Below are 110,583 nucleotides of genomic sequence, written 5' to 3' on the forward strand. Positions count from 1 at the left end.
ACACGGGTGAGCTGGTACTCGTTCCACGTCGGGATCGCCGTGAGGAGCGCGATGGTGATCAGCGCGGGCCGTGCCAGGGGCAGGTAGATGGACGCGAAGACCCGCAGCTCGCCCGCGCCGTCCATCCGTGCCGACTCGCGCAGCTCGGACGGGACGGTGGAGAACGCGTTGGTCAGCAGCAGGACGGCCAGGGGCGCCGTGCCGTTGACGAACGGGAGGACGAGGCCCCAGTGCGTGCCCAGGATGTTCAGCTCGTGCTCCAGGAGCACGATGGGCAGCAGGGTCACGACGCCCGGCACGAACAGCAGCACCAGGAAGAGCCGGTACAGGGCCGTGCGGCCGGGGAAGCGCAGCACGGCGAACGCGTACGACGCGGCGGCGTAGACCACGACCACCAGGACGGTGGTCAGCAGCGTGACCTGGAGGCTGTTGCGGAAGTAGTCGAAGAAGTGGAGCTGGCTCCAGGTGTCGGAGAACGTCTGGAGTGTCGGGTTGCGCGGGATCAGGTGCCCGCCCTCCAGCACCTCCTCGTTGTCCTTGAACGCCGCGGAGACCATCCACGCGAACGGGTAGAGGCTGATGGCGGCGTACAGGGCCAGGAGGAGGCCGACGACGCTGCGGGAGATGATGGTGCGAGGGTTGCGCGGCGCGCGTTCCTTGCTCGGTGCGCCGGTGGCACGGCGCGGGGTGGAGACGGCGCTGGCGCTCATCCCAGCCTCCTCATGGCTCGCTGGTTGACGAAGGCGACGATCAGCGCCACCACGAAGAGGATCCAGCCGAGGGCGCTGGCGAGGCCCAGGGTGGGGGCGAGCTCGTTCAGGAAGGCGAGGCGGTACGTCTCGAGGCCGAGGACGTTGGTGGCGTTGCCGGGACCGCCGTTGGTCATGATCAGGAAGATCTGGAATCCCTGGAGGGAGTCCCTCAGGTTCAGCAGGACGATCACGGCCGTGATCGGGCGCAGCAGGGGCCACACGACGCTGAACTGCGTGCGCCACCAGCCGGCGCCGTCCAACTGGGCGGCTTCCAGGAGGGAGCTGTCCATGGTCTGGAGGCCGGTGAGGAACAACAGCATCGCGACCGGGACCGCGGACCACACCATGACGATGATCAGGGTCGGCAGGGCGGTGTCCGGGTTGCCGAGGAAGCCCTGCGGCTGGGAGAGCGAGCCGAGGCCGACGCTCTTCAGCAGCAGGTTGAGTGCGCCGTTGGGCTCCAGGATGTACTGCCAGGCGAAGTAGACCGCGATACCGGTCGTGACGTACGGCAGGAAGTAGATGGAGCGCAGGACGCCGCTCAGCCGCTTGACCGAGTTGAGGACGACGGCCAGGGGGAACGCGATGGCGACGGTGAGCACCGGCACGGCGATCATGACCCACAGCGTGTTCCACGCGGCGTCGTGCACGATCGGCGAGTAGACGGGGCTGCGCCACAGGAGGTCGGCGTAGTTGTCGAAGCCGACCCAGTTCCAGTCGGGCCAGAAGCCGTTCCACTGGGCGAAGCTCAGCAGGAAGCCGTAGCCGACGGTGTACAGGCCCATCACCGCGAAGAGGATCACGGCGGGGGCGATGAAGGCGAAGCCCCAGAGGGCTTCCTTGCGGCGCGACCGGCGGGCGGCCGGGCTGGACGGCGGCTTGACCTTGCGGTTCTTGCCTGACGTGCCGTCGGGGCGGCTGGTGAGCCGGGGTGTGGGTGTGACGTTGACGCTCACCGATTCTGCTCCGACCAGTAGGACTCGATCAGGTTTGCGAGGTTACGCCCGGCATCGGCCGGATCGCCCCGGTCGAGCGGGGTGAAGTCGGCCAGTACCTCGCCGACGCGTGCGGAGTCGTACGCGTTGGGCCGGTAGCTGGTGTCCGCGGCGTGGTAGGCGTTCTCGTCCGAGCTGAGGGACGCGGCCATGGCGCCCAGGACGGGGCCGACGGCGTCCTCCGGGTTCGGGCCGAGGTCGTTCGGGGGCAGGTCGAGCGCGTTGCGCGCGAAGTCCTGGGCGACGTCGGTCTGCGACAGGAAGCGCACCCAGTCGAGGGCGCCCTCCTTGTTGTGGGTGTCCTTGGTGACCGACAGGCCGGTGAGGGCGAACGGCGCGAGGCCCATGTCGGGGATCGCGGCGCCCTCGGGCGGCGGGACGGCGAAGGTCATCGCGTTGTCCGGGTCGAAGCCGTTCGCCTCCAGGAAGGCGAGGGTGAACGTCCCGCCGACGTCGAAGGTGGACTCGCCGTGGGCGAACGAGAGGTCGGCCTCGTCGATGCTCAGGGACTGCGTGCCGGGCGTCCAGTAGGGCTGGATGCGCCCGTACTCGGTCAGCGCGGCGACGCCGTTCTCCGAGCCCCAGTTCGCGGCCGGGTCGTCGGAGAAGAGGTCACGGTAGGGCTGGTCGCCGAGCATGCCGTAGGCCATCGGCTGGAGCAGCCACTCCAGGCCGGTGGACGGGGCGCGGAAACCGTTGGCGATGCCGCCGTCGTCCGGGCGGGCCTGGCCGACCGCGTCGAGCATCTCGATGAACTCGTCCCAGGTGGCCGGGGGCTCGGTGTAGCCCACCTCGGCCAGCCGCTCCCTGTTGGCGTAGACGATGCCGAAGGTGCCGATGGTGAGCGGGACGCTGAACCGCTGGCCCTCCTCGACACCGAGCCACTTGGATCCCGGGGTGAGGGAGTTCTCGTAGTACTCCTGCGTGACCATGCCCTCGTCGGCCACCGCCGGGAGGTACTGGTCGGTCCACTCCTCGTCCACGACACCCGAGAGGTCCTCCAGCAGACCGGCCCCACCGAAGGTGTGGTCGTCGCCGTTGGAGTGCACCTCAAGGATGTCGGGCAGGTCGTTGGTACGCGCGGCGGCGGCGACCTTGGTCAGGAACGCGTCGTCGGGCGTGATCGCCTGGATCTTGACGGTGATCCCGGTCTCCTGCTCGAACTGCTCGGCCGCCTGTTCAAGAGCCGGTACATGGGACTGCTTGAACGTCCACATCTCCAGCTCGTCGGGCGACCCGCCGCCGGTGCCGCCACACGCGGCGAGCACCGCGGTCATGGTGACGGCGGAGGCCAGGGCCACACTTCGCCGCGCCAGGCGGCGGGGGTGTCCAGTCACGTCGTTGGGCCTTTCATCCTGGCGCCGTGCACGGGGCTGCGGCGTGCCCCGGAACCTAAATCGACTTGATGTACTGTGTCAATGCTCGTCACACGCCGAAATCTCGTCGAAACCCGATGTGGAGACGTCCCATGGCACCTGAAGCCCCCGGAACCCCTGTGCCGCTTGCCCTCGCGCCCTGGTCGGGAGCCGATCCGTCACCGAAGGTGACCGGCGTCCGCACCTTCCTGTGCGCCCCCCAGGGCTGCCCCTACGTGATCGTCCGCGTCGAGACGGACCAGCCGGGTCTCTACGGCCTCGGCTGCGCCAGCGACCCGCAGCGCACGGTCGCGATCCGCGAGATCATCGACTCCTACCTCGGCCCGATGCTCACCGGCCGCGAGAGCGGCGACATCGAGGACATCCACCGGCTGCTGATGAACAGCGCCTACTGGCGCGGCGGTTCCATGGCCTCGAACGCCCTGGCCGCGATCGACGTCGCGCTGTGGGACATCAAGGGCAAGGTGGCCGGGCTGCCGCTGTACTCGCTGCTGGGCGGCCGGGCCAGGGAGGCGGCCGACGCCTACACGCACGTGGACGGCGACGACGCGCACGAGATCGCCGACAAGGTGCTCGCCGCCGTCGAGCGCGGCTACCGCCACGTGCGCGTGCAGGTGTCGGTGCCGGGCTCCGACACCTACGGCGCGGCCCCGGCGGACGAGGCCGAGGCGCGACGGCGCCGGCTGCGCGCCGGGACCTGGGACTCCACGACGTACCTGCGGCACGTCCCGCCCGCGCTGCGCAAGGTCCGCGAACTCGTCGGCTCGGGCGTGGAGCTGCTGCACGACGTGCACGAGCGGATGACGCCCGCGCAGGCACGGAGCCTGGTGCACGCGGTACAGGACGCCGAGCTGTTCTTCCTCGAAGACGCGCTGGCGCCCGAGGACATCGCCTACTTCCCGCAGCTGCGCGCGGCGGGCACGACGCCGCTGGCCGTGGGCGAGCTGTACGCCGACCCGTACACGTACCTGCCGCTGCTGGAGCAGCGCGCCATCGACTTCGCGCGCATCAGGATTCCGACCCTGGGCGGCCTGACGCCGGTGCGCAAGCTCGTCGCGGCGTGCGAGATGTTCGGGGTGCGGACGGCGCCGCACGGGCCAGGCGACGTGAGCCCGGTCGGGATGGCGGCGAACGTGGCGCTGGACATCAGCTCCCCCGCGTTCGGCGTGCAGGAGGCGGCGCGGTTCACGGACGCGACGCGTGAGGTGTTCCCGGGTGCGCACGTCCCGGAGGGCGGCGCGCTGCGGCCGACGTCCGCGCCGGGCCTCGGCGTGGACTTCGACGAGGCGCTGGCGAGGAAGTACCCGGTGACGGCGCCGCTGGAGCACGACAGGTGGGCGCTGCTGCGCAACGCGGACGGCAGTGTGCAGCGTCCCTGATCGGGAAGCACGCAAGCGGTTACCCCCTCCTTAAATCCATCATCTTGATTTATTCTGTTCCCCCGCACCGGGCCGCCCGGCCGGGACGCACCACCGAAAGGAACACCGTGTCCGCACCCATCACACTGACCGTGGACGCCACGGCCGACGGCTCTCCCCTGGACCACTTCTGGAGCAGGGTCGTGGGCGCGGGACGCGCCAACGAGGGGCTGCGGGCCGACTGGCAGGCGCAGTTGCGGACGGCCAGGGAGGAGTGCGGCTTCGACTACGTACGCTTCCACGGCCTCTTCCACGACGACATGTTCGTCTACACCGAGCGCGAGGACGGCACCCCCGTCTACAACTTCCAGTACGTGGACGCCCTGTTCGACGCGCTCCTGGAGACCGGGGTGCGCCCGTTCGTGGAGTTCGGCTTCAGCCCGCGGGCCCTCGCCCGCGAGACGGAGACCGTCTTCTGGTGGGGCGCCCACGGCGCGCCGCCCACCGACCTCGCCCGCTGGGGCGAGCTGATCGACCGCACCGTGCGCCACTGGGTCGCCCGCTACGGCATCGACGAGGTCAGCCGCTGGTACTTCGAGGTGTGGAACGAGGCCAACCTCTGGGGCTTCTTCCACGGCACCCGCAGCGAGTACTTCGAGATCTACCGCGTGACGGCGCAGGCCGTGAAGGCCGTGGACCCGCGGCTGCGCGTGGGCGGCCCCGCGACGTCCAACTTCGTCCCCGACGAGCGGTTCGGCGGCGAGAACGAGGACGTGGAGCGCCGTATCGTCGCCGGGCGCGACGACATCGACTCGCTGGAGTGGCGGCCGGTGTGGGTGGAGGCGTTCCTGGAGTTCTGCGCGCGCGAGGACCTGCCCGTGGACTTCGTGTCCACCCACCCCTACCCCACGGACTGGGCGCTGGACGAGCACGGCCAGGGCGAGAAGCTGACGCGCGGCAAGGACGCCACCCCGAAGGACCTCGCGCTGCTGCGCGACCTCGTGAAGGCCAGCCCGTTCCCCGACGCGGAGATCCACCTCACCGAGTGGAACTCGTCCTCGTCCCCCCGCGACTTCACGCACGACACGCTGCCCGCCGCCGCGTACGTGGTCCGCTCGGTGCTGCACTCGCTCGGCACCGTGGACTCGCTCGCCTACTGGACGTTCACCGACGTCTTCGAGGAGGGCGGCGCGGGCGACACGCTGTTCCACGGCGGGTTCGGGATGATCACGCTCCAGGGCGTGCCGAAGCCGACGTTCCACGCCTACCGGATGCTCGCCGCGCTCGGCGACACGCTGCTGACGCGCACCGAGGACGCCGTCGCGACGCGTGAGGCGGCGAGCGGCCGGATCACGGCGCTCGTGCACCACTACCCGGTGGAGGAGCCGCTGTCCGTGCCCGCCTCGTTCGACGACCGCACGGTCGCGGACACGACGCAGGGCAAGGGCACGCCGCGCGACCTGGTGCTGACCGTGGACGGCCTGCCCGCCGGGGCGCGGTTCTCCGTCGAGGTGCTGGACGGCGGCCACGGCGACGCGCTGAGCGCCTGGCGGGCGATGGGCGCCCCTGCGGAGCCCACCCGCGAGGAGACGGCGGAGCTGGCGCGGCTGGCGCGGGCCACCGACCGGTGGAGCGCGGTGGCCGGTGCGGACGGCACGCTGCGGGTGGACCGGACGCTCGCGCCCTGGTCCCTCCTGCTGCTGCGGCAGCTCTGACCATGGCCTCGTCGGGCGCCCGCCGGAGGCGGACCGGCACCGCGACCGGGGGAGACGGCGGTAGATTGGCGCCGTCACTCCCGGGAGGCGGACCGGGCCGCGCGCCGGCGGACGCCACGCCGCCCGGCCAGGGCACCGACCCCTGGCACGGGCCAGGCGCGGCCCGCGGCTGTGTGGGAGGCCGCCGCGCCTCCGTCCCGACCCACCCGTCAGGCCCGCGGGCCGACGGGCGCACCGACCTTTCCGCGGCCTGGAGGACAGCGTGATGGGCACTCGACAGACAGCGATCCGGCGCGGCACCAACCTGCCGCGCATGGGTGACTTCAACGAGTCCGTGGTCCTGGACGCGATCCGGCGCGTGCCCGGCGGGCTGAGCCGCGTCGAACTCGCCGAGTCCACCGGCCTGTCCGCGCAGACCGTCTCCAACATCTGCCGCCGTCTGCTGGACCACGGGCTGGCCCTGGAGACCGGCAAGAAGAGCTTCGGCAGCGGCAAACCGAGGACACTCCTGCGGGTGAACGCGGAGGCGCGGTTCGCCGTCGGCGTGCACCTCGACCCGGCGGTCATCACGTACGTCGTCCTCGACCTGCTGGGCAACGTGGTGGCCCATCTGCGCGTGCCGACGCCGCCGGTGGCCGACCCGGAGCAGACGCTGAGCGGGCTGAGCGAGTCGATAAGGCAACTCATCGAGGAGTCGGGCGTGCCCGCCGACCGGCTGCTGGGCCTCGGCATCGCGGCGCCGGGGCCGGTGGACGTGGCGGCAGGGCTGGTCGTGGACCCGCCGGAGCTGGAGGGATGGGGCCGCGTCCCGCTGCGCGACTACCTCGCCGAGGAGACGGGCCTGCCGGTCGTGATGGACAAGGACGTCATCGCGGCGGCCATCGCCGAGCGCTGGGCGGGCGCCGCCGCGCACAGCGGCAACTTCCTGTTCTTCTACCTGGGCACCGGTTCCGGCATGGGCCTGGTGGTCGAGGACACGGTGCTGCGCGGCGTGTCGGGGAACGCGGGCGAGGTCGGCGGTCTCGGGGCCGCCTGCACGACCCGCGGCATGGTGGACGAGGCGATCCATCTGGGCGTGCTCAGCCACGACTTCACGCCGATCGGGCCGCGCGACGCGGAGCGCAGCCTGGCCGAGCTGTGCCGCCTGGCCGCCGAGGGGAACGCCACGGCGGGCGACATCATCGACCGGCAGGCCGTGCGCGTCGGGCGCGGCGTGTGCGCGGCGGCGACGCTGGTGGACGCGGAGCTGATCGTGTTCGGCGGGCCGATCTGGCCGCACGTGGCCGACCGGTTCCTGCGGATCGTCCCGGCGCTGGTGGAGAAGTCGCCGTTCGTGAAGAGTCTGCACCCGACGCGCGTGACGAGCACGGAGGTCGGCGACGACGTGGGCGCGGTCGGCGCGGCGTGCCTGGTGCTCGACAGGACGCTGTCGGCGCAGCCGCAGTCGCTGCTGCTCGCCTGACGGGCGGGGGGGGGCGGCGCGGGCCGTCAGAACGTGGCGGGCGGCTCCTGCGGTGTCCTGATGGACAGGGGCAGCCCGTCCGGTCCGCGCAGCGGCACACCGCAGGCGAGGGCGAACGTCGTGAACTCGGCGGGGCTGTCGAGGCCGAGGAGCGCGTCCGCCTCGGTGTCGCGGATCGCGCCGGTCAGGGACGCGCCGAGGCCGAGCGCGGTCGCCGTCATGGAGAAGACCTGCGCGACGTGCCCGACGTTCTGGAGCAGCAGCTTGTAGGCGCGCGGGTGGCGGTACTTCCAGGACATGCGGTGCGAGACGGCGGCCGTGAGCACGCCGAAGGCCGCGTGGCGGAAGAAGCCCTGGCCGTACGTGAGGTGTTCGAGCGTGTCGCGTCCGGCGTCGGGGGCGACGGGTTCGAGGCCGTGGCGCACCGGGTCGTAGTGGTAGAGCCCGGGCCGCACCCCCGTGACGTGCAGCACGAAGACGAACGCCTCCGTCTCGTGCCGCGCCCCGCCCGACGCGGCGGCGCGCAGTTGGAGGACGCCCATCGGCCCGGCGTCGGCGAAGCGCAGGGGCGCGAAGCAGTAGTGCAGCATGTCGGAGAACGTGTCGAGGCCGATCGGCTCGTCGGCGAAGTCCCGGTGCGTGCGGCGGCGTTCGAGGACGTCGCGGTAGGGCACGTCCATCGCGGCGCGCACGCGGGGCAGCAGCAGGATGCGGTCGGTGCGTGGCGCGCGGACGGCGGAGGGGCGGGGGCGTGACGCGATCTCCTCCAGCACGTCCCGCAGGTGCGCGGGGTCGTCGGAGCGTGAGCCGACGAACGGGGTGTCGCGCGTCTGGTTGTGCAGGCTCCAGGCGGTGACGCCCCAGGCGTCCCAGGGGATGCCTGGCTCGGCGGCCGTGTCCTCCTTGGGCACGAGGAATCCGGCGCGCGCGAGGTGGGCGACCGCGCCGGGCGCGGCCACTCCCCCGCCGTCGGGCGTGACGCCGTCGCGGGCGGCGAGGAGGAGGTCGGCGATGTGCGGCTGGACGTGCAGGCGGGTGGGCAGCCGGGGGCTGGAGACGACGAGCCCGGCGGCGGTGGCCTCGATCACCAGCGGGTCCACGGCGTACAGCAGGTCGCCGTCGCCCGGTGTCTGCGTCATCCTCGGGGGTCCCTTCGCGGTTCCTGACGCGGCCTCCGCGCCGGTGGGGTGGTGCGGCCGGTCATACGGCGGCGGGTGTGTCGGCGGCGAGCCGTTCGCGGACGGCGTCGGTGAGGTCGCCGGGGACCGGCGCGCGCTCGTCGGGCGGCACCACGCGCGGCGGGCGGCCGAGCCGTGCGCGCACCACGCCGTCGAGGACGGGGTCGTCGGCCGTCGCCCGCTGGGCGGCGAGTTCGCCGACCAGGGTGCGCGCGATGTCCGGCAGGGCGGCGCGTGTGGCGGTGAGGGCCAGGTGGCCGAGCCAGCGCAGGGGGGTGACGGTCGAGGCGAACGCGCCGTCGAGGGACGTCCTGCGCGCGGCGAGGGCCGTGACGAGGGTGCGGGCACGGTCGCGGCCCGTGGTGTCGTCCGCGTGCGCCGAGTCGGCGGCGATGTGCAGGAGGCGGACGTACGTGAGGCGCGCCGCCGTGGGCGAGGTGGCGTGGTCGAGGGCGGCGGGGGTGAGCACGGGCTGCGTGCGCGCGTCCACGAGCCAGGGCGCCTCGTCGGCGTGCTGCACGGTCCGCTCGCGCGGGATGTCGGGCCACAGGGCGCGGAAGCGGGTGGCGGCGGCGAGGAGGCGGTCGTACTGCCGGTGGCGCCACAGGATCTGGAGCGTGTCCTGGACGACGATGTTGCGCACGACGGAGCGGTCCAGCAGGCCGTCCTCGGTGAGGCGGCGGACGGTGACGGTGTCGTACGTCAGGTCGGGCAGCACCACGCCGCGTCCGGCGACGAGCGGTTCGAGGGCGGCCAGGTCGCGCAGCGCCTCGTCGGCGAGCGCGGGCGTGTAGCCGCGCAGCCGGATCAGGTTGACCTGGGGCTGGAGCGCGAGGACGGTGAAGCGCGGGCCGAGCGGGGTGCCGTGCCGGGCGCGCGCGTACGCGATCTGGTCGAGGCAGAGGCGGCGGGCCTCGGCGGCCGATCCGGAACGGAAATGGAGAAGCGCCAGAAGATTGCACGCGCGATACAGCTCTTCTGGTTCGCCGCTGCCCAGGAGTTCCCGCACGGTGCACAGGGCGGCGGCGCGTCCTGCGGGCGCGCGCCTGGTGTCGGAGAGAAAGCCGAACGGTGTTCCGCCGTGGTTCGTCGCGGCGCCCATGGGAATTCCTCCGTGTCGGGGTCGCTCCTCGCGGGAAAGGCACGGTGCACCGGCCGTACGACGGACGGGAATCCGTCATACGGCCGGTTCGGAAGTACTTTTCAGTGTTCCGTGTCAGCAGCCGAAGTTGATGTCGAGGAACGGCGCCTCGACGGGCTGCGCCTCACGGATGCCGTGGCCCTCGACGTCTTCTTCGGCCTCCTCGACCTCGGCGGCGGCGGCCTCGATCTCTTCCTTGCCGGGCTCGTTCTGTTCGGTCATGACGTCCTCCGTTGACTGGCCAACTGATGGAGACTGACATGGTGCAGGGCAGAGCCATTGCGCTGGTGCGTGTGTGACACAGGGGTATCCGCTATCCGGACATGATTTCCGCGCCGGGTCTTCGGTGTCCCCACACACGACCGGGCGCCGCCGGATACGGCGCAGTTCAGATTCCTCCGGTGAAAGAACACTGTCAAGCGGTCCGGTGGAAAGCGATCGGGCGACATCTGAGCCGCGCTATTCCCAAATGGGCGCGGGGCGCGGCGAGTTGCACAGTGTTGCGTTTCTGTCAACGCTTGTCGGCCCGCGGGGGGCGGCGTACTCTCCGAGCGAGATCCCGGGCCGGTGCCTTTGAGGGAGGACCATGGACTGCCTGCTCCGCCTGGTCGATGACATCGCGATTCTCGAATCGGCCTGGGAACGCGAACCCGTACTCAGCACGGGGCTCGACGACTTCGGGGATCTGTTGTCCCTGGCGGAAGTGGACGCCATGCTGGCGCGTGGTTTTCCGGTGGATTCCGTGCGTCTCGTCCTGGATGGCCGTGCGGTTCCGGCCGGTTCGGTCGCGGCTGACGGGCGTTATGGCCGTTCGGCGGCCGATCGTGTGACGGACGGCGCGAAAGTGGCGCGGCGGATCGAATCGGGCGCGACGCTGATTCTGGAGAATCTGAAGGCGTACTGCCCGGCCGTCGCCGAATTCGCCGCCGCGGTCTCGGAGGCGACCGGCTACGACACGTACTGCACCGCATTCCTGACACCGGCGGGACATCCGGGTGTCGCGCCGCACCACGACACGGCGAGCGTGTTCGTGCGGCAGTTGTCCGGCTCGAAGCACTGGCGGGTGAGCCGCCCGGTGGAGCCGTGGCCGCTCCGGGAGCACCGGGGGCGGCGTACGGCCGTGACGGAGCCCGTCGTGGAGACGACGCTGCGCGTGGGCGACTGCCTGTACGTGCCGCGTGGTTTCGTGCACGCGGCCGAGGCGGCGTCGGAGCCCTCGCTGCACCTGTCGGTGGCGCTGCGCCCGGTGACCTGGGGCCTGTTGCTGCGGCAGATGGTGGAGCGTGCGGCGGACGGGCGGGCGGAGCTGCGCGAGGCGCTGCCGCCCGCGTTCTCCGGCGCGGACCGGGAGGCGCTGTTGCGGGAGCGCGCCGCCGTTCTCGCCGCCTGCCTGGAGGAGTTGACGGCCTCGGGCGGCGCGCGGGAGCTGATGGCGCGCGCCGTGCCGGGCACGCCGGTGCCGGGCGCGCTGCTGGCCGCGCTGCGCGGGGGCGGGGGCGACGGATGACGGCGACGGCGCAGGCGCCGCCCGGGGCGACGACGCTGTGGGGCAACCGGGGGTGGCAGCGGCTGTGGTTCAGCCAGGCCGTGTCGGTGCTCGGCGACCACGTCTTCAACACCACGGTGCTGCTGTGGATCGGCACGACGGTCGCGGCCGGGCAGCCGTGGGCGCCCGCCGCCGTGAGCGGGGTGCTGATCGCGGCGGCCGTGCCGGTGCTGGTCGTCGGGCCGCTGGCGGGCGTGTACGTGGACCGCTGGGACCGGCGGCGCGTCATGATGGTGGCCGACCTGCTGCGGGCGGCGTTCATCGGCGTGCTGCTCGTGATCCCGCTGGCCGGGGACGACTGGCCGGCCTGGGTGCAGGTCGCGCTGATCTACTCCATGGTGGCGCTGAGCAGTTCGGCCGCGCAGTTCTTCAACCCGTCGCGGTTCTCGCTGATCGCGTCGCTCGTGGACGAGGAGCACAGGACGCGGGCGTTCGGCCTGCTCACCGCGACGACGGGGACGGCCGCGATCGTCGGGCCGCCGCTCGCCGCGCCGCTGCTGTTCGCGGCGGGCGAGGAGTGGGCGCTGGTGGTGAACGTGTGCTCGTTCCTCGTGTCGTTCGTCGCGATCCGCATGCTGCGGGTGCCGCGGGCGGCGCCTGGCGAGCGGTCGGGCGGCGGCGCGTTCTTCGCCGAACTCGCCGAGGGCTTCCGCTTCTTCGTGCGCAACCGCGTGCTGCTGCTCCTGGTGGGCACGGTCTTCGTGTACATGCTGGGGGTGGGCACGCTCAGCGTGCTGAACGTCTTCTTCGTCACCGAGAACCTGCACGTGGAGGCGAGTTGGCTCGGCACGCTCAACGCCGCGTTCGGCATCGGCAGCATCGCGGGGTCGCTGCTCGCGGCGAGGTACGCCCACCGGCTCGGCGAGACGCGGGTGTTCGCGTTCGGCATCGCGCTGACGGGCGTCGTCGTGCTGCTGTACTCGCGGCAGTCGGAGCTGTGGGCCGCGCTGGCGATCCTGGCGGTGGCCAGCGTCACCATCGCGTCGGTGAACGTCGTGGTGGGCCCGCTGGTGCTGCGCGTGACGCCGCAGCACCTCCTCGGCAGGGTCAACGCGGTGCTCAACCCGGCCGTCTACCTGGCGTCCGTCCTGTCCATGGCCGTCACCGGTTTCCTGGCCAGCACGGCGCTGCGGGACTTCGAGGGCGAACTCCTCGGCATGCACGTCGGACGGATCGACACGATCTACGGATGCGGAGCGCTCATGATGATGACCGCCGGGCTGCTGGCGATCCGTCCCCTGCTGCGGCACGCCGCGCGCCCTGATGCGGACGGTGCCGCGTGAGCGCCGCCACGGGCACGGCCACGGCCCCCGCCGCCCTGACGGACCGGCGGCGCGCCGCGCTGCGCGGGCTGGTGAACACGCTCGTCGGCGCACGGGGCGCCCGGCGCGTCGTCGTGTTCCTGACCGGCCCGCGCTCGGCCGAGGCCGGATGGCTGGCGGCGTACCTGCGCGCAGGGGGCGTCACGTCGGAGGTGCGGGCCGCCGGGCGCTGGCCCGTCGAGCAGGTGGAGAGCCGCGCCGCCGCGGCGGCGGGCGAGCCGGGCACGGCCGTGCTCGTCCTGGCCGACGGCGCGCTGCGGCTGCCGCCCGCGGTCGTGCAACTCGCGGGCACCGACGACGACTCGCCGCTCGACCTGTGGCGGCCCGAGGACGCGACCGAGGCCGCCGTACGGGCGCTGCTCGCCGCGCTGCCGCCCGCGCCGCGCGTGCGCACCGGGGACGGCGGCGACCTCGCCTGCGTCACCTCGGGGGCCGTGCCGGGCGGACCGGCGGGCACCGTCGAGGCGCCGCTGACTGCGGCGGACGGCACGTTCGTCGCCGACGGCGCGCTCGCCGTGAACCGGCGGACGGCGTGGGACGCGCGGCTGGCGGGCCGCCCCGTGACGCTCACGGTCGCCGAGGGCCTGGTGACGGCGGTGGACTGCCGGGACCCGGCGCTGCGCCACTTCCTCACCCGCGCCGTCGAGGTGCACGGCGCCCGCACGGCCCGCGCCCTGCGCCTCGGCACGCGGCGCGGCGGCGGGTTCTCGTCGGTGGACGGGCCGGTGAACGCGACGCGGTACGGCGTCACGCTGCGGCTCGCCGTCGGCGCGGGCGACGCGTACAACCCGGCCTCGGCCGACCTTCGGATCGATCTCACCGCGGCGTCAGGGGACTGGTCATGACATGGAGGCGCAGCCGGTACCTGCTGCTCGGCGAGGAGCGGTACCGGGACAGGGCGGGGCGCACGGTCAGGATGGCGTACTCGGCGCGCGACGCGTCGATGTTCGCGCTCGACGAGGGCACGGCCGCGCGGCTGGCCGGTGGCGGGGCCGACGCCCTCGCCTCGCTCGACGCGGAGACGCTGGCCGGGCTGGCGGCGCGTCACGCCGTGGTGGACACGGCGGAGGACGAGCTGGCGGCAGTCCTCACCGGCTACCGCGAGGGCTCGGACGCGGCGGGCGCCCGCAAGATCACCGTCATGCCGACGAGTTACTGCAATATGGCGTGCGACTACTGCGGCCAGGAGCACTTCAAGGCGCCCGTGGACAACGCGCGCGTCGAGCGGGTGATCCGCCGCGTCGAGGGCGTCATCGCCGACCCGGAAACGGAGGAGGTCGTCGTCACGTGGTTCGGCGGCGAGCCGCTGCTCGCGCTGCGCGTCATCCGGGAGATGACGGCGCGCTTCACGGCGGCGGCCGGGCGGCACGGCACGCGCTACTACGCCCGGCTGGTCACCAACGGCAGCCTGTTGACGCGCCGTACGCTGCGCGAGCTGCACGACGAGCTGTGCGTGCGGGCGCTTGAGGTGACCATCGACGGGCCGGAGGCCGTGCACGACCGGCGGCGGCTGAAGCGCAACGGCCGGGGTGCGTTCCACCGCACCGTCGCCGCGCTGGCCGAGGCCGTGCGCGAGGGGACGGTGCCGGGCATGCGCGTCGGCATCCGGATGAACGTGGACGAGCAGAACGAGGACACCGTCCCCGACCTGCTCGTGGACCTCGCGTGCCTGGGCCTCGCGTCGCCGCAGGTCGAGATCCACCCGATGCCCGTCCACTCGTGGGGCAACGACGTGTCGGCCGTCGAGCTGGAGGCGCGGCGGTACGCGCAGCGCGAGGCGGAGTGGCTGCGGCTGGCGCGCTCGCTCGGGCTCGGCATCCCGACGATGCCTGGCGCCGTCAAGCGCACGACCTGCGCGGCGACGTCGCGCCGCCGCGAGATCCTGGACCCGTCGGGGCGCGTCTTCGCCTGCTCGGAACACCCGCTCGTGCCCGGCGCGGAGGCCGGCGGCGTGGTCGCGACGGTGGACGACCTGACGGGCGCCGCGCCGCGCCCCGCCGGGCAGTTCGACGACTGGTACGAGCAGGTCGGCGACGGCGCGCAGCAGTGCGGCCGGTGCCCGCTGCTGCCGGTGTGCGGCGGGAGCTGCCCCAAGCTGTGGCGCGAGGGCCATGTGCCGTGCCCCAGCGTGAAGTACAACTGGGCGGAACGGCTGGACGCGGCGGCGCTCGGCATGGGCTACCGGCCCGTGGGCGCGGCCTGAGATGCGCACCGTACGGTTCGCCCACACCTCGCTCGGCGCGACCGTGCCGCCGGACACGATCCCGCTGCCCGCCGCGGTGGACCGCGCCTGGGCGTGGGGGTCTGCGACGGGGCGGGGCGTACGGGTGTGCGTGATCGACAGCGGCGTTGACCCGACGCACCCGCTGGTCGGCGGGGGCGTGCCGCTGTACGTGGCGCAGGAGGACGACGAGGGCGGGTGGCGCGTCGTCCCTGACGAGGCGGGCGACGTCGCCGGGCACGGCACGGCCTGCGCGGGCATCATCCGCGCTCTCGCGCCCGACGCCGAGACGACGAGCGTGCGCGTGCTGACGAAGAACCTGCGCGGCAACGGCGAGGCGATGCTCGCGGCGCTGTCGTGGGCCGTGGACGAGGGCTTCGACCTCGTCAACATGAGCCTGTCCACCCGCAAGGAGTCCCTGAAGGAACGGCTGCACGACCTGGCGGACCGCGCGTGGTTCAAGGGCGTGACGCTGGTCTCGGCGGCCCACAACTCCCCCATCATCAGCTACCCGTGGCGGTTCCCCTCGGTGATCTCGGTCGGCTCGCACGCCGTGGACGACCCGGAGTACCTGGAGGTGAACCCCGACCCGCCGGTGGACGTCTTCGCGCCGGGGGTGAACGTACGGGTCCCCTGGCCAGGCGGCGGCACGAAGGTCGTCTCGGGGAACAGCTTCGCCACCCCCCACGTGGTGGGCCTCAGCGCCCGCGTCCTGGAGCGGCACCCGCGCTTCAGGACCGCCCAGCTGCGACAGGTGCTCGCCGCCGTCGCGGACAACGTCGATGGCAGACCGGCGAGGAGCAGACCATGAACACGAGCACCCACGACGAGATCCTGCGTTCGACCGTGCGGCTGGCGCGGCTGTCGTTCGCCGCCGCCGCCGCGTCGGTGTGCCTGTACGACCAGGAGTCGGAGTCACTGGTCTTCGAGGCGTCGTCGGGGCAGGGCGAGGACCGGCTGATCGGCGTGTCCATCCCGGCGGACGTCGGCATCGCGGGCTGGGTGGCGAACACGGGCGAGCCGATCGTGGTGCGCGGCGTCGCGGACGACGACCGGTTCAACGCGGACTTCGCGGAGGGCACGGGCCTCGTGCCCGACACGATCCTCGCCGCGCCGATCGAGCACGACGGCGAGGTGCTGGGCGTCCTCGAAGTGCTGGACCCGCGCCTGGACGGGGTCGGCGAGCTGTCCGCGATCGACCTGCTGACGGAGCTGGCCAACCAGAGCTGCGCCGCGCTGGCGCTGATGCTCCAGGACCGCAGGGAGCGCGCCAGGCGGACCGACCCCTCGGGCGCCGTGACGCAGTTCGCGGCGCTCCTCGACCGGGTGGGCCCCGAGAAGGAGGACGCGCTCCAGGACCTGGTCAACGCCCTGACGAAACTGCTGACCTGAGCCACGGAAGGACACGAGAGGAACGCTGTGCATCTGGCCGAGATCCTGCGGTTGCGGGCGCGTCCCGCGGCGGGGGTGCTGCTCGCACTGACCGAGCGGTGTCCGCTGTCGTGCGCGCACTGCTCGACGCGGTCGGGGCCCGACGGCGCGCAGTTCGGCGAGGAACCGTTCCTGCGGTTCGTGTCCACGTTCACGCCGCAGGAGCGGCCTGACCTGCTCTTCCTGTCGGGGGGCGAGCCGCTGCTGCGGCCCGCACTGGTCGCGGACGTCGCGGCGCGCGGCCGGGAGTCGGGGGTGCGCAGCGCGGCGCTGTCGGGGATGTTCTTCGCACGCGGCGGCCGGGTGCCACCGGCGGTGCGGCGGGCGGTCGGGGCGCTGGACCATTTCTCGGCGAGCCTGGACGTGCACCACGAGCGGGAGGTGGCGCGCGCGGACGTGCTTGCCGCGCTGGGCACGGTGCTCGACCTGGTGCCGTCGGTCAGCGTGCACGTCACCTCGGACGACGACGCGTACGTGGACCGGGTGCTGGGCGAGCTGCGGCGGGCGTTCGGGGAGCGGGTGCCCGCGCTGGTGGGCCGGGTGCGGGCGACGGGGCGGGCGCGGTCGTTCGTACGGGAGCGCGCGGGGCCGCCGGGCGGCGGGGCGGAGCCGTGCGGCTTCGCGATGTGGCCGCTGGTGGACATCGACGGCACGGTGCTGGCCTGCTCACGGCAGAGCATGGCGCGGCGGCACAGGCCCCCGCATCTGGTGCTGGGGCACGCGGCGCGTGACGGGTGGCCGGAGATACGGCGCAGGTCCATGGGGGACGGGGTGCTGCGCGCGGTGCGGGCGTTCGGCCCGCAGGAGACGGCCCGTAGGGTCGGCGCCCCCGTGTGCGCGGGTTACTGCGAGACGTGTGTGACGTTGCGGCGCGGCCCGGAGGTGTCGCCCGGCATGTCGCTGGCCGTGGAGCGGATGGTGGCCGCGCAGCGTCCGGCGGACCTGGCGCGCCGGTGGGGCGCCGGGCGGCACGCGGACGCGGTCGAGCTGGGCTGGAGCGGCCGATGAGACGGCTGACGTACGGGGAGACGGAGCGGCTGCGGGCCGTACCGGGGGCGACGGCCGTGCTGTTCCTGACCGACCGCTGCCCGGTGGGCTGCGGGCACTGCTCGGTCGGGTCGCTGCCGCGCAGCCCGACGATCAGGGACTGGCCGCTGTTCGGGCGGCTGCTGGCGGGCCTGGCGGCGCTGCCGTCGCTGCGGGCCGTGGCGGTCACGGGCGGCGAGCCGTTCGCGGAACGGCGTGGCCTGCGGCAGGCGGTGGGCGTGCTGGGCGACGCGGACAAGGCCGTCGTCGTGTTCACCAGCGGTTCCTGGGCGCGGCGCGCGGTCGCGTCGTGGGTGCGTGAGGTGCTGGCGGCGACGGGCACGGTCTGGCTGAGCACCGACTCGTTCCACGCGGCGCGCCCCGGCATGGGCAGGGCGGCGTTCGACCGCGCGGCCGGGGCCGTGCTGGAGGCCGGGTGCCGGCTGGTCGTGCAGGTGCTGGCGGAGCCGGGGGCGGCCGAGGCGGTGCGGGAGCGGTGGCCGGACGCGGAGGTCAGCGTGGTGGCGCCCGTGCGGGCGGGGCGCGGCGCGGGGATGTTCGGGCCGGGGGCACGCAGGCCGCTCGACGCGTTCGGGCCCTGCCGCCTGCTGACGGCGCCGACCGTGCGCTACGACGGCGTGGTCACCGCCTGCTGCGACGAGGCGGTGATCATGGGCGCGGGGCCTGCCGCGCTGCGCGCGCGGGTGGACGACGGCGCGGACGTCGCCGCCGCGCTCGCGGGCTTCCGCGCGGACCCCGTGCTGCGGCTGATCGGGACGGCGGGGCCCGTCGGCCTGGCGGGCACGGTGCGCGACGAGCAGCGGTCGGTCTGCGGCGCCTGCTGGGCGGGCGCGCGGCTGGCCGCGTCGGACGGGCGGGCTCGGGCTGCGTACGCGCGGCGCGCCGCGTTCGTGGAGGCGGTGGGCGGGCCATGACGTTGCGCGGGCTGCTGGACGTGCTGCGCCCCGACCTCCAGCGGGCGGCCTCGGGGATGTGGCGCTCGGTGGGGACGGTGGAGGCGTACCGGCGCTGGCTGCTGACCTCCTACGACCTGGTGCGGGCCACGGCGCCGCTGCTCGCCGAGGCGCTGGCGGAGTCGGTGCGCCGGGGCGAGACGCGGCTCGCCTGGTACTTCGCCGAGCAGGTCGTCGAGGAGACGGGCCACGACGTGTGGCTGGCGGAGGACCACGCGGCGGCGGGCGGCGACCCGCGCGCGCTGGAGGGGCGGGTGCCCTCCCCCGCCGTCGCGCGGCTCGCGGGCGCCCAGTACTACTACGTGCGGCACGCGCATCCCGTCGCGCTGCTCGGGCACATCGCGGTCCTGGAGTGGAACCCGCCGCTGCCCGAGGCCGTCGAGCGGCTGACGGGCCGCCTGCGCCTGCCGCCCGACGCGTTCCGCACGCTCACGCGCCACGCCGAGCTGGACGTCGGCCACGGGGCCGCGCTGGAGCGGCTGCTCGCCGAACTGCCCCTGGACGAGCAGCAGCGGCGGCTGGTCGTCACGAGCGCGCTGGCCAGCGCGCAGGGCCTCGTCGATCTGCTGGCGGACCTCACCCCGCCACCGCGCCCGGCCGGGGGACCCCCGCCGGGCGCGGCCCCCTGCCAGGACCCACAGGTCCCGCCAGGACCCGATCAGCCCGTGCCTGACCCGACCCTGGGAGCGGACCCATGACCGACCCATCGCGCCTGTCCCCGCTCGGCCTCGACCCCGAAGGACTGAGCCCCGACCAGCTGGCGGCGCTCGACGCGCTCACCGACGAGGAGATCCAGGTGCTCGCCCGGATCAAGCGGAAGATCGACGACGTCGCCGGTGACGTGGAGGGCCACGGCATGGAGGGCGGGGGCGTCGTGTGGTGACCGCCGACCTGACCTGCGGCTCCTGCCATGCGGCCAATCCGTCCATGGCGATGTTCTGCATGTACTGCGGCGGCAGCCTCACCCAGGTGAGAGAGCCGTCGCGGCTGCGGCTGGTGACGGTCGTGTTCTGCGACATCTCGGGTTCGACGCAGCTGGCCCAGCGCTTCGACCCGCAGGTGTGGCACGGCATCCTGGAGGCGTACTTCGCGGAGGTGGGCGGCGCGCTGACGGCGGCGGGGGGCCGTCTGGAGAAGTTCATCGGCGACGCGGTGGTCGGCGTGTTCGGCGCCGATCTCGCGGGCGAGGACGACGCGGTGCGGGCCGTCGAGGGCGCGTTCGCCGGTCTTGAGCGGCTGGCCACGCGCAACGCGGAGCTGCTGGCGCGCTACGGGCTGCGCCTCTCGGTGCGGTACGGGATCGCGTCGGGGCGCGCCGTCACGACGGACCGTGAGTCGTCCTTCGCGATCGGGACGGTGATGAACCGCGCCGCGCGGCTCCAGGGCGCGGCCCCGGTGGACGGCGTCGTGGTGGACGTGCGCACCTGGCTGCTGGTGCGGGACCGCGTGCGGTGCGAGGCGGTGCCGCCGGTGGCGGCCAAGGGCTTCGACCGGCCGCTGCGGGCCTGGGTGACGACGCCGCGTGGCGCGGCGGACGAGACGCAGGGCGCGTTCGTCAACCAGACGGACCTGATGGGGCGGCTGCGGCGTGACGTGCGCGCGGCCACCGGACGGGACGGCGTGACGGTCCTCGCGCTGCGCGGCGGGATGGGCAGCGGCAAGAGCCGGGTCCTGGACCGGCTGGCGGACGAGCTGGCGCGGCGTCCCGGGCTGCGGACGGTGCGGCTCGCGTGCCGTCCGGACGACCGGGAGCACGAGGCGGCGCGGCTCGAACAGCTGCGGCGCGAGCTGGCCGGGCCGCGGGCGCCGCGCCGGGGCGGGAGCGCCGTGCCGTCGGTGCGGGAGCTGGTGTGGCGGGTCGGCGGGACGCTGGCGGCGCTCAGCCGCGACGAGGGCCCGGTCGTCGTGCTGGTGGACGACTTCCCGTACGCGTCGCCCGCCTTCCGCGAGCTGCTGCGGCCCCCGCCGGGGGACGGCGGGCCGCGGGTCTTCGTCCTCGCGGGCCGCGACGCGGCGGACGACGAGGGCGCGGAAGGTGAGGGCGACTGGGGCGCGGACCGGACGTACCGGGTGCCGCCGCTGACGGATGCGGACGCGCAGACGCTGCTTGAGGTCGTCGGCGGGGACATCGCGCTGCACTCGGCGATGACGGCGGAGCCGCTGGTGCGGCGGGGCGGCGGCAACCCGTTGTTCCTCGAACAGCTCGCGGCGCTCGCGGGCGACGGGATCGTGGACGAGATCGCGCCCTCGGCGGAGGCCGCGCTCGGGGCGCGCATCGAGCCGCTGTCGGCGTCGGCGCGGCACGTCCTGGCCTGCCTGGGCGCGGGCGAGCGGGCGGTCGCGCCGGGCGATCTCGACGCGGTGTGCGACCTGCGGGAGGCGGAGCTGGACGCGGCGCTCGAAGAGCTGGACGCGGCCGGGCTGATCGGGAACCACGTCGCGGCGGAGGTGGCGTACGCGCAGATGGTGCTGGGCGACCGGGCGAAGGTGCATGTCGCGATAGCGGAGGGGATGCTGCGCGCGGTGCAGGACGATCCGACCGTGCTGGATCTCGCGGTGCTGCACGCGGTGCGTGGCCAGGGTTTCTGGCGGGAGTTCGACCCGGTGTCGGCCGGTGCGCGGGCGGCCGGGGAGCTGGCGGCGCGCTCGCTGGTGGCGGCGGCGCGGCAGGCGATCGCCCGCTCGGAGGTGGCGCGTGCCGTGGAGCTGTGCGGGCGGGCGCGGGAGCTGGCGGGCGCGGACGAGGCGCTGACGCTGGAGATCGCCGCGCTGGACACGTACGCGCTGGTGGCGACCGGCAGGCCGGACGAGGCGCTGGAGCGGATAGCGGCCGTGTCGGGCCTGCGCGGGAACGTGTCGGCGGCCTTCCACCTGCTCGTCACGGAGACGGTCGTGCGCGACCGGGAGAGCCCGCGGCTGCGCGCGCTGGCGCGGACGGTGGACGATCCGACGGCCCTGGCGCGGCTGGACACCTGGGACGGCCTGCGGGCGGCCCGCGCGGGCGACTACCGGCGCGCCGAGGAGCTGCTGGAGTCGGCGTACGGGCGGATGCGGCGTTTCGGGATGGGCCTGGGCACGGCGGAGATCTACGGGAACCTGTCGCTGTTCCTCGTCTACGGCGACACGCCGGTCGCGGGGGCGCTGGAGCGGTGTCTCGCGCTGCGCGAGGAGGTGTCGGACGCGCCGCTGCTGCACGCGGTGGTGAGCTGTTCCGCGGCGATGCTCGTGCAGCTGTCGGGGGACGCGGAGGGCGCGCGGGCGATGGCCGCCGAGGCGTACGCCGTGTTCGACGGCATGGGGCACGAGCCGGGGCGGGCCGGGGCGCTGGAGTTCGGCGGGCAGGTGGCGGAGCTGGCGGGCGATCTGCCGGGGGCGGCGCGGTTCGCGCGGGCGGCGGGGGCCGTGTACGAGGCGCTGGGCGCGGACCGTACGGCGGTGCTGTGCGCGATGCGCGCGTACGTGCTGGACGGGGGTGAGCCGCCGCGGCGGCTCCTGGACGCGGAGGACAGCTGGGAGACGCGCGTCCTGCGGCACCAGTACGCGGCGCTCACCGCGCACGACGGCGGCGGGGGCGAGAGCGGCGACGCGGAGGAGGCGGGGCGACGTCTGGACCTGGCGCTGGAGGAGATCGGGCGGATACGCGGCGACGGGGTCAGGCTGCTGCCGCTGCTCGGCTGCCTGCGGATCGCCGGGCGTATCGGCGACGAGGTGCGCTCCCGGCGCGTCAGGAGGGCCGTGGAGGAGGCGTGGCGGCGCCGGGAGGCGGGGAGCGGTGGCGGTCGTTTCCCTGGTGACAGGTGGGGAACCCGGGGGGCGTGAACGAGCCGACGTCCCGCCCCCGGGCCGTGTCGCGGGCGCGCCTGCGCCACACACGTCCGACCGACCCGGGGTATCTGCGCAAGCGCCACGGGCGCGGTTTCCGCTACCTCGACGTGGACGGCGCGCCGCTGCGGGACGCGGAGGCGCTGGAGCGCATCGGCGGCCTGGTGATCCCCCCTGCGTGGCGCGACGTGTGGATCTGCGCGCACCCGCACGGGCACCTGCAGGCGGTGGGCACCGACGCGGCGGGCAGGCGGCAGTACCGCTACCACGAGCAGTTCAGGGCGCAGCGGGAGACGGCGAAGCACGCGAACGTGCTGGAGGTGGCGGAGGCGCTGCCGCGTATACGCGCCGGGGCGGCGGACCATCTCGCGCAGCGCGGGCTGACGCAGGAACGCGTGCTGGGGATGGCGGCCCGTCTGCTGGACATGGGGTTCTTCCGGGTGGGCAGCGAGCGCTACACGGACCAGCACAACACCTACGGCCTGACGACACTGCTGCGGGAGCACGTGCGCTGCGGGGACGGGCGGGCGACGTTCACCTACCCGGGCAAGCACGGGAAGCGGCAGGTGCAGGCCGTGATGGCGCCGGAGGTGTGCAGGGCGGTGTCGGCGCTGCGCAGGAGGCGCAGCGGGGGTGACAGGCTGCTGGCGTACTGGGCGGGCGGCGCGTGGCACGACGTGACGGGTGAGGACCTGAACGCCTACCTGAAGGATCTGGCGGGCGTGGACGTCACGGCGAAGGATTTCCGCACGTGGCACGGCACGGTCCTCGCGTCCGTGGGGCTCGCCGTCTCGCACAACGCGGCGCGTACGGACGCCGCGCGCAAGCGGGCCGTCGCGCGGGCGGTGCGGGAGGTGGCCGACTACCTGGGGAACACCCCGGCGGTCTGCCGGGCGTCGTACATCAATCCGCGCGTGATCGAGCTGTACGGGCGCGGGGTGACGGTGGAGCCCGCGCTCCAGCGCCTGGGGGCGGGCGCGGCGGCCGGGAGCCCGGCGACGCAGGGCGCCGTGGAGGACGCGGTGCTGCGGATGCTGCGCACGGGCCGCGCGCCGCGCGCCTGACACCCCGGCACCCTGCCCACCGCGACGGCGGACGGGCGACCTGACGGCGAGTCACCCGGCCAGCCTGCCGCGGCTATCGGCACAATTGCCCCGTTTGCTGCCGCGGGTGCGGGGATACCAGGCGTGGGTCACGTCCGCGTGCGGGCGCCGGAGTCCGGGCGGCCCGCGGCCCGATCGACGCGCGAGGGAGCGCCTGCATGCTGGTGCTGGTGGTCGCCCACCTGGTGTGCGCCGCCGTGCTGCCCCTGCTGCCCTCCCGTACCGGCCAGGCCGTCTGGCTGATCGCCGCCGTCCCCCCGCTGGCGACGTTCCTGTGGGCCGTGGTCTGGGCGCGCCGCGTGCTGGACGGTGAGGTGCTGCACGAGGGCGTCGCCTGGGCCTCCACGCTGGGGCTGCGGCTCGACTTCCGCCTCGACCCGCTCGCGCTGCTGCTCACGCTGGTGGTGAGCGGCATCGGCGTGCTGGTGCTCGCGTACGGCGCGGCGTACGGGGGCGAGGACCAGGGGCGGCAGGCGGGGCTGCTCACCGGGTTCGCCGGGCTGATGTTCGGCCTGGTCACGGCGGACAACCTGTTCGTCCTGTACGTGTTCTGGGAGCTGACGACGGTCGCGTCGTTCCTGCTGATCGCCGGGCGGCGGCCGTCCACCGAGCGGCGCAGGGCGGCCGAGCAGTCGCTGCTGACGACCGTGGCGGGCGGCCTCGCCATGCTGCTGGGACTGGTGATGCTCGGTCAGGCAGCCGGGACCTACCGGATCTCGGCGCTGGTGGCCGACCCGCCGGGCGGCGGCGTCGTCCCGGCCGCGCTGGTGCTGATCCTGATCGGCGCGTTCACGAAGTCGGCGCAGTACCCGTTCCACTCCTGGCTGCCCGCCGCGATGGTGGCGCCCACGCCCGTCAGCGCCTACCTGCACGCCGCCGCGATGGTGAAGGCGGGCGTCTACCTGGTCGCGCGCCTGGCGCCCGGCTTCGCCGACGCGCCGGTGTGGCGGCCCCTGGTGCTCGGCGTCGGCCTGGCCAGCATGACGATCGGCGCGTGGCACGCGCTGCGTGAGAACGACCTGAAGCGCATCCTGGCGTTCGCCACGGTCAGCGAGCTGGGCATGCTGATCGCGCTGTTCGGCGCGGGCACGCGGACCGCCGTCCTGGGCGGCGCCGTGATGCTGCTGGCGCACGCGCTGTTCAAGTCGTGCCTGTTCATGGTGACGGGCCTCATCGACCGGACGACGGGCACGCGTGACCTGCGGCGGTTGTCGGGCCTGGGGCGGCGGATGCCCGTCGTCTGCGGGGTGGCGGTGCTGGCCGCCGCGTCGATGGCGGGGCTGCCGCCGTTCATCGGCTACGTCGGCGAGGACGCCGCGTTCGACGGATATCTGAACGACCATCTGCCGGGCGGTGCGTGGGCGCTGCTGTGGTTCACCGTCGCGTCCGGGCTGACGGTGGCGCTTGCCGCGCGGTTCGTGTGGGGCGCTTTCGCCCGCAAGCCCGGCGTGCCAGACGCCGGGCCCACGCCGACGCCCTACGGCATGCTGTGGCCCGCCGCCGTACCGGCCGCGCTGGGCGTGCTGCTGGGTGTGTGGCCGTCGCTGACGGGGCGACTGACCGAGCCGTGGGCCGACATGTTCCACGACACGGCCGCAGGGCACGCCTCCTACCACCTGGGTATCTGGCACGGCATCGGGTTCACCCTGCTGCTCGCACTGCTCACGTTCGCTATGGGCGCCGTACTGCACGCGTGGCGTGCACAGGTGATCGCTACGCAGCGGCGACTGCCCAGGCCGCCCGACGGCCAGCTCGTGTACCGCAGGACCGTGCGCGGCACGGTGGCACTCGCCGTACGCGTCACGCGCGTCACGCAGGTCGGCTCGCTGCCCGCGTACCTCGCCGTCGTGATGGCCACGGTCGTGCTGCTGAGCGCAGGGGCGCTGCTCGTGGGCGCGTCGCCCGTGGGCTCCGTCCCGCTGTGGCAGTCGATCGCCGAGGTGCCGCCCGCGCTGGTGGTCCTCGCGTGCGCGCTGGCCGTCGCGCTGACGCGGCAGCGGCTGGCGGCCGTGCTGCTGACGGGCGCGGTGGGGTACGGCGTCGCGGTGCTGTTCGTGGTGCGCGGCGCGCCCGATCTGGCGCTGACGCAGTTCCTCGTGGAGACGCTGACGCTGGTCGTGACGGCCCTGATGCTGCGGCGGCTCCCGGCGCGCTTCACGCCCGAGCGCCAGCCGCTCGGCGCGCGGTGGACGCGCGGGGTGATCGCGGTGGCGGCCGGAGCCGTCGTGACGGCCCTGGCGCTCGTCGCGACGCACGCGCGGGCGCCGTCCTCGCGGCGTCCCGACTACACCGGGCGCGTGCACGAGACGGGCGCGGAGAACGCGGTGAACGCCATCATCGTGGACTTCCGCGCGCTCGACACGATCGGGGAGATCTCCGTCCTGATGATCACGACCGTGGGCGTCCTGAGCCTGGTGCGCGTGTGGGGCGGTGCCGCCGCCGTGCCCGCCGTGCGGGAGCCCGCCGCCGTGACCTCCCCCGCCGCCCGCTGGGACGCGCCGCGCGAGCGGTGGCTGCCGGGCGCGGGTGAACTGCCGGGCACCGAACGCTCCGTGCTGCTCGAAGTGGTGACGCGCGCCCTGTTCTCGTCGATCGTCGTGCTGTCGCTGTTCCTGCTGTTCTCGGGCCATTACGGGCCCGGCGGCGGCTTCGCGGGCGGCCTGGTGGCCGGGCAGGCGTTCGTGCTGCGGTATCTCGTCGGCGGGCACGCCGACCTGGGGCTCGCGGCGCCCACGAACCCGAACCGCGTGCTGGGCGGCGGGCTGGTGATCGCCGCCGTGGTCGCGCTGGTGCCGGTGGCCTTCGGGCACGCGCCGCTGTCGGCCGCCGTGTGGCACCTGACGCTGCCGGTGCTCGGCGAGGTGCACGCGAGCACGAGCGTCTTCTTCGACATCGGCGTCTACCTGCTGGTCGTGGGCGTGATCCTGAAGCTGCTCGGGGCGGCGAGCGCGGTGGCGTCCACGCCTGAGCGCGCCCCGGCCGGGGAAGGCGCCACCCCGTGAGGACCCTCGACGTGACGATGGCGCTGGTGGTGGGCGGACTGTTCGCCACCGGCGTCTACCTGATGCTCCAGCGGTCCCTGATGCGCACGCTGCTCGGCCTCATCCTGCTGGGCCACGGCACGAACCTGCTGCTCCTCGTCTCGGGCGGCGCCCCCGGCGACCCGCCGGTCGTGCCCGAGGGCGCGTCGGGCGACGGCGACCGGTTCGCCGACCCGCTGCCGCAGGCCATGGCGCTGACGGCCATCGTCATCACCTTCGGCATCACGACGTTCCTCCTCGCGCTCGCCTACCGGTCGTGGCGGCTGGCCGGGCACGACGAGGTGCGCGACGACATCGAGGACCGGCGGATCGGCACGGTCGGCGAGCGCGCCGACGCCGAACCGGCCGCGCTGCCGCCCGACGACCCCGCGCCCGACGTCCCCGCGCCAGAAGATCCAGCACCCGACGGGGGGCCGCGATGACGACGTGGCTGGTCGTCCTCCCCGTGCTGCTGCCGCTGCTGGCCGGCGGCGTGTCGCTGACGCTGGCGCGCCGCGCGTCCGCCCAACGCGTCCTGACGGCCGCGGTGCTGACGGTCGTGCTGGCCGACGCCGTGACGCTCCTGCTGCACGTGGACCGCGACGGCACGGCGGTCGTGGCCGCCGGGGGCTGGCGACCGCCGCTGGGGATCGCGCTGGTCGCCGACCTGACGGCCGCCCTGCTGCTGACCGTCGCCGTGCTGGTGGCGCTCGCCGTCCTGGTGTTCGCCGTGGGGCAGGGCACGGCGGGCGACTCGTCGGAGACGGCCGTGCCGTTCCACCCGGCGTACCTGCTGCTGGTCGGCGGCATCGGGCTCGCGTTCCTGTCCGGCGACCTGTTCAACCTGTTCGTCGCCTTCGAGGTGATGCTCGCGTCGTCCTACGTCCTGATCACGCTGAACGCGGGCGAGGCGCGCGTGCAGGCCGGGATGACGTACGTGATGACGAGCCTCACGTCGTCCCTGCTGTTCCTCACCGCCATCGCGCTGGTCTACGGCGCGACCGGCACGGTGAGCTTCGCGGAACTCGCCGACCGCACCGCGGACCTGCCCGGCGGGGTGCGTACGGCGCTGGCGTCGTTCCTGCTGGTCGTGTTCGGCATCAAGGCGGCCGTGGTGCCGCTGCACTTCTGGCTGCCCGACTCCTACCCGACCGCGCCCGCGCCGATCACCGCCGTGTTCGCCGCGCTGCTGACGAAGGTCGGCGTCTACGCGATGGTGCGCACGCAGACGCTGCTGTTCCCGCGCGACGACGTGTGGTGGCTGCTGGTGTGGGCGGCGGTGGCGACGATGCTGGTCGGCATCCTCGGCGCCATCGCCCAGGACAACGTCAACCGCCTGCTGTCCTTCACGCTGGTCAGCCACATCGGTTTCATGCTCTTCGGCCTCGCCCTCTCGGACGCTGCCGGGCTCGGCGGGACGCTGCTGTACATCGTCCACCACATCGTCGTGCAGGCGTCGCTGTTCCTGGTGACGGGCCTGGTGGTGGCGCGCACGGGCACCTCGGCGCTGCACCGCATGGAGGGCGAGGAGGGCGAGGGCGGCGGATCGCCGGTGGTGGCCGTGCTGTTCATGCTGCCCGCGCTGTCCCTCGCGGGCCTGCCGCCGTTCTCCGGCTTCATCGCCAAGTTCGCGCTGCTGCGGGCGGCTGCCGCGGACGGCGGGGCAGCCGCGTGGCTGCTGTCGGGCGCCGCGCTGGTGACGAGCCTGCTCACGCTCTACGCGATGGTGCGCGTGTGGCGGGCCGTGTCGGCGCCCGCCGCGCGGGACGCGGAGCCGGTGGGGCACGGCGCGCGGACGCTGACGGTCGGCGCGGCGGCGGGGATGGTCGCGGCGGGGCTCGCGATCGCCGTCCTCGCGGGCCCGCTGGCGCGTGTCGCCGAGCGCGCCGCCGCCGACCTGAACCGGCCGGAGACGTACCGGCACGCCGTGACGGCCTCGGAGGAGCCCGGATGACGCCGACGACGCGGCGCCCCGACGCCCGCTCCCCCGCCCGCCGCCTCCTGCGGCGGCTGCCCATGCTCGCGTGGCTGCTCGCGCTGTGGGTGGTGCTGTGGGCGTCGCTCAGCGCGGTCGTCGTGCTGGGCGGGCTGCTGGTGGGCGCGGTGGTGCTGGCGGCGTTCCCCATGCCGGAGGTCGGCTCACGGGTACGGGCGCGCCCGGCGCGGATGCTGGCGCTGGTCGCGCGCATGCCGGGCGACCTCGTGGCCTCTGCGGTGCGCGTCGGCTGGGCGGCCGTGCGGCTCGGGCCGCGCGTGCCCTCCGCGGTGGTCGAGGTGCGGCTCGCGTCCGACAGCGACCTGCTCATCACGGCGACGGCCGTGCTCACCACCATCTCCCCCGGCAGCCTGGTGCTGGAGATCGACCGGGGGCGGCGGCAGTTGTACGTCCACGTGCTGCCGATGGAGGGCCCGCGCGCGGTGGCGGACGGGCGGCGGCTGGTGCATCAGCACGAGGGGGCCGTCGTGCGCGCCCTCGGCCCGGCGGCCGAGGTCCGTGCGGTGGTCCGTGCGGAGCGTGAGCGGCGGCAGGCGGCGCGCGCGGCGGACGAGGAGGAGACCGGATGAACGTGGTGTACGCGGCGGCGCTGACGCTCGTGTCGGTGGCCGCCGGGCTGACGACGGGTCGGCTCCTGCGCGGCCCGAGCACGCTGGACCGGATCGTCGCGCTCGACGTGCTGGTGACGCTGATCGTGACGGGCATCGCCATCGACGTCGCGGCCCGCGACGACCTTGCGGCGATCCCGCTGCTGCTGGTGCTCGCGCTCCTCGGCTTCATCGGGTCGATCACGGCCGCGCACCTCGTCGAGCAGCGGGAGGACCTGCGGTGAGCGTCCTCCTCGACCTGCTGACGGGCCTGTTCGTGCTGGTCGGCGCGTGCTTCAGCCTGCTGGCGGCGATCGGCGTGCTGCGGTTCCCCGACCCGATCAGCCGCCTGCACGCGGCGGCGAAGGCGCAGACACTCGGGGTGCTGCTGGTGATGCTGGGCGTGGCGTTCCAGACCCCGGCGAAGGAGGCGGTGGTGCTGGCGCTGGTGGTGGTGTTCCAGCTGATCACCGTGCCGGTGCTGGGGCAGGTGATGGGGCGGACGGCGTACCGCACGGGCGTCGTGCGGCGCGCGTCGCTGTCGCCAGACGAGCTGGCCGAGCGGCTGGCGGACGACGCGGAGGCGGGGGCGGGGCGTGACCGACGTGACTGACGGCGTCAGACGCGGGCGGCGGCGCGCGTCAGGTCGGCCAGCAGCGCGAGCCCGGCGGCCGAGGACGAGCCGGGTTCTGCGGTGAAGACGGCGACCCGCTGCCCCTCGTCCCGTGTCAGGGCCATGAACTCGGCGCTCAGCTCCAGCGTGCCGACCAGCGGATGGCGGTAGGGCCGCGTGTCGGTGCCGCAGTCCCCGACCGTCTGCGCGGCCCACAGGCGGGCGAACGTGTCGCTGCCGAGCGTCAGTTCGCCGACGAGGCGGGTCAGCTCGGGGTGGCCGGGGAAGCGGCCCGCGACGAGGCGGAGGTCGGCGACCGTCGCGTGGGCCTTGCGCGTCCGGTCCGCGTACAGCTCGCGGGTGTGCGGGTCGAGGAAGAGGAGCCGCGCGTAGTTGGGCCGCTCGTCCGGCAGGTCGGGGGCGTCGGCGGGCAGGTGCCCGGCGAGCAGCGCGTGCGCCATGGGGTTCCAGGCGAGGACGTCGAGGAAGCGGCCGAGCACCAGCGCGGGCGCGTCGCCCAGCGCGTCGAGCATCATGCGCACGCCGCGCCGCACCCGCTCGGGGCCCTCGGCGCGGCGCGGGGGCGCGGGCCGGGGGCGGGCGAGGGCGTACAGGTGGCCGCGCTCCGCGTGGTCCAGGCGCAGCACGCGGGCCACGGCGTCGAGGACGGCGTCCGACGCGCCGGGGCTCTGCCCCTGTTCGAGCCGCGTGTAGTAGCCGACGCTGACGCCGGCGAGCTGCGCCAGCTCCTCGCGGCGCAGTCCTGGCACGCGGCGGCGCCCGCCGTAGGTGGTGAGCCCGGCGTCCTCGGGCCGCAGGCGCGCGCGGCGCGACCGCAGGAACGCGCCCAGGCCGTCCTGTGTGCTCATGCGTCCAGTGTCCCCGAGGGGCGGCGGGCGATCCTGCCCCTGGCAGGTGTACCCCTGGCGGAGGGGTTGGTGGGGCGGGCGGCGCGTCGGACGGTGGTGGGGAGACCGGGCGGGATCGGCGGCGTGGAGGAGCGGGCATGAGGGTCGTGGTCATCGGGGCGAGCGGCACCATCGGCGGCGCGGTGGCCGACGCGCTCGGCGCGCGGCACGAGGTCGTACGGGCGTCACGGCGCGGGCCGGTGCGGGTGGACGTCACGGACGCGGCGTCGGTGGAGGCGCTGTTCGAGGGCGTCGGCGCGGTGGACGCGGTGGTGTGCTGCGCGGAGAGCGGGGCGCTGGCGCCGTTGGAGGGCAGCTCGGACGAGGAGTACTGGTCGGGTCTTGGCGGCAAGCTGGTCGGGCAGGTCAACCTGGTGCGGCGCGCGCTGCCGTGGCTGCGGGACGGGGGGTCCGTCACGCTGACCGGCGGCCTGATCCCCGACGGGCTCGCGCACGCGACGCTCGGGCACCTGGTGAACGCCGGGCTCGTCGCGTTCGTCCGCGCCGCCGAGGCCGAGATGCCGCGCGGGGTGCGGCTGAACGTCGTCAGCCCCGGCTGGGTGCGCGAGACGCTGGTCGCGCTCGGCATGGACCCGGCGGACGGCACCCCGGCGGCGGACGTCGCGCGCGTCTACGCGGAGGCGGTCGAGGGCGCGGTGCGGGGCCGGTCGCTGGAGGTCTGACCGGCCCCGCGCGGCGGGCGGCGTCAGGCCCCGGCGGGCCCGGGGAGGCCGACGGCCTCGCGCACGGCGGCGACCAGCGCGTACGTCGTGCTGGCCGGGGACCAGACCTCCGTCAGGTGGTTCTTGGCGACGGCCACGGAGAAGCGGTGCGCCGGTTCGGCGAAGCCGATGGCCTCGCCGAGGCCGTCGTGCCCGAAGGCGCGGGGGTCGCCCATGGGGGTGCCCGGCCTGCCGAGGAAGTAGCCGAGGCCGCGCCGCACCGGCGTGCCCAGGGTGGCGTCCGTGCCCTCGAACGCCGGTGTGGTGGCGAGAGCGATGCGCTCGGGGGTCAGGACGCGGACGCCGTCGAGCGCGCCGCCGAGGGCGAGCGCCGCGTACAGGCGGGCCAGGCCGCGTGCCGTGCCGATGGCGGACGAGGGGACGCAGGCGGTCTGCCGCAGCGGGTGGTTGGCCTGCGCGGCGGGCGACAGGGAGCCGAGGGGCGTGTCGGCGGGGGCGTGCGGGGTGGTGGCGGGGTCGCCGGGGGTGGTGTGGTGGGCGATGCGCGGCAGGGCGGCGGGGGCGGCGCCGAAGTTCAGGTCGTCGCCGATGCCGAGGGGGCCGGTGATCTCCTCGCGGACGAACCGGTCGGGGCGCCTGCCGTCCACGCGGCGGATCGTCTCGCCGATGAGCCAGCCGAAGACCTCGGGGTGGTAGCCGGAGCGTGTGCCGGGCTCCCACCGGGGCGTGAGGTCGGCGACGGCGGCGGTGGCGCGGTCCCAGTCGGCCAGGTCGCCGAGGGTGAAGCCTTCGGGCAGGCGGGGTATCCCGGCCTTGTGCGCGAGGGCCTGCCTGACGGTGACGCCGTCCTTGCCGTGCACGCCGAACTCGGGCCAGTACGCGGCGACGGGCGCGTCGTAGTCGAGTGCGCCCCGCTCGGCCAGCAGGTGCGCGGCAGTGGCGGTGAGGCCCTTGCCGCAGGAGAACAGCTGGAAGAGGGTGTCGCCGTCCACCGGGCGGCCCGTCGCGGGGTCGGCGGTCCCGGCCCACGCGTCCACGACCAGCTCGCCGTCCAGGTACGCCGCGACCTGGAGGCCGGTCTCCCGGCCCTCCGCGACGTACCGCTGCACCACTTCTTCGACCTTCGCCTGTGCGTCCACCCGCGCGATGCTCCGCCGCGTCCGGAGGGATGTCAACACGTCACCTCGCCCCGGGCAGGCACGGGGAATCGGCCACCTATGCCCCGGTCGGGTTTGTTCCGCCCGCTTCCGCCCATCCGGAAGTCCTGGACGGCAGATAGCCGGACCGGTGAGGACGGAGGTCGTCATGACGATCCGCTGGGACAAGGAACGGGTCAGGGCGCAGGCCGCGGAGGAGATCGCCCGCAGCGACCCGGGGGAACGGCCGCTGGTGACGTTCCACGCCTTCGGGGCGTCGCGGCCCTGGAAGCGGCTCGACTGGCTGGGCCGCGCGCTGGCCAAGGACTGTTTCGTGACGCTGACCGAGCGCACGGTGGTAGTGCACGACGTCGGCGGCTTCCGCTTCCCCGGGCCGCGCGCGCGGCGCTGGACGCTGCCGAGGGACGGCAGCTACCTGGTCGAGGACTCCGGGCGTGGAACGCTCTTCGGCCATGTCACGCTGCGGCTGCCCGACGGCGCGGGCACGCTGCACTGCCAGGTCGCGCACTACTGGCAGCCGGAGCTGGACCGTTTCGTGGACGAGCTGACGGGCGTGCCGGTCGGCTGACCCGGGCCGCCCCGGCTGGCCGAAAGCGCCCCTTGGCCGCGGGCCCCACGGTGGGACAATCCGAACGCACCCCGGCGCGGCGCCCGTTCACGGCTCGGCGCGCGCCGGTGCCCGCAGCGCACGGCCTCGCACCGCCTGCCCCACGCACGGCCCGTCAAGGAGCACGCCCCGCCGCCGGCCGCCCGGGAGGACCGGATGATCCCTCAGCGCACGCCCCTCGTCAGACGCCTGGCCGCCACCGCCGCGGCCCTGCTCGCCACCGTCCTGTTCCTGCCGGGCCAGGCCGGGGCCGCGCCCGCGCCCACGCCGCGCGTCTACAGCGCGGCCGAGCTTGAGGCGGCGAGCGATGCCGTCCTCGACGCGGACATCGGCGGCACCGCCTGGCACGTCGATCCCGCGTCGGGCACCGTGCAGGTCCTCGCCGACACGACGGTCTCCGCCGCGGAACTCGCCGCGCTCCGCGAGCGCGCGGGCGACCTGGCGGGCGCCCTCGTCGTCGAGCGGACGCCCGGCACGTTCAGGCCCCACCTGCGCGGCGGCGAGCCCATCTACAGCGGCGGCGGCTCGTGCACCGCCGGGTTCAACGCGCGCAGCGGCAGCGGCGCCGACTTCGTCCTGACCGCCGGGCACTGCGCGAGTGTCGGCAGCACGTGGTACACCGATCCGGGGCTGACGGTGCCGATCGGCCCGGTCACCGGCTCGGTCTTCCCCATCGACGACTACGCCGTCATCCGCTACACGAACCCGGCCGTCCCCCGGCCGGGCAGCGTGGTCTGCAACGGGCTGGACATCGACATCACGGGGCCCGCCAACCCGACCGTGGGGCAGCTCGTCTGGTTCTCCGGCCCGTCCGGCTGCCGCTCCGGCCAGATCCAGGCCGTCAACCAGACCGTCAACTACGGCAACGGCCTGCTGGTCTACGGGATCACGCGGACCAGCATCTGCGTCGAGCCGGGCGACAGCGGCGGCCCGCTGTTCACGCGCACCGGCACGGGCGGCACCGTCGGCCGGGCGCTCGGCGTCCTCTCCGGCGGCTCGGGCAACTGCACGGTCGGCGGCGTCTCGATCTTCCAGCCGGTGAACGAGATCCTGGCCGTGTACGGCCTGACGCTGACCTGACACCGCCCCCCGCCCGGCCACGCGCCGCCGGGTCCGGGCCCGGGACCTGCGGGTACGGTCGTACCGGAAGGACCAGGCACGGCGGCGCGGAAGGCTTCATGACGACTCGGATTCTCGTGACCGGCGGCGCCGGTTTCATCGGCTCGGCCTACGTCCGCGCGCTGCTCGGCCCCGAGGGGCCGGGCGACGTCGCGGTGACGGTGCTCGACGCGCTGACGTACGCGGGCCACCGCGCGAACCTGGAGCCGGTCCGCGCCCACCCCGCGTTCCGCTTCGTCCACGGCGACGTCAGGGACGCCGCCCTGACCGGCCGCCTCACCGCCGAGCACGACGAGGTCGTGCACTTCGCGGCCGAGTCGCACGTGGACCGCTCGATCCGCGACGGCGGCCTGTTCGCCTCCACCAACGTGCTGGGCACCCAGGTGCTGCTGGACGCGGCGCGGCTCGGCGGCGTGCGGACGTTCGTCCACATCTCGACGGACGAGGTGTACGGGTCGCTGGCCGACGGCGCCTGGCCCGAGACGCATCCGCTGGACCCGACGTCGCCCTACGCCGCGTCCAAGGCCGCCGCCGAGCTGATGGCCCTGGCGCAGCACCGCACGCACGGCCTCGACGTGCGGATCACGCGCTGCTCCAACACGTACGGGCCCTACCAGTTCCCTGAGAAGCTGATCCCGTCGTTCGTGATCCGGCTGCTGGAGGGCGGGACGCTGCCGCTGTACGGCGACGGGCTGCACGTCCGCGACTGGCTGCACGTGGACGACCACGTCCGTGCCGTCGAGCTGGTCAGGACCGGGGGCGAGCCAGGCGAGGTCTACAACATCGGCGGCGGCACCGAGCTGACCAACCTCGCGCTGACGCGGCTGATCCTGGCGGCCTGCGGCGCGGGCGAGGACCGCATCCGGCATGTCGAGGACCGCAAGGGCCACGACCGGCGGTACGCGGTGGACTGGACGAAGATCCGCGACCGCCTCGGCTACGCGCCGCGCGCCGACTTCCCCACCGCGCTCGCGGCGACCGTCGCCTGGTACCGCGAGCACCCGTCCTGGTGGCAGCCCCTACGCTCCCGCGCCGGAGGCTGACACGGGCCTGTTCGTGGCGGTCCGGGGCCAACCCACTGGCTCGGGGCGCCGCGCCTCCGCGCGGCGGCCCTCGGGCACGCAACCGGCGAGAAGCACATCCGCCGCCTGGCGGGATTTGTCACCGGCGTGAAGGCGATCTCATCACTCCCGGAAGAGGAGCGTCGGTTCGGCGAGAATGTCGCGATCCGCCTCGCTCTTGTACATCAGATCGACGCTCCCGAACCGCGCGTCGGCGTAGTCCAGTCCGAGGTCCGCGACCGCCCGGCGAACGGCCTCTTCGGACGGGCCCTCGACTTCGAGGAACGTGGGCAGATCGGGCCAGGTGTCGAAGTCGTAGGTGATGTCGTCCCGCTGCCATTCCTCGCGGTAGTTCTGCTGGTACCGAACCTGCCGCAGGCCGACGGCCTTCAGCAGTTCTGCCGTCGTGTCGAGGTCGTTGACCTCGATCTCGATCTCGGTGGTGCCGCCGATGTGGGAGGCGTCGCTGACCTGCTTCAGCGTCAGCGTCTTCTTTCCGCCCTCGTCACGCAGCCGCAGCCACTGCTCGCCCCGGACGGCGTCGTTCTCGAAGATCAGCCGCGTGAACATCGTCCTGGAGAAGATCTGTTCCGCTCCGGCGGCGCGCAGCTTCCCCCGGATCGACTCGGCGTCGATCGCCAGGAACTTGGCCTCGTACTCGTGTTCCGCCATCGCTCTCCTTCGGTAGGGTCGGTCGTCACGCGTGCAACTCGTGGAACTCCTGGTCGCGCAGTTCCCTGATCTCATCGCGCAGGCCGCTGCGGATGAACTCTCCCACCGGCATGCACAGGTCCATGCGTCGAATGCACACACCGACGTGGAAGATGCCCGCCGGGTCGCGGTAGAGCCGTACGCCGTAGTACCCCTCGTGACAGTCGGTGTCGTTGTCGAACGGGCATCCGGCGCACGTCACGGGCAGCCGCAGCGGGCGGATGTGCTTGACCACGAGCACACGCCCGTTCGGCAGCCGGTAGGTGACTCGAAAGCCCGAGGTGCCTGCGATCAGGTGCACCTCGTGCGGTTCTGCTCCGAGTTCGGCCAGCAGCATGTCGATCGCATCCAGCGACTCCTCACCGTCCGCCAGGGACGACAGGACACGCACCGAAAGTCGCGGGGAGTACCGTTCCAGGAGCCGATGGACGCGCCCGACGTGAGAACGGTCGGGAAGGACGATGTTCGCCCTCGTTCCCAGCCCCAGATCCAGTGCCACGCGGATCGATGCGTCCAACGCCTTGATCTTGGCCGCGGCCAGGGACGCTCTGCGAAACTTCGCGTCCTGCACCGTGGCCAGTTGGTCCGGGTCGGTGCCGAAGACCGAGAAGTTGACACGCTGAAGCCCTGCCTGCACGCATCCGGGCAGGATCCGTGCGCCGTTCTCGCCGTTGGAGGTGACGCTGACCCGGTAACCGCTGTTGCCCGCCAGCGCGACGAGCTGCGCGAGCCTGGGGTGCAAGGTGGGTTCTCCGCCCGTGAGGTGCACCTCGGTGAGGCCGAGTGCCTCCCGAAGCTGTTCCAAGGCGGCGCGGAAGCTCTCATCGGGGTGGACGGAAGCCGCGACGAAACGCGCACCGTTCGTGGCGAGATAGATGGACGCCCGGCCGGACGGACCGACGGTGTTGAATGCCCCGGACTGTGGGACGCGGTTGTCCGCGCTGACCGGTGTCCCTTCGTTGTGGCAGAACGTGCACGTCATCCCGCACGCATCGATGACCTTGACGCGTAAGGTCCGGTCCACCGAGACGCGGACCGGTACAGCGCTGCCGAGGCCCCGCAAGGCCCGGTGCTGGAACACGGTGAGGGTTACTTCTTCGTCCAAAGACCTGCATCAGCCCTGCTCCGCTGCTCCCTTTCTCGGGTCACCCGGACTCCGGGACGGAGTAACGACGATCCACGCACGGCCTCGAAGGCGGAAGGTTTCAGAGGGGTTTCACCCTTTCTCGGGCCTGCGGCACACATCGAAGGCCGCGCTACGCTGAGCGTCCGGAAGGCGACGGGGAGTCGTTATGGGCGGTCGGCCAGACGAAGCACTGCACCACCCGCTGGCCTACGTACGGGCGCGGCTCGGGCAAGGGAAGACGAAGTTCGCCGAGGCGGTCCGCCTCCACGGGCGCGCCCTCGGCTGCAACCTCGCAACGACCAGATCCACGATCTTCAAATGGGAACGGGGCGATCACGCACCGGACGCCGTCACTCAGTGGGTGATCGCCCGCATGCTGGAGATTCCCGACTCGGCGCGCACATCCGTCCCCTGGCCGTACTGGCTGCCCGCTTGGGAGGACTCGTCCCATGCCGCGCCGTGGTCCCGGACGGCTACGCTGGAGTCCCTGACTCGACTTGCGGAGCGTGCATCCATGGACCGGAGGGGATTCCTCAGCATCGGCGGTACGGCACTCGCAGGCATCGGTGCACAGTGGGCCACCGCCGATCCGGCGGTCGCCGCGGCCACGACCGGAGACACGATCACACCCGCCACGGTGGACCGGATGAGTGAGCGAGTCGAGTCGCTGCGCGCCATGGAGCAGGAGACCGGAGGCAGTGACTACCTCGACTCCGCACGGACCGACCTGCGCCTGATCACCCGCATGCTCGACCATGGCCGCTACACCGAGGCGACCGAGCAGCGGCTCTACACGCTGGCCGCCGAAATCTGCTGTCTGCTGGGCTGGATGAGCTACGACGCCAGCCTCCACACGGCCGCACAGCAGCACTACACGGCCGCACTCCGGTCCGCCAGGACCGCCGGAGACGACACCCTCGGCGCCCACACCCTCTGCTTCATGGCCACCCAGGCCGCCAACCAGCGCGAACAGCGCGCCGCCGTCAGCCTCATGGACGCCGCAGAAACGGTCCGGAGCCGAGTCCCCGCCCTCATGCGGGCGTCCGTGGCCGCCCACCAGACCACGGTCTACAGCAAGGCGGGAGAGAATCGGAAGGCCGCCGCAGCGCTCAACCGAGCCTTCGATGCACTCGGCCGCGCCGACACCTCCGAGACCCCCGCCTACCTCACCTGGTTCGGCGAATCGCAACTTCGCTCCACAGAAGGGCGCTTCCTCCTCCTGAGCGGCCAGGCGAGCCAGGCCACCGAGGCCCTCGAACGTTCTGTCGTCCAGTCCGCCCCACGTGACCGCGCGGTCCGCTACGGCACACTCGCGCTCGCCTACCAGCAGACCGGCGACCTCGACGGCGCACTGGATGCCACGCACAGGGCCGCCGACCTCATCGACGACGGCATCCGTTCCCAGCGCAGCGTCGAACGCCTCCAAGAGGTCAGCCGCGCCTTCGCCCCTCACCGCCACGAACCGAGGGTCCAGGAAGCATCCGAACGGATCGCCGCCTTCGCCACGTGACGGCTCCTGGCAGCGCGGCTGAGCGGGCCGGACGGCTTGCGATCACCGCAGGCCGCCGAACGGCCCCTCCGCAACGGGCTCGCCGTGACGCGCCGGTCAGTCCCCGGCCAGCTCGCGGACGGCGGCGACCAGCCGTGTGACGTGCTCCTCCGGCGTCCCGGCGCCGAAGCTGGCGCGCACGGCCTGCACGGGGCCGTCGCAGGCGTCGGCCGTCTCGGAGCCGAGCAGGGCGCGGACCAGCGGCTGGGCGCAGAAGAGGCCGGAGCGCACGCCGATGCCGTAGCGGTCGGAGAGGGTCCGCGCGAGGTCGGCGCTGTCCCAGCCCGCGACGGTGAAGGAGACGACGGACACGCGGTCGGACTCCGGCCCGAACAGCGACAGTTCGCGCACGGCGGGGATGGCGGCGAGGCCGGTGCGCAGGATGCCGAGGAGGCGCCGCTCGTGGTCGAGGAGCGTGTCGAGCCCGGCGTCGGTGAGGGCGCGGCAGGCGGCGGCGATGGCATAGGCGCCGATGACGTTGGGCGAGCCCGCCTCGTGGCGTGCCTCGTCGTCGTTCCACTCGACGGCGACCCCGCCGTCGGGGCGGCGGCTGACGACGCGGGTCGCGCCGCCGCCCGCCAGGTAGGGCGTGGCGGCGTCGAGCCAGTCGCCGCGGCCCGCGAGGACACCGGCGCCGAAGGGGGCGTACAGCTTGTGGCCGGAGAAGGCGACCCAGTCCACGTCGAGGTCGGCGACGTCGATCGCACGGTGCGGCGCGAGCTGCGCGGCGTCCAGGACGACGCGGGCGCCGTGGCGGTGGGCGGCGGCGGTCAGTTCGCGGACCGGCCACAGCTCGCCTGTGACGTTGGAGGCGCCCGTGACGCACAGCAGCGCCGGGCCCTCGGGCAGCGCGGCGAGCGCGGCCTCGGCGGTGGCGACGGCGTCGGCGGGGCTGGCGGGGGCGTCGAGGTAGGTGACGTCGTGGCCGTGGTGGGCCCAAGGCAGCAGGGCGGCGTGGTGCTCGGTCTCGAAGACGAGGACGCGCGTCCCGGCGGGGAGGGCGGAGGCGAGGAGGTTGAGCGAGTCGGTGGTGGAGCGGGTGAAGACGACCTGGTCGGAGGGGCGCACGTGGAGGAACGAGGCGACCGTCTCGCGGCTCGCCTCGAACAGCTCGGTGGACAGCCGGGAGAGGTGGCCCGTGCCCCGGTGGACGCTGCCGTACAGCGGCGCGTACGCGGCGACCTCGTTCCAGACGCGGCGTAGGACGGGGGCGCTGGCGGCGTAGTCGAGCGCGGCGTAGCCGACCTCGCCGCCGGTGACGAGGGGCGCGGTGACCTCCGCGCTGAGGACGGCGAGCGCGTCGTCGTCCGGGGTGGTCGCGTCAGCGGAGGTGGCGCAGGGAGCGGGGATGTCGGAGATGGTCATGGGTGGCCTCCCGGGGCATGGCGCGGCAACGGCCCGGACAAGGGGAACCGGCCGCCGTGGCGGAGAAAGGGGGTTCGGCCGTGGGGCCGAGGGGTGGGGAGGGTGAGCGCGTCGCGCTCTACCGCATTCGCATTCGCATGGAGTACTCCTCGAAGCCGCACTTGCCGTGGGACTTCTGTCCCACCGCCCGGTCATCACCCGGGGCACCCCGCCACGACGGAGGGTTGCCGGACAGCGGGCCGGGGCCCATGTCGCTGTCACTCGTGACCTCGCCGAAGAGTTTGGCACAGCGTTCGAACGCCGGGTAAGACCGTCTCACCCTGCGGACGCGCCCACAGCGGCCCCCGTCAACTCCTCGTTGACCGAGGGTCTTTGGGCGGTGGTGCGGCGGGTATCCGGACGGGCAGGGCGGTGCGTGCGCGGAATCCGGGAGGACGCGGCCCCGCGTGCGGCCCGCGCGGCGACACGGACCGAGGGAAGGGATGGCGAGCCGATGCCCCCCGGAGACGAAGAACGCCCGAAGCACGACCCCCCGCCACGCACGGACGGCGCCTGTACCGGCACCGGCGACGAGCCGGACTGGGAAGGGGAGCGCCGCGCCCTCGACAGCCCGTGGCTCCTGATGGGTGTCCTCGGCGCCCTCGGCGCGGTGACGGCCGTGGTGGTCGCCTGGGCGGCCGACGCGCCGCAGGCCCTGGGGCTGGGGGCCGCCTGGGCGGTGTGGATGGCGCTGTCCGCCGGACTGAGCCGGGCGGCGAGCCGCACCTACGCGTCGGAGATCGGCGTGCCGCCCGCCCGGCTGCCCGTCCTGGCACGGCGCATCCGGCAGGAACGCATCCCGCGCGACCCGGCGGCCCGCCGCGCGATGGCGCGGCTCGTGCGGCGGCAGCGCAGGCAGCTCGGCCGCAGCCGCTGGATCTGGCCGCTGCTGAGCGCCGTGTTCCTGGCGACGAGCGCCGTGCAGTGGCAGGCGGGCCGGGACACGGCGGCCCTGCTGTGGGTGATGACGGCCGCGCTGCTCATCCCGCTGTACCTCTCCAGCCGCCGGGCACTCCAGCACGTACGGCGCGTCGGCGTCCGCCTCGGCCAGGAACCCGACACGTGCCGCTGACCGTCAGGGGGTGACCGCCAGGGCGGCGCCGCCGGTGAGGACGAGCAGTTCGGCGTGCGTGGTCGGGAAGATCGTGTGCGGCGTGCCACCAGCCGCCCAGACGCGCGGATGGGCGGCGAGCGCCAGGTCCACGACCGTCCGCAGCGGCGCGGGGTGTCCGACCGGTGCGACGCCACCGATGGCCTGTCCGGTCGCCGCGCGCACCTGGTCGGCGGTGGCGCGTGCCAGCGCCGCGAGGCCCATACGCCGGGCGAGCGCCTCGGTGTCCACCCAGTGGCTGCCGCTGGTGAGGACGAGCACGGGCTCGCCGTGCCCCTGGCCGTCCTCGCCGATGAAGACGAGGCTGTTGGCGATGGCACCCACCGCGCAGCCGAGCGCGGCGGCGGCCTCGGCAGCGGTTCGGGCGGGCACGTCCAGTTCCCGTACGGTGCCGGTCGCGCCCGCCGCCGCCAGTGCCTCGGCAACAAGTCTGCTGCGCGCGGGCAGGTGGTCGTACGTGGCGGCGGTGGCGGTCATGGGAACGGCTCCTTGATACGACGACGGTTGAGACAGGTCATGGTGCCTCGCCGACACCACGGATGCTGGGAATTGTCACTCCGGGCAGACGGGCAGAGGAGCAGACGGACAGGCGACGCGGTCGTCGGTCAGGGCCAGGAGCGCACTCCCGTGCTCGTCTTCGGTCGCGGCATCACTCGATCGCTTCGAAGATGTCGCTGTCGGTCTCACGCTGCCATTGCGGAAGTGCTTCCCAGTCGGCGACGTAGCTCGGCTTGGGCTCTTCGAAGTGCTGGTGAATCTGCGCAACCCAGCAGATCGCCACGAAGCGCCCCTTCTGCTCCCGGGTCAACTTCACCGTGTTCCCACCACTGATCTCCGCGAACTGCCGGATCTGGTGATACACGGCGGCAGCCGCTTGCCGTTCCCATTCGGCCGTCTCTTCCCATGGCGCCACATAGCCAGGCTTCGGCTCACCTGGGTGATGCTTCATGACTCCGGCGATCCACGCTTCCCGGAAGACACGGCCTGCCTCGTCAGTCATGCGAGTTCCCCTTCAAGCGTTGCGACGCCGAGCAGTCCCCGACCCATCAACTCGGCCCCTATGGCCACTCCATGTGCTCCAAGTGCCAGGCCACGGTATCGACATGAGCCCGCGCCGTGGCGCGAGATGTACACCATCGCCACCCCATCAGGCGTACCCGATCCCCGCGCGGCTGACCTCGCAGGTCCCCGCGCGGGACTGCACATCCATGCCGTGCTTGTGCGTGCTCAGCGCAGCGGAGTGGACCAGCTCTGCACCGTCGAACCGCTGACCACTTTCACCGCCACTTCCACGATCCGTCCGTCTTCGAGACAGACGGTGCGCACAACCTGCGTGCGGTGGTCCGCCGCGAGCAGCTTGGCCAGCTGCGGCAGGGAATTCGGCTGATGGATGGCACACGGCTCGGGCAGGTCAGGGGGTGATGAGGCGGCTGGTGAAGCCGTCGCGGATGAGGCACTCGTACGCCGCGTGCACATCCTCCGGAACCTCCTGCTCGATGGCGAATCCGCGCTTCGGATACTCGATGACCCGCTGGAGGTCGCCGACGAGCATGTCCAGGACGAGTTTGTCGTCGCCGATGGACTTCAGATAGTCGTCGAACTCCAGCGGCTCCGACGCACAGAGGATTTCGACATCGGGCCAGAGCATGCGTGCGGTCGCGAACGACCGCCTTTCCATGTAGGGCTTGGAGACCAGCAGCACCGACGCCGGGGTGATGCCCGCAGCGACGAGGACCTCTCGCGAGAGGGTGATGTTCTGGCCGGTGTTGCCCGCGTTCGGTTCCAGCAGGATCGCCTCGGCGGGGACGCCGAGGCCGATGGCGTGCTCGCGGAAGTGGACGGCCTCCCCGCGCGGGAAGACCTCGGCGGTGGTGGGACTGTTGCCGCCGGTGAACACCAAGGTCGGGAAGAGCCCGGAGCGGTACAGCTCGGCGGAGTGGGCCGCGACGCCGAGGTCATGACTGCCCAGCCCGATCGCCACCTCGACGGGCCGCAGTTCGTGCTGCATCCGGTGGTAGTCCCAGATCAGCTCGGCTTGGCGCCACTGGTCCTCGGTGACGCCCCGCTGGCCGTTGCCCACGTGTTTCTCCCTGGTCACCGCTGCCGGGGGCCGACCGACCCCTCGCTCATGGCCTTGATGCCCTCGATACTGCGCAGTTGGTGCACGAGTCCGTTTTGCGCGGCCACCTTGACGACCTGGTCGAGGACGAGAAGTCCATCATTCCGGGTCGCCGCATCGGAGAGCAGGATGTGGCCGCGAGCCGTGTCCAGTCGCACGCGTTGCATCGGTGAGTCGGTCGTTCCGCTGCTGCGGGCGACGTCGATGTAAGTGCAGGGCCTGGGCCAGGTCGCCGACCCCACGGCGGGCGAGGGCGAGTTTCTGGTGGGCCACCGACCAGTCATCGGGTTCGGTGAAGTCCTCGAAGTCGCGGGTCGCCGCCTGCATGACGCGGGTCGCATAGTCGTGCTGGCCGTCCTTGCTCAGCGCGGTCGCCGCCCACAGCCTCGCGGGTCAGGGCGCGCGGGCGTGGCTCTGTATATGTCGGCCGCCCGCGCTCCGTCCCGGGTGCGTGTGCCCCGGCCATCTCCGTACTGGGGCACACGCGCCTCGGCGGTCAGCGACGGGCGAGAGTGGCGATCAGCGTGCGGAACCGCTCGCGAGGGAAGAGGAGCTCCGGTCGTTAGGGAGTCTTGGCGTCGCATACGGCGACCGCCTCAACGCCAGGAAGAATGGTGATCTCGACGCAGTTGCGGCCGGACCCATCGCTGCACGAGGTTCTGCACCAGGTGCCGACATCTCCCCTGCTGGCCGAAGACTTGAAGCAGAATCAGACTCGGCGAACGTAGGCGATGAATGCGTGGAAGCTCTCCGAATCCACCAGCAGCGCGGGGCCGTCAGGGTCCTTGGAGTCTCGGATGACCATACCGGCGCGGGTGGACATCACGTCAGCGACCTCGACGCACTGCGACTCACTTCCGCTGCGCTTCGACTTCTTCCAGGTCGCACCCGGAAAAACTGATGCCATCAGGCGGCGCCTGTTTTCGGCAGTCACTTCTAGAGTCCTTAAGTTGGGACAGGTCAGTCTCGCCAAGGCGGCCCTCGGCGATCACGCGCCCTGGGCTCCATGTGCGCGCGCCAGGGTGTCGATCTGGGCGGCGAGGTCGGTGTCCAGCTCGGTGATCGCGCCGCCCGCGTCGTGCGTGTTGAGGGCGAACGTCACCGACGTGTACAGCACGGTGATCCGCGCGTGGTGGTTCGCCGAGTCCTCCGCGCGCGCCACCGCCGCGTAGAGGGCGGGCAACTGGTCGCGCGTGACGCGGTAAACGGCGGTGAGATCGCCGTTCTCGACACTCCATCCGGGCAGGCCTGTCAGGGCGGCGTCGAGCTGGTCGGCGGTCAGTGGAGTAGCCATCTCGTCCTCAGGTTCTGGTGGTCGTGGTCGGGTGGGGATGTAGTTCTTTGAGCATCACGTCGTGCAGGGCGGCGCCGTCCCAGGGGTGGGCCCGGCCGACGATGCGGTAGCCCCAGGAGCGGTAGGCGGCCTGCGCGGGGGCGGCGTCGGGTCTCGCGTTCAGTAGAACGCGTTCCTCGGGGCCGTCGAGGAGGGCGTCGTGCAGTCGGCGGGCGACGCCTTGTCGCCGCCAGGTTGCCCGCACGGCCAGTTCGATCAGCCCGAAGGTCCGGCTCCCGGTCTCGCGGGACAGTTCCTCGGGGACGGGGGTGATCAGCCGTGCCCACCAGCCGGTGGCGGGGCTGAGCGGATAGCCGTACGCCATTGCGACCGGCTCGCCTCCGGCGGTGGTCGTTGCGAGAGCAGCGCGGAACGTGGGTTTCCGGACCTGGGAGCGGAACCGCCGCCGGTTCGCGGCGACATCGGCCGCCGTCTTGAGGTACGGCGGCTCGGCGAACGCCTCCGCGTAGACAGCCAGGATGGCGTCCTCGGCCGCAGCAGCCCCCGGCCCATCGAGCAACTCGACCTCCATCGACCCACTCCCTCCGCGCCAGGTGCCACGGTATCGACATGAGCCTGCGCCGTGGCGCGAGATGTACACCATCGCCACCCCATCAGGCGTACCCGATCCCCGCGCGGTGACCTAGCAGGTCCCTGTGCGGGACTGCACATCCATGCCGCGCTGGAAGCACAACGCAGGCCCGCACCTCTTGAAGTGCGGGCCTGAGTTGCGCGTGCTCAGCGCAACGGAGTGGACCAGCTCTGCACCGTCGAGCCGCTGACCACTTTCACCGCCACTTCCACGATCCGTCCGTCTTCGAGACAGACCGTGCGCACGACCTGCGTCACGATCACGCCGGGTCCACGCAGGCCGAGGGCGTCCTTCTCCGGATCGGTCGCCAGACGTGAGGTCACCTCTTCGACCACCCGGTCCTGCGGAGACCCGAGCCGCTCCGCAGCCAGTTCGCGGCTGCGCCCGGTGGATACGGGTTCCGCCAGCTCGGGGACCGCCGCGACCACGTCGGCGGTGTAGAACGAGGACGACGTGTGCACGGGCACGCCCTCTCGGCTGACCACCCGCCGTCGCACGTGCACAGGTGTTCCCTGCTCCACGCCCAGCCGGGGCGCGACCGTCTCGTCGGCCCCGGTGATGCCGATCTCGATGATGCGCGACTCCTCGCCCCTGCCCAGGGCGCGGCCGGTGGACGCGTCTGTGCGCACCCGTGTCGCGATCGTGGGGCTACCGGTGGCCACCACCGTTCCAGCCCCGGTGCTGGCATGGGTCAGCCCCTCCGCGCGCAGCGTGTTGTAGGCCCTCGTCGCCGTCGCGACCGAGACGTTCCAGGTCCCCCTCACCTCTCGGACAATCGGCAGCCGTTCCCCTGGCCGCAGCTCGCCGCTCGTGATCAGTCTGCGGAAGTGATCCACGATCTCTGCGTAACCAGCCATGCCCACTCCCTTGGTTGGCCTACTTCCTGTTTCTGCTTGCCCACAGTTCCCGGCAGAGCAAGCGAGACCAGGCATTCGAACAGAGAGACCTCACAATGTGCGCGTTCCGGCCGCGTGAACCGTTTCGCTGAGTTCACGGCGCCAAGGCGCGAGGTCTGCGTATGCAGTCGCGCTTCCAGTGCAGCATGGCGTGGGATCGAGCATGCCCAGATAGGTGGGCCCGGCCATCTCGGAACCCGGGCATACGCGTCGCATCGGTCAGTCGCCGGCGAGGGCAGTGATCAGCACGGCGAACTGTTGCCGGGAAAAGCGAAGATGTGGCCGGTCGGGAGTCTTGGAGTCGCGTACGGCCACCGCCTCGACGCCGGGCAGTACGGCGATCTCAACGCAGTTGCCCCCGGAACCGTCACTGAAGGTAGACCGGCGCCACACAGCGGGCGGCGGTGTGGATGTGCATGGGGTCGTCATCGCTGAATCTCTCGTGTGAGGTCGTGCAGAACTCGTGGGGTGTCCTCGGGCGGTAGAGCGGACCGGGTCATCGACTCGTACATACGCGTGTAGTGCGCGACGTCGCGCGGCCGGTCGGTGACAGAAGGGGTGCCACCGGCGTCCACCTGAACGACGCGGGGGAGGACGGGGCCGAGGTCCATCACAGTGAGGTCGTATGGAGTGATGTAGCCGCGTGTGGTCTGAGGGAGAACTTGGAAGGTCACGTGGTCCAGCGCCGCCAAGCGTGCGATTTCGGCGTACTGCTCGACCAGGATCTCGGGATCTCCGGGGCAGTAACGCAGGGCCGGTTCCCAGACGATGACGGACAACGCGAGCGGTTGGTCACCGAGAAGACGTACGGCCTTGCGGCGCATCCGCAGCTCGACGTTCCGCTCGCCGAACTCGCTGGTCACCTCATCGACCGGCCTGGCGAGCTGGTGGAGCGCACGGGCGTAGGTCTCGGTCTGCAGGAGGCCGGGGATCAGCATCGGGTGCCATGCCATTGCGGCGACGGCTGCGGACTCGATCCCGACGAATCGCGGCATGCCTGGTCGCATGACGCTGCGGTAACCGGCCCACCAGTCCTGGCTACGGGCTTCGCGCTGGACCCGCAGCAGCTCGTCCACGGTGTCGGGGTCGGTGACCTCGTAGCGGTCGAGCAGCTGCCGGAGCAGTTCGGCGGAGCGTAGGTCATGCAGGCCGGTTTCGATCCTCAGCAACTTGGTGTCGCTCAAGCGCGGTCGCAGTCCCTTGACGGCATCCTCGCGGGACATCCCGATGCGCTCGCGGAGGCGCCGCAGTTCGTAGCCGAGTTCAATCCGGCGGAGGGTGGGCCGGGTCGGTCCGGGCATGTTCTCTCCTCTCCGGCGTATCTGCGCGGCCGGTGGCCCTATCTGCGCAGTGTGACACGCCAACTGGTTGTCGCCACAGCCCAACTGCGTGCCGTGGCATGTGCCAATTCGGGACGCAGGGCTGAAGTCGTGAAGTTTCACTTGAAACTTCAGCGTTGCACAGGAGACCGTGGATGACGAGGCCGAATTGAGGCAGGCAGCATGGCTGTGCGCCCCTCCACGGCATCCTTCCCCCGCGAACGAGGCGATGGCGATGGCGAACTTCAGCAACCCACGACCCGCTGCCCCCCGAACCACCGATACACCCAGACACACGCCAGGTCCCGCAGGCATCACACACGCCGTGTCGCCTGCCGGGCTGCCGGTTCCGTCTCACCCGGAGGTGGGGGCGTGGTGAGCGGGGGCGGGCAGCAGGGGTGTTTGTTGCGGCAGGTGTCTGTGCCGTACGGGGTGCAGAGCGTGCCCGTGCTGCGGCGGCAGGTGCAAGTCACCCTGCGCGGCTGGGAGATGGCCGCCACGACCATCGGCGACGCCGCCGTCGTCGTGTCCGAGCTGGCGGCGAACGCCGTACGCCACGCCCTGCCCGTGCCCGGCGGGCTGATCGTCGCGCAGGTGTCCTGCGGCGCGGGCGACGCGATGCTGCGGGTCCTGGTCGTGGACGGGGCGCCGACCGCCCTGCCGCCGTCCTGCCCCGGGCTCTCCACGTCGGCCGACGCGGAGTGCGGGCGCGGCCTGGCGCTGATCACCGGGCTCTGTCTCGCGTGGGGCGTGGACGTCGGCGAGACGACGAAGTCGGTGTGGGCGCTGCTCCCCGCCATGCTCCGGGCGGAGGCCGGGTGAACGGCCCGTGGGTGTCGGGCCGAGGGGTGGTCCGGGAGGTGGCGGTGGCGCTGTCCGCCGCGCGGCGGTGCTGGCGCTGCGGCGCCGTGGACGGCGGCCTGGCCGTTCACGGCGAACTCGTCGGCGACGCGGGCCCCGTGCCGCTGTGGCTGTGCCGGGCCAGGTGCGCGCGGGAGTTGGAAGCGCTGTACCGGGACGCCGTGCGGCAGGGCGGGGGCACGGGGTGACGCGGCGGCCCGGACGCCGGAAGTGGTGGGCCGTGGCGTGGTGGACGGTGGGCGCGCTGGCCGGGGTGGGTCTGGTGGCGATGGCGGCCGGGATGGTCCTGGTCGCCCTGTTCGTACGGGCGATCGCCCGCGCGGATCGAGCGGATCAGGAGGAACGGTGACGACGAACGAGGACACGACGAGAGCGGGCGAGGACGTACCCGCCCGGTGGGAACGGACGTCCGCCCGGCTCGACGCGCTGCTCGACGGCGCCGCCGTGCGGCCGGGGAACGGCACGGGGGTGACGGCGGCGGACCGCGCCCGCCTGGAGGCCGCCCTCGCCGACCACCGGGCCGCACCGCCGGACGACGACGGGCCGACCGTGCGCGAGACCCTGACCGCCCCGTCCCGCGCACGGATCCGCGACCTGCTCCTCGGTGGCAAGGACCACTACGCCGTGGACCGCCTCGCCGCCGCCGAACTGGCCACCGCCTGGCCGGACATCGCCCACGCAGCCGCCGAACTGCGCGCGGCCGTCCACGCGGCCGCGCGGCACGCCGTGGGTGTGCTCGGCGTGCGGCAGGTCCTCGTCACGGACTACGGCTACCCGACCGCGAGCACGTCGGGCCCCGACCTGCACACCACCGTCCACCACGCCTCCCCCAGCGCCACCGTGGTGTACCTGGAGCCCGATCCCGTCGCCGCCGCCACGCTGCGCGCGTACGCCGAGCGTCCCGCCCGGCCGGGACACGGCGCCGTCGCCGTCGTACGCGCCGACCTCGCCGCCGACCCCGGCGCGGCGTTCGCCCGCGCGGTCGGTGACGGCGGCCTGGACCCCGGCCGACCGGTGTGCGTGCTGCTGCCGGAAGCCCTGGCCCGTAGCGGCGATCCCGGCCGGATCGCCCGCCTCCTCGCCCACGTGCTCGCCCCCGGCTCGCCGCTGCTCGCCGCCGCGCCGCCCGACCTGCCGCACGTCCGGCACGCCGCCGAGGCCGCCGCCCGTCACCTCCTCCCCTTCCACCCCCGCACCACTGCCGAACTGCGCGGCCTCCTCACCGACGCCGGGCTCACCTGCCCCGAACACGATCCCCTGCGGCCGGGCGGCGCCTGCGCCGTGGCCGCGCGCACGCCCGACGGCGACGGGTAGCGCGTGTCCTGCCGGGACCGGCGCGCGCGGGGGCGTGTACTGGGCGGCATGGCAGCAGGCATCCCCCAGGCGGTCCCGCCGATACTGGCCGTGGAGGGCGAACCGCCCACGGGCCCCTGGGCCTACGAGTACAAGTGGGACGGCTACCGCTGCTGCCTGGCCGTGTCCGCCGACGGCAAGGCCCGGCTGACCAGCCGCAACGGCAACGACTTCACGCCCGCCTACCCCGAGGTCGCGGGCGGCGCGGCCGAGGCGCTGGACGGGCGGGCCGCCGTCCTCGACGGCGAACTCGTCGCCCTCGGCGCGGGCGGGCGCCCCGACTTCGGGCAGCTGCAGCGACGCACCCGCCGCAACCCGGGCGCCCGGCTCCTCGCCGAGATCCCCGTCACCTTCTTCGCCTTCGACCTGCTCCGCCTCGCCTCACGCGACCTGACCGGGGCCCCGTGGACGGAGCGCCGCGCCGCCCTGGAGGCGCTGGGGCTCGACGGCCGGGGCGCGTTCGCCGTCCCGCCCGCCTACACCGGCGACGACGCGGACCCGGCACGCCTGGTCGAGGTGGCGCGCGGCAACGGCCTCGAAGGCATCGTCGCCAAGCGCCTCGACTCCCCCTACCTGCCCGGCAAACGGTCACGTCTGTGGGTGAAGAAGCCGCTGTTCGTGACGCGCGAGGTGATCGTCGGCGGCTGGCAGCCGGGCGAGGGGCACCGCGCGGGCAGGATCGGCTCGCTGCTGCTGGGCGCGTACGACGAGGAGGGCGCGCTGCGCTACATCGGGCACGTCGGGACGGGCTTCTCGGACGCGGCGCTGTCCGGTCTCGCGGACCGGTTGGAGCCGCTGGCGCGCGGCGGCAGCCCGTTCGACGAGCCGGTGCCGCGCGACCGCGCGCGCAAGGCCCGGTGGACGGCGCCCGAGGTGGTCGGCGAGGTGACGCACCGCACGTGGACGCGCGACGGGCGGCTGCGGCACGCGGCGTGGCGTGGCCTGCGCCCGGACCGGACGCCCGCGGAGATCGTCCTCGGCTCACCCCCGCTGCCGCCCCGGGAGCGGTGAGCCGCAGGTACGGACGGGGCGCCGCTCGTCCTGGCGAGTGCAGGACCCCGTGCCCCGAAGGGGCCCCGCCGGTGGTGCCCCGCGCGGTCAGCCGAGGACGCCGCCGAGCTGCTCACCGAGCGACGTCAGCTCGGTGACGGTGGGCAGAGCCGTCACGACGCCCGCCCACAGGGCCCTCAGCACGCCCCGGCGCGGGGTGTCCTCGGCCAGCTCGGCCGACAGGGCGTTGAAGTTCTCGGCGGCCTCCTCGTTCCCCGCCTCCTCGACGATCTCGGCGACGCGCGCGAGCGCCGCCTCCGTCTCCGGGCCGTGGGCGGAGCCGACGCGGTTGAGCGAGTTGGCGAGCAGGCTGCGGTTGATCACGGTCGCGCCCGCGCCGATGTTGCTGAACGAGTCGCCTGTCACGGTGGTCTCCTCCTTCTCCAGCCCGCTGCGGCTGGCGATGCTGACCTGGCTGTCCTCGATGTGGAAGATGGTCGCGACGCGCTCGCGGATCTCGGCCGCCTCCGGGGCGGTGCCGGGGCCCGCGCCGTCGGCCGAGGTGATCAGCTGGATGATGTCGAGCTGCTTCCTGATGATCTCGAAGATCACCGCGTGCTCGGCCTCCTGGTCAGCCATCGCCGCCCCCCTCCCCGCCCTCCCCGAGGGCGCGGGTCCTGGCGACGAGGTTGCGCGTCAGGAAATGGTCCTTCCCGAGCACGGCCCTGCTCACGTCCAGCGCGCGGTGGAGGGCGCGCGCCGCGTCGTCCTGCCGCCCCAGGCTCGCGTACACGTCCCCCAGGAGCGCGAGGACGCTGGCGATGTCGGGATGGTCGGGACCGAGGACCCTGTTGAGGGTGGCGAGGGCCCGTTCGAAGAGCGGCAGCGCCTGCGCCGCCCGCCCGAGCGTCAGATAGGCACCGGCGAGGTTGCTCAGCCGCAGCACCGCGTCCGGGTGGTCGGGGCCGAGCGCCGCCTCGCTGATGCGCAGCGCCCGCTCGAAGAGGGACAACGCCTCGTCCGTGCGCCCGAGCGTCTGATAGGCACCGGCGAGGTTGCTCAGCCGCACCGCGACGTCCGCGTGGTCGGGGCCGAGAGCCGCCTCGCTGATGCGCAGCGCCCGCTCGAACAACGGCAGCGCCTCCGCCGCGTGCCCCAGGTCCCGGTACGTCGCCGCGAGGTTGCCCAGGGCGGTGGCGACGTCCGGGTGCCGCGGCCCGTGGGCGTCCTCGCTGATGCGCAGCGCCCGCTCGAACAACGGCAGCGCCTCCGCCGTACGCCCCAGGTCACGGTAGGTCGCCGCGAGATTGGCGAGCCGCACGGCCACGTCCGCGTGCCCGGGGCCGAGCACGGCCTCGGTGATGCGCAGGGCGCGTTCCTCCAGCGGCAGCGCCTCCGCCGACCGCCCGAGGGCGTCGTACGTCGCGGCGAGGTTCCCCAGCCGCACCGCCACGCTCGGGTGGCGCGGGCCGAGCGCCGCCTCGGTGATGCGCAGGGCGCGTTCCTCCAGCGGCAGCGCCTCCGCCGGGCGGCCGAGGGCGTAGTACGTGGCGGCGAGGTTCCCCAGCCGCACCGCGACGTCCGCGTGGTCGGGGCCGAGCGCCGCCTCGCTGATGCGCAGCGCCCGCTCGAACAACGGCAACGCCTCCGCCGTACGCCCCAGGTCACGGTAGGCGGCGGCAAGGTTCCCCAGCCGCACCGCCACGCTCGGGTCGTCGGGGCCGAGCGCCGCCTCGCTGACGCGCAGCGCCCGCTCGAACAACGGCAACGCCTCCGCCGTACGCCCCAGGTCACGGTAGGTCGCGGCGAGATTGCTCAGCCGCAGGGCGTAGGCGGGGTGCTCGGTGCCCAGCGCCGCGACGACGATGCCGAGCGCCCGCTGCTCGTACGGCAGCGCGTCGCCGACCCGCCCCGCCTCGCGGTAATTCGCCGCGAGCGTGCCGAGGGCGGCGGCCACGTCGGGATGGTCGGGGCCCAGCGTCTCGGACAGGCGGCGGACCTCCTCCTCGTCGCGGCCGAGGTGGTGCGCGCCGTGCTGGTACGTGATGTTGAAGTGGCTGTCGCCGGTGACGACCTGTCCGATGTTGACCGACGCCTGGATGGCGTGCTGGTACGGTCCGCCGCGCCGCGCGCCGCTGTCCGGTTCGTCGTTGCCCACGGGCACCCCCCTGTCCCCGGTCCCCACCGGGGGCGTCCATCGTACGGAGCACGGGCCCGCCGGGGCAGGTGAACGGCGCGATACGGGGAAACCGTCCGGGGTGGCGGCCGTTCGGTTACGCTGGCCGGGTGACCTGCGGGAACCGATCGTTCCCGGCAGCGTCCGCATGTCTTCCCCCGGGGAAGGGCCCCGCGCGTCCATCCCGGCGGAGGCCCGCCCGGGACGGCGGCGCCCTCCGCGCCGGGCCGGGGCCCGTGCCGATCGCGGCACCGCCGCATCCGTTCGTCTTCCCGAGAGGTCACCGTGACGCACACCACCACGGCGGACTGGTGGCGCGAGTCCGTCGTCTACCAGATCTACGTCCCGAGCTTCGCCGACTCCGACGGCGACGGCATCGGCGACCTGCGGGGCATAGCCGGGCGGCTGGACCACGTGGCCGAGCTGGGCGCCGACGCCGTGTGGCTCACGCCGTTCTACCCCTCGCCCTGGGCCGACGCGGGCTACGACGTGGCCGACCCGCGGGACGTCGATCCCCGGCACGGCACGCTGGACGACTTCCGCGAGCTGCTGGCCCGCGCGCACGCCCTGGGCCTGCGCGTGATCATCGACGTCGTGCCGAACCACCTCTCCGACCGGCACCCCTGGTTCGCCGAGGCCCTGGCGTCGCCGCCGGGATCGGCGGCGCGGGACCGGTTCGTCTTCCGCGACGGGCGCGGCGCGGACGGGGAGCTGCCCCCGGCGGACTGGCAGTCGAAGTTCGGCGGCCCGGCCTGGACGCGCGTGCCGGACGGGCAGTGGTACATGCACATCTTCGCCGCCGAGCAGCCCGACCTGAACTGGGAGAACGGCGACGTCTGGGCCGACTTCGAGAAGACGCTGCGGTTCTGGCTCGACATGGGCGTGGACGGCTTCCGCATCGACGTGGCGCACGGCCTGCGCAAGGACCTCACGCCGCCGCTGCGCGACACGCACGGCAGCGACACGGCGCCGCTGAACGCGCCGCCCGAGGGCGACGACCACCCGTTCTGGGACCGCGACGAGGTGCACGAGGTGTACCGCGCCTGGCGGAAGATCACCGACTCGTACGCGCCGCCGCGCGTGACCGTCGCCGAGGCGGGCGTCAGCGCCCACCGGCTGCCGCTGTACACGCGGCCCGACGAGCTGCACCAGGCGTTCAACTTCTTCTTCCTGCGCTGTCCGTGGGACGCGGCGGCCTTCCGCGAGGTCATCGACACCTCGCTCGCCGAGGCGGGCTCGGTCGGCGCCCTGCCGACGTGGGTCCTGTCCAACCACGACGTGATGCGCCACCTGACCCGCTACGCGCTGCCGTCCGGCACCGACCACCGCGCCTGGCTGACGGCCGGTGGCGAGGACCCGCCGCCCGACGTGGCGGCCGGGGAGCTGCGCGCACGGTCCGCCGCGCTGCTGACCTTGGCGCTGCCGGGCACCAGCTACCTCTACCAGGGCGAGGAACTGGGCCTTCCCGAGGTCACGGACCTGCCGGAGGCGGCGCTGCGCGACCCGATGTGGGAGCGGACGGGGCACCGCGTGCGCGGGCGCGACGGCTGCCGCGTGCCGATGCCGTGGACGACGGACGGGCCGTCGTACGGCTTCGGTCCCGGCGCCGCCGCCTGGCTGCCGCAGCCCGCCGGGTGGGGCGAGCGGTCCGTGGCCGCGCAGCGCGGGCGGCCGGGGTCGTTCCACGAGCTGTACCGCGAGGCGCTGCGGCTGCGGCGCGCGGCGCGGGGCGACGTGTCGTTCGCCTGGCTCCCGGCGCGGCCGGGCGAGCTGGCGTTCCGCAAGGGCGCGGCGCTGGTGTGCCGCGTGAACTTCGGGGACGCGCCGCTGCCCCTGCCCGCCGGGGAACGCGTCGTGCTGGCCGCAGGGCCGCTCACGCCGGACGGGGCCCTGCCGCCCGACACCGCCGTTTGGCTTGCACCGGAGGTGTCCGGGGCATCCTGACCGCCGTGTCCCGGGGCCGCCTCGCCTACGGTGGGGGCGGTTCGTCGGCTGGTGGAGGAGATCTTTCTGATGAGCGACAGCGGCAGCGGCAGCAACGAGTACGACGTCATCGTCATCGGGGCGGGACCGGTCGGGGAGAACGTCGCCGACCGCACGAGCGCCGCCGGACTGCGCACGGTGGTCGTGGAGCGCGAACTGGTCGGCGGCGAGTGCTCGTACTGGGCGTGCATCCCGAGCAAGGCGCTGCTGCGGTCGTCCGCCGCGCTGGACGCGGCCAAGGCCGTCGGCGGCGCCCGTGAGGCGGTCGGGGACGGCCGGCTCGACGCGGCCGCGGTGCTGGAGCGGCGCACCTCGTTCACCAGCGACTGGAAGGACGACGGGCAGGTCTCGTGGCTGGAGTCGGCCGGGATCGAGCTGATCCGCGGCGACGCCAGGCTGAGCGGGCCGCGCACGGTCGTGGTGAACGGCGAGGAGTACCGGGCGCGGCACGCCGTGGCGGTCTGCCCCGGCAGCGACCCGCGGCTGCCCAGCCTCCCGGGGCTGGACGAGGCGCGGCCGTGGACGAGCCGCGAGGCGACGTCGGCCCGTACGGTGCCGGGGCGGCTGGCGATCGTCGGCGGCGGGGTCGTCGGCGCCGAGATGGCGGCGGCGTGGAGCGCGCTCGGCTCGGAGGTGACGCTGCTGCTGCGCGGCGAGCGGCCGTTGCCGCGCATGGAGCCGTTCGCCGGTGACCTGGTGGCGGAGGGCCTTGCGGCGCGGGGCGTGGACGTGCGGACGGGGACGTCCGTGACCGAGCTGCGCAGGCCGGACCCCGACGGCCCCGTGACGCTGGTCCTGGACGGCGACAAGGGCGAACTGGTCGCGGACGAGGTGCTGTTCACGACCGGCCGCAGCCCGCGTACCGGGGACATCGGCCTGGAGACGGTCGGTCTCGAACCGGGCTCCTGGCTGATCGTGGACGACACGCTGCTGGTGGACGGCGTCGAGGGCGGGTGGCTGTACGCGGTGGGGGACGTCAACCACCGGGCGCTGCTGACGCATCAGGGCAAGTACCAGGCGCGGATCGCGGGCGAGGCGATCGCGGCGCGGGCGCAGGGCCGTCCGGTGACGGTCGCGGCGACGGCGGACGCGACGGCCGTGCCGCAGGTCGTGTTCACCGAGCCCGAGGTGGCGTCGGTCGGCCTGACCGCAGAGGCGGCGCAGAAGACGGGCCGCCGCGTCCGCGCCGTGGACTACGACCTGGGCTCCGTCTCGGGCGCCGCGCTGCACGCGGACGGCTACAAGGGCAGGGCCAGGATGGTCGTGGACGAGGAGCGGCGGACGCTGGTCGGCGTGACGTTCACCGGGCCGGGAGTCGGCGAGCTGCTGCACGCGGCGACGATCGCCGTGGCGGCCGAGGTGCCGGTCGAGCGGCTGTGGCACGCCGTCCCGGCGTTCCCGACGATGAGCGAGATCTGGCTGCGCCTGCTGGAGACCTACCGCGACGGCTCCTGAGCCGCCCGCCCGCCGGGCGCGCCGAGCCCGTCGAGCACGGCGCGTTCGACGGGCGTGGGCGCGGCACCCGACAGGTCGAGTTCCCCGACCGGCACGAGCGGCGGCTGCGCCATGAGGCGCGGCACGCGGCCCCGGTGCGGCTGCGCGGCGTGGACGAGGAACGGGTGGCACAGGTGGACGTCGCCGATGCCGCCGGTGGCGAGCGTGACGGGGCGGTGCGCGCTGGCCGGTACGGCGTCGGCGCACAGCTCGTCCCACGGCCGTCCCGCCTCGCCCGCGCCCGCCAGCAGCGGCGGGACGTCCCGGTGGGAGCCGCTGCGGATGCGGGTGGGGGCGTCGTCGGGGCCGACGTCGGAGAAGAGGAACAGCATCAGCAGCGCCCGGCCGCGTGAGGCGAGGCTGACGCGGTACTCCCCCGCGTCGCCGGCGAAGCTCGCCTCCAGGTGCCAGCCGTCGTCGCCCGGCGGCTCGTCGCTCGGGAAGCGGACGGGGAAGGTGCCGAGGCCCTGCGGCGCGATCCAGCGCCCTGGGCCGGCCAGCTGGTCGAACGCCTCGTGCAGCGCCGGGGAGTTGGCCGCCTCGCGGAACGGCGGGGTGGCGAAGCCGCCGAGCCGGACGACGGGCCGCGTCCAGGTGGCCGGGTCGTCGGGGTCGCACCCGGTGGCCGCCCACAGCTCGTCGCGGCAGCGCTCGGCGACCGCGCGCGGCACGGCGCCGTCGAGACGGAGGTGCCCGTCCCGTACGAACGCCTCGATCTGCGCCTCCGACAGCACGCGCCTCTCCCCTCACCCGATGGCCAGGGACCGAGGGTCACGCGCCAACTGCCGCCGCCGCAACCGGTTTTGACGCGGGGCGGCGGGGGCGGGCGTCAGCCGTCGAGGAAGGGGGAGCAGAGGGCCTCGGTCTGCGCGTCCCAGTCCTCCTCGTAGGAGCGGGCGAGTTCGCAGAAGAGCCGGAGGGCGTCCTCGGCGGCCGAGCCGTCGGACGCGTCGGGCGTCGGCGTGTCGTCCTCCGGGTCCGGCTCGGTGGACGGGTCCTGCGGCGTGCCGGGCACGGAGCCGGAGGCGCCGGGCCGTGGGTCGTTGCCGCCGAGGCCCGTGTCGTCCGGCTGCGGGTCGGTCAGCCCCTCGTCGGGCGAGGGCTCGGTGATGCCGGAGTCGGGCTGGGGGACGGCGTCGGACGACGCGGAGGCGCCGCCGTCCGGGCCCTGCGGCCCGCCGTCGCCACCGCCGCAGGCCGCGGTGCCCAGCAGGACCACCGTCACCAGACCCCATGTCCGTAGGCGCGTGTGCATTCCGTCCTCCGCCCGGATCGGCTCGCTGTGCGCCCTCACTCTGTCAGACGGCCCCCCGGGATCGACCGCCCCCCGCGCCACTCCCGTCACAGGACGGGCGGGTGCGCCGCCGCTACGCGTTCGCCCCCGCGTCCACGGTGATCGCCGCGCCGGTGATGCCGCGCCCGCCTGGGCCGGCCAGGTGGGCGACGGTGGCGGCGATGTCGTCCGGCTCCAGGTAGCGGCCCAGGGCGGTGAGGGCGCGTTCGGCGTCGGCCTCGGGGGCGGACGCGGGGTTCATGTCCGTGTCGGTCGAGCCGGGGTGGACGACGTTGGCCGTGATGCCGCGCGGGCCCAACTCCCGGGCGAGCGCCCGGGTCAGGCCGGAGAGCGCCGACTTGGTCATGGCGTACAGGGCGATGCCGGGGAAATGGGCGCGTTCGGTCAGGTTGCTGCCGATGCTGATGATGCGTCCGCCCTCGGGGAGATGGGGGACGGCGGCCTGCGCCGCGACGAACGCGGCGCGGACGTGGACGTTCAGCGCGCGGTCGAGTTCTTCGGCGGTGACGTCCTCGACGGGGCCCATCGGGGCGACGCCCGCGTTGTTGACGAGGATGTCCAGGCGGCCGAACGCGGCGACCGTCCGCTCCACGGCTGCGGTCACGGCCCGCGGGTCGGCGGAGTCGGCGCGGATCGCGAGACCGCGACGCCCGGCGGCCTCGACGTCGGCGAGCACGGCGGCCGCCCGCTCCGCCCCGGCGGCGCTGACGTGGGTGAAGGCCACGTCGGCCCCCTCGCGCGCCAGCCGCCGGACGATGGCGGCGCCTATGCCCCTGCTTCCGCCCGTCACCAGGGCGGTGGTGCCGGTGAGCACGCCTGACGGCTCGTTCATGGGGGTGCCTCATTTCTGTGTCGGTCAGCACAGAAATCTTGCACCTGGCCGACGCCGCACGTCAAGGCATATGTTTGACGAGCGACACAGAAAGGCGGTGGGACGGATGACCACGGCGGCACGGCCCGGCGGACGGCCACGGGGACGCCCCAGGGGCTTCGACCGCGGCGCGGCACTCGCCCGCGCGATGGAGGTCTTCTGGGCGCTGGGCTACGAGGGCGCGACGATGGGCGAGCTGACCACGGCCATGGGCATCAACTCCCCCAGCCTGTACGCCGCCTTCGGCTCGAAGGAGGAGCTGTTCCGCGAGGCCGTCGCGCTGTACGACGCCACGGAGGGCACGGCCGTCACCCGCGCCCTGAGCGAGGAGCCCACGGCGCGGGCGGCCGTCGCCACGGTGCTGCGCGAGACCGCCCGCGCCTGCACCGAGCCCGGCAGGCCCACCGGCTGCATGATCGTCGTCGCCGCGCTGAACTGCTCGCAGGCCAACTCCCCCGCCCGCGACTTCCTCTCCGGGTGGCGGCGCGAGGGCGACGAGGCACTGACCCGGCGGCTGGAACAGGGCGTCCGTGACGGCGACGTCCCCGCGGGCACCGACACGGCGGCGGCCTCCGCGTTCCTCGGCGCCGTCCTGCACGGCATGTCCATCCGCGCCCGCGACGGCGCCACCCGCGCCGAACTGGAGCGCACGGCCGAGACCACCCTGACCGCCTGGGACGTGCTGTACGGGGCGGAGCGGCCGTAGGGCTCCGGGAGCACCCGACCACAGCAGCCGCACCCCGACTGTACCTACTGGTATGTACACTCAGCCGCATGAGCACCGCGGAACGCCTCGTCGAGAGCACCAGGGAACTGCTGTGGGAGCGGGGCTACGCCGCCACCAGCCCCAAGGCCATCCAGCAGCGGGCCGGGGCCGGGCAGGGCAGCATGTACCACCACTTCACGGGCAAGCACGACCTCGCGCTCGCCGCGCTCACCCGCACCGCCGAGGAGATGCGCGCCAAGGCCGAGGCGCAGTTCTCCGCCCCTGGCGGCGCCGCGGAGCGGATCGACGCGTACCTGCGCCGCGAGCGTGACGTCCTCAAGGGCTGCCCCGTCGGCGGCCTCACCCAGGACGCGGACCTCATGGCCGACCCCGCCCTGCGCGCCCCCGTCCAGGAGACCCTCGCCTGGCTGCGCGGGCGTCTCGCCGAGGTGCTGGAGCAGGGGCGTGCGAGCGGCGAACTGGCCGCCGCGCTCGACCCGCAGGCCACCGCGGCGACGATCGTCGCGGTGCTCCAGGGCGGCTACGTGCTGGCCCGCGCCGCCGACTCCGCGGCCCCGTTCGACCAGGCGATCACCGGGGTCCTCGGGCTGCTGGCCGCGCACACCACGACCGCCGACGCGTGACGGAAGCTTCCCCCGTCGCGTCTCTCGTCCGCCCCAGAAAGGCACCACGCCCCATGTACGCCATGCAGTACGAGATCACCCTGCCCGCCGACTACGACATGGGAATCATCCGCAGGCGGGTGGCCGCCGGAGGGCACGCCCTCGACGACCGCGCCGGACTGGCCCTCAAGGCGTACGGCATCCGTGAGCGCGGCATCGACGGCTCGCCGGTCAACCAGTACGCGCCCTTCTACCTGTGGAACGACACCGGCGCGATGGCCCGTTTCCTCTTCGGCGGCGGCGGATTCCAGAACATCGTCCGCGACTTCGGGCGGCCCGCCGTCCACCAGTGGACCGGGATCGCCTGCCACGCGGGACCGGCCCGCGCGGCGTTCCCCAAGGCGGCGTCGCGCCGCCTCACCTCCCTCCCTGCCGACCCCGACACCGGCGCCGACGGGCTCGGCCTGAGCACCGCGGTCGAACGGGAGGTGGAGGAACTGCACGGCATCGCCCGCCGCGACGACGTGCACACCGTCGCCCTGGCCCTCGACCCGCGGTCCTGGCAGCTGATGCGGTTCGTCCTGTGGGAGGACACCGTGGCGGCGGACGAGGCGGCCACCGAACGCTACGAGGTGCTGCACCTGTCCGCTCCAGGCGCGGCCCGCCTCCCGGAGGGACGGGCCTGGTGAGGCCCGTCCCGGACGCCTGACGTCCCGGCACCGCGGCCGTCCGGGCGGGCACGCGTCCATGAAGCTCAGAGGGAGAATCCCGTGACCTTCCGCGGGGTCACCCGGACGATCAGCCGGAGCACGTCGTCCGGCTCGGCGGGCGGGTCCTCGCCCAGGTATTTCCGGGAGAGCGTGCGCGGCAGTGACTTCTCCGGGTCGTCGATCAGTTCGGCCGTGCCACGGATGTCCACGGACCGGTACGGGTCCGCGACGTCGAACACCGTGAGGCTGACGCGTGGGTCCCGCGCGAGATTCCGCGCCTTCTGGCGCCCGGCCGTCGTGGAGAACACCACCGTGTCCCCCTCCCTGGCGATCCAGACCACGGAGGTCTGCGGCCCGCCGTCGCGGTTCAGCGTCGCGACGGTGGCGAAGTTCCTCCCGTCGAGCAGCCTGCGTATCTCCTCGGTGAACAGCTCTGACACGGCCTCGCCCCTCTGGTCGGCACTCCTCGGACCACTCCGTGCACAGAACCGCGGCGACGGCCGGATGCTTCCCGCGCCCGCGCACCGGGCCTGTGGACAACCCTTCGCCTACCGTGCGGAGTTGGCGGCTGCGGGGCTCGGAACACGTGACGGCGGGGACGCGTCACCGCAGGTCACGGGGGCTCCCACGAACGTCTGTGTCAGACCCCGGTGCCAGACTGGCGGCACGACAGAGCGTCGGCAGGGCAGGGGCGCGGGGGTGACCCGTCGCGTGCCACTGCTCGGGGATGACGGGTGCCACGGAAGGGGATGCGCGGCTGTGAAGTTCAACAGTCTCGATGTGTCGTACGGAGAGTTGTGGGGTCCCCATCGGGGAACGACCCATCCGGACCCGATGTCGAGCGCGCTGGCGGCACGCAAGCACGCCGCCGGGATCGACTACGCGGTTCTGCTGTCCACCCGGGAACGACCGCTGGCAGTGGTCGAGTACTGGCCGGGCCGGATGTGGCGCGTGTACATGTACGACGACAGGTCCTGGCGCATGCAGACGATCGACTTCACACCGCACGGCACGGGGCAGTTGCTGGCTCGGCGGAACACCCGATGGCAGTTCTCCGGCGAGCAGGAGTACGCGTACGGGAAGTGGGATGTCCAGGAGACCACGACCGTCTCGCCCGACGGGCTGGTCGAGGTGAAGTCCGAGCTCGCCGGGCCGAGCGGCGCGGCGACGGAGCCACCGCACGTGCGACGGTTCACGGCGCCCGTCGAGGGCTTCCTCTGCCCCGCACCGGAGTTCGGGGACTGGCAGGTGTTCGTGCCGTTCCTCGCGCAGCAGGGCCACGAGCCCGCCGCGGACGTGGTCCTGAACGACGTGTCGGTGGACGAGGGGTCGGGACCGCTGCGCGCCACCGGGATCGAGCGGCTGTTCACCCCGGGGTCGTGCGCAACGCCTGAGGGTCCGGCCGCCGTCGAGCCCGTTGACGCCGGCGTGCTGCGGATTCCGTCGGGGCAGCTGGTGATCTCGGACCCCGGCTGGATCGACGAGACCCCACGGGCCGTCGCCGTGCCACCGGGCGAGTACCCGGTCACGCTGTCGCTCCTGCGCACGGTACACGGGGCCGATGTCGCCGCGGCCAGGGTGACGTTCCTGGACACCCCGCCCCACGCGTGGGAGATGGCCCTGCTGCCCGACGAGGACATGGAGCTGCTCGGCGAGGGCCAGTTCTACGGGGTCGGCGTGGACACCGGCACAGCGGCTTTCCTCGACGCGACCAGGACGGTGGCCGAGGACATACTGGACGAGAACGTGTTCCTCCCCCTCAACAGCCGTGTCAGCGTCGAGCTGCCCGGCACGGGGACCGAGCCGAACGTCATCGCCTTCCGCGCGGGCGAGGGCGACGGGTCCTACCCCGTCTGGATCGGCCGCACCGAGGACGGACAGGTCGGTAGCGTCGTCATCGACTTCCAGCTGCATTCCGCCGACGGGGAGGAGTGAGCAGCCGCCGCCCGTCGCCGCGGGGCCGCACCGCCCGGGACCTGGGCACGGAAGGCGGTCCTGGACCGCACCCGCCGGGCAGGGCCTAGAGTCGCCTGTATGGCCGTGCCAGAGAACCGTCCCCGCCCCGAGCCGGGGCACACCGAGCAGAGCACCGTGCGCGTGGACAGCTGGATCTGGTCCGTCCGGCTCGCCAAGACCCGCTCCCAGGCGGCCACCGCCTGCCGGGGCGGGCACGTGCGGATCAACGACGAGCGGGCCAAGCCCGCGCAGCACGTACGGGTCGGCGACGAGGTGCGGGTGCGGCAGGGCGAGCGGGAGCGGATCGTCGTGGTCAAGCGCCTGCTGAGCAAGCGCGTCGGCGCCCCCGTGGCCGTCGAGTGCTATCTCGACAACAGCCCGCCGCCCCCGCCCCGCGTCGAGGCCCCCGCCCCCGCCGGGCTGCGGGACCGGGGCACGGGACGGCCGACGAAGCGGGAGCGCCGCCAGGTGGACCGGCTGCGCGGCCTGTGACCGCTCCGGGCGGCCGGGGCGCCGTCAGTCGGAGGCGCTGCTCCCCGGCCGGAAGGTGAGGTCGTCGTACTCGGGGTGGCGCGTCAGCCAGTCGGTGAGGAAGGGGCAGACGACGAGCGCCCGCAGGCCACGGCGCCGCGTGTCCTCCATGGCGGCGCGGGCCAGCGACCCGCCGATGCCGCGGCCCTCGTACTCGGGGCGCACCTCGGTGTGCGGGTAGACGGCGAGCCGGTCGTCCCGCAGGTGGTCGGCGAAGCCCGCGACCACGCCCGTGTCGTCGTCCGTGGCCTCGAAGCGGCCCGCGTCCTCGTTGTCCGTGACGGTGATGCCCATCGGGCCATCGTCCCGCCGGGGGCGGCGGCGCGCATCCCGGCGCGGCGCCGCCCCCCACGGGTCAGTCGGCGGGCGGCGGCGCGGCGCCGCGGGCCGTCAGGAGATCCGTCATGAGCCCGATCTCCGACTCCTGGGCCGCCGCCATCCCGGCGGCGAGGTCCCGGATCTCGTCCGTCGAGGCCAGCTCGGCACCCGCCTCGGCCATCTCGACACCGGCGCGGTGGTGCACCGTCATCAGTTCGAGGAACAGCACCTCGGCGTCACGGCCCGAGGCGGCCCGCAGCTCGTCGAGCTGCGCGTCGGTGGCCATGCCGGGCATGAGGGCACCGTCCGGCGCCTCGTGCGCCCCGTGACCACCCTCGGACATCTCAGCCATCCAGCCCATCGGCGCGCCGCCCGACGCCACGGGCGCGTCCCAGCTGCGCAGCCAGCCGAGCATCATGCCGCGCTGGTTGGCCTGCGTGTTGATGATGTCGTACGCGAGCAGCCGCACCTCCTCGTCGTCGGTGCGGTCGCGGACGAGGAACGACATCTCCACCGCCTGCTGGTGGTGGATCGCCATGTCCTGGGCGAAGCCGACGTCCGCCGAGTCCGCCGCCGGGACCGAGGGCCCCGAGTCGGCGCGGGCGAACGCCGCGAGGGCGACGAGCAGCAGCGCGGCGACGGCGGCCAGGCCGCTCGCCGCCGTCAGCCACCGGCGGCCGAGCGCCGTCACTGCCCGATCCCGCCGGTGCACGCGGCGCCCGGCTCAGGGGTCTGCGGGCCCGAGACGTACGCCTCAAGGAACTCGTCGATGCGCTCGTCGTCGGCGCTGTCCAGGCCGAGCTGGTGGCCCCAGGCGGTGAGCGTGATGGGGCTCTCCTGGTCGGCGACCGGGCTCAGCAGGGTGTAGGGGGTGGAGGAGACGCGCTCGCTCAGCGACTCGACGTCGCCCTCGGCGGCCGAGTCGTTGTAGGTGATCCAGACGGCGCCGTGCTCCAGGGAGTGGACGGCGTTCTCGTTCGGGATCGCCTCGGTGTAGACGTCGCCGTCGCAGTTCATCCACGCCTGGTTGTGGTTGCCGCCGACCGGCGGGGTCTGCGGGTAGTCCACGGTCTCCTGGACGTGGTCGCGGCCGAGGTCGGAGTAGACCTCCTCGCCCTGCACGTTGGCGGCGTCGGCGGCCGGGGTCTCGTCGTCGCCGCCGGTCGTGGCGACGAGCCAGGCGCCGCCGCCGACGATGGCGGCGAGGAGGACCACGACGGCGACGATCGTGATCGTGCGGTTGCGGCGGTCGCGCGCCTGCTCCAGGCGGCGCGCCTCGGCTATCTTGGCGCGGCGGTCGGCGGCGGGCCCGCGCTTCGTCTTGTTGGTGCCCATGGGGAAGTCCTTGTCACGGGTGGGTGGGTCGGGTGGGTACGTCGGCGGATGGCACGGGACTTCCCGTCACGTCCTGTGGACCTGGAGCCGGTGGAGGTCCACCGCGGGCGTGGCGTCGTGCACGGGCCCGGTGACGCGGCCCTCGGCGACCGGCCGCACGGCGGGCGGCGGCGGGTCCTGCGGGGGGACGTGCAGCGCGACGGGGCCGGGCAGGACCGGGCTGACCGCCGCCCTGGGGGTGCCGTGACAGGTGTCGGCCGGGTCCTCGTAGGCGTCGAGCGGCTCGGCCCGTGTGCTGGCGGGCGGCTGCCCGGCGGCGCTGTGCCCCGCGGCGTCCGCGGCCGGTGTGCACAGGCCGAAGGCGCACAGCAGGGTGACGAGGACGAGCAGGCAGCGGGCGGCGACGGTACCGGCCGTCCGGCCGTCCGTCCCACCGTGTCCGTCACCTGTTCGGCTCATCGACGGTCATCGTACTCATGGGCGATCTCCAGGGAACCTGTGCCGACCGCACCCGTCCGGACACGCAGCGGTTCCGGTCCTCGCGGGGGCCGGAAAGGACCGGATCGGTGCGGGATTGAACCACCCGGGGCATCTCCCGCGTCCTTCCCGAGGACGGCCGGTGCGCGCGATAGCGTGACCACCGGCCTTTCGGCGCACGACAGTTGCCGCGGGACGGCCGTGGCGGCTCGACCACTGACACACGACATGACACGAAGGAGACACCGGGATGGTGTTCAAACGGCTGCTCGGGGCAATCGGCGTGGGTGGCCCTTCGGTGGACACGGTCCTCGACAGCGGGGCCGTGGTGCCCGGTTCGCTGCTGACCGGCCGGGTGCTCGTGCAGGGCGGCTCCATGGACGTGGAGATCAGCCACATCACCCTCGACTTCATCGCCCGTGTCGAGGCGGAGGGGCAGGAGCAGGAGAGCGAGGGCACCGTCGTCTTCGACCGCGCCCAGGTCGGCGGCGGCTTCCGCCTCGCGGAGGGCCAGTCGGTCGAGGTGCCGTTCTCGCTGCCCGTCCCGTGGGAGACGCCGATCACCGAGCTGTACGGGCAGCCGCTCGGCATCGTGCTGGGGGTGCGGACGGAGCTTGCGGTCGCGGGCGCCGTGGACAAGGGCGACCTCGACCAGCTGCTCGTCAGGCCGCTGCCCGTGCAGGAGGCCGTGCTGGAGGCGTTCGGGCAGCTCGGCTTCGGCTTCCGCTCCGCCGACCTGGAGCTGGGCCGCATCGGCGGCACCGGACAGACCCTGCCGTTCTACCAGGAGATCGAGCTGACGCCCTCCCCGCAGTACGCGCACGCGATCCAGGAGCTGGAGATCAGCTTCCTCGCCTCGCCGGCGGGCCTTGAGGTCGTCCTGGAGGCGGACAAGCGCGGCGGCTGGTTCTCGCAGGGGCACGACGCGCTCAACCGCTACACGGTCGCGCACCACGACGTCGGCAGCACCGACTTCACGGCGCTGGTGAACTCGTGGGTGGGGCAGCTGGCCGGGGGGCAGCGCCCGGCCTACGGCCAGCACGAGGGCCACCACCACGGCCACGGCGACCACGACGACCACCGCCGTGGCCCCGGGGCCGGGGCCGTGGTCGCCGGGGTGGCGGCGGGTGTCGTCGGCGGCTTCGTCGCGGCGGAGATCATCGACGAGATCGGCGACGCGTTCGAGGGCGAGGAGTGAGGCACGGGCGCGGCGCCCCGGCGGCGTAGCGCCCGCTCCCCCGTCCCCTTTTCCGGTCCCGCTCACTCGCGCCGTAATTCACCCGCGCGAGTGAGCGTTTCCGTTTCGCGGACCGTCACGCCAACGCGCCGAGGAGCGCGGGGTTTTCCCGCGCCTCGATTTCTGGTGTAAGAACAAACCTGAAGGACATTCCGTTGTTCTAACCCCACTTGGTGTTCGGTACACAGCGATGACTCTGCTACGGAAAATCAATGCCGCACTCGGCTCGGCGACCGGATTCCGGGTCTGCCGCGTCCGTCCCCCGGCGGCCCGGGAGCCCGCCGCCCGCACGACCGTCCCCGCCGCAAGGCCCGAGCCGCCCGCCTACCGCGCCCCGGCGCACCCCTCGACGGACCGGCTGCTGCGGCGGCCCGTGTTCGTCATCGCCCCGGTCCGCTCGGGCTCGACGCTGCTGCGCATGGCGCTGGGCGCCCACTCGCGGCTGCACGCGCCGCACGAGCTGCACTTCCGGCGGCTTGAGGTGCGCTGCGGGACCCGGCTCGCCGAACGCGCCCTGTCGGTGCTCGACCTCGGCAGGACCGACCTGGAGCACCTGCTGTGGGACCGCGTCCTGCACCGCGAGCTGGTCCGTTCCGGCAAGCAGTGCCTCGTGGAGAAGACGCCGAGCAACGCGTTCGTCCACGACCGGCTGGCCGCCTGCTGGCCGGACGCACGGTTCGTCTTCCTGCTGCGCCACCCCGCCGCGATCGCGCGGTCCTGGCACGAGGCCGACCCCGTGCGCCGCGACCCCGAGCAGGCGGCGCACGACGCGCTGCGCTACATGCGGGCCGTCGAGCGGGCCCGCGCCGCGCTGCCGGGCCACACCGTCCGCTACGAGGAGCTGACGGACGATCCCGAGGCGGCGCTGCGGGCCCTGTGCGCGTTCCTCGGCGAGGAGTTCGAGCCGGGCATGGTCGAGTACGGCGCGGGGCGCGCGCGGGAGATCGACGGGCTGGAGAAGGGGCTCGGCGACTGGCGGGACAAGATCCGCACCGGCCGCGTCCAGCCGGGCCGTGAGCTGCCGGAGGCGGACGCGGTGCCCGCCGTGCTGCGCGAGATGTGCGACGCGTGGGAGTACGCGGCGGCGCCCGGTGGTGTCGCGCGGTGAGCGGCCACGCGGAGATCGACGAGGTGTGGCCGCGCGACGGGCGGCTGCGGCTGGTGGGGCGCCTGCACGGTCCCCCGCCCGGCCACGCGGCGCGCGGCGCGCTCGGGCGGCTGCGGACGCGGACGGCGGAGGCGCGCGAGTGGTCGGTCCAGTTCGTGCTGCGGGAGGACCGGGGCCGTCCCTGGCGGCTGCGGTACCCGGCGCGGCTGGACGGCGCGCGCTTCGACGTCACGCTGCCGGTGGCCGACCTCGCGCCGGAGGCCCTGCGGCTGCCCGCCCGCTGGGACGTGTGGCTGGCGGACGGCTCCGCGCGGCTGCGGGCCGGAAGGTTCCTGGACGGCGTCACCGGCAAGAAGGAGATCATGGTGTTTCCCGGCCAGTCCGTCAGCAGGACGGACACGGCGGTCCTCGTGCGGCCGTACTACACCGTCAAGGACAACCTGTCGGTCGAGGTCCGGCCGAAGCGATGAAGATCCGCTACCTGCTGTTGCACGCCTACGGCATGGGCGGGACGATCCGCACCGTCTTCACGCAGGCCAACGCCCTCGCCGCCGCGGGGCACGACGTCCGGGTCGTCAGCGTCGTACGGCGCGCCGACAAGCCGTACTTCACGCTCGACCCGCGGGTGCGGCTGACGGCGCTGGACGACCGGCGGGCCGGTGCGGGCCGGGTGCCGCCCCGGCCGGGGCGCGGGGCGGGGCGGCTGCGCGCGCGGCGGGCCGCGCGGCTCGCGGCCAGGCCGCCGCGCTGGGTGCCGCCGGGCGAGAGCGGCTACGGGGCGTTCGACCGGGGTCTGGAGCGGAAGCTCGTCTCCTACCTCGCCCAGCTGACGGACGGGGTGCTCGTCACGACGCGTCCGGCGCTGAACCTGCTGTCCGCGCGGTTCGCGACGGGCGGTGTGGTGCGTGTGGCGCAGGAGCACATGAACCTGGGGGTGCACCAGGACGACGTGCGGGCGGCGATCGCGCGCTGGTACCCGCGGGTGGAGGCCATCAGTGTGCTGACCCACCGGGACCAGGACGACTACCGGGTCGCGGCGCCGGGGGCGCGGGTGGAGCGCATCCCGAACGCCGTGCACTCGCTGAAGCAGAAGCCGTCCACCTGTGCCGGGCGGATCGCGGTGGCGGCGGGGCGGCTGCGGCCCCAGAAAGGCTTCGACCTGCTGATCCCGGCCTTCGCCGAGGTGGCCGGGGAATTCCCCGACTGGCAGCTGCGGATCTACGGCGAGGGCGACCGCAGGAAACAGTTGCGGAAACTCATCGAGAAACACCATCTGTACAACCAGGTGTTCCTGATGGGGAAGACCGACCAGCTGGACGAGGAGTTGTCCAAGGCGTCCTTCTACGTGCTGAGTTCGCGGGCCGAGGGCCTGCCGATGGTGATGATCGAGGCCATGGCGCACGCGGTGCCGGTCGTGAGCTTCGACTGTCCGACCGGGCCCGCCGACGTGCTGACCCACGGCACGGACGGGCTGCTGGTGCCGCCGGGTGACGTCGGCGGGCTCGCCGGGGCGATGCGGCGGCTGATGGCGGACGAGGCGCTGCGCGCGCGGATGGGGGACGCGGCGCTGGCGACCGTGCAGGGGTACGCGCCCGAGGTGATCGGGCGGCGCTGGTCGGAGCTGTTCGAGGAACTGCTGGCGGGGCGGCGCGGGCGCTGAGGGGCCGTCCCGGCGGATGGGCCGGTCGGGTCGGGGCGCTGGGCCGCTGGGGTGGAGTGGCGCCCGGCCCGGAGCGGGCGCGGTGGCCGCCGGGCGGGCGCGGGGGGAGGCTTTCGCCACTGGCAATCCTCCCCCTCCCTGCGGATGGAGCACGACATGTGGGGTTTCGGCACCGTCACCAACGACTCGCGGCTGCCCGTGGTGGTCGAGTACCCCGTCGCCGCCGGGACGCGCGTCCACGTCGGGACGGCGCACGCGACGCACGGGGTGGCGCGGGTGCGGATCGGGACGGTGGGGCTGATCCAGCTCGTGGACGGCGGCGGGGTGGACGGGCGGAGTCCTTCGGGCGAGAGCGGCACGGGGGTGCTGGAGATCCAGGCGGGCGAGAATCTGGCCGCCTGGCCCTACGCGGAGGACGACCCGCTGTCGGTCGAGGTGACGGTGCACCAGGACGGTTCGTTCACGCTGGTGGGGGGCGACCGGGAGCTGTCGGGGGCGTTCCGTGGACCGGCGGGTCCTGGGTCCGACGCGGCGGCCGGGGGGCCGGTGCTGGGGTGACGGCCTGGTTTCACGGCGTAGAACGGGGTAACCGATGTATTCCGGATGACGGAAGATCGGAGAAAGGGTATGACCACCGACGGAAAGTACGCGCGAGTGTTCGACGAGGTGCAGATCGGCAAGGGGATCCGGCCGGTCGCGCAGCACGGCTACGTCACGGTCGAGGACGGCGTGCTGAACCTGCTGGGGTCCGACCGGCACCTGATCGCGAGCGCGCCGGTGAGCAACGTGAAGGCGGGGAAGGCCCGGTTCTCCGGCGGGATGACCGTGACGATGCGGGTGGACGGCTCGCGCTACAACGTGTCGCCCGGGTACGGCGACCGGGCGGGCAAGCTGGTGCGGCCGGGGCGTCCTGAACTGGTCGAGCACGCGGCCGAGGAACTGCTCGACCTGATCGAGGCGGGCGGCGGCCGGGTCGCGGACTGACCCGGCCGACGGGCCGCGCTCAGGACACGATGTCCTTGCGGCGGAAGCCCCGGAAGGCCAGCGCGAGGAAGACGACGGCGCAGGCGACCGAGACGGACACGCCCCGCGTCATGGCCCCCCACTCCAGCTCCGGCTGGAAGGCGTCGGTCCAGGCGAACTGCCAGTGGGCGGGCAGGAACTCGCGCCAGTCGCCCAGCGCGGTGATGGCGTCGAGGATGGAGCCGACGATGGTGAGGCCCAGCGCCCCGCCGACCGCGCCGAGCGGCGCGTCCGTCGCCGTGGACAGCCAGAAGGCCAGCGCGGCGGTGACGAGTTGCGACAGGAAGAGGTAGGCGACCGTGACGGCGATGCGGCCCAGGGCGTCACCGGCGGACAGGCTGCCGCCGGTGGGCAGGGACAGCGGGCCCCAGCCGTAGGCGGCGGTGCCGATCAGGAGCGCGGCGAGCGGCAGCAGGACCATGGCGGCGGCGCTGAACAGCAGGGCCACCCACAGCTTGACGAGCAGGAGCCGCGACCGGGGGACGGGCGCGGCCAGCAGGTAGCGCAGGGACGACCAGCCTGCCTCGGATGCCACGGTGTCGCCGCAGAAGAGCGCGACGGGGACCACCAGCAGGAATCCGGCGGACAGGAACAGACAGGTGGCGGCGAAGTTCACCCCGGACGTTGTGGCGGCGTCCACGAGGGTGGACTCGCCGCCACCGTCCGGTGCGCCGCCGACGGCGAAGGCGATCGCCACCACCGCGGGCAGCAGGGCGAGCAGCGCGCCGATGACGAGGGTCCTGCGGCGGCGCAGCTGGCGCACGGCCTCCACCCGCACCGGCAGGGTGCGCCGTGGCGTGAAGCCCGGCGCGGAGTCCAGCGCGGCGGTGGTGGGGGCGGTGCCGGGCCCGGCGGGCGGGGTCATCGGGCACCTCCGATGAGGGTCAGGAAGGCGTCCTCCAGGCGGCGGTACGGTCCCGCGCCGCTCACCGGGATGCCCAGGCGTACCAGGTCGCCGATCAGCCCGGCGGCGGAGAGGCCGTCGAGGCGCACCAGCAGGCCGTCCCCGCCGCGTTCCGCGGTGGCGACGCCCGGGAGCGCGGCGATCTCGGCGAGCTGCGCGTCGGTGACGGGCTCCCCCGTGGTGACCACGAGAGTGTCGCCCGAGCCGCTGATGGTCTCGACGGGCCCTGCCTGCACGAGCCGCCCGCCGTCCATCACCACGAGGTGGGTGCAGGTCTGTTCGACCTCGGCCAGCAGGTGGCTGGAGACGATGACGGTGCGGCCGTCCGCCGCGTAGCGCGTCATCACGTCGCGCATGGCGCGGATCTGGGGCGGGTCGAGCCCGTTCGTCGGCTCGTCCAGGATGAGGAGGTCGGGCAGGCCCAGCATGGCCTGGGCGATGGCGAGGCGCTGCCGCATGCCCTGCGAGTAGGTGCGGACGGCGCGCTCCAGGGCCGTGCCGAGTCCGGCGATCTCCAGGGCCTCGTCCAGGTGCGCGTCCGCCGCCGGGCGGCCGGTGGCACGCCAGTACAGCTCCAGGTTGGCCCGGCCGGTGAGGTGGGGCAGGAAGCCCGCGCCCTCCACGAAGGCGCCGACGCGGGACAGCACGGGCGTGCCGGGCCGTACGGCGTGGCCGAAGACGCGGATCTCGCCGCTGTCGGGCGTGATCAGGCCCATGAGCATGCGCAGCGTGGTCGTCTTGCCCGCGCCGTTGGGCCCGAGCAGGCCGAGGACCTGGCCGCGTTCGACCTGGAAGGAGAGGTCACGCACGGCGTACCGGTCGGCGGAGCGGGCGTACCGCTTGCTCAGGCCGGTGATGCGCAGCGGGACGTCGGCGAGCCGCGGGTCGGGGGCGGGCGCCGCGGTGGTGCGGCGGCCGGTGAGCAGCAGCGCGGCGGCGACGGCGAGGGCGGCGAGCGGCAGTCCCCAGGTCCACCAGGGCAGGCCGGTGCCCCCGGTGGAGATGCCGGGCGCGGTGGGCAGGAGGAGGCCGTCGCCCGTGGGTTCGGCGGTGATCGTGGCGGGCTCGGCCGGGGACGCGTACCCCATGTCGGTGGTGGACAGCACCAGCCGCATGCGGTGCCCGGAGGCGAACGGGTAGTCGATGGCGGGGAGGGTCAGTTCCGCCGTGCGGCCCTCGCCGGTGCCGTCCAGCCGTACGGGGGCGACGAGTTGGGCGGGCAGGGACTGCTGCCCGCCGTCGGGCGAGACGTCGTAGAGCTTGGCGAACAGGACGACGGACGGGGTGTCGGACGTGATCCGCACGCGCACGGTGGGGGTTCCCGTGACGTGCACGGCGTGGTCCAGCGGTTCCGAGTCGAACCGGGCGTACTGGCCGGGGAAGTCGAGCGCGAGGCCGAGGCCGATGCCCGCGAGGTTGCCCACGACGTTGCCGAGCCCCGGGACGGCCGAGACGGCGGGCGGGGCGCCGCCGGGCGGGTTGACGAAGGTCGTGGCGTCGCCGCCGAGGGGCACGGAGACGTCGCCCGTGCCGGTGAGGCCCGGGTAGTGGTCGCCCGACGCGCTGCTGAGGAGCGTGTCGCCGTTGGTGGAGTCGAAGCCGGTGACGCGGGTGACGCGGAAGGCCGGGCCGGTGTCGGCGCCGGGGTCCTCGCGCAGGTAGCGGTCGAACCAGTCGGTGATCCTGCCCTCGGTGCGCCCTGCCTCGGAGACGCCGCCGTCGTGTCCCGCCCAGACCCAGTCAACGGAGACGGGCGCGCCGTTGGCGGCGATGGCGGTGGCCATGGCGTCGGCCTGGTCGAGGGGGAAGAGCGAGTCGTGCTGGCCCTGGGTGATCAGGGTCGGCACGTCGATGCGGTCGGCGACGGCGGCGGGGCTGCGGTCGTGGAGCAGCGCGAGGGCGTCCTCGTCGGGGGTACCGGCGACGGCGACGCGTTCGTACAGGCCGCACAGTTCGGCGGTGAACCGGCCGCAGCCGGGCTCGGCGGCGTCCTCGCCGTCCGCGGCGCCGTCCGCGTCGGTGCCGTCCGTGCCCGCCTCGGTGGAGCCGGTGGTGAACAGGACGCCCGCCCACAGGCGTTTGAAGACGCCGCCGGGGAAGAGGGATTCGGCGAGGTCCCAGTAGGTGATGCGGGGGGCGATCGCGTCCACGCGGTCGTCGTGGCCCGCGCCGAGCAGCGCGGCGGCGCCGCCGTACGAGGAGCCGGTGATGCCGACGCGGGGGTCGCCCTCGGCGTCGAGGAGGACGTCGGGCCGGTCGGCGAGCCAGTCGATCAGGCGGCTGATGTCGGCGATCTCGGCGTCCGGGTCGTTGAGCCCGATGCGGCCGGTGGAGTCGCCGAAGCCGCGCGCCGACCAGGTCATGACGGCGTATCCGGCGCGGGCGAGGTCCTCCGCCTCGTCGCGCACGTCGTCCTTGCTGCCGCCGAAGCCGTGGGCGAGGAGGACGGCCGGGCGGCGGGCGCCGCCGCCGTCCGCCGAGGAGCCCGTCGTGAAGAACGAGGTGTCGATGCGGACCGTCGCCGCCTCGCCGGGGGCGGTCGGCAGGTCGAGGACCTGGTCGGTGTGCCGGACGGTGGGCCCGTCACCGGCGAGCGCGGTCCAGGTACCGGCGCCTATCAGCACGACGAGCGCGGCTGCGGCGGCGAGCGGTCGGCCGCGGCGTTCCGGCCATCTGATCCTCATGTGTCGCGCGCCCCTTCACTGCCTGCTGCCCAAGATCGTCCCACGGTACCCAATGGGTCGGACACTCTCCGTCGCGACGGGACGTGCGCCCGCCCTCACGCCCAGGGACGCACCGGGCGTCCCCCCGGTTGGCTGCGGCGCGGAACATCGACACGGCGACTTGTCTTCCGGGTTTCCCGGCACCAGGGGGCGAGAATCGGGAGGATCCGGAACATCCACAACATTCGCCGCGTCGCACGCGTACGGGGGCGGCGCGCCGCCCCCGCGGGTGCGCCCGGCGGAACGTGAGGAGCCGTCATGGGCAAAGGTGTGCACGTCACGGAGCTGCCGGGGGTGGGCAAGCGGTACGACATCGACCTGGGCCGCCCCGATCAGCGGATCTCGGTGGTCATCAGGTCGGGCGGGGTGCGTGACCTCTACGTGTTCGCGTCCGCGTCGGCGGACCCGACGGCGGTGATCGAGCTGTCGGAGGAGCAGGCGCGCAAGGTGGCCGCGGTGCTGTCGGCCACCTTCTTCGAGGACTGAGGGGGCGGCCCCGGTGGCGGAGGCCGATCTGCTGGGCCTGGGCGTCGCGGTCCTGCTCGCGGGACTCCTGGCGCGCGGCGCGCGGCGTCTCGGGCTGCCCTCGGTGCCGTGCTACATGCTCGTCGGCATCGTCACGGGGCCCGGCACCCCGGGGCCGGTGCTGGTGGAGCATCCCGGCGAGCTGTCGCTGCTCGCGGCGCTCGGCCTGGTGCTGCTGCTGTTCCACCTGGGGGTGGAGTTCCCGGTGGACCAGGTGGTGGGCGGAGGGCGGCGCCTGTTCGCGACGGCGGGCTGCTACATCACGCTGAACATGTGCGCGGGGCTGCTGCTGGGCTTCGCGCTGGGCTGGGGGGTGCCCGAGGCGCTGGTGGTCGCGGGGGCGCTCGGCATCTCGTCGTCGGCGATCGTCACGAAGTCGCTGATCGAGCTGCACCGGCTGACGAACGCGGAGACGCCGGTCCTGCTGGGCGTGATCGTGATCGAGGACCTGTTCCTGGCCTTCTACCTCGCGCTGCTCTCGCCCGTGCTGTCGGGCGGCGGGGGCGTCGCGACGCTGGTGGAGGACGTGGCGCGCAGCTTCGGTTTCCTGCTGCTGCTGTTCGCCGTGGCCAGGTTCGGGGCGCGGGCCGTGCAGGGGCTGATCGGCAGCCAGGAGGACGAGCTGCTGGCCGTGCTGACGATCGGGCTGGTCCTGATCTCGGCGGGCCTGTCCCAGGAGGTGGGGGTCTCGGATGCGATCGGGGCGCTGATGATCGGCCTGGTGGTGTCGCGCACGGCGGTGAACGAGCGGGTGGAGCGCCTGGTGCTGCCGCTGCGTGACGTGTTCGCGGCGGTGTTCTTCGTGACGTTCGGGCTGACGATCGACGTGGCCGACCTCGGGCCCGTGCTGGTACCGGTGCTGGCGGCCGTCGTGCTGACGGTGCTGGCGAACGTGTCGGCCGGTGTCGTGGCGGCGCGGCTGTTCGGCTTCAACCAGCGGGGCGCGGCGAACATCGGGCTGACGGTGCTGGGGCGCGGGGAGTTCTCGCTGATCCTGGCGACGCTGGCGATGGGCGCGGGGCTCGACCACCGGATCGGGCCGTTCGTGGCGCTGTACGTGCTGGTACTGGCGATCCTGAGTCCGCTGCTGGCGTCCAAGTCGCAGTACCTGGCGCGCTTCATGCCCGACTGGCTGCTGCGTCCCGGCTGGCGGTACGTGCGGGAGGAGACCATCAGCACGTCGTGCACCCATCTCGACCAGATCCGGGTGACGGAGACGGACACCGACGTGTGCCCCGAGTGCGTGGAGGCGGGCAGCGAGTGGGTGGAGCTGCGGCTGTGCGTGACGTGCGGGCACGTGGGGTGCTGCGACGACTCGCCGTTGCGGCACGCCAGCGGCCATGCCCGCGCGACGGGGCATCCGATCATCCAGTCGCTCGAACCCGGCGAGGACTGGCGGTGGTGCTTCCCCGACGAGACGCTGGTCCGGGCGCCGATGGGCGCGCGGCGTGGCGAGGACGACTGACCGGCGCCCGCGCGGAGGCTAAAGCTTTCCCCAACACCTTTACGTGTAGTAAGCATCTTGTCGTATCGTCGAGCGCGGAGTTGCTACCGATGGGGAGAATGTGACCACGCACAGTGAGGACGCGACGACGCAGACCGACATAGTCGAGGGGCCCCCGAGCGCCCCCGCCGCGATGACCCACCCGGAGATCATGCGCGCACTGTCCGGGCTGATGCTCGGCATGTTCACCGCCATCCTCTCCTCCACGATCGTCACCAACGCGCTGCCGCGGATCGTCTCCGACCTGGGCGGGGGCCAGTCGGCGTACACCTGGGTCGTGGCGGCCACGCTGCTGGCGATGACCGCGTCGATGCCGATCTGGGGCAAGCTCGCCGACCTGTTCAGCAAGAAGCTGCTGATCCAGATCTCGCTGGTCGTCTACGTCGCGGGCTCGGTCGTCGCGGGCCTGTCGCAGAGCCCGGCCATGCTGATCGCCGTCCGTGTCGTGCAGGGTCTCGGCGTCGGCGGGCTCGTCGGCCTCTCGCAGATCATCCTCGCGGCGATGATCCCGCCGCGTGAGCGGGGACGCTACAGCGGCTACCTCGGCGCGACGTTCGCCGTCGCGACGGTCAGCGGGCCGCTGATCGGCGGCGTCCTCACCGACACGCCGGGACTCGGCTGGCGCTGGTGCTTCTACATCGGCGTGCCGTTCGCGATCGCCTCCCTCTTCGTGCTGCACCACACGCTGCGGCTGCCCACCGTCCGGCGCGAGGTGCGCATCGACTGGGCAGGCGCGTTCCTGGTCAGCGCCGCCGTCTCCCTGCTGCTCATCTGGGTCACGCTGGCCGGCGACTCGTTCGCCTGGGCGTCCGGCGAGACCGCGCTGATGGTCGGCGGCTCGCTGGCGCTCGCCGCGCTCTTCCTCCTCGTGGAGAGCCGGGCGAGCGACCCGATCATCCCGCTGCGGCTCTTCCGCGTGCGGACGATCGCCCTCACCTCGGTGGCCTCGCTCTTCGTCGGCGTCGCGATGTTCGCGGGCACCGTCTACTTCGGTCAGTTCTTCCAGCTGGCGCGGGACCGCAGCGCGACGATGTCCGGCGTCATGACCATCCCGATGATCGCGGGCCTGTTCGTGTCCTCGACGGTCTCGGGGCAGGTCATCACGCGCACGGGCCGCTGGAAGTACTGGCTGGTCACCGGCGGCGTGCTCGTGACGGCCGGCCTCGGCCTGCTCGGCACGATCCGCTACGACACCCCCTACTGGCGCGTCGCCGTCTTCATGGCGCTGATGGGCCTGGGCATCGGCATGATGATGCAGAACCTGGTGCTCGCCACGCAGAACCAGGTGGAGCCGAAGGACCTCGGCGCGGCCAGCTCCGTCGTCGCGTTCTTCCGCTCCTTCGGCGGCGCGATCGGCGTCTCCGCCCTCGGCGCGCTGCTGGCGAACCGCGTCACCACCTACACGGCGGACGGGCTCGCCGACGCCGGGATCGACCCCGCCACGGCCGGGGGGACGGGCGGCGGCATCCCGGACATGGACGCGCTGCCCCTGCCGCTGCGCTCGGTGCTGGAGAGCGCGTACGGCCACGGCGTCGGCGACGTCTTCCTGTACGCGGCGCCCGCCGCGCTGGCGGCGCTCGTGCTGACCGTCTTCGTCAAGGAGGTGGCGCTGCGCAGCCACCACTGAGCCGCGCGGCCTCCCCCCGCGCACGGCGGAACCCCCGGCCCCTGGGGACCGGGGGTTCCGCCGTCGCGCGCGCCGGGGTCAGGCGAGGAGGAAGTCCGCCTCGCCGCGCTTCGTGCCGCGGATGAACGTCTCGATCTCGTGGGGGGTGTAGATGAGGGCGGGGCCCTCCGGGTCGGTGGACTGCCGCAGCGCCACCCGGCCGTCGGCCAGCTTCATGACCTCGACGCAGTTCCCGCCGTTGGTGCCGCTCCAGGGCTTCCGCCAGCCGTCGCTGCCCAGTTCCCCGGCGGGCATGCCGTTGTAGATGAAGTCCGTCTGACGACGCTTCCCTTGACCCATGGGTCTCAGAGCTCCTTGCGAATCTCACCGAGGATGACCCCGGTGTCCTGTACCGGCGCGGCCTGCGTACCCATGCGGTCGAGAACCTCCAGATAGGCCACGGTGTCGGGCCGTTCGTCGAGGTAGACCGCGCCTGTCAGGCTCTCGGTGTAGATGATGTCGGGCAGTTCCGGGATCTCGAACCGGAACAGTTGGAAGGGCCCGAACATGCCGGGGTGCGGACCGGCGCTGAACGGCATGATCTGGAGGGTGACGTTCGGCATCGCCGTCGCCTCGATCAGCCGGTCGATCTGCGCGCGCATGACGGACGGGGGTCCGACGTGGCGGCGCAGCACGTGTTCCTCCACGACCGCCCACAGCAGCGGGGCGCGTGGCCGGGTGAGCAGCCCCTGCCGCTCCATCCGCAGCGCCACGCGGCGCTCGATCTCCTCGCGCGGCGCGCCGGGGAAGCCGGTCCTGAACAGGACGCGCGCGTAGTCGGGGGTCTGGAGCAGGCCGGGGACGCAGTGGGGTTCGTAGGCCCGGATCAGGGCGGCCTCGCCCTCCAGGCTGACGTAGAGGCTGAACCAGTCGGGCAGCACGTCGCGGAAGCGGTGCCACCAGCCGGGCCGGTGGGACTCCTCGACCAGGCGCAGGAAGGCCGCCGCCTCGTCGGGCGGCACGGCGTACCGTTCCAGCAGCGCCTTCACGTAGAGCGGCTTGAGGCCGACCTCGGCCTTCTCCATGCGGCGCACGGTCGTGCTGTTGACGCTGAGCGCGGCGGCGGCGTCCGCGAAGGAGCAGCCGGCGCCCTCCCGCAGGTCGCGCAGGCGCAGGCCGAGCACGATCTGACCCACGGTAGGCCCGGGCCGCGCCTCTGCCACATCGCCTCCTGACGGCTTCCGCCGCGAGTCGGCGGCCCCAAGTACCGGTACCGGGAAGAAGTTTGCCACACGCGGTAGCGGGATCGACAGAGACGGTTTCGCGATCTGCGAATCGCAGAACTCCCCTTGCGCTCTGCCCACAGCATTGCGCATAGTTAACAGGTGATCCGGCTCACCACCGCTCCGGCCCGTTCGGAGGTCCCCCGGAAGGCGCGTCCGCCCGTGTCCCCTTCATGCGGCGCCACGCCGCTCCCGCTCCCCCGTTCCCCCTGGCCGGGGGCCGACGGGCGCAGAGACCGCTTCGAGCTGCCCGCGGTACCGGCCGCCGTCGCCACCGCGCGCCGCACGACCGGCGAGCGCATGCGCCGCTGGGGCGTCGCGGGGGACGCGCGTGACACCGCGCTGCTCGTCATGTCGGAGCTGGTCACCAACGCCGTGCTGCACTCGGGGGGCGAGCGCGTCGTCTGCCGCGTCGAGGCGCGGACCGAGCTGCTGTTCATCGAGGTCGCGGACGAGGGCAGGGGCCCCGGCCACGGCCGGACGGACCCGGTGCGGCCCGAGGACGAGTGCGGGCGCGGGCTGATCCTGCTGGACGCGCTGGCGAGCCGCTGGGGCGTGGTCGCGCCCGACGCCGCGGGGGGCTGCACGGTGTGGGCGGAGATCGCCAGGAAGGACTGAGGCGGGCGGGGCCGCCCGCCCTGGTCACAGCCTGCGGAGCATGACGAGGGCCATGTCGTCCTCCTCGGGGCCCTGGTGGATCTCCGACATGTGGTCGGCCAGCTCCTCCAGGTCGCCCGGGCCCGCGCGCAGCTCGGACGTCAGGCGGCGCATGCCCTCGTCCAGGTCCCAGCCGGGCTGTTCGATCAGGCCGTCCGTGTACATGAGCAGCGTGTCACCGCGGGCGAGCAGGCTGTCGGTGACCGGGTACTCGGGCTCGCGGAAGCCCGTGTCCACCCCGAGCGGCACGGTGCCGGGCACGGGCAGGAGCGCGCAGTCGCCGTCCGCCGAGCGCAGCGCGGGCGCCAGGTGCCCGGCGCGCACGAGCCGCAGCCGTCCGGTCTTCGGGTTCAGCTCGGCGTACAGGCAGGTCGCGAAGCGGTCGGTGTCCAGGCCGCGCAGGAAGGCCGACGCCCGCGCCATGACGGTGCCCGCCGGGTGGCCCTCGGAGGCGTAGGCGCGCAGGACGATGCGGAGCTGGCCCATGACGGCGGTGGCGTGCGTGTCGTGGCCCTCGACGTCGCCGATCACGGTGGCGACGCGTCCGCCGGGCAGCGGGATCACGTCGTACCAGTCGCCGCCGATGTCCCGGCCGAGCCCGGCGGAGCGGTAGCGGACCGCGATACGGGCGCCGGGGACCTCGGGCACCTCGCGCGGGAGCATGGCGCGCTGGAGGTTCTCGGCGAGGTCGTGCTCCTGCTCGAAGAGCACCGCGCGCTGGAGGCTCTGGGCGATGGTGCTGCTCAGGGCGACCAGGAGGTTGCGCTCCTCGGCGGGGAACGCGTGGTTCTCGTGGAAGAAGACGCCGAGCGCGCCGAGCGCGACGCCCTGGGCGATGAGCGGCAGGTAGGCGGCGGCGTGCAGCCCGTACGCGCTCAGGCCCTCGCGCAGGTCGGGGAAGTGGGCGAGGAACTCCTCCCGCGAGGAGAGGAAGAGCGGCGTGCGGTCGCGGACCGCCCTGCTCATCGGCAGGTCGTCCTCCAGGCGCTGGAACTCCAGCTCGGGCGGCGCGGCGCGCGCGCCGAGGACCACGCGCAGGTGTCCCGACTCGACGAGGCCGAGGCGTACGGTGCCCGCGCCGATGAGCCGCAACCCCTCGGGGCCGGCGAGGACGTCCGTGACGTCCTCGACGGTGCGGGCGTTGGCGATGGCGCGGGTCGTCTCCTCGACGATGCCGGTCTGCTTGCGCCGCTCGATGGCGACGGCCTTGCGCTCGACCGCGTGCGACAGTTCGGCGGTGGCGTCGCGGACGATGCCGATGATGCGGCGGGCGTGCCCGTCGGTGTCGCGTTCGATGTGGGCCTGGGTGTGGGTCCACTGGGACTCGCCGTCGCGGCGCCTGATGCGGAAGTACGCGCCGTAGCCGTTGCTGCCGTCGCCGACGGCCCGCCGGAGCATGGCTTCGAGCCGGTCGCCCTCCGCCGGGGACACGCGGCTGGCAAGGGAGGCGGGGCGGGAGTCCCACTCGTCGGCGCGCAGGTCGAAGACGCCGAGCGCGGCCTCGTCCAGGTGCATCACGTCGTGGTCGAGGTCCCAGTCGAAGCTGCCCATGCGGTTCAGGGCGAGGGAGGTGTCCGGATGGACGGGCCAGTCCTCGGGGAGCGCCTCCGGCTCGTTCGGCCGGTTCCGCCGTTTCTCGCTCATCTGGGGACCTCGGTACGTACGGTTACCCCCACTCTGGCATGGTTTGTTCGGTTTCACGACTCCGGGCGGGGCGGCGCGGGACACGCGCCGGAGGCACACAAGGTGACCGCCGCGATACGACGCGGACACGACATGTCCCTGCCGTGTGCAAACCGTTGACAAACTCGTGACCTGCTTGAAAACTCTGACTACCCTCTCGCAAGAGATCGACTAAGTAGCTCAATTCTCTGCAAGATTCTTGCAAGTTCTCGGCAAGCGCACTGCCCTGTCTGTCGCGGTCCACCGTTCCGCCCCTGACCCGGTGCGTCGCCGGGGCCGGGCCGGTCCCTCGGCAGCCCCCTGCGTCGTTCCCACGGAACTGAGGACAACTCCATGAGATGGAAACAACTGGGCCGGCGGCTGATCAGCGGCCTGGTCCTGGCCGGCATGCTGGTCGTCGGGCTCCTGCCCCTCTCGGCCACCGCGTCGGCGGCCGACGGACCCAACCTGGCGCTCGGCAAGACGGCCACCGCCAGCGGCACCAACGGCGGCTTCCCCGCGTCGAGCGTCAACGACGGCAACCAGGCGTCGTACTGGGAGAGCCCGAACAACTCCTTCCCCCAGTGGGTGCAGATCGACCTGGGCGCGGCGACCGACGTCGATCAGGTCGTGCTGAAGCTCCCCACCACCTGGGAGTCGCGCACGCAGACGCTCAGCGTCCAGGGCAGCACCAACGGCAGCTCCTTCACCGCGCTCGCGGCCTCCGCGGGGCGGCAGTTCACCCCTGGCTCGGCCAACACCGTCACGATCGACTTCGCCGCGGCGGCGGTCAGGTACGTGCGGGTGCAGATCACCGCCAACACCGGCTGGCCCGCCGGGCAGGTCTCCGAGTTCGAGATCTACGGCGAGGACGGCGAGGACCCGGGCCCCGAGGAGCCCGAGGAGCCGGGTGAGCCGGGCGAGGGCAGCAACCTCGCCGCGGGCAAGCCGATCGAGGCGTCCTCGACGACGTTCAACTTCGTCGCCACCAACGCCAACGACGCCAGCGTCTCCACCTACTGGGAGTCGAACGGCTTCCCGTCCACGCTGACGGTCAAGCTCGGCTCCAACGCGGACGTCAACACGGTCGTGGTCCGGCTCAACCCGGACGCGGCCTGGGGCCCGCGCACGCAGAACATCCAGATCCTCGGCCGTGAGCAGAACGCGAGCACCTTCACCTCGCTGCGCGCCGCCGCGACCTACTCGTTCAGCCCCTCGGCCAACCAGAACACCGTGACCATCCCGGTCACCGGCCGCGTCGCCGACCTCCAGCTGCGCTTCACGAGCAACACCGGCGCGCCCGGCGGCCAGGTCGCGGACCTCCAGGTCATCGGCACCCCGGCCCCCAACCCCGACCTGACCGTCAGCGCCCTGTCGTGGACGCCCACGTCCCCGACCGAGACCGACGCGATCCGGCTGAGCGCCACCGTGCGCAACGCCGGTTCGGCCGCCTCGCCCGCGACGACGGTCAACCTCAGCCTCGAAGGCAGCGTCGTCGGCAGCGCCCCGGTGGGCGCCCTCGCCGCCGGTGCCCAGACCACCGTCACGGTGGACGCGGGCCGCCGCGCCCAGGGCAGCTACAGCGTCTCGGCCGTGGTGGACCCGACCGACACCGTCGTCGAGCAGAACAACGACAACAACAGCCGCACGTCCACGACCCCGCTGGTCGTCGCGCAGAGCCCCGGGCCCGACCTCCAGGTCCTCGGCATCACCCACACCCCGGCCAACCCGGCCGTGGGGGCCCCGGTCTCCTTCACCGTCAAGGTGAACAACCGCGGCACGACCGCCACCGGCGCCACCACCGTGACGCGTCTGCTGGCCGGTACCACCACCCTCAACACGAGCACGCCGTCGATCGCCGCAGGGGCGACCGTGGACGTGGCCGTCAGCGGCACCTGGACCGCCACCAACGGCGGCGCCACCCTCACCGCCACGGCCGACGCGACGAACACCGTCACGGAGACCAACGAGAACAACAACGTGTTCTCCCGCTCGATCGTGGTCGGACGCGGCGCGGCCGTGCCGTACACCGAGTACGAGGCGGAGGACGGCAGGCACAACGGCACGCTGCTCCAGACCGACCCGGAGCGCACCTTCGGCCACACCAACTACGCCACCGAGTCCTCGGGCCGTGAGTCGGTGCGCCTGAACAGCACGGGCCAGTACGTCGAGTTCACCTCGACCGTCCCGGCGAACTCGATCGTCGTGCGCAACTCCATCCCCGACGCCCCCGGTGGCGGCGGCCAGGAGGCGACGATCAGCCTCTACGCGAACGGCACGTTCGTCCGCAAGATCAACCTGTCCTCGAAGTACAGCTGGCTGTACGGCAACACCGACAGCCCCGAGGGCCTGACCAACACCCCGGGCGGCGACGCCAGGCGCCTGTTCGACGAGTCGAACGCGCTGCTGACGCAGAGCTACCCGGCGGGCACCGTGTTCCGTCTCCAGCGGGACGCGAACGACACCGCGTCGTTCTACATCATCGACCTGATCGACCTGGAGCAGGTCGCTCCCCCGGCGGCCAAGCCCGCCGAGTGCACCTCGATCACGGAGTACGGCGCGGTGCCGAACGACGGGATCGACGACACGGCGGCGATCCAGCGCGCCGTGACGGCCGACCAGAACGGCACCATCAACTGCGTCTGGATCCCGGCCGGTCAGTGGCGCCAGGAGCAGAAGATCCTGACGGACGACCCGCTGAACCGCGGGCAGTTCAACCAGGTCGGCATCAGCAACGTGACGATCCGCGGCGCGGGCATGTGGCACTCGCAGCTCTACACGCTGACCGCCCCGCACCTGGCGAACGGCATCAACCACCCGCACGAGGGCAACTTCGGCTTCGACATCGACGACAACACGCAGATCTCCGACATCGCCATCTTCGGCTCGGGCACCATCCGCGGCGGCGACGGCAACCACGAGGGCGGCGTCGGCCTCAACGGCCGCTTCGGTGAGAACACGGCCATCCGCAACGTGTGGATCGAGCACGCCAACGTGGGTGTCTGGGTCGGCCGCGACTTCGACAACATCCCGGCGCTGTGGGGTCCGGGCGACGGCCTGGAGTTCAGCGGCCTGCGGGTGCGCAACACCTACGCCGACGGTGTCAACTTCACCAACGGCACGCGCAACTCCACGGTGTTCAACTCGTCGTTCCGCAACACCGGTGACGACTCCCTCGCCGTGTGGGCCAGCCGCTACGTGCGCGACACGTCCGTGGACGTCGGCCACGACAACGCGTTCCGCAACAACACGATCCAGCTGCCCTGGCGCGCCAACGGCATCGCGATCTACGGCGGTTACGACAACAGCATCGAGAACAACATCATCTCCGACACCATGAACTACCCGGGGATCATGCTCGCGACCGACCACGACCCGCTGCCGTTCTCGGGTCAGACCCTGATCGCGAACAACGTGCTGCACCGCACGGGCGGCGCGTTCTGGGGCGAGGCGCAGGAGTTCGGCGCCATCACGATCTTCCCCGCCTCGCAGAACATCCCCGGCGTGGTGATCCGTGACACCGAGATCTACGACTCGACGTACGACGGCATCCAGTTCAAGCAGGGCGGCGGCAGCGTGCCGGGCGCCCAGCTCACCAACGTCCGCATCGACGGCTCCAACAACGGTGCGGGCATCCTCGCCCAGGGTGGCGTGCGCGGCAGCGCGACGCTCACCAATGTGACGATCACGGACTCGGCGGACGGCGACATCGTCGTCCAGCCCGGCTCCCAGTTCGTCTTCACCGGTGGCAACACCGGGGCGGCGTCGGACCGGCAGGACACCGGGAGGGAACCGGCGACGGCGCCGGTGTCCGTCCCGGCGACCAGGCAGCGCCTGGCCTGATCCGCCATCGAGCGGGCTCGTGGTCCCCAGCCGGGGCCACGAGCCCCACGACCGCCCGGTCCGCGCCTCTCCCCAGGGGCACGGGCCGGGCGGTCCGGCGTGCGGGCCGGTCCCGGGGCCGGGGGCGGCTCACACGCTCAGCGCCTCCCTGACCGCGCGCTCCGCCCCCTCGCCCCGGCTGCCCGAGGAGGTGACCCGGCCCGCCTCCAGCACGTAGTACCGCTCGGCGGCGCGCAGCGCGAACGCGACGTGCTGCTCGACCAGCAGCACCGAGAGACCCGACGCGCCGAGGCCGAGGACCGTCTCCTGGATCTCCGCGACGACGGACGGCTGGATGCCCTCGGTCGGCTCGTCGAGCAGCAGCAGCCGCGGCCGGGTGATCAGGGCGCGGGCGATGGCGAGTTGCTGGCGCTGGCCGCCGGAGAGCAGCCCGGCGCGGCGGGCGGTGACGGCGCGCAGCGCGGGGAAGCGGTCCAGCGCCTCGTCCACGGCGGCGCGCGCGTCGCGCCGCCCGTCGGCGACGAGCCGCAGGTTCTCCAGCGCGGTGAGCTGCGGGAAGCTCTGCTGCCCCTGCGGCACGTACGCGAGGCCGCGCCGTACCCGCCGGTGCGCGGGCAGCCGCGTGATGTCCTCGCCCTGGAACAGGACGGTGCCCGCGCGGGGCCGCAGCAGGCCGAGGACGGCGCGCAGCAGCGTGGACTTGCCCGCGCCGTTGTGCCCGAGGACGGCCGCGACGCCGTCGCCCGGCACGGCGAGCGACACGTCGTGCAGGACGGTCGTGCGGCCGTATCCGGCGGTCAGGCCGGTGATCTCCAGCATCAGTCCTCTCCTCCCGCGCTTCCCCCGGCGGGTGCCGCGACGGGCTCGCCGGGGCTGTGGCCGAGATAGACCTCCTGGACGCGTGGGTCGGCCTGCACGTCGGCCACCGACCCCTCGCTGAGCACACGGCCCGCGTGCAGCACGGTGACGCTGCTGGCGAAGGTGCGCATGAAGTCCATGTCGTGCTCGATGACGACGACCGTGCGGTCCTCGGCGATGCGGCGCAACAGGCCTCCGGTCTCGGCCCGTTCGTCGTGACTCATGCCCGCGACCGGCTCGTCGAGCAGCAGGAGCTGCACGTCCTGGACGAGCAGCATGCCGATCTCCAGCCACTGGCGGCGGCCGTGCGCGAGCGTCCCGGCGAGGTCGCCCCGCCGGTCGGTGAGCCCGATCGTCTCCAGCGCGCGGGCGACGGCGTCCGGCACGCCCTTGCGGCGCCGCAGCAACGCCGCGGGGGACCGTCCGGCGCCCGCCGCGATGTCGAGGTTCTGGAGGACCGTGAGGTTCTCGAAGACGGTCGCGGTCTGGAAGGTGCGGCCGATCCCGAGGCGGACGATGCGGTGCACGGGGCGCCCGAGCAGTTCGGTGCCGCCGAACTCGACGGAGCCGGTCGCGGGCACGAGTCCTGTGACGGCGTCCACGAGCGTGGTCTTGCCCGCGCCGTTGGGTCCGATGAGGAAGCGCAGGTCGCCGGGGCCGACGGTGAGGCTGACGCCGTCCACGGCGGTGAAACCGTCGAAGGAGACACGCAGGTCGGTGATCCGCAGGCCCTTCAGCGGCTCGTCGGGGGTCGTCATGCGGGCACCTCCGCCACGCGCGGGCCGCGGCGGGCGAGCAGCCGCCGCAGCGAGACGAGTCCGCCGGGCAGGAACGCCACGACGGCGATGAACAGTCCGGCCTGGAAGTACGTCCAGGCCGCCGGGAACTCCTCGGACAGCGTGGTCTGCGCCCAGGCGACCGCGACGGCCCCGATGACGGCGCCCGCGACGCTGGCCCGGCCGCCGATGGCGGCGCCGATGACGAACTGGATGGACGGCACGATCCCGATGAGCGCCGGGGAGATGATCCCCACGGCCGGGACGAACAGGGCGCCCGCGATGCCCGCGGTCCCGGCGGACAGGACGTAGGCCACCAGTTTGACGAGCGCGGGGTCGTAGCCGAGGAAGCGGACCCGTTCCTCCGAGTCCCGCACGGCGACGAGTAGTTCGCCGTAGCGACTGAGGAAGAGCTGCCGGACGCCGATCATGAGGAGCAGCAGGACGGCGGCGATGAGGAAGTAGACGGTGCGCCGGTTCACCGGGTCGAGGAGGGAGAAGCCGAAGAAGCCCTGGAAGTTGGTCAGCCCGTTGGTGCCGCCGGTCGTGGCCTGCTGGCCGACGAGGAGGATGGCGAACGCGGCGGCCAGCGCCTGGCTGAGGATGGCGAAGTACGCGCCGCGCACCCGGCGGCGGAAGACCGCGTACCCGATGAGCGCGGCCAGCCCCATCGGCAGGACGAGGACGGCGGCGAGCGCCACGGCCGGGGAGCGGAACGGCTCCCACCACCAGGGGAGTTCGCTCGTGTCGCCGTACAGCAGCATGAAGTCGGGGAGCTGTCCCGCGCCCGCGTCGGTGAGCTTGAGGTGCATGGCCATGGCGTAGCCGCCGAGGCCGAAGAACAGGCCCTGGCCCAGGGTCAGCATGCCGCCGCGGCCCCAGGCGAGCGCGATGCCGACCGCGACGATCGCGAAGCACAGGTAGCGGGCGAGCTGCCCGAGCCTGAAGTCGCTGAGCAGCGCCGGGGCGACGGCGAACAGGAGGAGGGCGCCGAGCGCGTAACCGGCGGGCGCGCGCCAGCGGGTGAGTGTGGAGGTCATGCCAGGCTCCGGGTCCGCAGGGTGTGGATGCCTTGGGGGCGCCACTGGAGGAAGGCCACGATGGCGATCAGGACGGTGACGCGCGCGACGCTGACCGTCGTCGAGTACTCCATCACCGCCTGGAGCACGCCGAGCGCGAACGCGGCGACGACCGCGCCCCGCAGCCGTCCGATGCCGCCGACGACGATCACGAGGAACGCGTCGATGATGATGTTCGTGCCCATGGTGGGGCCGATCGGCCCCACCAGCGTCAGGGCGACACCGGCGAGGCCCGCGAGGCCGGAGCCGAGGAAGAACGTGAGCCGGTCCACGCGGCCGGTCGCGATGCCCGACGCCTCGGCGAGGTCGCGGTGCTGGACGACGGCCCGCATGCGGCGGCCCAGCGGGGTGCGGCGCAGCGTCAGCGTGAGGGCCGCGACGGCGGCGACGGCGAGGCCGAGGATGAACAGCCTGCTGTACGCCAGCGTCAGCGGGTCCTCGCCGCCGATCAGGGTGAGCCGCCCTGACAGCCAGTCGGGCGAGGAGGTGTGGACGTTCGGCGCGCCGAAGACGTCCCTGGCCAGCTGCTGGAGCATCAGGGAGACGCCCCACGTGACCAGCAGCGTGTCCAGCGGGCGGGCGTACAGGCGGCGGATGAGCAGCCATTCGAGGAGCGCCCCCATGGCCCCGGCGACCAGGAAGGCCACCGGGAGCGCGAGGAGCAGCGAGACGCCCGCGTCGGAGATCGGGCCCTGGAGCATGTAGACCGTGTAGGCGCCCGCCATGATGAACTCGCCGTGCGCCATGTTGATCACGCCCATCTGCCCGAAGGTCAGGGACAGGCCGAGGGCGATGAGCAGCAGGACGGCGCCGATGCTGATCCCGGTGAACGACTGGCTGAGGTAGACCGTCATGTCAGGACAGGCCCTCGGCCCAGGGGTAGGTCTCCAGGTAGGGGTCGGGGCGTATCGGCTCGCCCGAGGACCAGACCTCGGTGATCGCGCCGTCAGCGCCGATGCGGCCGATGCGGCTGGTCTTGAACAGGTGCTGGGTGTCGCCGTCCACGGTGACGGTGCCCTCGGGGGCGTCGAAGGTGATGCCGTCGGCGGCGGCGCGTACGTCCTCCACCTCGAAGGAACCGGCCTCCTCGACCATCGCGGCCCACAGGTAGACCGACGTGTAGGCGGCCTCCATGGGGTCGGAGGTCGGGCGGTCCTCGCCGTAGCGGTCCTGGAACGCCTGGACGAAGCTCTCGTTGGCCGCGCCCTCGGTCGTCTGGTAGTAGTTCCAGGCGGTGAGCTGGCCCGCCAGGTACTCGGCGCCGATGCCCGCGACCTCCTCCTCGGCGATGGAGACGGACAGGACGGGCATCGTCTCGGCGGTCAGGCCGGTCGCGGCGTACTCGCGGAAGAAGGAGACGTTGCTGTCGCCGTTCAGGGTGTTGAAGACGGCGTCGGCGCCCGAGTCCTCGACCTTGGTGGCGATCGTCGCGAACTCGGTGGAGCCGAGCGGCGCGTAGTCCTCGCCGACGATCTCGATGCCGTGCTCCTCGGCGTACGCGGTGATGATGCGGTTCGCGGTGCGCGGGAAGACGTAGTCGCTGCCGACGAGGTAGAGCGACTCGACGTCCTCCTCCTCGCGCAGGTAGTCGAGGGCCGGGATGATCTGCTGGTTGGTCGTCGCGCCGGTGTAGAAGATGTTGGGCGACTGCTCCAGGCCCTCGTACTGGACCGGGTAGAAGAGGAGCGAGCCGTTCTGCTCGAACACCGGCAGCACGGCCTTGCGGCTGGCCGACGTCCAGCAGCCGAAGACGGCGGCGACGCCGTCCTGCTGGATCAGCTTCTCCGACTTCTCGGCGAACGTCGGCCAGTCGGAGGCGCCGTCCTCGCTGATCGGCTCGATCTGCCTGCCGAGGACGCCGCCGTCCGCGTTGATCTCCTCGATGGCGAGGAGCAGCGCGTCGCGGACGGTGACCTCGCTGATGGCCATCGTGCCGGAGAGGGAGTTGAGCAGACCGACCTTGATCGTGTCGCCCGACGTGTCCACCTCGGCGGCCTGGCTGCCGGAGGCCGGTTCCTCGCCGGTGCGGGCGCCGCAGGCGGCGAGGGACATCACGGTGAGCGCCGTCACGGCGGCGGCGAACAGGCGGTGGCGCTGTCCACGGATTCTGGGCATGTCCGTCCTCCATGTCCCGCCCTGGGGCGGGGTAAGGGGAAGGTGACACCGGGCCGCGTCGCCCGGCCTGAACATGCCACAGCCTCAACAGACATGATTTCTCCGGGATTTCTCAACAGTTAACACTTCCGCCCGGAAGGACATGCCGGTCCGTGGACGCCCCGTCAGCCCGGCCGGACGCTCCACGCGTCGAGGTCGGCCGTCACATGGAAGTCGAGACCGTCGGCCTCGGCGAGGTAGATGCGCTGCCGCACGTGCCGCCCGCTCAGGCGCAGTACGCCGCGCGCGCCCTCGTAACTCACGCGCTGGGCGGCCCGTTCGATGGCCGGGACGTGCCAGGAACCGGCCTGGCCGACGAGCGCGGCGAGCAGGAGCACCCCCTCGTAGCACGACTCCCCCAGGGTGCTCGGGGCGGGCGAGCCGGGGCCGAAGCGGGCGGCGTAGCGGCCGTGGAAGTCGAGCGTGTCGGCGGTGGCGAGCGAGCCGAAGAAGCCCGCCGTCGCGGTGAGGCCCCGGGTGGCGTCGGGGCCGCTGGCGAGCAGCATGTTCTCGTCCATCAGGGTGCTCAGGCGCAGCGCGCGCCGGTCGAGCCCGGCGGCGGCGTAGGCCCGGTTGAAGCGGACGGCGTCGCTGCCGACGAGCAGCATGAGGACGGCGTCGCTGTCGTGCCGCTCGATGCGCCGCAGTGCGGGGGTGAAGTCGTGTGTGCCCAGGGGGAGATACGTCGTGCCGCAGATCCGGCCGCCGCTCTCGCGGGCGTAGACGTGGGCGGCGCGGGCCGTGTGGCGCGGCCAGACGTAGTCGTTGCCGACGATGTACCAGCGGCGCACGCGGTGCTCGGCCGCCAACAGCCGCATGGCGGGGCGCAGTTGCCCGTCCGGGGTCTCGCTGGTGAGGTAGACGCCCGGCGTGGTCTCACCGCCCTCGTACAGCGCCGTATACACATAGGGCACACGGCCCGCGAGGCGCGGCGCGACCGCGCGGCGCACCGACGAGATGTGCCAGCCGGTGACGGCCCGCACGATGCCCGCGTCCACCAGCGCGGCGACCTCCTCGGCCACGCGCTGCGGCGGGGCGCCGCCGTCCACCGTGACCAGCCGCATCTCCCGGCCCAGCACGCCGCCCGCCGCGTTCACCTCGTCGGCGGCGAGCCGGGCGCACAGCTCGCAGGCCGGCCCGAAGATCCCGGCCGGGCCCTGGCGCGGCACGACCAGCGCGACGCCGAACGTGTCGGCGTCGGCGGCGAGCCACTGTCCGTCGGACATCGGCCCATCATCCCGGGTTTGTACGATGGTTGACCTGTCGCCCGAGGAGTGAGATGGCCGTACCGAGCGAGGAACGACCCGTGGACCTGGCCGCCGCGCTGACCCGGGCCGAGCGGCTGTCCGAGCGGCGGCTGCGCGCCGCCCTGGACGGCACCGGCTGCTCGACCGACGCGTGGCGCGTGCTGTCACTGCTCGCGGACGGGGACGGGCACGGCATGACGGCGATCGCCGCGTGCGTACTGCTGCCGCCGCCGACGCTGACCCGGCTGATGGACCAACTGGTGGACGACGGCCTGGTGCACCGGCGCGTGGACCCGATGGACCGGCGTCGCATCCTGGCGTACCTCACGCCACGCGGCCTCGACCTGTGGGGCGCGCTCGACCGGCGGGTGGCGGAGAGCTGGGCCGGGCTGCCGGGGGGCGGGGACGACGAACTGCTCGCCGCGCTGCTGAACCGGCTCGTGGCGCGTCTCGAGGACTCGGCTCCGGCGGGTGGCCGCGCTGTGCCGCTGCGGTGACGGTTACGATGTGCGCCGCACAGATGATCTGACGTCACACGAGCCCGGGGGGGCGTGAGGATGACCGACTTCGACGCGGAATGGGCCGGGATGCAGGCCGCCGCGCGTGAGCAGGTTGCGCAGCAGCAGGCGGCGGGCGGGGCGCGTACACGGCTCAACACGACCGGCGGCGGGGGCGGTTCCGGAGGCGCGGGCGTCGATCACGATGAGGAGGGGCTGCAGGACGTCGAGACCCACGCGATCGAGCTGGGCGACACCCTGTCCACGCACGGGCAGATGGCGGAGAACTCGACCCACGTGGCCGGAGTCCTCCTGCGCACGCCGGGGTTGGAGACGGGTCCGGCGCTGATCGAGCTGGTGGAACGCTGGGGGACCCAGTCCGAGGCGCTGCGCGACGCGTGCCTGACGATCAGCGGCCACATGCGGGAGACCATCCAGCGGATGGCGGACGTGGAACTCGACATCATCGGCGGCCTGAACGCCGCCGGCATGTCGCCCCACCGTCCGCAGGCGCGGTGAGCGCGGACGGGGGGCGCCACGGATGGCACGCGCGGGACTGACCGTCGAGACACTGCTCAACCTGCAGTTGGGCCAGGTGACGGGGGCTGTGACCGATTGGGAGTCGCAGGTCGCCAAGCTGGAGGAACTCGGCGAATGCGCCGCGAACATGGTCGGTGCGGCGCGGGCGGCGCGGTGGAGGGGCGAGAACGAGCGGGCGTCCGTCGCGTACATCGGGGAGACGTCCGGCCAGCTCGACGCGGCGCTCACCCAGGCCCGTACGATCGCCGCGCTCCTGCGGGACGGGCACGGCCGCCTCACGTCCTGCCGGGACGCGCTGCTCACCGTCATGGAGTCGGACGCGCCCGCCGCGCGGGTGCACGTGAGCACCTCGGGGGAGGTGACGGCCGACTACGACGGCCTCGACGGCGAGGACAGGCGGGCCCGACAGGATGCCGTGATGGAGATCGCCGCCCGTATCCAGGACGTCCTGCGGCGGACCGTGGAGGAGGACGCGCTGATCGCCCAGGCCGTGCGCGAGGCGATGGGCACCGACCCGTACCGCTTCAGCCCGGTCGCCTACGGCTCGATCGACGAGGTGAACACGGCGATCGAGGACGCGCGGACGGTGCTGGACCTCGCCGACCGGGGGCAGGAGCTGACGGACGCGGAACTGGCCGAACTGTCGCGCCTGCTCGCCGACCACGCCGACGACCCCGCCTTCGCCGAACGCATCGCGACCGGCCTCGGCCCCGAGGGCACGGTGACACTCTGGACGGACATCACGGGCTCCCGTTCCGTCGAAAGGGGCTCCGAGCTGTGGGACACGATGGCCACGCTCCAGACGAATCTGGGCAACACGCTGGGCCTGGCGACGCAGTCGGACTCCGATGCCATGGACGCTTGGGAGGAGTCCATGATCGCCCTGGGCCCCGAGCGTGTGGCAGGGGACGTGTACGAGCAGAGTGCCCACAACTTCCTGGTGATGAGCGCGCTCATGAACTCGGGGACGTACGACTCCGACTTCCTCCTCGCCTACGGTGACGCGCTGCTGGACTTCGAGCAGGCGGGCGACGGTACGGCCTACGACGTCTGGGACGCATACCCCGAGCCGGTGTTCAACTTTCCGGTCACCGAGGCGGACGCCGGGGATCTCGGCCGCGATCCGATGACCGGATTCCTGACCGCGCTCGGCAACAACCCCGACGCATCGACCCGGTTCTTCTCGCCACCGAGCGACTTCGTCCCGACGGACGCCCTGACCGAAGGCGCCGTCGATGCCGACACCGAGGGCGCGCAGGTGAACGAACGGCTGCATTACCTCACGACGGAGAGGGAATGGTGGCTCACCTCGGAAGACACGCTCATCGACATGAACGGTCTGACCGCGCACCCGGCCCTGGGTGAAGCTCTCCTCGCCGCCACGACGGGCCATCCGGCATCCGTGTACGCGAGCGGTGATCCCGAGGCGCTCGCCTCGCTGCCCGACAACCGGTCGCAGGAGACCGCGCAGATTACGTCCCAGGTGATGCATCTCTACGGCACGTTGGAACCCGGCCGTCTGGCGGAGCAACCAGCCCTCGCACCCGCCCTGGGGCAGATGACCGCCGCGTACATCAACGACGTGAACTACTGGCTCTCGGACCCTGCCGAACCCAATCGTGAGGTGAACGGCATCCTGTTCGAGGCTCCGTACGGTGAACGACTGTCGAACGGCTTCTTCGGCACCACCCGCTTCCTGAGTGAGGTCGCGCAAGTACCTGAATCTCACGAGATCGTGTCGCAGGCCGAATACCTTTACACGCTCGGCGTCATGAGCTCGCTGGACCTCGACAGCCTTGATGCGTTCGGGCAGGGAGTCACTGCGGTGGAGACGGCCACTACGGTCCGCGGACTACTGGATCAGTCCCTTGTGGATCGTCTTGCTGCTGAGCATGGAGCCGATTCGGAGGCGGCGCAACAAGGGCTGGCCGGAACTGCCGGGTGGACGAAGGCGGGGCTGGGAGCACTGGTCGGCGCTGGTACGGCGGCCTTGGCCATCAGCCTGACGGGTGGGGCAGCCGCAGTGGCCGTGCCACTGGCGGTAGGTGCCACCGTGCCTCTCATCAGTGAGTTCATGAACCAGGAAGTCGATGGGGCGCACCACTTCGAGGCTGACTCCCGTGCAAGACAACTGGATGAGCAGCAGTTCTTCGGAGCCGGAACGCAAGAAACCTCGAATTTGGTGAACCTTTTGACAGATGAAGGTGCCCAGCGAGGTCTCGCCATGGAGGACATGACCTTGCGAACCGGTGAGGCAGCAGACGCATACGTACGTGGCCAGGCGTTCGCGACAAACCATGGCAATTAGGAGATCTACATGAGTAGGACCTCTCAGTCCCTCGGCGCCGCGCTCGCGACAATCACTCTTCTCGGCGCGTGTTCCTCGTCCGAAGAACCGGAAGAGGGCCCGACTCCGTTGGAGCATCCACTTTCCGCCGAGGAGGTCTGTGGCGGCACGCTGGCTGCGTTCGGCGCCGAAGCCCTGGAATCGCTCAGCCATGGGGTCGAGTTCAGCGAGATGGTGAACGAACCGCGCGCGGAAGTGGGCGCATTCGCAGATGAGCTGCGCCGTCCACACGAAGGCACCTTCACGTTCTGCACGATCTACACCCCGGATTATGAAAGCTCGGGATTGGCGACGGTACGGTTTTCGTGGAGCCCCACCTCTGCGCCCACCTCCTCGCCCTCTCCGGTTTCCGGTGCGACCGCGAACTTCGCAGCAGGAAGAAGCGCTTGGACCGGCGAATCCTCAGCCTTCATGCTCTTCAGCTGCCCCGTTGCTGCCGATGAGGAACGCAGCGAACTTCTCAGCAGGTTGGATTTCATTCAGCCGGGTGCGTCGTACGAGCCTGACCTCATGATGGAGGTCCTCAACGCGATGACCGGTGCCGTCGCGGAAGAGCTGGGGTGCGCGGAAGAGGCGGGACTGCCGAGCGGTGCACCCCAGCGGATCGAGGGATGACCCCGCACGCACCGCGTTCCGTCGCGAGCGGCGGGTGGCGTCGTCTCGTTGTCGGCGTCGCCTCGTCGCTGTCCCTCCTGGCAACCGGATGCTCGTCCGGCGGCGAGGCGCCGGAGGAACTGACGGAGCGAGGTACACCTGCTCCACGACTTGAGCATCCGGTTCCCGCCGTCGAAGTCTGCGATGGGGCACTGTCCGATCAGGGTGCCGCAGCCTTGGAAAGCTTGAGTGGAGAGACTCAGTTCACCGACATGGAAGGCGAAGTGCCTCCAGAGATGACGGGCTTCACCGAGGAACTACGGCCGACCGGTGCCAACGCGGTCACTTTCTGCACGATCCGCACCCCCAGCGACATGGCCTTCCCGTTCGCGGTAGTACGTTTCTTGTGGATACCGACCTCCGAGGAACCCTCTGCGCCGATTCCCGATGCCACCGCCATCTACGCGGCGGGCTCCGAGGCATGGATCGTCGGGGACTCCGGGTTCATCGGATTTCCCTGCTCTGCTGGCGAGGTGGAGGAGTACGACCAGCTCGTCGGCTACCTGACCATCCGCCGGTCGGGCGGGATCACGGAGCCCGACCTCGTGATGGAAGTTCTCAATGCCATGGCGAGCGCCGTCGCGGAAGAGCTGGGGTGCGCGGAAGAGGCGGAACTGCCGAGCGGCGCACCCCAGCGGATCGAGGGATGACCCCGCACGCACCGCGTTCCGTCGCGAGAGGCGGGTGGCGTCGTCTCGTTCTCGGCGTCACCACGTCGCTGTCCCTCCTGGCAACCGCCTGCTCGTCCGGCGGCGAGGCGACCGAGGAACCGGCCGAGGAGTACGCGCGGGCGTCCGAACTCTGCGACGGAACCATCTCCCCGGAAGCCGGAGCAGCTCTCGAAGAGATCATGGGCACAAGCCAGTTCAGCGAGCCCGATCAATCCGACCTCGCCCGCACCCTTCGCGAGGCCGCCACAGCAGAGACGCAGTACACCGATTTCTGCGACCTCTACACACCGGGTGGCGAATCCTCTGATACACATCTGCAGCTCGGCATGAGCGACACTCCGATTACCAATACGCAGGACGACCCGCTCAGAGTCTTCTACGACGCCGGGCAACTCGCTTACGCAGCCCAGGCATCAGGAATTATCTCTTTCCCTTGCTCGAACGCTTCAGGCGGCTATGTGGTCGTCAATCTGTACACGTACGGGGACACCATGGCGACACGTGACGATCAGATACTCGTCGCCAACTCCGTCGCGCGGGCCGTGGCCGGGGAGTTGGGGTGTCTGGAGGAGGCGGGGCTGCCCGAGGGGATGCCGCGGCGGGTCGGCGGGTGAGGGGGGTGGGGCGCGATCTTCCGTCCGTGGGGGGTGGCCGCTAGGCTCCACGGTCAGGCTCCCCCGCCCCGTGGAGACTGAGGAGACGTCATGCCGAGCGTCATCGCCCGACCCGCGCGGATCGTCGCCTCGTTGGTCGTCCCCCTGCTCGTCGTCGCCGCGAGCGCCTGCTCGTCGGGCTCGGACTCCGGGGCGGACGCGGAAGCCGAGGAGACGCGGGAGAGCGTGGTCGCACCGTCGGAGACGGGGACGCCGCGTCCCCCGGGGGATCCGGTCTCGGCCTCCGAGATCTGTGACGGGACGCTCTCGCCCGAGGCGGGCGAGGCACTGCAACTGCTCACCGGGGCGACGGAGTTCAACGAACCGGCCGACGCCCCCGCCGCCGATCTGGCCGCCTACGCGGAGCGCCTCCCCACCTCCGAGGCGTACTACGACGACTTCTGCCACATCGGCGTGCCGGGCGGCGAGGAGCCGTTCGCCCGGATCGCCTTCGGCCTGCGGGAGACCGCGAACGCGCCGGAGGTGCCAGGCCCCATGGAGATCCGCTACACGGCCGGTGACTACGCGTACGCCACCAACGCCTCGGCGATCGTCGTCTTCCCCTGCGCGACGGCGGGCCCCGGCTGGGTCGAGGCGAACCTGTACACGAGCGAGGACTCCCCGGAGACCCGCGACGCGCAGATCACCCTCGCCACGTCCCTTTCCCGCGCCCTCGCCGACCACCTGGGCTGCCTGGACGACGCCGGGCTGCCCGAGGGTGTGCCCGAGCGAAGCCCCGAGAGCTGACCTCCCCCGGCGCCGACCGTCCCGGCGCCGCGCGCAGCGCCCTCCTCCCCACCCGTCCGGACGCCACGACTCCCCCGTCCGCGGCGCGGCCCGCCGTCACCCGGAGCTGCACAGTCCCTACGCTGTGCGATATCCGGAGGGAGGCGCGGGACGGAAGAGGCGGAAACTTGTTCGCATGCCTGGAGTGATCCGGGGTAGCCGCTGCGCATTAGTTCGTTTCCTTGTACAGCTATCCGGCTGACCTGGACAGAGAGAGAGGCACCAGCGTGCCAGGCGACAAGCAGATCCGGGGCCCCGCGCGACGGTCGTGGCGCCCGTCGTTCGCGGACGGGAAGACCGACCCGGTGGTCTTCGGGGTGACGGCGGCGGTCACGCTGGGATTCGTCCTGTGGGGCGCCGTCGGCACGGACTCCCTGGCGGACGCGTCCTCCAGCGCGCTGAACAGCGTGATCCACAACGCCGGGTGGGGCTTCGTCCTCGCCGCCTCCGCGTTCGTCGTGTTCGCCCTGTGGCTGGCGATCAGCCGGTACGGCCGAATCACGCTCGGCGCCGAGGGCGAGAAGCCGGAGTTCAGGACGGTGTCCTGGGTCGCGATGATGTTCAGCGCGGGCATGGGCATCGGCCTGATGTTCTACGGCGTGAACGAGCCGCTGAGCCACTTCACCACTCCCCCGCCCGGCACGTCGCCGCACGACGCGGGCGAGCGCATGTCCACGGCCATGGCGACGACGCTGTTCCACTGGACGCTCCACCCCTGGGCGATCTACGCCGTGGTCGGCATGGCGATCGCCTACAGCACCTACCGCCGCAACCGGCGGCAGACCATAAGCGCGGTCTTCACCCCGCTGATCGGCGAGCGGCACGCGAACGGCGCGGTCGGCCGCGTCATCGACATCCTGGCGATCTTCGCGACCCTCTTCGGCTCGGCGGCCTCGCTGGGCCTGGGCGCCCTCCAGATCGGCAGCGGCATCGAGGAGGTCGGCTGGCTGGACAACGTCGGCACGGGGCTGCTCGTCCTGCTGATCGCCGCGCTGACGACGGCGTTCATCGCCTCGGCGGTGTCCGGCGTCGCCAAGGGCATCCAGTGGCTGTCGAACATCAACATGGTGCTGGCCGGGGTGCTGGCCGTGTTCGTGTTCGTCGTCGGGCCGACCGTGCTGATGCTCGACCTGCTGCCGACGTCGATCGGCTCGTTCATCGACAGCCTGCCGGGGATGGCCGCGCGCAGCGAGGCCAGTGGGGGCGAGGACGTCGCCGGGTGGTTGTCGGGCTGGACGGTCTTCTACTGGGCGTGGTGGATCTCCTGGACGCCGTTCGTGGGCCTGTTCATCGCGCGGATCAGCCGGGGCCGGACGATCCGGCAGTTCGTCGGCGGCGTGATCCTGGTGCCGAGCGCGGTCAGCCTCGTCTGGTTCGTGATCTTCGGCGGGACGGCGATGCGGCTGGAGGAGCACGGCGCGGACCTGACCAGTCAGGCGACGCCGGAGGGGCAGCTGTTCGCGGTGCTGCGCGAGTACCCGATCGCGGGGGTGACGTCGGTCCTGGTGATGATCCTGGTCGGCATCTTCTTCGTCTCGGGCGCGGACGCGGCCTCGATCGTCATGGGCACGCTGTCGCAGCGCGGGACGCTGGAGCCGAGCCGGATGGTCGTCGTGTTCTGGGGTGTCCTGACCGGCGCGGTGGGCGCGGTGATGCTGCTGGTCGGCGGCGGGGAGTCCTCGGCGCTCGACGGGTTGCAGAACCTGACGATCCTGGCGGCCGTGCCGTTCGCGCTGGTGATGATCGGACTGTGTGTCGCGCTGATGCGTGACCTGCGGCGCGATCCGCTGATCGTGCGCGGGCAGCGTGGCGAGGAGGCCGTCGAGATGGCGGTCATCGCCGGGAACGACAAGTACGACGGGGACTTCGAGATCCGGATCGGTCCCGGCAACGGCGAGGGACCGGTCGCGGCGGCCGAGCCGCGGCCCGCACGGCCCGCGGGCGGCTGAGGCAGGGGCCCGGCGCGGGACCGCCGGTGCGTGCCGGGAGCGGCGCGCACCGGCGGTCGTGCGTGCGGGCGGCGCGCGGCGGGGTCAGGCGGGCCCGGGGGCGAAGCGGTCGGGGCGGAAGAGGTCGATCGGGTGCGCAGTGGCGCCGGTAAGGGCGAGGTCGGCCAGGATCTCCCCGACGACGGGCACGAACTTGAAGCCGTGGCCGGAGAAGCCGCAGGCCACGGTGACGGCCTGGTGCGCGGGGTGGGGGGCGATGACGAAGTGCTCGTCCGGCGTCGTCGTGTACATGCAGGTGACGGCGCGCAGGGCGCGGCCCGGGAGGGTGGGCAGGCGGGTGGACGCGTACGCGGCGAGGTGGGCGATCTCGTCGGGGCGCACCGTGCGGTCGATGGTCTCCGGGGTGCACTCCTCGCCCTTGCGGAAGGCGGCGATCTTGACGCCGCCCTCCGGGCCGTCGAGGGCGGGGAAGCCGTAGATCTGGGAGCCCTCCGGGTCCTCCCAGATGTAGACGGGGTGGCGCTCCGGCTCGTAGGGGCGCGTGCCGCCGGTGGGCGAGAACCAGTGCATGACCTGCCGCTCCACGGTGAACGGCACGCCGAGGTCCGGCAGTTGGCGCGGCGCCCAGGCGCCGGGGCAGAGCACGAGGTGCCCGGCGGTGTACGTGCCGCGCGCGGTGGTGACGCGGACGCCGCGGTCGCCGGGCAGGGCCTCCCAGGAGGTGGCGGGCTCGTGGAACCGCAGGTCGGCCCCGGCGGCGGTGGCCAGTTCGATCTGGGCGGCGACGGTCTGCTCGGGGCGCAGCAGCCCGGCGCGGGTCTCGTACAGGGCGATGTCGTCGTCGTGCGGGGCGAAGGTGGGGAAGCGGCGGCGGATCTCGGGGGCGTCGAGGATCTCGTGCGGGAGGTCCCAGGTCTCGGCCGAGTGGCGGCTGCCGGCGACGGTGCGGCTGTCGGGGCGGCCGATCATGAGGCCGCCGCAGAGGGTGGCGACCGTGCGGCCGGTGGCGCGCTCCAGGCGTTCGTACAGCTCGTAGCTGCGCAGGAGGAGCGGCACGTACGCGGCGCCCTCGAAGTAGGACTGCCGGGTGATGCGGGAGTCGCCGTGGCTCGATCCCTGGTCGTGGACCGGCCCGAACTTCTCCAGGCCGAGGACGCGGGCGCCGCGCGCCGCAAGGTGGTCGGCGGCGGCGCTGCCCATGCCTCCGACGCCGAGCACGATGACGTCGTACGGGGTGGCGGGCATGGCGGGGTTCCTCCGTGGATCAGGGCGGGTCGGGGTGGGTCGGGGTAGGTCGGGGGCTGTGCGGGACTTGTCAGCCGACGGCTTCCGCGGCGGCGCGGCCCGCGGCCCGGCCGGAGAAGAGACAGCCGCCGAGGAACGTGCCTTCGAGCGAGCGGTAGCCGTGCATGCCGCCACCGCCGAAGCCCGCGGCCTCGCCGGCCGCGTAGACGCCGGGGAGCGGGTCGCCCGTGTCGGTGAGGACGCGCGCGGACAGGTCGGTCTCCAGGCCGCCGAGCGACTTGCGCGTGAGGATGCCGAGGCGGACGGCGATGAGCGGCCCTGCGGCGGGATCGAGGAAGCGGTGCGGCGGGGCGACGCGGATCAGGCGGTCGCCGCGGTAGCGGCGGGCGGCGCGGACGGCGGCGAGCTGGAGGTCCTTGGCGAAGGGGTTGCGTATCTCGCGGTCGTGGTCCTCCAGGCGGCGGCGGAGCGCGGCCTCGTCGATGAGCGGCTTGCCGGTGAGGGCGTTCATGCCGCGGACGAGCGCGGACAGGTCGTGCTCGACGACGAAGTCGGGGCCGCGGTCCATGAACGCCTGGACGGGCGCGGGGGCGCCGGAGCGGGCGCGGCGCAGGACGTCGCGGACGCTCTTGCCCGTCAGGTCGGGGTTCTGCTCGGAGCCGGAGAGCGCGAACTCCTTCTCGATGATGCGGCGGGTGAGGACGAACCAGGTGTGGTCGTGTCCTGTGCGGGTGATGTGGGCGAGCGTGCCGAGGGTGTCGAAGCCGGGGAAGTAGGGGGCGGGCAGCCGTTCGCCGGTCGCGTCGAGCCACAGCGACGAGGGCCCGGGGAGGATGCGGATGCCGTGCCCGGCCCAGACGGGGTCCCAGTTGGTGATGCCCTCGGTGTAGTGCCACATGCGGTCGCGGTTGACGGCGCGGGCGCCCGCCGCCTCCGCGACGCCGATCATGCGGCCGTCCACGTGGGCGGGGACGCCGGACAGGAGGCGCGCGGGCGGGCGGCCGAGGCGCTCGGGCCAGTGGGCGCGGACGAGGTCCTGGTCGCCGCCGATGCCGCCCGAGGTGACGACGACCGCCTGGGCGCGCAGGCTGAACGCGCCGCTGACGTTCCGGTTGCTGGCGGCGCCCCGCCCGGCGGAGCTGGGGGCGAGGAGGTCGCCCGTGACGGTGTCCACGGCCCCTGCGGTGCGGGCGAGTCCGGTGACGCGGTGGCGGAAGCGGAGCTGGACGAGGCCGCGTTCGGCGGCGTCGCGGACGCGGCGTTCGAACGGCGCGAGGACGCCGGGGCCCGTGCCCCAGGTGATGTGGAAGCGCGGCACGGAGTTGCCGGGGCCCGTGGCGTCGCCGCCGCGCTCGGCCCAGCCGACGACGGGGAAGAACCGTACGCCCTGGCCGCGCAGCCAGGAACGTTTCTCCCCGGCCGCGAAATCGACGTAGCTCTCGGCCCAGCGGCGCGGCCAGTGGTCCTCCGCGCGGTCGAACCCTGCGGTGCCGAGCCAGTCCTGCCAGGCGAGGGCGTGGCTGTCGCGGACGCCGAGGCGGCGTTGTTCCGGGGAGCCGACGAGGAAGAGGCCGCCGAACGACCAGTGGGCCTGGCCGCCGAGCGACGCCTCGGGCTCCTGGTCGAGGAGGATGACGCGGCGGCCCGCGTCGGCGAGTTCGGCGGTGGCGACGAGACCGGCGAGCCCCGCGCCGATCACGATCACGTCGGCGTCGTACCCCATACCCGTCGTGCCTCCCGTGCCGCGCCGCAGATGTCGTGACCGATCCTCGGTGGCGCCGGGCGTGGCGTCAACGGCCGGGGTGTGTGGGGACGAAGCGGAGCGGGGTGCCGGGGGTGGCCTGCGCGGCGGCGGCGAGGGCGCGTTCCGGCACGACGCCGACGACGGGGTAGCCGCCGGTGGTGGGGTGGTCGGCGAGGAAGACGACGGGCAGGCCGTCGGGTGGGACCTGGACGGCGCCGGTGACCATCGGCTCGCTGGGCAGTTCGCCGTCACGGGCGCGGGTGAGGGCGGGGCCCTGCGTGCGCAGGCCCACGCGGTTGCTGTCGGCGGAGACGCGGTAGTGGCCGGTGGCGAGGGTGTGGGGGGCGTCGGGGGTGAGCCAGTCGTCGCGCGGCCCGAGGTGCAGGGGCAGGACGAGTTCGGCGGGCGGTGCGGGCTGGGGCACGGCGTCGGCGGGGGCGGGCGGCGCGGTGGGAGCGCCGAGGGGCAGGACGTCGCCGGGGGCGAGCGGAGCGGGGCCGAGGCCGGACAGCAGGTCGGTGGAGCGGCTGCCGAGGACGGGCGGGCGGGCGATGCCGCCGGAGAGGGCGACGTAGGCGCGGACGCCGCGCAGGGCGGGGCCCGCGTCGAGGACGGCTCCGGCGGGGACGGTGAACGGCGCGCCCCAGGGGGCGGGGCGTCCGTCGAGGGTGACGGGGCAGTGCGCGCCGGTGATCACGGCCGTGAGCGGTGCGTGGGCGCGCAGGGCGCAGCCGGTGAGGGTGGTCTCCAGGGTGGCGGCGTCGGGCGGGTTGCCGACGAGGCGGTTGGCGAGGAGGTGGGCGGGGGTGTCGAGGGCGCCGGAGCGGGGGACGCCGAGGTGGGCGAGCCCGGGGCGGCCGAGGTCCTGGACGGTGGTGAGGGCGCCGGGGCGTACGACGGTGCAGGCGCGGTCGGTCGTGCGGTCGGTCATGCGGCGGGCCCCACGGGGGTGAAGCGGACGCGGGTGCCGGGCGTCAGCAGGGCGGCGGGGTCGCGGTCGGGGTCCCACAGGACGGTGTCGGTGGTGCCGATGAGCTGCCAGCCGCCGGGCGACGCGCCGGGGTAGACGCCGGTGTAAGGGCCCGCGAGCGCGACGGACCCGGCGGGTACGGCGGTCCTGGGGGTCGCGCGGCGGGGCACGGCGCGGTCCTCGGGCAGGCCCGTGAGGTACGCGAAGCCGGGGGCGAAGCCGCAGAACGCGACGGTGAACTCGGTCGTGGCGTGGAGGTGGACGGCCTCGGCTGGCGGCACGCCCCACAGCGCGGCGACGTCGGCGAGGTCGGGCCCGTCGTAGCGGACGGGGATCTCGACGGCGCCGCTGGCCCCGGGCGTGAAGGGCGGGACGTCCCAGGTGGGCAGGGCGCGGGCGAGGGCCTGCGGGTCGGCGAGACCGTCGAGCAGGACGGTGCGCGCGGCGGGGACGATGTCGGTGACGGGCGGCAGCGTCCCGGCGGCGCGGCGGCGCAGGAGTTCGGCGTGGAGCGCGCGGGTGTGGGCGCCGGTGGGCAGTTCCACGAGGAGGGCGCGCTCGCCGAAGGGCAGGACGTTCACGCGAAGCGCTCCAGGGTGAGACCGGCGGCGGTGAGGGCGTCGCGGACGCGCCGGGCGAGGTGCTGGGCGTCGTCCGTGTCGCCGTGGAGGCAGAGGGAACGCGCGCGGACCTCCACCCGTTGTCCGTCACGGGAGGTGATCGCGTGGTCACGCGCGAGGGAGAGCGAGCGGAGGACGACCGTGTCGGGGTCGGTGACGACGGCGCCCCGCTCGCCGCGGGGGACGAGGGTGCCCTCGGCCGTGTAGGCGCGGTCGGCGAACGCCTCGGCGACGGTGGGGAGCCCGGCGGCGCGGGCCGCGTCGTGGATGCGGGAGCCCGGCAGGCCGAGGACGGGCAGGGGCGATCCGGCCAGCGTGATGCCCTCGACGACGGCCGCGGCCTGCCGCGCGTCGTGGACGACGCGGTTGTAGAGCGCGCCGTGCGGCTTGACGTAGGAGACGCGGGAACCGGCGGCGCGGGCGAAGAGGTCGAGGGCGCCGATCTGGTAGGCGACCTCGGCGGCCAGTTCCGCGTGCGGGACGTCCATGGCGCGGCGGCCGAACCCGGCGAGGTCGCGGTAGCCGACCTGCGCGCCGATGGCGACGCCGCGGGCGGCGGCGAGGTCGCAGACGCGGCGCATGGTGGCGGGGTCGCCCGCGTGGAAGCCGCAGGCGACGTTGGCGCTGGTGACGACGGTGAGCAGCGCGTCGTCGTCGGTGAGGTGCCAGCGGCCGAAGCCCTCGCCGAGGTCGGCGTTGAGGTCGATCGTCGGTCCTGTGCTGTCGTGCCGGGTCATGTCCCTCACCGTTCGCCGTGCCGGGGTCCGCCTGCGTCCATCATCGCGGGCCGGTCGGGCGGCGTGCCGTCAGGTGCCGATGAGGCGCAGCGAGATCCACAGCGCCAGGACGGCGAGCGCGAGGGAGGCGGGGACGGTGAGGAGGCCGAGGCGGGTGAACGTGCCGAGGCGGGCGTCCGTCCCGTGGCTCTGGAGGGTGCGGCGCCACAGGAGGGTGGCGAGCGATCCGGCGTAGGTGAGGTTGGGGCCGATGTTCACGCCGATGAGGACGGCGAGGACGGCGCCCGGGCCGACGGGGGCGGCGAGGGGGAGGAGGACGAGGACGGCGGGGAGGTTGTTGACGAGGTTGGCCAGCAGGGCGGCGAGCGCGGCGACGCCGAGGAGCGCGGGCAGGGACGTGCCGTGCGGGACGAGGTGGCCGAGCGCGTCGGCGAGCCCGTTGTCCATCACGGCGCGGACGACGACGCCGAGCGCCAGCACGAAGGCCAGGAACGGCACCCCCGCCGCGCGGTACAGCTCGCCGGGGGTCGTGCGACGGCGGGCGAGGGCGCGGACGGCGAGGACGGCGGCCCCCGCGGCGGCGGCCCAGACCGGTTCGAGCCCGAGGGCGGAGACGACGACGAAACCGGCGAGCGTGAGGACGACGGTGAGCAGCGCGAACAGCGGCATGCGGACCGGTTCCCGGTCGCCTGACGGGGCGGCGCGGACGGCGAGTTCTGTGGCGAAGAACCGGCGGGTGACGGCGTACTCGACGGCGATGGCGGCCAGCCAGGGCAGCGTCATCAGGGCGGCGAACCGGGCGAAGCCGAGGCCGCTGGCCGTGAAGGCGAGCAGGTTCGTCAGGTTGGAGACCGGCAGGAGGAGGGACGCGGTGTTGGAGAGGTGGGCGGTGGCGTAGACGTGCGGCTCGGGCCGTGTGCCGAGGCGTGCGGCGGTGGCGAGGACGACGGGGGTGAGCAGCACGACGGTGGCGTCCAGGCTGAGGACGGCCGTGACGAGGGACGCGGTGACGAAGACGTGCCCCAGCAGCCGGTGGGGGCGGCCCGCCGCCGTCCTCGCCATCCAGGCGCCGCAGGCCCGGAACAGGCCCTCGCCGTCGCAGAGCCTGGCGAGGACCAGCACGGCGGCGAGGAACCCGGCGACGGGCGCGAGGCGTTCCAGCTCCTCCCCCGCGTGCCCGGGGCTGACGGCGCCGGTGAGCACGACGAGCGCGGCGGCGGGCACGGCGACGACCGCCTCGGTCCAGCCGCGCGGCCGGAAGACCGCGCTCAGGAGCACGGCGGCGAGGAGGGCGATCGACAGGGTCTCGGCGAGTGCGGTGTTCAGCGGAGGGGTGGCCTTCGTGCGACGGTCGGGGCGGGCGCCCCGGAGACCGGCCGGGCACGTCGTCGGACGGGGGGCCGGTCATGGCGGCAGTCTGCCAGGCCGGGCGGCACCACGCCGATGCCGCCCGGCCCCCGGGTCAGGAGAGGGAGCCGGTCCAGCTCGGGGGGCCCGCCGTCTCGGTCCCGTACCAGACCTGGACCGTCAGCTCCGTGCCGTACTCGGCGGTGTCGATGCTGAACGCGGGGCTGAACTCCTTCGTCTCTCCGGGGGCGAGACGGCCGCCGAAGGGCTCGTACCCCTCGGCGAGGTGCAGGCCGTCGGCCTCACCGCCGGTGGTCGCACCGACCACGAACGGCTGGAAGAGGTCCAGCTCGATCGGCACCTCGGAGTCGTTCACGACGGTCACCTCGGCCCGGAACGGGGTGTGCCCCTCGGTGACCTCGACCAGGTCGCCGAGGCTCTCGGCCGTGACCTCCGTGAGGGACGCGACGGTCATGGAGATGCCGTCGTCCCAGGTGTGGGTCTCCCCCACCGCGAGTTCGGACGAGGCGGGGACCGACCCCACCCCTTCGTCCAGCTCCCCCTCGCAGGAGTTGTCGTGCCATGCACCCTCCTCCCACACCCAGTCGAGGGTGTCGATCACCGGGGTCCCGGCGAGCGAGGTGTCGGTCGTGATGGCGCGCACCCGGGCGCTCGTGCCGTCGAACTCCTCGATCTCGACCTCCTGGAGGGTCGGCGGCTCGTCGAAGTCCTCCATGAGCACCAGGAAAGCCTCGACCTCCTCGACCGATGTCAGCTCACGGCAGGCGGCGGACTGGGCCGCGTGGACGGACGCGGCGTCGGCTGACGTCATCGCGGCGAAGCTGTCCTCGACGGCCTGCCGCAGTTGTTCCTCGGTGCCGGAGGAGGCCGTCGGCTGCTCGGAGGCAGCGGCGGCGTCACCGTCGTCGCCGTCCGATCCGCACGCGGTGGCGGACAGGGCGAGAAGAGTGGCGACGGCGGTCAGTGCGCCCCGGCGGGCACGGGTCGTTGTCATGATCACAAGCCTGGGGCACCGCCGGATGCCGTAATGACCATGTGCCTTTTCCGTGATGACGACAGGGCGAGAGTTCGATGGGTGTTCTCCGGAGATTCCCGTGCTCTTGCGGTGCGCGGGGTGGACGGGGGCGGGAGGCGCGTGATGGGCGCCCTCGCGGAGCACGCCGGTGGGCCGGTCGGGCGCCCCCGACATAGGCTCGTCGCATGATCAGACAGGCCAGGGACGCGGTGCGGCTGTGGTTCTCGCCGCACCGCGTGCGGGCCGAGGGCACCGTGCCCGACTACCGGTTCAGCCTGGCGAACGAACGTACGATGCTCGCCTGGCTGCGCACCGGGCTCGCGCTGCTCGCGGGCGGGATCGCCGTGGACCAGTTCCTCACCGACCTGCCCGGCCCGTTCCGCGCCGCCGTCGCCGTCGTGCTGCTCGCGGCGGGCGGGCTGTGCGCGATCCGCGCCGTCAACCACTGGGTCCGCGTCGAGCAGGCCATGCGCCGCGGCGAGGACCTGCCAGCCGGGCGGTTCCCCGCGCTCCTGGCGGTGACGACGGCGCTGGCCGCGGTCGCCGTGATCGTGGCCGTGCTGGTCGGCGGATGACGGCCACCGCGCCGCACGGGGCGCAGCCGGAGCGCACCGGGCTCGCGTGGCGGCGTACGACGCTGGCGTTCGCCGTGGTCGTCGTGCTGGCGGTGCGGGAGGGCGCGCGGACGGGCCGGGGCTGGGCGGCGGTGGCCGTGGGCGCGGCGTTGTGGGTGGGCTTCCTCGTGCTGGCGCACCGTCGGCTGCTGGTCCTGGCGGGGCGGCGACCGCCCGCGCCGTCCGCCGCGACGGTCGCCGGGGCCGCGTGCGCGATGCTCGGGACGGCGGTGTGCGCCGTCGTCCTGGTGACCGGCGGCTGAGCGGACGGCGTACGGCCCGCGCCTGTTCCCCTGCCCTGCGCGGCGGTAGCGTGGCGGGATGGCGGAGCCCCGGATCTTCGCGTCGCCCGCCGACCTGCGGGCGGCGGTCGGCGAGCGTCTCGGCACCAGCGACTGGCTCGACGTCGGCCAGGACAGGATCGACCGCTTCGCGGCGGCGACAGGTGACCACCAGTGGCTGCACGTGGACCCGGTCCGCGCCGCCGCCGGTCCTTTCGGCACGACCATCGCGCACGGCTACCTGACGCTGGCGCTGCTGCCCGCGCTCGTCCCCGGCCTGCTGCACGTCGCGGGCGCGCGGATGGCCGTCAACTACGGCGTGAACAGGGTGCGTTTCCCCGCGCCGCTGCCCGCGGGGTCCCGCGTGCGGGCCACCGGGCGGATCGCGGAGGTGGGCGACGTGCCCGGCGGCGTGCAGCTCACGCTGGCGGTGACGGTGGAGCGCGACGGCGGCGAGCGGCCCGTCTGCGCCGCCGAGACCGTCACCCGCTACTACCTCTGAGCCGCCCCCCTCACCGGCACGGCGCGCGCGGGCGGGACGGACGGCCGGACGGTGACGGGCGTGCCGGGCGGGACGGCCGCGGCGCGCCCGTCCGTCAGGACGCGCGCACGGGACGGCGCGTGCGCCGTGTGCGCCGGGATGTGCGGGGGAAAAACAACTGCCGCGTACGCGGAGGGATCATTCATGTACTCACCGTCAACGAACCGGCTACTTCATGCCACTTGACATGACGAAATACCGAAAAAGCAACCCGATGGTGTGATGTCGGGGCGGGGTCGGCGGCCGGAACGCACCCGTGCGCCCTGTCGGCCGGGCCGCGGGCATGAGACGACAGGACACATGACGAACCGGCGCGGCCCGAACCACCAGTTGCGGACGCTGCTCATCGAGGCCGGCTGGACCCAGGAGGCCCTGGCCCGCGCGGTGAACAGCCTCGGCGGCGAGATAGGCGCCGCCCTGCGGTACGACCGCACCGCCGTCGCGCACTGGCTCTCCGGCACGCAGCCCCGGCATCCCGTGCCCCAACTCGCCGCCGAGGCGCTGTCACGGCGCCTGGGCAGGTCCGTCACGCCCGAGGCCGCGGGCTTCCCCGGGGCGGCCCGCGAGCCCGTCCCCACGGACGCCGTGAGCGGCTTCGCCGCGCTCGCCCGCGCCGACGCGGACACCACGCGCCGCGCGCCGCTGCACCAGCGCCCCTACCGCGTCGCGGACGCGACCGTGCCCGCCCCGCCCGAGGCCCAGGAGCCCGCCAGGCCGCTCGGCTCGCGCACGGACGAGACGACGGCCCTGCACGACGCCGTGACGTTCTTCGCCGCCTCCATCGACACGCACGGCGGACGGCACGCCCGCAGCGCCCTGGCCGCCTACCTGGCCGACGACGTCGCCCCGCTCCTCGCCGCCGCACCGCAGGGCCGCCACCGGGCCGAACTCCTCGTCCTGGCCTCCCGCCTGGCGTTCCTGCTGGCGCGGATGTACGAGGACGGGCTGCTGCACGGCGTCGCGCAGCGCTACTACACGTACGCCCACCGCCTGGCGGGCGAGTCGGGCGACCGCACCGCATGGAGCGTCGTGCTGCGCGCCATGAGCGCCCAGGCCCAGCGCCTCGGGCACCTCCCGGCGGCGCTCCAGCTGGCCGAGGCGGCGCACGAGGGGGCCAGGCACGCGCCCCAGGCGCACCAGGCGTACGTCCAGGCCCAACTGGCCGTCGTGCTGGCGCAGAACGGCGACCGGCGCGGCGCCCTGGCCGTCATGGGGCGGGCGGAGCGGGCGGCGGAGCGGTCGCACAACGGCGCCTCGCCGTTCGACAGCTACCCGGTGGCGGCGCTGCACTTCCAGACGTCGGCGATGCTGGAGGCGCTGGGGGAACTGCCTGGCGCCCTCGCGGCGTTGCGCAGGGCCGCGGGTGAGCGCTCGCCCGCCGACCTGCGCGGCCGGGCGCTGAGCCAGGCGCGGTTCGGTCAACTGCTGCTGCGCACGGGGCATCTGGAGGAGGCGTGCGCGGCGTGGGAGGGGTTCCTGCTCACGCAGGAACGATTGCGCTCGGGCGACGCGGAACGCGCGCTGCGCGACATGCGGCAGGCCCTGCGTCCTTACCGGAACAGGAAGCGCGCCGCGGAGCTGCTGACGCGGACCGTGCCCGCCGGGGGCCGCTGAGCGTGCGTGGGCGTCACACAACAGGTGTCAGGGAACGGGAACGGCCACCGCATCGACCCGGGTGTCGTCGCGCGGTGGCCGGAACGGGAAGGTCGGTGGGTGGGCGGCGGAGAGGCGGGCGGCGACGCCGCGCGGACACCGCCGCCCCTCAACAGGTCGGCGGCGTCCGCCGGTCGGTCAGCCCCGTCCGCCGAAGAGCGTGCGGCGCAGTCGCCGCAGCGGCGCGAACAGCAGGACGCGCGCGCCACGGCTGGTGTGCGCCGCGTGCTTGTCACGGCGGGTCAGCTCCAGCATCAGCGTGGTGGCCTCCTCCGCGTCGCGCTGCGGCACGGGGGGCCCGGAGAGCACACTCAGGTGACGGTCGAGCCGCGCACTGTTGGCGCTGCTCCCGCAGTTGATGGCAGGCACGCGGGGCGGCCTGCTGCGCGCTGTTATCTGCTCCATGACTCTCCCACCCGTACAACGACACCCGGTCCGGGCAGAGTAACCCTAACGCCCCACCTGAGCGCCTGGGTATCCCGGGCCCACGATTCACCTTTCCCCGCAACGGGGTTGACGAACACCGCTCGACGCCTCCTCGGCACGGAACCCCTCGAAAAGCCCAGTGCGCCCGGCTTGTCCCGCCCGTCCCGCCCTGCCCGCCACGCCGCGCCGCCATCCACCCACACGGAGGAATCGTCTGCCCGGCGGGACACGCGCTCCGGCGCGCGCTCCCCGTACGGCGGACGGCCCGCGCACGGCAGGTGGCGCCCCCGTACGGCCGCCGGGTGTGACGTACGCCATGCCGCCGCGGTCAGCGTTTGATGCGGCCACGGACCGCGAGGACGGCGAGCCCGAGGAGGAGCGGTTCGGTCAGGCGCGAGGCCATCTCGGTGTA

General features: G+C 73.2%; 112 protein-coding genes, 2 pseudogenes and 1 riboswitch (2 of these 115 running past the window's edge). Of the genes and pseudogenes, 62 read left to right on the plus strand and 52 right to left on the minus strand.

The annotated features are described in order from the left end of the window. The 3 genes in view from IF27_RS14070 to IF27_RS14080 are tightly spaced (each overlapping or abutting the next) and all read right to left on the minus strand, a layout consistent with a single transcriptional unit that may run on beyond the window. Window positions 1-710, minus strand: the 5' portion of a protein-coding gene (locus IF27_RS14070; RefSeq protein ID WP_052849910.1) for a carbohydrate ABC transporter permease. The gene continues 184 nt to the left of window position 1, outside the view; only the first 710 of its 894 coding nucleotides appear in the window; its start codon is at window positions 708-710; its stop codon lies beyond the left edge, outside the window. Continuing rightward, complete coding sequence (locus tag IF27_RS14075) at window positions 707-1,708, minus strand: carbohydrate ABC transporter permease (protein WP_052849911.1); 1,002 nt, start codon at window positions 1,706-1,708, stop codon at window positions 707-709. Before IF27_RS14075 ends, IF27_RS14070 begins: the two co-directional genes overlap by 4 nt. Then, complete coding sequence (locus tag IF27_RS14080) at window positions 1,705-3,084, minus strand: ABC transporter substrate-binding protein (protein WP_223291054.1); 1,380 nt, start codon at window positions 3,082-3,084, stop codon at window positions 1,705-1,707. The genes IF27_RS14075 and IF27_RS14080 overlap by 4 nt, the downstream gene beginning before the upstream one ends. 131 nt (window positions 3,085-3,215) lie before the next feature. On the opposite strand from IF27_RS14080, the gene IF27_RS14085 reads away from it, so the two are divergent. The 3 genes from IF27_RS14085 to IF27_RS14095 all read left to right on the plus strand — a co-directional run bounded on the left by IF27_RS14085 (window position 3,216) and on the right by IF27_RS14095 (window position 7,658). Next, entirely contained in the window at window positions 3,216-4,502 is a 1,287-nt protein-coding gene (locus tag IF27_RS14085; RefSeq protein WP_052849912.1) for an enolase C-terminal domain-like protein, read from the plus strand. 107 nt (window positions 4,503-4,609) lie between these two features. Beyond that, window positions 4,610-6,196, plus strand: coding sequence for a GH39 family glycosyl hydrolase (locus IF27_RS14090; RefSeq protein ID WP_052849913.1), 1,587 nt, complete (start codon window positions 4,610-4,612; stop codon window positions 6,194-6,196). Window positions 6,197-6,461: 265 nt separating this feature from the next. Further along, window positions 6,462-7,658 carry an ROK family transcriptional regulator gene (locus IF27_RS14095; protein WP_052849914.1) on the plus strand — a complete coding sequence of 399 codons (1,197 nt, stop codon included), beginning with the start codon at window positions 6,462-6,464 and terminating at the stop codon, window positions 7,656-7,658. Between the two features lie 26 nt (window positions 7,659-7,684). On the opposite strand, the gene IF27_RS14100 is transcribed toward IF27_RS14095, so the two are convergent. The 3 genes from IF27_RS14100 to IF27_RS31060 form a co-directional block, all read right to left on the minus strand. Continuing rightward, window positions 7,685-8,797: a SagB/ThcOx family dehydrogenase gene (locus IF27_RS14100; protein ID WP_052849915.1), complete on the minus strand. Its 1,113-nt coding sequence runs from the start codon at window positions 8,795-8,797 to the stop codon at window positions 7,685-7,687. Between the two features lie 61 nt (window positions 8,798-8,858). Then, window positions 8,859-9,938, minus strand: a complete 1,080-nt coding sequence (locus IF27_RS14105; protein ID WP_052849916.1) for a hypothetical protein — start codon at window positions 9,936-9,938, stop codon at window positions 8,859-8,861. 114 nt (window positions 9,939-10,052) lie between these two features. Then, window positions 10,053-10,199, minus strand: a complete 147-nt coding sequence (locus IF27_RS31060; RefSeq protein WP_190232949.1) for a hypothetical protein — start codon at window positions 10,197-10,199, stop codon at window positions 10,053-10,055. A 364-nt stretch (window positions 10,200-10,563) separates the two neighbouring features. Between IF27_RS31060 and IF27_RS14110 the strand changes: the two genes are divergently transcribed. The 18 genes from IF27_RS14110 (at window position 10,564) to mnhG (ending at window position 29,638) form a co-directional block, all read left to right on the plus strand. Further along, window positions 10,564-11,484: a JmjC domain-containing protein gene (locus tag IF27_RS14110; RefSeq protein WP_052849917.1), complete on the plus strand. Its 921-nt coding sequence runs from the start codon at window positions 10,564-10,566 to the stop codon at window positions 11,482-11,484. Continuing rightward, window positions 11,481-12,806, plus strand: coding sequence for an MFS transporter (locus tag IF27_RS14115; protein ID WP_052849918.1), 1,326 nt, complete (start codon window positions 11,481-11,483; stop codon window positions 12,804-12,806). The genes IF27_RS14110 and IF27_RS14115 overlap by 4 nt, the downstream gene beginning before the upstream one ends. Next, entirely contained in the window at window positions 12,803-13,690 is an 888-nt protein-coding gene (locus tag IF27_RS14120) for a hypothetical protein (protein WP_052849919.1), read from the plus strand. The genes IF27_RS14115 and IF27_RS14120 overlap by 4 nt, the downstream gene beginning before the upstream one ends. Further along, window positions 13,687-15,048, plus strand: coding sequence for a radical SAM/SPASM domain-containing protein (locus IF27_RS31065; RefSeq protein ID WP_052849920.1), 1,362 nt, complete (start codon window positions 13,687-13,689; stop codon window positions 15,046-15,048). Before IF27_RS14120 ends, IF27_RS31065 begins: the two co-directional genes overlap by 4 nt. 1 nt (window position 15,049) lies before the next feature. After that, the gene (locus IF27_RS14130; RefSeq protein ID WP_110945877.1) at window positions 15,050-15,877 is read left to right on the plus strand and encodes a S8 family serine peptidase; all 828 of its coding nucleotides are present in this window, start codon (window positions 15,050-15,052) and stop codon (window positions 15,875-15,877) included. Beyond that, window positions 15,874-16,458: a GAF domain-containing protein gene (locus tag IF27_RS14135; RefSeq protein WP_052849921.1), complete on the plus strand. Its 585-nt coding sequence runs from the start codon at window positions 15,874-15,876 to the stop codon at window positions 16,456-16,458. The genes IF27_RS14130 and IF27_RS14135 overlap by 4 nt, the downstream gene beginning before the upstream one ends. Before the next feature lie 27 nt (window positions 16,459-16,485). After that, window positions 16,486-17,505, plus strand: coding sequence for a radical SAM protein (locus IF27_RS14140; RefSeq protein WP_052849922.1), 1,020 nt, complete (start codon window positions 16,486-16,488; stop codon window positions 17,503-17,505). Next, window positions 17,502-18,458 (plus strand): radical SAM protein, encoded by a 957-nt coding sequence (locus IF27_RS14145; protein WP_052849923.1) that lies wholly within the window; start codon window positions 17,502-17,504, stop codon window positions 18,456-18,458. The genes IF27_RS14140 and IF27_RS14145 overlap by 4 nt, the downstream gene beginning before the upstream one ends. Beyond that, window positions 18,455-19,195, plus strand: a complete 741-nt coding sequence (locus IF27_RS14150; RefSeq protein ID WP_052849924.1) for an iron-containing redox enzyme family protein — start codon at window positions 18,455-18,457, stop codon at window positions 19,193-19,195. The genes IF27_RS14145 and IF27_RS14150 overlap by 4 nt, the downstream gene beginning before the upstream one ends. After that, a complete protein-coding gene (locus tag IF27_RS14155; RefSeq protein WP_052849925.1) occupies window positions 19,192-19,380 on the plus strand; it encodes an aroma-sacti cluster domain-containing protein in 189 nt (62 codons plus the stop codon). The genes IF27_RS14150 and IF27_RS14155 overlap by 4 nt, the downstream gene beginning before the upstream one ends. Beyond that, entirely contained in the window at window positions 19,377-22,316 is a 2,940-nt protein-coding gene (locus IF27_RS14160) for an adenylate/guanylate cyclase domain-containing protein (RefSeq protein ID WP_190232950.1), read from the plus strand. The genes IF27_RS14155 and IF27_RS14160 overlap by 4 nt, the downstream gene beginning before the upstream one ends. Beyond that, on the plus strand, window positions 22,313-23,383 hold the full coding sequence (locus IF27_RS14165) for a DNA topoisomerase IB (protein ID WP_223291055.1): 1,071 nt from the start codon (window positions 22,313-22,315) through the stop codon (window positions 23,381-23,383). Before IF27_RS14160 ends, IF27_RS14165 begins: the two co-directional genes overlap by 4 nt. Window positions 23,384-23,580: 197 nt before the next feature. Continuing rightward, a complete protein-coding gene (locus IF27_RS14170; protein ID WP_052849927.1) occupies window positions 23,581-26,424 on the plus strand; it encodes a Na+/H+ antiporter subunit A in 2,844 nt (947 codons plus the stop codon). Then, on the plus strand, window positions 26,421-26,885 hold the full coding sequence (locus IF27_RS14175; protein ID WP_223291056.1) for a Na(+)/H(+) antiporter subunit C: 465 nt from the start codon (window positions 26,421-26,423) through the stop codon (window positions 26,883-26,885). Before IF27_RS14170 ends, IF27_RS14175 begins: the two co-directional genes overlap by 4 nt. Next, window positions 26,882-28,396 (plus strand): Na+/H+ antiporter subunit D, encoded by a 1,515-nt coding sequence (locus tag IF27_RS14180; RefSeq protein ID WP_052849928.1) that lies wholly within the window; start codon window positions 26,882-26,884, stop codon window positions 28,394-28,396. Before IF27_RS14175 ends, IF27_RS14180 begins: the two co-directional genes overlap by 4 nt. Beyond that, window positions 28,393-29,007, plus strand: coding sequence for a Na+/H+ antiporter subunit E (locus tag IF27_RS14185; RefSeq protein ID WP_052849929.1), 615 nt, complete (start codon window positions 28,393-28,395; stop codon window positions 29,005-29,007). The genes IF27_RS14180 and IF27_RS14185 overlap by 4 nt, the downstream gene beginning before the upstream one ends. Further along, the gene (locus tag IF27_RS14190) at window positions 29,004-29,270 is read left to right on the plus strand and encodes an MrpF/PhaF family protein (RefSeq protein WP_052849930.1); all 267 of its coding nucleotides are present in this window, start codon (window positions 29,004-29,006) and stop codon (window positions 29,268-29,270) included. The genes IF27_RS14185 and IF27_RS14190 overlap by 4 nt, the downstream gene beginning before the upstream one ends. After that, window positions 29,267-29,638 carry a monovalent cation/H(+) antiporter subunit G gene (mnhG, locus tag IF27_RS14195; RefSeq protein ID WP_052849931.1) on the plus strand — a complete coding sequence of 124 codons (372 nt, stop codon included), beginning with the start codon at window positions 29,267-29,269 and terminating at the stop codon, window positions 29,636-29,638. Before IF27_RS14190 ends, mnhG begins: the two co-directional genes overlap by 4 nt. Window positions 29,639-29,643: 5 nt before the next feature. On the opposite strand, the gene IF27_RS14200 is transcribed toward mnhG, so the two are convergent. Then, window positions 29,644-30,507 (minus strand): helix-turn-helix transcriptional regulator, encoded by an 864-nt coding sequence (locus tag IF27_RS14200; RefSeq protein WP_052849932.1) that lies wholly within the window; start codon window positions 30,505-30,507, stop codon window positions 29,644-29,646. A gap of 137 nt (window positions 30,508-30,644) precedes the next feature. Between IF27_RS14200 and IF27_RS14205 the strand changes: the two genes are divergently transcribed. Then, entirely contained in the window at window positions 30,645-31,229 is a 585-nt protein-coding gene (locus tag IF27_RS14205; RefSeq protein ID WP_052849933.1) for a short chain dehydrogenase, read from the plus strand. Window positions 31,230-31,252: 23 nt separating this feature from the next. Here the strand turns inward: IF27_RS14205 and IF27_RS14210 are convergent, their stop codons facing one another. Next, window positions 31,253-32,368 carry a serine hydrolase domain-containing protein gene (locus IF27_RS14210; protein ID WP_190232951.1) on the minus strand — a complete coding sequence of 372 codons (1,116 nt, stop codon included), beginning with the start codon at window positions 32,366-32,368 and terminating at the stop codon, window positions 31,253-31,255. Between the two features lie 166 nt (window positions 32,369-32,534). On the opposite strand from IF27_RS14210, the gene IF27_RS14215 reads away from it, so the two are divergent. The 3 genes from IF27_RS14215 (at window position 32,535) to rfbB (ending at window position 35,155) form a co-directional block, all read left to right on the plus strand. Then, complete coding sequence (locus tag IF27_RS14215) at window positions 32,535-32,954, plus strand: hypothetical protein (RefSeq protein ID WP_052849935.1); 420 nt, start codon at window positions 32,535-32,537, stop codon at window positions 32,952-32,954. Between the two features lie 195 nt (window positions 32,955-33,149). Next, window positions 33,150-34,073 carry a S1 family peptidase gene (locus IF27_RS14220; protein ID WP_052849936.1) on the plus strand — a complete coding sequence of 308 codons (924 nt, stop codon included), beginning with the start codon at window positions 33,150-33,152 and terminating at the stop codon, window positions 34,071-34,073. Between the two features lie 98 nt (window positions 34,074-34,171). Continuing rightward, window positions 34,172-35,155, plus strand: a complete 984-nt coding sequence (rfbB, locus tag IF27_RS14225) for a dTDP-glucose 4,6-dehydratase (protein WP_052849937.1) — start codon at window positions 34,172-34,174, stop codon at window positions 35,153-35,155. Between the two features lie 141 nt (window positions 35,156-35,296). Here rfbB and IF27_RS14230 read toward each other — a convergent pair whose 3' ends face one another. Together IF27_RS14230 and IF27_RS14235 are read right to left on the minus strand one after the other, a co-directional pair. Next, window positions 35,297-35,845 carry a class IV adenylate cyclase gene (locus tag IF27_RS14230; RefSeq protein WP_052849938.1) on the minus strand — a complete coding sequence of 183 codons (549 nt, stop codon included), beginning with the start codon at window positions 35,843-35,845 and terminating at the stop codon, window positions 35,297-35,299. 25 nt (window positions 35,846-35,870) lie between these two features. Then, window positions 35,871-36,965: a radical SAM protein gene (locus tag IF27_RS14235; RefSeq protein WP_052850086.1), complete on the minus strand. Its 1,095-nt coding sequence runs from the start codon at window positions 36,963-36,965 to the stop codon at window positions 35,871-35,873. A 691-nt stretch (window positions 36,966-37,656) separates the two neighbouring features. On the opposite strand from IF27_RS14235, the gene IF27_RS31070 reads away from it, so the two are divergent. Next, window positions 37,657-38,520 carry an NsdA family TPR-like regulatory protein gene (locus tag IF27_RS31070; RefSeq protein WP_190232952.1) on the plus strand — a complete coding sequence of 288 codons (864 nt, stop codon included), beginning with the start codon at window positions 37,657-37,659 and terminating at the stop codon, window positions 38,518-38,520. 96 nt (window positions 38,521-38,616) lie between these two features. Here IF27_RS31070 and IF27_RS14245 read toward each other — a convergent pair whose 3' ends face one another. Next, the gene (locus IF27_RS14245) at window positions 38,617-39,924 is read right to left on the minus strand and encodes an aminotransferase class V-fold PLP-dependent enzyme (RefSeq protein ID WP_110945879.1); all 1,308 of its coding nucleotides are present in this window, start codon (window positions 39,922-39,924) and stop codon (window positions 38,617-38,619) included. A gap of 152 nt (window positions 39,925-40,076) precedes the next feature. Next, a riboswitch (SAM riboswitch) is annotated at window positions 40,077-40,193 on the minus strand. A gap of 224 nt (window positions 40,194-40,417) precedes the next feature. On the opposite strand from IF27_RS14245, the gene IF27_RS14250 reads away from it, so the two are divergent. Continuing rightward, window positions 40,418-41,035 carry a hypothetical protein gene (locus tag IF27_RS14250; protein WP_052849940.1) on the plus strand — a complete coding sequence of 206 codons (618 nt, stop codon included), beginning with the start codon at window positions 40,418-40,420 and terminating at the stop codon, window positions 41,033-41,035. Between the two features lie 3 nt (window positions 41,036-41,038). On the opposite strand, the gene IF27_RS14255 is transcribed toward IF27_RS14250, so the two are convergent. The 11 genes and pseudogenes from IF27_RS14255 to IF27_RS14295 form a co-directional block, all read right to left on the minus strand. Beyond that, a complete protein-coding gene (locus IF27_RS14255; protein WP_052849941.1) occupies window positions 41,039-41,551 on the minus strand; it encodes a YbaK/EbsC family protein in 513 nt (170 codons plus the stop codon). Between the two features lie 172 nt (window positions 41,552-41,723). Beyond that, entirely contained in the window at window positions 41,724-42,074 is a 351-nt protein-coding gene (locus IF27_RS14260; RefSeq protein WP_052849942.1) for a hypothetical protein, read from the minus strand. Window positions 42,075-42,485: 411 nt separating this feature from the next. Further along, window positions 42,486-43,154: a YdcF family protein gene (locus IF27_RS14265; RefSeq protein WP_052849943.1), complete on the minus strand. Its 669-nt coding sequence runs from the start codon at window positions 43,152-43,154 to the stop codon at window positions 42,486-42,488. 14 nt (window positions 43,155-43,168) lie between these two features. After that, window positions 43,169-43,583 (minus strand): annotated as a pseudogene (locus IF27_RS31570) (hypothetical protein); the annotation flags it as partial. A 172-nt stretch (window positions 43,584-43,755) separates the two neighbouring features. Then, window positions 43,756-43,851, minus strand: a pseudogene (locus tag IF27_RS32055) (hypothetical protein); the annotation flags it as partial. Window positions 43,852-43,902: 51 nt separating this feature from the next. Beyond that, complete coding sequence (locus tag IF27_RS14275; protein WP_223291057.1) at window positions 43,903-44,127, minus strand: DUF397 domain-containing protein; 225 nt, start codon at window positions 44,125-44,127, stop codon at window positions 43,903-43,905. Between the two features lie 54 nt (window positions 44,128-44,181). Then, entirely contained in the window at window positions 44,182-44,487 is a 306-nt protein-coding gene (locus IF27_RS14280; protein ID WP_052849945.1) for a 4a-hydroxytetrahydrobiopterin dehydratase, read from the minus strand. A 7-nt stretch (window positions 44,488-44,494) separates the two neighbouring features. Further along, a complete protein-coding gene (locus tag IF27_RS14285) occupies window positions 44,495-45,058 on the minus strand; it encodes a GNAT family N-acetyltransferase (protein WP_052849946.1) in 564 nt (187 codons plus the stop codon). Window positions 45,059-45,264: 206 nt separating this feature from the next. After that, complete coding sequence (locus tag IF27_RS14290) at window positions 45,265-45,954, minus strand: GntR family transcriptional regulator (protein WP_263053841.1); 690 nt, start codon at window positions 45,952-45,954, stop codon at window positions 45,265-45,267. 279 nt (window positions 45,955-46,233) lie between these two features. Further along, complete coding sequence (locus tag IF27_RS30305; RefSeq protein ID WP_110945881.1) at window positions 46,234-46,443, minus strand: DUF397 domain-containing protein; 210 nt, start codon at window positions 46,441-46,443, stop codon at window positions 46,234-46,236. Beyond that, the gene (locus IF27_RS14295; RefSeq protein ID WP_052849947.1) at window positions 46,440-47,315 is read right to left on the minus strand and encodes a helix-turn-helix domain-containing protein; all 876 of its coding nucleotides are present in this window, start codon (window positions 47,313-47,315) and stop codon (window positions 46,440-46,442) included. Before IF27_RS14295 ends, IF27_RS30305 begins: the two co-directional genes overlap by 4 nt. Before the next feature lie 432 nt (window positions 47,316-47,747). On the opposite strand from IF27_RS14295, the gene IF27_RS31075 reads away from it, so the two are divergent. From IF27_RS31075 to ligD, 5 genes are read left to right on the plus strand one after another with little or no spacing between them, the layout of a single operon-like run. After that, window positions 47,748-48,155 (plus strand): ATP-binding protein, encoded by a 408-nt coding sequence (locus IF27_RS31075; RefSeq protein WP_190232953.1) that lies wholly within the window; start codon window positions 47,748-47,750, stop codon window positions 48,153-48,155. Further along, on the plus strand, window positions 48,152-48,382 hold the full coding sequence (locus IF27_RS14305; RefSeq protein WP_190232954.1) for a hypothetical protein: 231 nt from the start codon (window positions 48,152-48,154) through the stop codon (window positions 48,380-48,382). The genes IF27_RS31075 and IF27_RS14305 overlap by 4 nt, the downstream gene beginning before the upstream one ends. A gap of 32 nt (window positions 48,383-48,414) precedes the next feature. Next, the gene (locus IF27_RS31835) at window positions 48,415-48,543 is read left to right on the plus strand and encodes a hypothetical protein (protein ID WP_263053842.1); all 129 of its coding nucleotides are present in this window, start codon (window positions 48,415-48,417) and stop codon (window positions 48,541-48,543) included. After that, a complete protein-coding gene (locus IF27_RS14310; RefSeq protein WP_052849950.1) occupies window positions 48,540-49,508 on the plus strand; it encodes an SAM-dependent methyltransferase in 969 nt (322 codons plus the stop codon). The genes IF27_RS31835 and IF27_RS14310 overlap by 4 nt, the downstream gene beginning before the upstream one ends. 48 nt (window positions 49,509-49,556) lie before the next feature. Then, window positions 49,557-50,558, plus strand: coding sequence for a non-homologous end-joining DNA ligase (ligD, locus tag IF27_RS14315; RefSeq protein WP_190232955.1), 1,002 nt, complete (start codon window positions 49,557-49,559; stop codon window positions 50,556-50,558). Between the two features lie 87 nt (window positions 50,559-50,645). Here the strand turns inward: ligD and IF27_RS14320 are convergent, their stop codons facing one another. Further along, window positions 50,646-51,176 (minus strand): hypothetical protein, encoded by a 531-nt coding sequence (locus tag IF27_RS14320; protein WP_052849951.1) that lies wholly within the window; start codon window positions 51,174-51,176, stop codon window positions 50,646-50,648. Then, window positions 51,169-52,695, minus strand: a complete 1,527-nt coding sequence (locus IF27_RS14325; protein ID WP_190232956.1) for a tetratricopeptide repeat protein — start codon at window positions 52,693-52,695, stop codon at window positions 51,169-51,171. Before IF27_RS14325 ends, IF27_RS14320 begins: the two co-directional genes overlap by 8 nt. A 303-nt stretch (window positions 52,696-52,998) precedes the next feature. On the opposite strand from IF27_RS14325, the gene IF27_RS14330 reads away from it, so the two are divergent. Together IF27_RS14330 and IF27_RS14335 are read left to right on the plus strand one after the other, a co-directional pair. Further along, on the plus strand, window positions 52,999-54,657 hold the full coding sequence (locus tag IF27_RS14330; RefSeq protein ID WP_110945885.1) for a glycoside hydrolase family 13 protein: 1,659 nt from the start codon (window positions 52,999-53,001) through the stop codon (window positions 54,655-54,657). 69 nt (window positions 54,658-54,726) lie between these two features. After that, window positions 54,727-56,151, plus strand: coding sequence for a dihydrolipoyl dehydrogenase family protein (locus IF27_RS14335; protein ID WP_052849954.1), 1,425 nt, complete (start codon window positions 54,727-54,729; stop codon window positions 56,149-56,151). Here IF27_RS14335 and IF27_RS14340 read toward each other — a convergent pair. The 3 genes from IF27_RS14340 to IF27_RS14350 form a co-directional block, all read right to left on the minus strand. After that, window positions 56,133-56,921 carry a phytanoyl-CoA dioxygenase family protein gene (locus IF27_RS14340; protein ID WP_420822012.1) on the minus strand — a complete coding sequence of 263 codons (789 nt, stop codon included), beginning with the start codon at window positions 56,919-56,921 and terminating at the stop codon, window positions 56,133-56,135. The two genes, IF27_RS14335 and IF27_RS14340, sit on opposite strands and share 19 nt — an antisense overlap. A 98-nt stretch (window positions 56,922-57,019) precedes the next feature. Then, window positions 57,020-57,445 carry a hypothetical protein gene (locus IF27_RS14345; protein ID WP_190232957.1) on the minus strand — a complete coding sequence of 142 codons (426 nt, stop codon included), beginning with the start codon at window positions 57,443-57,445 and terminating at the stop codon, window positions 57,020-57,022. Between the two features lie 112 nt (window positions 57,446-57,557). Next, the gene (locus tag IF27_RS14350; RefSeq protein WP_052849957.1) at window positions 57,558-58,316 is read right to left on the minus strand and encodes an SDR family NAD(P)-dependent oxidoreductase; all 759 of its coding nucleotides are present in this window, start codon (window positions 58,314-58,316) and stop codon (window positions 57,558-57,560) included. A gap of 106 nt (window positions 58,317-58,422) precedes the next feature. Between IF27_RS14350 and IF27_RS14355 the strand changes: the two genes are divergently transcribed. From IF27_RS14355 to IF27_RS14365, 3 genes are all read left to right on the plus strand, one after another. Then, on the plus strand, window positions 58,423-59,061 hold the full coding sequence (locus IF27_RS14355) for a TetR/AcrR family transcriptional regulator (protein ID WP_052849958.1): 639 nt from the start codon (window positions 58,423-58,425) through the stop codon (window positions 59,059-59,061). Between the two features lie 68 nt (window positions 59,062-59,129). Then, window positions 59,130-59,705, plus strand: a complete 576-nt coding sequence (locus IF27_RS14360; RefSeq protein ID WP_052849959.1) for a TetR/AcrR family transcriptional regulator — start codon at window positions 59,130-59,132, stop codon at window positions 59,703-59,705. Window positions 59,706-59,758: 53 nt separating this feature from the next. After that, window positions 59,759-60,373, plus strand: a complete 615-nt coding sequence (locus IF27_RS14365; RefSeq protein WP_052849960.1) for a DUF4865 family protein — start codon at window positions 59,759-59,761, stop codon at window positions 60,371-60,373. Between the two features lie 65 nt (window positions 60,374-60,438). Here the strand turns inward: IF27_RS14365 and IF27_RS14370 are convergent, their stop codons facing one another. Further along, window positions 60,439-60,834 carry a PPOX class F420-dependent oxidoreductase gene (locus IF27_RS14370; RefSeq protein WP_052849961.1) on the minus strand — a complete coding sequence of 132 codons (396 nt, stop codon included), beginning with the start codon at window positions 60,832-60,834 and terminating at the stop codon, window positions 60,439-60,441. Window positions 60,835-61,228: 394 nt separating this feature from the next. Here IF27_RS14370 and IF27_RS14375 point away from each other — a divergent pair, with 394 nt between their 5' ends. Together IF27_RS14375 and IF27_RS14380 are read left to right on the plus strand one after the other, a co-directional pair. Further along, entirely contained in the window at window positions 61,229-62,329 is a 1,101-nt protein-coding gene (locus tag IF27_RS14375) for a DUF4241 domain-containing protein (protein WP_052849962.1), read from the plus strand. 99 nt (window positions 62,330-62,428) lie between these two features. After that, a complete protein-coding gene (locus IF27_RS14380; RefSeq protein ID WP_052849963.1) occupies window positions 62,429-62,842 on the plus strand; it encodes an RNA-binding S4 domain-containing protein in 414 nt (137 codons plus the stop codon). A 24-nt stretch (window positions 62,843-62,866) separates the two neighbouring features. Here IF27_RS14380 and IF27_RS14385 read toward each other — a convergent pair whose 3' ends face one another. The 4 genes from IF27_RS14385 to IF27_RS14400 all read right to left on the minus strand — a co-directional run bounded on the left by IF27_RS14385 (window position 62,867) and on the right by IF27_RS14400 (window position 64,993). After that, a complete protein-coding gene (locus tag IF27_RS14385; protein WP_052849964.1) occupies window positions 62,867-63,175 on the minus strand; it encodes a GNAT family N-acetyltransferase in 309 nt (102 codons plus the stop codon). A gap of 61 nt (window positions 63,176-63,236) precedes the next feature. Then, entirely contained in the window at window positions 63,237-63,890 is a 654-nt protein-coding gene (locus tag IF27_RS14390; RefSeq protein ID WP_052849965.1) for a DUF305 domain-containing protein, read from the minus strand. Continuing rightward, complete coding sequence (locus IF27_RS14395; RefSeq protein WP_052849966.1) at window positions 63,887-64,534, minus strand: DUF3105 domain-containing protein; 648 nt, start codon at window positions 64,532-64,534, stop codon at window positions 63,887-63,889. The genes IF27_RS14390 and IF27_RS14395 overlap by 4 nt, the downstream gene beginning before the upstream one ends. A gap of 66 nt (window positions 64,535-64,600) precedes the next feature. Then, on the minus strand, window positions 64,601-64,993 hold the full coding sequence (locus IF27_RS14400; RefSeq protein WP_052849967.1) for a hypothetical protein: 393 nt from the start codon (window positions 64,991-64,993) through the stop codon (window positions 64,601-64,603). A gap of 268 nt (window positions 64,994-65,261) precedes the next feature. On the opposite strand from IF27_RS14400, the gene IF27_RS14405 reads away from it, so the two are divergent. The 6 genes from IF27_RS14405 (at window position 65,262) to IF27_RS14430 (ending at window position 70,000) form a co-directional block, all read left to right on the plus strand. Beyond that, complete coding sequence (locus tag IF27_RS14405; RefSeq protein ID WP_052849968.1) at window positions 65,262-66,209, plus strand: sporulation protein; 948 nt, start codon at window positions 65,262-65,264, stop codon at window positions 66,207-66,209. A 229-nt stretch (window positions 66,210-66,438) separates the two neighbouring features. Next, window positions 66,439-67,356: a sulfotransferase family protein gene (locus IF27_RS14410; RefSeq protein ID WP_052849969.1), complete on the plus strand. Its 918-nt coding sequence runs from the start codon at window positions 66,439-66,441 to the stop codon at window positions 67,354-67,356. Further along, window positions 67,353-67,826, plus strand: coding sequence for a hypothetical protein (locus tag IF27_RS31080; protein ID WP_052849970.1), 474 nt, complete (start codon window positions 67,353-67,355; stop codon window positions 67,824-67,826). Before IF27_RS14410 ends, IF27_RS31080 begins: the two co-directional genes overlap by 4 nt. Then, window positions 67,823-69,016 (plus strand): glycosyltransferase family 4 protein, encoded by a 1,194-nt coding sequence (locus IF27_RS14420; RefSeq protein WP_052849971.1) that lies wholly within the window; start codon window positions 67,823-67,825, stop codon window positions 69,014-69,016. Before IF27_RS31080 ends, IF27_RS14420 begins: the two co-directional genes overlap by 4 nt. A 156-nt stretch (window positions 69,017-69,172) precedes the next feature. Continuing rightward, complete coding sequence (locus IF27_RS14425) at window positions 69,173-69,574, plus strand: hypothetical protein (protein WP_052849972.1); 402 nt, start codon at window positions 69,173-69,175, stop codon at window positions 69,572-69,574. Window positions 69,575-69,643: 69 nt separating this feature from the next. After that, on the plus strand, window positions 69,644-70,000 hold the full coding sequence (locus IF27_RS14430) for a hypothetical protein (RefSeq protein ID WP_190232958.1): 357 nt from the start codon (window positions 69,644-69,646) through the stop codon (window positions 69,998-70,000). 19 nt (window positions 70,001-70,019) lie between these two features. On the opposite strand, the gene IF27_RS14435 is transcribed toward IF27_RS14430, so the two are convergent. Beyond that, window positions 70,020-70,904 (minus strand): ABC transporter permease, encoded by an 885-nt coding sequence (locus IF27_RS14435; RefSeq protein WP_052849974.1) that lies wholly within the window; start codon window positions 70,902-70,904, stop codon window positions 70,020-70,022. Next, window positions 70,901-73,627, minus strand: a complete 2,727-nt coding sequence (locus IF27_RS14440; protein ID WP_052849975.1) for an alpha/beta fold hydrolase — start codon at window positions 73,625-73,627, stop codon at window positions 70,901-70,903. Before IF27_RS14440 ends, IF27_RS14435 begins: the two co-directional genes overlap by 4 nt. A 297-nt stretch (window positions 73,628-73,924) precedes the next feature. On the opposite strand from IF27_RS14440, the gene IF27_RS14445 reads away from it, so the two are divergent. The 3 genes from IF27_RS14445 to IF27_RS14455 all read left to right on the plus strand — a co-directional run bounded on the left by IF27_RS14445 (window position 73,925) and on the right by IF27_RS14455 (window position 77,322). Next, window positions 73,925-74,152: a cation:proton antiporter regulatory subunit gene (locus IF27_RS14445; protein WP_052849976.1), complete on the plus strand. Its 228-nt coding sequence runs from the start codon at window positions 73,925-73,927 to the stop codon at window positions 74,150-74,152. A gap of 13 nt (window positions 74,153-74,165) precedes the next feature. Then, window positions 74,166-75,656 (plus strand): cation:proton antiporter domain-containing protein, encoded by a 1,491-nt coding sequence (locus tag IF27_RS14450; protein ID WP_110945887.1) that lies wholly within the window; start codon window positions 74,166-74,168, stop codon window positions 75,654-75,656. Between the two features lie 172 nt (window positions 75,657-75,828). Beyond that, a complete protein-coding gene (locus tag IF27_RS14455; RefSeq protein WP_110945914.1) occupies window positions 75,829-77,322 on the plus strand; it encodes an MDR family MFS transporter in 1,494 nt (497 codons plus the stop codon). A 78-nt stretch (window positions 77,323-77,400) separates the two neighbouring features. Here IF27_RS14455 and IF27_RS14460 read toward each other — a convergent pair whose 3' ends face one another. Further along, window positions 77,401-77,661, minus strand: a complete 261-nt coding sequence (locus IF27_RS14460; protein WP_052849977.1) for a DUF397 domain-containing protein — start codon at window positions 77,659-77,661, stop codon at window positions 77,401-77,403. Window positions 77,662-77,666: 5 nt separating this feature from the next. Then, window positions 77,667-78,524: a helix-turn-helix domain-containing protein gene (locus IF27_RS14465; RefSeq protein ID WP_052849978.1), complete on the minus strand. Its 858-nt coding sequence runs from the start codon at window positions 78,522-78,524 to the stop codon at window positions 77,667-77,669. Window positions 78,525-78,746: 222 nt separating this feature from the next. Between IF27_RS14465 and IF27_RS14470 the strand changes: the two genes are divergently transcribed. Then, window positions 78,747-79,202 (plus strand): ATP-binding protein, encoded by a 456-nt coding sequence (locus IF27_RS14470; RefSeq protein ID WP_052849979.1) that lies wholly within the window; start codon window positions 78,747-78,749, stop codon window positions 79,200-79,202. A 24-nt stretch (window positions 79,203-79,226) separates the two neighbouring features. Here IF27_RS14470 and IF27_RS14475 read toward each other — a convergent pair whose 3' ends face one another. After that, the gene (locus IF27_RS14475) at window positions 79,227-80,885 is read right to left on the minus strand and encodes a SpoIIE family protein phosphatase (RefSeq protein WP_052849980.1); all 1,659 of its coding nucleotides are present in this window, start codon (window positions 80,883-80,885) and stop codon (window positions 79,227-79,229) included. A gap of 372 nt (window positions 80,886-81,257) precedes the next feature. Between IF27_RS14475 and IF27_RS14480 the strand changes: the two genes are divergently transcribed. After that, the gene (locus tag IF27_RS14480; RefSeq protein WP_110945889.1) at window positions 81,258-84,746 is read left to right on the plus strand and encodes a CARDB domain-containing protein; all 3,489 of its coding nucleotides are present in this window, start codon (window positions 81,258-81,260) and stop codon (window positions 84,744-84,746) included. A gap of 129 nt (window positions 84,747-84,875) precedes the next feature. Here IF27_RS14480 and urtE read toward each other — a convergent pair whose 3' ends face one another. From urtE to IF27_RS14510, 6 genes are all read right to left on the minus strand, one after another. Continuing rightward, complete coding sequence (gene urtE, locus IF27_RS14485; protein WP_052849981.1) at window positions 84,876-85,565, minus strand: urea ABC transporter ATP-binding subunit UrtE; 690 nt, start codon at window positions 85,563-85,565, stop codon at window positions 84,876-84,878. Next, the gene (gene urtD / locus IF27_RS14490) at window positions 85,565-86,362 is read right to left on the minus strand and encodes an urea ABC transporter ATP-binding protein UrtD (RefSeq protein ID WP_052849982.1); all 798 of its coding nucleotides are present in this window, start codon (window positions 86,360-86,362) and stop codon (window positions 85,565-85,567) included. Before urtD ends, urtE begins: the two co-directional genes overlap by 1 nt. Beyond that, entirely contained in the window at window positions 86,359-87,420 is a 1,062-nt protein-coding gene (urtC, locus tag IF27_RS14495; RefSeq protein WP_052849983.1) for an urea ABC transporter permease subunit UrtC, read from the minus strand. Before urtC ends, urtD begins: the two co-directional genes overlap by 4 nt. Further along, a complete protein-coding gene (gene urtB / locus IF27_RS14500) occupies window positions 87,417-88,313 on the minus strand; it encodes an urea ABC transporter permease subunit UrtB (protein ID WP_052849984.1) in 897 nt (298 codons plus the stop codon). Before urtB ends, urtC begins: the two co-directional genes overlap by 4 nt. A 1-nt stretch (window position 88,314) precedes the next feature. Further along, window positions 88,315-89,574 carry an urea ABC transporter substrate-binding protein gene (gene urtA / locus IF27_RS14505; protein ID WP_110945890.1) on the minus strand — a complete coding sequence of 420 codons (1,260 nt, stop codon included), beginning with the start codon at window positions 89,572-89,574 and terminating at the stop codon, window positions 88,315-88,317. 164 nt (window positions 89,575-89,738) lie between these two features. Next, the gene (locus tag IF27_RS14510; protein WP_052849985.1) at window positions 89,739-90,839 is read right to left on the minus strand and encodes a substrate-binding domain-containing protein; all 1,101 of its coding nucleotides are present in this window, start codon (window positions 90,837-90,839) and stop codon (window positions 89,739-89,741) included. Between the two features lie 53 nt (window positions 90,840-90,892). On the opposite strand from IF27_RS14510, the gene IF27_RS14515 reads away from it, so the two are divergent. The 8 genes from IF27_RS14515 (at window position 90,893) to IF27_RS14550 (ending at window position 98,957) form a co-directional block, all read left to right on the plus strand. After that, window positions 90,893-91,357, plus strand: a complete 465-nt coding sequence (locus IF27_RS14515; RefSeq protein WP_052849986.1) for a MarR family winged helix-turn-helix transcriptional regulator — start codon at window positions 90,893-90,895, stop codon at window positions 91,355-91,357. A gap of 60 nt (window positions 91,358-91,417) precedes the next feature. Further along, a complete protein-coding gene (locus IF27_RS14520) occupies window positions 91,418-91,876 on the plus strand; it encodes a hypothetical protein (RefSeq protein WP_052849987.1) in 459 nt (152 codons plus the stop codon). Between the two features lie 22 nt (window positions 91,877-91,898). Then, window positions 91,899-94,205: a DUF6571 family protein gene (locus IF27_RS14525; protein WP_052849988.1), complete on the plus strand. Its 2,307-nt coding sequence runs from the start codon at window positions 91,899-91,901 to the stop codon at window positions 94,203-94,205. A gap of 9 nt (window positions 94,206-94,214) precedes the next feature. Continuing rightward, window positions 94,215-94,859, plus strand: coding sequence for a hypothetical protein (locus tag IF27_RS31085; RefSeq protein ID WP_190232959.1), 645 nt, complete (start codon window positions 94,215-94,217; stop codon window positions 94,857-94,859). Beyond that, on the plus strand, window positions 94,856-95,548 hold the full coding sequence (locus IF27_RS31090; RefSeq protein ID WP_190232960.1) for a hypothetical protein: 693 nt from the start codon (window positions 94,856-94,858) through the stop codon (window positions 95,546-95,548). Before IF27_RS31085 ends, IF27_RS31090 begins: the two co-directional genes overlap by 4 nt. Beyond that, the gene (locus IF27_RS14540) at window positions 95,545-96,183 is read left to right on the plus strand and encodes a hypothetical protein (protein WP_052849991.1); all 639 of its coding nucleotides are present in this window, start codon (window positions 95,545-95,547) and stop codon (window positions 96,181-96,183) included. Before IF27_RS31090 ends, IF27_RS14540 begins: the two co-directional genes overlap by 4 nt. A 90-nt stretch (window positions 96,184-96,273) precedes the next feature. Continuing rightward, window positions 96,274-96,969, plus strand: a complete 696-nt coding sequence (locus tag IF27_RS14545; RefSeq protein ID WP_052849992.1) for a hypothetical protein — start codon at window positions 96,274-96,276, stop codon at window positions 96,967-96,969. Between the two features lie 284 nt (window positions 96,970-97,253). After that, complete coding sequence (locus IF27_RS14550) at window positions 97,254-98,957, plus strand: BCCT family transporter (RefSeq protein WP_052850094.1); 1,704 nt, start codon at window positions 97,254-97,256, stop codon at window positions 98,955-98,957. An 84-nt stretch (window positions 98,958-99,041) separates the two neighbouring features. Here IF27_RS14550 and solA read toward each other — a convergent pair whose 3' ends face one another. The 7 genes from solA to IF27_RS14585 form a co-directional block, all read right to left on the minus strand. Beyond that, window positions 99,042-100,202, minus strand: coding sequence for an N-methyl-L-tryptophan oxidase (gene solA / locus IF27_RS14555; protein ID WP_052849993.1), 1,161 nt, complete (start codon window positions 100,200-100,202; stop codon window positions 99,042-99,044). A 70-nt stretch (window positions 100,203-100,272) separates the two neighbouring features. After that, entirely contained in the window at window positions 100,273-101,925 is a 1,653-nt protein-coding gene (locus tag IF27_RS14560) for an FAD-binding dehydrogenase (RefSeq protein WP_052849994.1), read from the minus strand. Between the two features lie 67 nt (window positions 101,926-101,992). After that, window positions 101,993-102,877, minus strand: a complete 885-nt coding sequence (locus IF27_RS14565) for a 5-oxoprolinase subunit C family protein (protein ID WP_052849995.1) — start codon at window positions 102,875-102,877, stop codon at window positions 101,993-101,995. Further along, window positions 102,874-103,497, minus strand: coding sequence for a 5-oxoprolinase subunit PxpB (gene pxpB / locus IF27_RS14570; RefSeq protein ID WP_052849996.1), 624 nt, complete (start codon window positions 103,495-103,497; stop codon window positions 102,874-102,876). Before pxpB ends, IF27_RS14565 begins: the two co-directional genes overlap by 4 nt. Then, entirely contained in the window at window positions 103,494-104,273 is a 780-nt protein-coding gene (locus IF27_RS14575; protein WP_052849997.1) for a LamB/YcsF family protein, read from the minus strand. Before IF27_RS14575 ends, pxpB begins: the two co-directional genes overlap by 4 nt. 69 nt (window positions 104,274-104,342) lie before the next feature. Then, the gene (locus IF27_RS14580; RefSeq protein WP_052849998.1) at window positions 104,343-105,599 is read right to left on the minus strand and encodes an SLC13 family permease; all 1,257 of its coding nucleotides are present in this window, start codon (window positions 105,597-105,599) and stop codon (window positions 104,343-104,345) included. Window positions 105,600-105,735: 136 nt separating this feature from the next. Next, the gene (locus tag IF27_RS14585) at window positions 105,736-106,635 is read right to left on the minus strand and encodes a hypothetical protein (RefSeq protein WP_190232961.1); all 900 of its coding nucleotides are present in this window, start codon (window positions 106,633-106,635) and stop codon (window positions 105,736-105,738) included. A gap of 206 nt (window positions 106,636-106,841) precedes the next feature. Between IF27_RS14585 and IF27_RS14590 the strand changes: the two genes are divergently transcribed. The 4 genes from IF27_RS14590 (at window position 106,842) to IF27_RS14605 (ending at window position 109,706) form a co-directional block, all read left to right on the plus strand. Further along, a complete protein-coding gene (locus IF27_RS14590) occupies window positions 106,842-107,231 on the plus strand; it encodes a YidH family protein (protein WP_052850000.1) in 390 nt (129 codons plus the stop codon). Further along, window positions 107,228-107,533, plus strand: coding sequence for a DUF202 domain-containing protein (locus IF27_RS14595; RefSeq protein WP_052850001.1), 306 nt, complete (start codon window positions 107,228-107,230; stop codon window positions 107,531-107,533). The genes IF27_RS14590 and IF27_RS14595 overlap by 4 nt, the downstream gene beginning before the upstream one ends. A gap of 58 nt (window positions 107,534-107,591) precedes the next feature. Then, a complete protein-coding gene (locus IF27_RS14600) occupies window positions 107,592-108,053 on the plus strand; it encodes a MaoC family dehydratase (protein ID WP_052850002.1) in 462 nt (153 codons plus the stop codon). A 339-nt stretch (window positions 108,054-108,392) separates the two neighbouring features. Continuing rightward, window positions 108,393-109,706, plus strand: a complete 1,314-nt coding sequence (locus IF27_RS14605; protein WP_052850003.1) for an NsdA family TPR-like regulatory protein — start codon at window positions 108,393-108,395, stop codon at window positions 109,704-109,706. A 177-nt stretch (window positions 109,707-109,883) separates the two neighbouring features. Here IF27_RS14605 and IF27_RS14610 read toward each other — a convergent pair whose 3' ends face one another. Both IF27_RS14610 and IF27_RS14615 read right to left on the minus strand, forming a co-directional pair. Then, window positions 109,884-110,150 (minus strand): hypothetical protein, encoded by a 267-nt coding sequence (locus IF27_RS14610; RefSeq protein WP_052850004.1) that lies wholly within the window; start codon window positions 110,148-110,150, stop codon window positions 109,884-109,886. A gap of 349 nt (window positions 110,151-110,499) precedes the next feature. Further along, on the minus strand, window positions 110,500-110,583 hold the 3' portion of the coding sequence (locus IF27_RS14615; protein ID WP_052850005.1) for a pentapeptide repeat-containing protein. 1,824 nt of this gene lie beyond the right edge of the window; only the last 84 of its 1,908 coding nucleotides appear in the window; the start codon falls outside the window, past its right edge; the stop codon is at window positions 110,500-110,502.

The sequence above is a fragment of the Streptomyces avicenniae genome (genome assembly GCF_000719135.1).
GTDB lineage: Bacteria > Actinomycetota > Actinomycetes > Streptomycetales > Streptomycetaceae > Streptomyces > Streptomyces avicenniae.

What these genes read in the sequence shown, in the direction of transcription:
- IF27_RS14585 (WP_190232961.1), bottom strand. Translation starts at nt 106,635, where the DNA reads ATGACAACGACCCGTGCCCGCCGGGGCGCACTGACCGCCGTCGCCACT.
- IF27_RS14425 (WP_052849972.1), top strand. Translation starts at nt 69,173, where the DNA reads ATGTGGGGTTTCGGCACCGTCACCAACGACTCGCGGCTGCCCGTGGTG.
- IF27_RS14180 (WP_052849928.1), top strand. Translation starts at nt 26,882, where the DNA reads ATGACGACGTGGCTGGTCGTCCTCCCCGTGCTGCTGCCGCTGCTGGCC.
- IF27_RS14545 (WP_052849992.1), top strand. Translation starts at nt 96,274, where the DNA reads ATGCCGAGCGTCATCGCCCGACCCGCGCGGATCGTCGCCTCGTTGGTC.
- IF27_RS14320 (WP_052849951.1), bottom strand. Translation starts at nt 51,176, where the DNA reads ATGGCTGACCAGGAGGCCGAGCACGCGGTGATCTTCGAGATCATCAGG.
- IF27_RS14515 (WP_052849986.1), top strand. Translation starts at nt 90,893, where the DNA reads ATGGCCGTACCGAGCGAGGAACGACCCGTGGACCTGGCCGCCGCGCTG.
- IF27_RS14285 (WP_052849946.1), bottom strand. Translation starts at nt 45,058, where the DNA reads ATGGAGGTCGAGTTGCTCGATGGGCCGGGGGCTGCTGCGGCCGAGGAC.
- IF27_RS14145 (WP_052849923.1), top strand. Translation starts at nt 17,502, where the DNA reads ATGAGACGGCTGACGTACGGGGAGACGGAGCGGCTGCGGGCCGTACCG.
- IF27_RS14155 (WP_052849925.1), top strand. Translation starts at nt 19,192, where the DNA reads ATGACCGACCCATCGCGCCTGTCCCCGCTCGGCCTCGACCCCGAAGGA.
- IF27_RS14435 (WP_052849974.1), bottom strand. Translation starts at nt 70,904, where the DNA reads ATGACCCCGCCCGCCGGGCCCGGCACCGCCCCCACCACCGCCGCGCTG.
- IF27_RS14385 (WP_052849964.1), bottom strand. Translation starts at nt 63,175, where the DNA reads ATGGGCATCACCGTCACGGACAACGAGGACGCGGGCCGCTTCGAGGCC.
- IF27_RS14605 (WP_052850003.1), top strand. Translation starts at nt 108,393, where the DNA reads ATGACGAACCGGCGCGGCCCGAACCACCAGTTGCGGACGCTGCTCATC.
- IF27_RS14115 (WP_052849918.1), top strand. Translation starts at nt 11,481, where the DNA reads ATGACGGCGACGGCGCAGGCGCCGCCCGGGGCGACGACGCTGTGGGGC.
- IF27_RS14100 (WP_052849915.1), bottom strand. Translation starts at nt 8,797, where the DNA reads ATGACGCAGACACCGGGCGACGGCGACCTGCTGTACGCCGTGGACCCG.
- IF27_RS14205 (WP_052849933.1), top strand. Translation starts at nt 30,645, where the DNA reads ATGAGGGTCGTGGTCATCGGGGCGAGCGGCACCATCGGCGGCGCGGTG.
- urtB (WP_052849984.1), bottom strand. Translation starts at nt 88,313, where the DNA reads ATGACGGTCTACCTCAGCCAGTCGTTCACCGGGATCAGCATCGGCGCC.
- IF27_RS14430 (WP_190232958.1), top strand. Translation starts at nt 69,644, where the DNA reads ATGACCACCGACGGAAAGTACGCGCGAGTGTTCGACGAGGTGCAGATC.
- IF27_RS14150 (WP_052849924.1), top strand. Translation starts at nt 18,455, where the DNA reads ATGACGTTGCGCGGGCTGCTGGACGTGCTGCGCCCCGACCTCCAGCGG.
- IF27_RS14560 (WP_052849994.1), bottom strand. Translation starts at nt 101,925, where the DNA reads ATGGGGTACGACGCCGACGTGATCGTGATCGGCGCGGGGCTCGCCGGT.
- IF27_RS31065 (WP_052849920.1), top strand. Translation starts at nt 13,687, where the DNA reads ATGACATGGAGGCGCAGCCGGTACCTGCTGCTCGGCGAGGAGCGGTAC.
- IF27_RS14295 (WP_052849947.1), bottom strand. Translation starts at nt 47,315, where the DNA reads ATGCCCGGACCGACCCGGCCCACCCTCCGCCGGATTGAACTCGGCTAC.
- IF27_RS14085 (WP_052849912.1), top strand. Translation starts at nt 3,216, where the DNA reads ATGGCACCTGAAGCCCCCGGAACCCCTGTGCCGCTTGCCCTCGCGCCC.
- IF27_RS14105 (WP_052849916.1), bottom strand. Translation starts at nt 9,938, where the DNA reads ATGGGCGCCGCGACGAACCACGGCGGAACACCGTTCGGCTTTCTCTCC.
- ligD (WP_190232955.1), top strand. Translation starts at nt 49,557, where the DNA reads ATGGCAGCAGGCATCCCCCAGGCGGTCCCGCCGATACTGGCCGTGGAG.
- IF27_RS14110 (WP_052849917.1), top strand. Translation starts at nt 10,564, where the DNA reads ATGGACTGCCTGCTCCGCCTGGTCGATGACATCGCGATTCTCGAATCG.
- IF27_RS14260 (WP_052849942.1), bottom strand. Translation starts at nt 42,074, where the DNA reads ATGACTGACGAGGCAGGCCGTGTCTTCCGGGAAGCGTGGATCGCCGGA.
- IF27_RS14135 (WP_052849921.1), top strand. Translation starts at nt 15,874, where the DNA reads ATGAACACGAGCACCCACGACGAGATCCTGCGTTCGACCGTGCGGCTG.
- IF27_RS14540 (WP_052849991.1), top strand. Translation starts at nt 95,545, where the DNA reads ATGACCCCGCACGCACCGCGTTCCGTCGCGAGAGGCGGGTGGCGTCGT.
- rfbB (WP_052849937.1), top strand. Translation starts at nt 34,172, where the DNA reads ATGACGACTCGGATTCTCGTGACCGGCGGCGCCGGTTTCATCGGCTCG.
- IF27_RS14350 (WP_052849957.1), bottom strand. Translation starts at nt 58,316, where the DNA reads ATGAACGAGCCGTCAGGCGTGCTCACCGGCACCACCGCCCTGGTGACG.
- IF27_RS31060 (WP_190232949.1), bottom strand. Translation starts at nt 10,199, where the DNA reads ATGACCGAACAGAACGAGCCCGGCAAGGAAGAGATCGAGGCCGCCGCC.
- urtD (WP_052849982.1), bottom strand. Translation starts at nt 86,362, where the DNA reads ATGACGACCCCCGACGAGCCGCTGAAGGGCCTGCGGATCACCGACCTG.
- IF27_RS14460 (WP_052849977.1), bottom strand. Translation starts at nt 77,661, where the DNA reads ATGGGTCAAGGGAAGCGTCGTCAGACGGACTTCATCTACAACGGCATG.
- IF27_RS14510 (WP_052849985.1), bottom strand. Translation starts at nt 90,839, where the DNA reads ATGTCCGACGGACAGTGGCTCGCCGCCGACGCCGACACGTTCGGCGTC.
- IF27_RS14130 (WP_110945877.1), top strand. Translation starts at nt 15,050, where the DNA reads ATGCGCACCGTACGGTTCGCCCACACCTCGCTCGGCGCGACCGTGCCG.
- IF27_RS14200 (WP_052849932.1), bottom strand. Translation starts at nt 30,507, where the DNA reads ATGAGCACACAGGACGGCCTGGGCGCGTTCCTGCGGTCGCGCCGCGCG.
- IF27_RS14440 (WP_052849975.1), bottom strand. Translation starts at nt 73,627, where the DNA reads ATGAGGATCAGATGGCCGGAACGCCGCGGCCGACCGCTCGCCGCCGCA.
- IF27_RS14525 (WP_052849988.1), top strand. Translation starts at nt 91,899, where the DNA reads ATGGCACGCGCGGGACTGACCGTCGAGACACTGCTCAACCTGCAGTTG.
- IF27_RS14185 (WP_052849929.1), top strand. Translation starts at nt 28,393, where the DNA reads ATGACGCCGACGACGCGGCGCCCCGACGCCCGCTCCCCCGCCCGCCGC.
- IF27_RS14565 (WP_052849995.1), bottom strand. Translation starts at nt 102,877, where the DNA reads ATGACCGACCGCACGACCGACCGCGCCTGCACCGTCGTACGCCCCGGC.
- IF27_RS14520 (WP_052849987.1), top strand. Translation starts at nt 91,418, where the DNA reads ATGACCGACTTCGACGCGGAATGGGCCGGGATGCAGGCCGCCGCGCGT.
- IF27_RS14600 (WP_052850002.1), top strand. Translation starts at nt 107,592, where the DNA reads ATGGCGGAGCCCCGGATCTTCGCGTCGCCCGCCGACCTGCGGGCGGCG.
- IF27_RS31070 (WP_190232952.1), top strand. Translation starts at nt 37,657, where the DNA reads ATGAGTGAGCGAGTCGAGTCGCTGCGCGCCATGGAGCAGGAGACCGGA.
- IF27_RS14375 (WP_052849962.1), top strand. Translation starts at nt 61,229, where the DNA reads ATGTCGAGCGCGCTGGCGGCACGCAAGCACGCCGCCGGGATCGACTAC.
- IF27_RS14455 (WP_110945914.1), top strand. Translation starts at nt 75,829, where the DNA reads ATGACCCACCCGGAGATCATGCGCGCACTGTCCGGGCTGATGCTCGGC.
- IF27_RS14420 (WP_052849971.1), top strand. Translation starts at nt 67,823, where the DNA reads ATGAAGATCCGCTACCTGCTGTTGCACGCCTACGGCATGGGCGGGACG.
- IF27_RS31085 (WP_190232959.1), top strand. Translation starts at nt 94,215, where the DNA reads ATGAGTAGGACCTCTCAGTCCCTCGGCGCCGCGCTCGCGACAATCACT.
- IF27_RS14595 (WP_052850001.1), top strand. Translation starts at nt 107,228, where the DNA reads ATGACGGCCACCGCGCCGCACGGGGCGCAGCCGGAGCGCACCGGGCTC.
- urtE (WP_052849981.1), bottom strand. Translation starts at nt 85,565, where the DNA reads ATGCTGGAGATCACCGGCCTGACCGCCGGATACGGCCGCACGACCGTC.
- IF27_RS30305 (WP_110945881.1), bottom strand. Translation starts at nt 46,443, where the DNA reads ATGACGACCCCATGCACATCCACACCGCCGCCCGCTGTGTGGCGCCGG.
- IF27_RS14245 (WP_110945879.1), bottom strand. Translation starts at nt 39,924, where the DNA reads ATGACCATCTCCGACATCCCCGCTCCCTGCGCCACCTCCGCTGACGCG.
- IF27_RS14610 (WP_052850004.1), bottom strand. Translation starts at nt 110,150, where the DNA reads ATGGAGCAGATAACAGCGCGCAGCAGGCCGCCCCGCGTGCCTGCCATC.
- IF27_RS14575 (WP_052849997.1), bottom strand. Translation starts at nt 104,273, where the DNA reads ATGACCCGGCACGACAGCACAGGACCGACGATCGACCTCAACGCCGAC.
- IF27_RS31090 (WP_190232960.1), top strand. Translation starts at nt 94,856, where the DNA reads ATGACCCCGCACGCACCGCGTTCCGTCGCGAGCGGCGGGTGGCGTCGT.
- IF27_RS14380 (WP_052849963.1), top strand. Translation starts at nt 62,429, where the DNA reads ATGGCCGTGCCAGAGAACCGTCCCCGCCCCGAGCCGGGGCACACCGAG.
- IF27_RS14215 (WP_052849935.1), top strand. Translation starts at nt 32,535, where the DNA reads ATGACGATCCGCTGGGACAAGGAACGGGTCAGGGCGCAGGCCGCGGAG.
- urtA (WP_110945890.1), bottom strand. Translation starts at nt 89,574, where the DNA reads ATGCCCAGAATCCGTGGACAGCGCCACCGCCTGTTCGCCGCCGCCGTG.
- IF27_RS14255 (WP_052849941.1), bottom strand. Translation starts at nt 41,551, where the DNA reads ATGACCGCCACCGCCGCCACGTACGACCACCTGCCCGCGCGCAGCAGA.
- IF27_RS14590 (WP_052850000.1), top strand. Translation starts at nt 106,842, where the DNA reads ATGATCAGACAGGCCAGGGACGCGGTGCGGCTGTGGTTCTCGCCGCAC.
- IF27_RS14220 (WP_052849936.1), top strand. Translation starts at nt 33,150, where the DNA reads ATGATCCCTCAGCGCACGCCCCTCGTCAGACGCCTGGCCGCCACCGCC.
- IF27_RS14095 (WP_052849914.1), top strand. Translation starts at nt 6,462, where the DNA reads ATGGGCACTCGACAGACAGCGATCCGGCGCGGCACCAACCTGCCGCGC.
- IF27_RS14190 (WP_052849930.1), top strand. Translation starts at nt 29,004, where the DNA reads ATGAACGTGGTGTACGCGGCGGCGCTGACGCTCGTGTCGGTGGCCGCC.
- IF27_RS14480 (WP_110945889.1), top strand. Translation starts at nt 81,258, where the DNA reads ATGAGATGGAAACAACTGGGCCGGCGGCTGATCAGCGGCCTGGTCCTG.
- IF27_RS14250 (WP_052849940.1), top strand. Translation starts at nt 40,418, where the DNA reads ATGCCCCCCGGAGACGAAGAACGCCCGAAGCACGACCCCCCGCCACGC.
- solA (WP_052849993.1), bottom strand. Translation starts at nt 100,202, where the DNA reads ATGCCCGCCACCCCGTACGACGTCATCGTGCTCGGCGTCGGAGGCATG.
- IF27_RS14410 (WP_052849969.1), top strand. Translation starts at nt 66,439, where the DNA reads ATGACTCTGCTACGGAAAATCAATGCCGCACTCGGCTCGGCGACCGGA.
- IF27_RS14360 (WP_052849959.1), top strand. Translation starts at nt 59,130, where the DNA reads ATGAGCACCGCGGAACGCCTCGTCGAGAGCACCAGGGAACTGCTGTGG.
- IF27_RS14230 (WP_052849938.1), bottom strand. Translation starts at nt 35,845, where the DNA reads ATGGCGGAACACGAGTACGAGGCCAAGTTCCTGGCGATCGACGCCGAG.
- IF27_RS14475 (WP_052849980.1), bottom strand. Translation starts at nt 80,885, where the DNA reads ATGAGCGAGAAACGGCGGAACCGGCCGAACGAGCCGGAGGCGCTCCCC.
- IF27_RS14355 (WP_052849958.1), top strand. Translation starts at nt 58,423, where the DNA reads ATGACCACGGCGGCACGGCCCGGCGGACGGCCACGGGGACGCCCCAGG.
- IF27_RS14445 (WP_052849976.1), top strand. Translation starts at nt 73,925, where the DNA reads ATGGGCAAAGGTGTGCACGTCACGGAGCTGCCGGGGGTGGGCAAGCGG.
- IF27_RS14335 (WP_052849954.1), top strand. Translation starts at nt 54,727, where the DNA reads ATGAGCGACAGCGGCAGCGGCAGCAACGAGTACGACGTCATCGTCATC.
- IF27_RS14400 (WP_052849967.1), bottom strand. Translation starts at nt 64,993, where the DNA reads ATGAGCCGAACAGGTGACGGACACGGTGGGACGGACGGCCGGACGGCC.
- IF27_RS14280 (WP_052849945.1), bottom strand. Translation starts at nt 44,487, where the DNA reads ATGGCTACTCCACTGACCGCCGACCAGCTCGACGCCGCCCTGACAGGC.
- IF27_RS14395 (WP_052849966.1), bottom strand. Translation starts at nt 64,534, where the DNA reads ATGGGCACCAACAAGACGAAGCGCGGGCCCGCCGCCGACCGCCGCGCC.
- IF27_RS14170 (WP_052849927.1), top strand. Translation starts at nt 23,581, where the DNA reads ATGCTGGTGCTGGTGGTCGCCCACCTGGTGTGCGCCGCCGTGCTGCCC.
- IF27_RS14345 (WP_190232957.1), bottom strand. Translation starts at nt 57,445, where the DNA reads ATGCACACGCGCCTACGGACATGGGGTCTGGTGACGGTGGTCCTGCTG.
- IF27_RS14365 (WP_052849960.1), top strand. Translation starts at nt 59,759, where the DNA reads ATGTACGCCATGCAGTACGAGATCACCCTGCCCGCCGACTACGACATG.
- IF27_RS14405 (WP_052849968.1), top strand. Translation starts at nt 65,262, where the DNA reads ATGGTGTTCAAACGGCTGCTCGGGGCAATCGGCGTGGGTGGCCCTTCG.
- urtC (WP_052849983.1), bottom strand. Translation starts at nt 87,420, where the DNA reads ATGACCTCCACACTCACCCGCTGGCGCGCGCCCGCCGGTTACGCGCTC.